A 111,751-nucleotide genomic window follows, 5' to 3' on the forward strand; every position below is an offset into this window, starting at 1 on the left:
AGTTGAGGAAGGAGCCCGGCCGCTCGTACTTCACGTACTGCGCGGCCCACATCTGGTGCTGGCCGACGCCGGCGGTGTAGATCGCCTCCGGGCCCGCGAGCGCGCTGATGCGTTCGATCACGTACTGCGGTGCCAGCGCGCCGTCCGCGGGCCGGTCGTACCCGAGCGGGAACGTCTCGCGCAACGCGTCCAGCTCGGCCCACCAGTCGCGCAGGTCGCCGACGCCGTGCACGGCGGAGATCAGCGCGGCCAGCACGTCCCGGCAGTCGCCGACGATGCCCACGTCCGCGCGGCGGTTCTTGTTGATCTCGGCGGGGTCGATGTCGGCGTGGATGACGCGGGCGTCCGGCGCGAACTCCTCCAGCACGCCCGTGACGCGGTCGTCGAACCGGGTGCCGAGGGCGATCAGCAGGTCGGACTTCTGCAGTGCGGCGACCGCGGCGACCGTGCCGTGCATGCCCGGCATGCCCAGGTGCTGGCGGTGCGAGTCGGGGAACGCTCCCCTGGCCATCAGCGTGGTGACGACCGGGATGCCGGTCAGCTCCGCGAAGTCCAGCAACGCGGCGGCGGCGCCGGAGCGGATCACGCCGCCACCGACGTAGAGCACCGGACGACGTGACGACGCGATCAGGCCGACGGCGCGGTCGACGTCGGCGGAGGACGGCGCGGCACGGCGGTACGCGGGCGGTTTCGCGTCCCGGTAGGTCGTGCGGGCGACCTGGACGTCCTTCGGGATGTCGACCAGCACCGGGCCCGGCCGCCCGCTCGCCGCCAGGTGGAACGCCTCCGCGATCACCTGCGGGATGTCGGCCGCGTCCGTGATCTGGAAGCTGTGCTTGGTGATCGGCAGCGTGATGCTGTTGATGTCGGCTTCCTGGAAGGCGTCCGTGCCGATCACCGGCCGGGCCACCTGGCCGGTGATCGCCACGATCGGAACGGAGTCCATGTAGGCGTCCGCCAGCGGCGTGACCAGGTTGGTCGCCCCCGGCCCCGACGTCGCCATGCACACGCCGACCCGGCCCGTCGCCTGTGCGTAGCCCGCCGCCGCGTGCCCCGCGCCCTGTTCGTGGCGCATCAGCACGTGCCGGATCTTCGTGGACTCGAACAGCGGGTCGTACACCGGCAGGATCGCGCCACCGGGGATGCCGAAGATCACCTCGCAGTCGACCGCCTCCAGTGCCCGGATGAGAGCCTGTGCACCTCTACCCACGTCTTCCGCCCTTCTCCGAACTCGTACCGAGACCTGCTATCCGGCGAGCTGCCGCTGGAGGTCGGAGTCGGAGATGTGCGAGTCGAGCGACGGGTCGGTGTTGAGGATCGCCCGCTGCAGGCGGCGCAACCGGTCGGACGGCTCAAGACCGAGCTCGCCGATCAGCGTGTCGCGCAGCGTCTGGTAGACCTCGAGCGCCTGCCACTGCCTGCCCGAGCGGTACAGCGCGAGCATCTGCTGTCCGCACAGGTTCTCGTGCATCGGGTGCTGCGCGGTCAGCATGGACAGCTCGCTGAGCAGCGACTGGTGCCTGCCGAGCCGGATGTCGGCCTCGATGCGCGACTCGATCACGCACAGCTTGGCCTCGTGCAGGCGGGTGACCTCCATGGCGAGGCAGCTGCCGATCTGCACGTCGACGAGCACCGGCCCGCGCCACACGTCGATCGCCGCGCGCAGCAGCCGCGAGGCGGACTCGAGGTCGCCGATCTCCATCGCCCGCCTGCCCGCCGACGCGAGCCGGTCGAAGCTGCGGACGTCGACGTTCTCCTGCGCGACGTCGAGCATGTAGCCGCCGTAGCGGGTGACGAGCACACCCTTCGCGGCGTCGGGCTTGTCGCTCTGGATGGCGGCGTCGATCTTCCTGCGGACCTGCAGGACGTAGGTCTGCAGCGTCGTGAGGGCGCTGCGTGGAGGGGCCATCCCCCACAGCTCCTCGATGAGTGTCGGCACGGTCACGACGTGGCCCGCCTGCAGCGCCAGCATTGCCAGCAGCTGCCGCGGCTTGCTCGCGGTCGGCGTGATCGAAATACCGTTCTCACGTGCTTCCAGCGGCCCGAGAACCTTGATCTCCATTGGAGCCCTCCCCAGCAACGAGTGCGGCGGAAACTAGATGCGCACCACAAGTTCACCCGAGCCGGGGAGTGAGCCGCCACGGACCGCCACACCTGCGTGAGATGGCTGTCTACTGGTCAGAGGGTGAGGAATTCACTCGGTCGACCACACGGCCCCAAATAACTGCGCACAGTAATACCGCCTCGCAAGAGGTGAGTCCTGCTCCGGTCAGCCGAACACGCCCGTAACATTCTCAGCCGAAGAAATGAATCCGCGCAGAGGACGTGCCGTTTCCTCATGGGGGTCGAGAATGGTGCAGGCGCACCGCTCTTTCACACTTCCGGACGTCGCCAGGACGATCTCGGTCGTGGTAGGCGGACTCGGTCTCGTCGACCTCGCGCACCTGTTGCTGCAGGGGTGCGGACTGCTCCGTTCGGCGCTGGGCACGATAGATCTGGCATTAATACTCGTGATACAGCCGCTCTACTCGCGAACGGCCGCCCGGCTGCGACTTCCACTGCTCGCGCTCCAAGCGTTGTTCGTGTTCCTGCCCGTGTTGACGATCGGTCACATGTGGGTCGCCATGGCGGGAATCCTGGCGAGCAACGGATTGCGGGTGCTCTCCGATCGCACCCGCTGGTTCGCGTTCGGCGCGGTCGTGGTCCTGGCCGGTGCGGCGCAGCTGTGGCTCGGCGGGGCCGCCACCACGTCGTTCGTCGTCGTCTCGACCGCGATGACAGCGTTGGTCCTCCACGGGTTCGCTCGCGTGACCGCCGTGCGGGCGGCCGGCCAGATCGGGCGCAGGACCGAGGCGACTCGCGCCGCGGTCGCCGAGGAACGCCTGCGGGTGTCCCGGGACCTGCACGACCTGCTCGGCTACGGACTCTCCGCCATCAGGGTCAAGACCGAGTTGACCCGCAGCCTCGTCCTGGACGACCCGGAACGCGCGCTGGAGGAGCTCACCGAGATCCTCGACATCACCCGCTGCACGCTCTCCGACGTCCGCATGATCGCGCACGGCTACCGGCCGTTGTCGCTGCAGGAGGCCTCGCGGTCGGTGAAAGCACTGCTCGCGGCCGCGGAGATCGAGGTGAAGATCCGGTTCGACCACGGGCCCCTGCCGGAGCCGGTCGAGACCGCGCTCACCGCGGTCCTGCGCGAGGGCATCACCAACGTGCTGCGGCACAGCAAGGCGGGCAGCTGCCAGATCACCGTGCGCGACCGGGAACGACACATCGAACTCGACATCGTGAACGACGGAGTGACGGAACCCGGTGGCGAGGCCGGGGCCGGCGTCGGCAACATGACCGAGCGTGTCGAGAAGCTCGGCGGCCGGCTGCGCATCCACCGGCTCGGGACCGACCGGTTTCACCTGCACGTGTCCGTGCCGCTGAACGAAGCCTGAGACTTCAGAACCAGCCGGACTTCCTGGCGATCCGCACCGCGTCGACGCGGTTGCGCGCGTCGAGCTTCGCGGTCACGTTCGTCAAATAATTGCGAACCGTGCCGACAGACAGAAAAAGAGTAGCCGCGATTTCCATCGCGTCGGCACCGTCCGCCGCGAGACGAAGCACTTCGAGCTCACGTCGCGTGAGCGGGCACTCGTCGCCGTCCCACGCGGCCAGCGCGAGCTGCGAGTCGATCACCCGGCGGCCGACCGAGACGCCCCTGATCGCATCCGCCAGTTCACCGACCGGCGCATCCTTGAGGATGAAGCCGTTCACCCGCGCGTTGAGCGCCCTGCGCAGCGTTCCCGGACGCCCGAGGCTCGTGAGGATGAGCGTGCGGGTCTGCGGCGCGTTCTCGTGGATCAACGCGGCCGCGGACAGCCCGTCCATGCCCGGCAGGTCGATGTCCAGCACCGCCACATCGGGCTTATTCTCGGTAACCGCCGGCATGATTTCGTCGCCGCTCGCGACGGAGGCGACCACTTCGATATCATGTTCAAGATTCAACAGTGCGACGAGCGCGCCTCTGACCATTTGGACGTCTTCCGCGAGTAACACGCTAATCATCAAGGCCCCCCTTGCCTACCGCGTGTCCGGCCCTGAGCCGAGTTTTACACTCAGTGATGGGGCACGACAAGCAAACGCGGAGAACTTGGAGCAAGCTCGTCCAAACGCACCCGCCGTCCTCGCAGTTCAGTAATCGACCGGTGACGTCCAGTAACCCTTGCTGCGCAGAGCCGGTCCACCGAGTGCCCTCGACCCTGATCTTGATCGGTGCACAAGACGCGCGGAACTCATTATCAAAATTCCGTATGGGTACGTTCCCAGTGCTTTCGTCAGAGCCTCAGCGCGTCTCTCCCCACCGTTCCAGAAGTTCGAGTCCGCCGTCCGCCGTGATCACCTGTCCCTGGATCCACGCGGCTTCCTCGGTGCACAGCAAAGCGACAGCATTCGCCACGTCCGCCGGCAAGGTGACGCGGCCGGACGGGCTTTTGATCGCCATCCGATCCACCATGGCGGGATCGAGGTTCATCGGGCCGTTGTCCACGATCGTCGTGACGACCGCGTTCACCGCCACCCGGTACCAGGCCATCTCCAACGCCAGCGTGCGGACCACACCGTGCACGGGCGTCACCGTGTAGCCGGCGATGACCACGCGACCACCGTCGACGAACGCCTTCGCGAGCGGTTCCACGATGTTGAGCAGCGGCGTGAGATCCGGCGAGACGGCGTGGTGCACGAACAGGTCGAGTCCGCCCCGCTCCTGCTTGATCCGGTCGAGCAGGACGCGGACCGCGTTCTCGTCGTGCACGTCCAGCGGCACGACGGACACCGAACCGGGCCTGCCCCCGAGCACCATCCTGGCGCGGTCGATGTCGATGTCGTCGGAGGACGACGTGAGGATGACGTGGACGCCGTTGTCGCAGAGTTTGCCCGCCACCGCGAGCCCGATCCCGTGGGTTCCGGCCGTCACGAGCGCGACCTTGCCCTCGAGTCCCAGGCGTGTGTTGACCGGTTCGATCATGATGACCACCTCGTTGTCGCGTGGTGATCGACGTTGCGCCTGGCCGCTCGGGCCCAGCTCGACTACTTCTTGCGCAGACCCTCCAGCACCCGCAGGATCGCGCGTTCGACGTCACGTCCGGTGCGCTTCGGATCGGACGAGCTCGCGATCGTGCTCGCCCCCGCCGACAGCGCCCCGAAGAGCAGCCTGGCCGTGATCTCCACCGGCAGGTCCTCGATCTCCCCGGCGTCCAGCAGCAGCTGCACGGCCGTGCGGAGCAGGCCGAAGCTGAAGTGCTCCTCGGCCTCGCGCCAGCGTTCCCAGCCCATCACCACCGGCGCCTCGTGCACGATGATCCGCTGGTACTCCGGCTCCAGGCACTTGCGCACGTAGGCGCGCAGACCCGCGACCGCGGTCTCCCAGGCGTCGCCCTCCGCCGTGACCACCGCGGTGAGCGACTCGATCGACCGGGTCTCGACCTGGGCGAAGGCCGCCTCGAACAACGCCTGCTTGCCGCTGAAGTGGTGGTAGAGCGCGCCTTTTGTCACGCGGGCGCGTTTGACGACCTCGTCGAGCGACGTCCCGGCGTAGCCGCGCTTGGTGAACAGGTCGACCGCACTGTCGACCAGCGCCTGCCTGGTCGACTCGGAGTATTCGGCGCGTCGGGTTCGCACGGTCGAAACGTATCTCACATACCGGCAGTACGTACCGGTGGTATGGTGGTGTCATACCGAAGGTATGCGAGAGACCGGGGGTACGAAACATGGGCTGGGCAGATCACTACCGCCGCCGTGACGCACTCGACGCCGTGCTGCGCGACGCCCGCCGCGACCCGTCCGCACCGCTGATCGTGGATCCGGACGTCTTCTCCTCGCGGGACGAACTGCTGCTGGCGCTCGACCACCGCTGGCAGAACAAGCTGACCGCGCGCATGGAGTCCGCCGCGCTGGAGGGGCCGGTCGACGAGCACCTCGTCGCCGCCCGGCTGGCCGCCGAGGAACCGGTGTTGCGCGCGGTGCTCGACAGTCACCTTTCCTCTGGCGCCTTCCGCTCGGCAGTTACCGGGCGGTAGGAATGACTCCATGAGCCATTGGACCGAAGCGGACATCCCCGACCAGACCGGCCGCACCGTCCTCGTGACCGGCGCGAACTCGGGCCTCGGCCTGCGCACGGCGCAGGTGCTCGCGGCCAAGGGCGCGCACGTGATCATGGCGTGCCGTTCCGCCGAACGCGGTGAAGCCGCGCGGCTCTCGGTCGGCGGCTCAGCCGAGGTGCTCCAGCTCGACCTGGCCGACCTCGGCTCCGTGCGCGCCGCGGCGGAGAAGGTCGAGACGCTGGACGTGCTGATCAACAACGCGGGCATCATGGCCGTCCCGCACGGCAGGACCGCGGACGGCTTCGAGCGCCAGTTCGGCACCAACCACCTGGGCCACGCCGCCCTGACGTGGCTACTGCTGCCCGTGCTGCGGCAACGTCCAGGCGCGCGCGTTGTCACCGTGGCGTCGCTTGCGCACCAGTACGGCCACATCGACTTCGACGACCCGAACTGGGAGCACCGCTCGTACAGCTACCGCGGCTCCTACGGTCAGTCGAAGCTCGCGAACATCCTGTTCGCCCGCGAGCTGGACCGCCGCTGCCCCGAGGTCACGTCCATCGCGGCGCACCCCGGCGTGACGGCCACCGAGCTGACCAACAACATGGCCGACGCGCACAACTCGTTGTTCCTGCGCATCGGCGGCCGCATCAGCCACCTGTTCTCGCAGTCCGTCGAGATGGGCGCCCTGCCGCAGCTCTACGCCGCGACGTCGCCCGACGCACGTGGTGGCGAGTACTACGGCCCGGACCGCTTCAACGGCTACCGCGGTCACCCCACCAGGGCGCGGATGACGTCGGAGGCCAGGGACGACCTCGCCGCGAACCGCCTGTGGGAGCTCACGATCAAGCTGACCGGCATCACGCCGGATCTGCCGTAGCCGAGGTGCCGGCGCCCTCCCAGGAGGGAGGGGGGAAGGCACCGGCCGGCCCGGTCGTCACCTCCGGGCACGAGCATCTTCACCCCAACGTCGTTCTTCATGCTCGACGCGACCTGCGTGAACAACAGATCGTGAACAACGCGCGCTCCACCGAGAGCCCGGTTCTGGCACTTACCCTCGGTCGGACGTGCGTGACGCCGGACACGCGGGGGCGCAGCGTAGGGTGAGGTGGTGACTGTGGTACCTGAGGGTCGGAAGCTGCTGCGGCTCGAGGTCCGCAACAGCCAGACGCCGATCGAGAAGAAGCCCTCGTGGATCAAGACGCGGGCGAAGATGGGCCCCGAGTACCGGGAGCTCAAGGGTCTGGTCAAGCGCGAAGGCCTGCACACGGTCTGCGAAGAGGCCGGCTGTCCCAACATCTACGAGTGCTGGGAAGACCGCGAGGCCACGTTCCTGATCGGCGGCGAGCAGTGCACCCGGCGCTGCGACTTCTGCCAGATCGACACGGGCAAGCCGGCCGACCTCGACCGCGACGAGCCCCGCCGCGTCGCCGAGTCCGTCCAGGCGATGGGCCTGCGCTACTCCACGGTCACGGGCGTCGCCCGCGACGACCTCGAAGACGGCGGCGCGTGGCTGTACGCCGAGACCGTCCGCCAGATCCACGAGATGAACCCCGGCACCGGCGTCGAGCTGCTGATCCCGGACTTCAACGCGATCCCCGAGCAGCTCGCCGAGGTGTTCGAGTCCCGCCCCGAGGTGCTCGCGCACAACCTGGAGACCGTCCCGCGGATCTTCAAGCGCATCCGCCCGGCGTTCCGCTACGAGCGCTCGCTCGACGTGATCACCAAGGCCCGCGAGTTCGGCCTGGTGACCAAGTCGAACCTGATCCTCGGCATGGGCGAGACCCCGGACGAGGTCACCGAGGCGCTGGCCGACCTCTACGACGCGGGCTGCGACATCATCACCATCACCCAGTACCTGCGCCCGTCGCCGCGGCACCACCCGGTCGAGCGCTGGGTGAAGCCCGAGGAGTTCGTCGAGCACAAGGAGACCGCCGAGAAGATCGGTTTCCTCGGTGTCATGGCGGGTCCGCTGGTCCGCTCCTCCTACCGCGCCGGCCGCCTGTACGCCGAGGCGAAGCAGAAGCGCGGCGAGGACCTGCCGGAGAACCTCCAGCACCTGCTGAAGGTCTCGGCGTCTCAGGAGATCACGAGCCTGCTCGCGCCCCGCTGATCACGCTTCGGCGGTTCGCACCAGCAGTTCCGCCGCCAGTGCGAGCAACTGCCGTTCGGTGGGCGTCAGCGCGCGTTCGAGTGCACCGGCCAGCCAGCGTTCCCGGCTGCCGGTGTACTTGCGCAGCACCTCGACGCCCGCCGGGGTGATGTCGATCAGGTACCGCCGCCCGTCCGCCGGGTCCGCGGTGCGCGAGACCAGCCCCCGTTCGGTCAGGGTCGCGAGGATCCTGGTCAGCGACTGCGGCTGGATGCGCTCGGCCTCGGCCAGCTCCTTCGGGGTGTGCGTGCCGGCGCGGAGCAGCCTGCTCAGCACGGCCAGCACGGCGGGACCGGGGCTGTCGCCGTCGGACTCGGCCCGCATCCGCCAGTTCAGCCGTCCGACGCCTTCCCTGACCACCCGCGCGAGGTGCGCCAGTTCGGCGTCGGTCTGGACGGGTGCTGCGTCGGCCATGGCGTCAGATTAGTGGTCGTCCCCGTTCACGAGACGCGCGTAGCGGCCGTTGAGCGCCAACAGCTCCTCATGCGTGCCGCGTTCGACGAGCCGTCCTTCGTGCAGCACCACGATCTGGTCGGCGTGTTCCACAGTGGACAGCCGGTGCGCGATCGTCAGCGTCGTCCTGCCTTTCGCCAGGCGGTCCAGCTCCGTCTGCACGGCACGTTCGGTGCGGGTGTCGAGCGCGCTGGTCGCCTCGTCGAGGATGAGCACCGGTGGGTTGCGCAGCAGGACGCGGGCGATGGCGATGCGCTGCTTCTCGCCTCCGGAGAAGCGGTGCCCGCGCTGCCCGACGACGGTGTCGTAGCCGTCCGGGAGCCGCGCGATGGTGTCGTGGATGTGCGCGGCCCGTGCCGCGGCCTCCAGTTCGGCGTCGGTGGCGTCGGGTTTGGCGAACCTCAGGTTCTCCCGGACCGTGTCGTGGAACAGGTAGGTCTCCTGCGACACCATGCCGACGCCCGCCGCGAGCGAGGCGAGCGTCACGTCGCGGATGTCCGTGCCGTCGATGCGGATCCGGCCCTCCGTCACCTCGTACAGGCGGGCCACCAGGTAGGCGAGCGTCGTCTTGCCCGAACCGGTCGAGCCGACCAGCGCCGTCGTGGTGCCCGCCGGCACGTCGAGGTCGACGTGCCGCAACGTCCACGGACCGTCGTCGTCGTAGCGGAACGACATCTGCTGCAACGACACCGCGCCGCCACGCACCTCCAGCACCTTCGCGCCAGGCCGTTCCTCGATCTCCACCGGCAGGTCCAGCACCTCGAAGATGCGCGCGAACAACGCCTTCGACGTGGCCACGTTCTGTCCCACCGACTGCATCGCGGTGGCCGGCGCGACCAGCCGGTTCATCATGCTCGTGAACGCGACCACGGTGCCCAGCGAGATCGGCGCGGCCCCACCGGTCAGCAGCAGGCCGGCAGCCCAGTACACCAGCGCGGGGATCACGGTGAGGCTCATCGCCCTGGACGCGGTCTGCCACCGCCCGGCCAGCGCGGCACCCCGTTCCAGCGCGGCGATCTCCCGCGACTCGGCGCCGAACCTCTCCCGCATCGCCTTCTCGTTGCCCATCGTCTTCGCCAGCAGCACGCCGCTGACCGAGAGCGACTCCTCGACCAGCGTCGTCAGCCGGGCCATCCGGTGCGTGCGGCCGCGGGCGAGCGACCGGCGCTTCTTGCCCAGCCGCAGCGTGAACAGCAGGAACAACGGCACCAGCACCAGGCACAGCAGCGCCAGCTGCCAGTCGAGGATCAGGATCGCGGTCGCGATGGCGGCCGCGGTGGTCGCGTTCTGCACGATCGACCCGGCCGTCGTGGTGATCACGTTGTCGACGCCGCCGATGTCGTTGAACACCCGCGACAGCACCTCGCCGCTCTTCGTCCGGGTGAAGAACGCGAGCGACATCCGCTGCAACCTGCCGTACACCGACACCCTCAGGTCGTTCATCACCCTCTGACCGATGGTGTTCGACAGCCCGATCGTCGCGACACCGAGCGAGGCGCTGCCGACCGAGCTCACGATCATCCCGGCGGCCAGCAGGCTGACCAGGACCGGATCCCGCCGGGGCAGCGCGTCGTCGAGGATCGCGCGCAGCAGGAACGGCGCGACGACCCCCAGCCCCGCCTGCACCACCAGCAGGGCGAACAACCCGGCGAGCGCGGCGCGGTGCGGCCGGAACAGCGCGGCGATCCGGCGCAACGGCACCGGCGGGTCGGTCTCTGCTCCGGCCTCGGGTTCGGCGAGCACAGGACGGACACGCACCCCAGAAGTCATACACGTATGTGTACTACATCGGGCGCGAGATCGCTTGAGTATGCGGTTTTCTTGGTTTTTCTATAAACCTATGTTTACTAACTGACGCGGATCTCACCGGCGACGACACCGTCGAGCTCGCGCACGAAGCCGGCACCGAACGCGGTGGACGGGGTGTGCGAGCCGGGCGCGACACCGTTGATCTTGCCGATGGCGCGCAGCACGGAGTCGGCGGTGAGGCTGTAGGCGTTCGGGGTGGTGAGCGCGCACTCGACCCTGGTCTGGCCGTCCCACGCCTCGCCGAACACCTCGGCACGGGTGTTGGCGCGCTTGCGCTCGTCGGGTCCCTTGACCTTGCCGGCGAAGCTCTTCGCGACGTTCTGCACGAGCGACGCCTGCAGGACGGGCGCGAACACCTGCTGCAGCTGCCCGATCACGCCGGGCACGATCGTGAACGTCGTGATGTTCGGGATGCCGGTCGAACGGTAGGCGGTCGACACGTCGCCCCACGGAATGCTGCCCACCTCACGCGGCCCGGAGCGGAAGCGGGCGGTGCGGCGGCGATGTCCGATGCGGACGCTCTTCAGCTCGCCGCCCTCGCGGACCCGGCCACCGACCGCGGAAGCCTCGACCGACGTCTTCGCCGTGCCGGCGCTCGCCCCTCCCCCGACGGCGAACGCGAGGTCGAGGTGCGTGGCGGTGGGCAGGGCGTTGGACAACATCGCGGCGAGACAGTCCGTCGGAACGACATCGAACCCGGCGCCGGGCAACAGCACGATGCCGGCCTTGCGCGCGTCGATGTCCCGCTGGCCGACGGCCTCGAAGACGTCGATCTCACCCGTGATGTCCAAATAGTGCGTGCGCGTCTTCAAGCAGGCGTCGACCATCGCGGCCGAGGTGTGCGAGAACGGACCGGCACAGTGCACGACGGCCTCGACGTCCTCCAGCTGAGCACTGGCCCGGCTCAGGTCGAACGCCCGGTGCTCCAGCCCCAGGGCGGCCGCGACCGGCGCGACCTTCTCCGCGGAACGCCCCGCCAGGATCGGCCGTTCCCCGCGCTTGACCGCGAGCTCCGCGATGAGGCGTCCGGTGTAGCCGTTGGCGCCGTAGACCATCCACGTCATGCCGCGACCTTACCGACGAGTAGCGTTGCGCGGAGCGACCAAAGAGCCGATCAGCAGTAGTGCACCCACCCCGATCACGGGCAACGCCCAGAGCAGCCGGCGATGCCTCAAATCGGCGCAGATGTCCACATAGGCCGGACTGACCGCGGAGGCCGCGGGTTCGTCGAAACCGAGCCCCAGCCCGTTGCCGCACGGCACGAGCGTCCCGCTGGGCGCCTCGACGGCGAGCATCACGAACAGGATCGCACCCCCGCCGAGCAAGAACGCGAGACCGACCACGACGGCGAACGTGCGCACTGACATGAAACAAAAGTTACGTCTCAAATGGACTCGGGGATAGCCCTGGTCAGACGCATTGGGGTTGATCCCCTAATCCCCCGCTGAACGCTCTCACGCCCTGTCGCGCGTGGTGCCGCGGAGAACGAGCGGCGCTGCTCCACTCGGCCGTCACCCGGATCCGGCGCCGGGTCGCCGACCTTGATCCATCCGAGCCGCCGGCCGTGCGAGCGGTCGCCTGTGGACCCGTCCTGTGTGGACCCACCCTGCAGGTCAGCGCCGCAGCACCACGGGAAGGGTTCTGGAGCTGGCCATGATGTCGTTGTCCGTCACGACGGGTTGTTCGTCGCCCGAACAGGTCGTGCGCGGGAACCGGGAGACGAGCTCGCGCAGCACGATCTCCGTCTCCAGCCGGGCGAGCCCGCTCCCGAGGCAGAAGTGCGGCCCGTGCCCGAACGCCACGTGCCCCGTCGCGGCCCGGTCGATCCGGTACTCGGCAGCGTCCTCGTGCGCAACCGGACAGCGCCCAGCGGAACCGAGGTTGATCAACAGCAGGGTGTTCGCGGGCACCTCGACGCCATCGATCTCCACCGGCTCGGTCGTGATGCGGTGCGTGGCGCTGCGGACCGGCGAGTTGTGCCGCAGCGTCTCCTCGATGAGCGCCGGCACGAGGTCCGGGTCCGCGGCGGCCTTCTCCCACAGTTCGTTGTCCAACGCGTCGTGCACGACGTTCGTAATGAGGGCAGCCGTGGTCTCGTGGCCCGCAATCACCAGAAGAAACGCCATCGCCATGAGTTCGTCGTGGCTCAGATGGTCCCCGTTGTCGTCGGCCGCGACCAACGCACCGAACAGCGACGTCTCGTCGAGCCCACCACCCGTGAGCAGACCGTGGAAGTAGCCACCGAGCGCGTTGCTCGCGGGCAGCGACACGTCCGGGTCCATCGACAACATCGTCTCGATCAACGCGCGGACCTCGGCGCGGTCCTCCTCCGGCACGCCGAGGACCTCACCGATGACCCGCAACGGCATCGGCACGGCCAGCGCGTCGACGAGGTCGATCTCCACGCCGACCGGCAGCCCGTCGATCAGCTCTTTCGTGATCTCCTCAAGCCGAGGCGCGAGCCGCGCGACCGCCTCGGCGTTGAACGCCTTGACCGCGAGCGCGCGCAACCGGGCGTGCTTCGGGTTGTCGCTGTTGAGCATGCTCGGCCCGAACAGCCCGCCGGAATCGGTCTGACTGCTGCCCGACTCGGCGAGCTGACGCCGGAACTCCCTCTCCAGCGCCTCGCTGTCCTTCGAGAGGCGCCGGTCCGCCAGCAGCCTGCGGGTGAGCTCAAGCCCAACCGTGACAACCTTGAGCCGAACCCCGTCAGGCCGCACGGCGTCGTGGACCGGCCCTGCTGCTCGCGCGGCGTCCTCGATCCGATGATGCTCACGCGCACGCAAGCCGCCACCGGTCAGCAGATTCGGCATGGCTTCGCCCCCCTCGGTCCCACTACCGTTTCTACCCGGACTTTCCCGAGGGTCAACCGACGGTTCCGCTCACTGGAGCGCGTCGAGCACCTTGATCGTCTCCACCGCGGGCATCCGAGGCGGCGGCGCGGCAATGGCCTTGCGCCCCAGCACCCAGCCGGGAAGGTGGTGCTGCAACGCCGCCCGCCCCTCCGGCGTGATGTCGACAGGAGCCGCCATGCCGTGCTCCATGGCCCGATCGGGCCGCACCCACGTGATCCACCGGCGCTGCTGCAGAACCTCCAGGTCCTCGGCGTCCCACTGCTTGGCGGGCCGGTGCTCCAGGTACCAGCTCGTGGCCCCGCGGTGCACACCACCCTGCTCCACCAGCGCCAGCAGCTTGACCTGCTCCTGCGTGACAGTGGCCGAGACGGGCCCGGAGGCCTTGCCCTTGCGCTTCACCAGTCAGTCGTCCTTCGGAGGAGGCGGGCCCAAACGTCCCCGACAAACGCGTACAAAATACGGCACGAGCACGACCCGCTCCAGGCCCTGACCGTGTACCCGCCGTCACGCGGTGTGACCACCGCACTCCTGGGAGGGCAGCTCAGCCATGAGCCAGCCAGTCGAATCAGGTGAGGGAGTGGTGCACGCCGAGTACCACACCTTCCTGCTGTCGGACGTCGGTGCCTTCCGTTGCGTTCCCCCTGCGGACACCAACGGTCTGGTCGCGGTCGCACCCGGCATCGCCTTCGTCCGAACGGGAATCCACACGGGCAAGGTCCGCCTCCGAGGCGAGGTCCACCACGAGGCGCCAGCGCTAGATCTCGACTCCTGGGAGGAGGTCGTCGAGGTCAGCCTGGAGGCCACCACCGAAGGCCGCGTGATCGCCTGTGGCCTGGGCAGCGACGGCCCGCAGGACATGCCGGTTCTCACACCGCAAGGCGTGGGCCACTACCGCATCCGCGTCCACGCCCGCGGCCGTGACACCGCGGTCGACATGACGGCCGACGAACCGTTCGAGCACTACCTCGTCCAGTGCTGGCCGGCGCCGCCGACCCCAGAAGTGGCCCACAAACACAACGAGGAACATCCCAGGAGGATCGAGCCATGACGCCCCCGCACACCGTGTCGATACGACCGGCCGGTGACCACGACACCACCGCGCTGGCAACACTGCGGCGGGCGTGGTCGGAAGAACAGGCAGGACATCCGCTGGAAGACGACGACTTCGAGGAGTGCTTCGCCCAGTGGTACACGGCAGAAGCACCACGCCGGGCGGCGTTCGTGGCCGAACTCGACGCCAACGCCATCGGCATGATGAACCTCGCCCTGTTCGAACGCATGCCCAAACCGGGCCGGCCGGCCAGCCGATGGGCTTACCTAGGCAACGCGTTCGTACTCGCCGCCCACCGCAACCGCGGCATCGGGACCGCCCTGCTCGACACGGCCGTCACGTACGCACGCACCCGCAACTGCGCCCGCATCGTCCTCTCCCCCAGCGAACGCTCAGTGCGCTTCTACCAGCGAGCCGGCTTCGGCCCGGCCACCATGCTCCTCGCGCACGTCCTCGACAGCTGACGCCACCACCACACCGATGCCAGCGACACAACACCTGGGCGGCCGAGCGAAGCGAGGCCGAACCGGGGGTCCGGGGGCGGAGCCCGCCGGGCGGGGTCTGGGGGTTGCACCCCCAGAAAACACGATGGAGCGAGGTGGTCGACGCTTTCCGTCGACACACCTCGCCCAGAGCGGAATGGGCGCGACAGGGATCGAACCTGCGACCGCTCGGGTGTAAACCGAGTGCTCTTCCGCTGAGCTACACGCCCCGACCCTGCACCCGAGAGCGCAGGGGTACAGCTACATCATGCCTTGAGAGAGGCTACGGCCTTCTTCCAGGCTTCCTGATCGCGGGCCTCGCCGGGCGCGTTGACCTCCGCGAACCGGACGACACCGGAGACGTCGATCAGGAACGTGCCCCGCAGCGCCATGCCCGCGGTCTCGTTGAACACGCCGTAGGCCTGGGCGACGGCGCCGTGCGGCCAGAAGTCGGACAGCAGCGGGAACTGGTAGCCCTCCTGGTTCGCCCACGCCTTCAGGGTGAACGGGGTGTCGACCGACACACCGAGCACCTGGACGTCCTCGTCCTCGTAGGTCGCGAGTTCGTCGCGCAGCTGGCAGAGCTCGCCGTTGCAGATGCCGCTGAACGCGAACGGGTAGAAGACCAGGAGCACGTTCTTCGAGCCGCGGAACGACGACAACGTCACAGGCTGCTTGTTGTAGTCGTTGAGCGTGAAGTCCGGAGCTTCCGAACCGACCTCGACCGCCATGAAACCCCTCCGGTTGACCAAGACGAACCCACGGGCGGAACACGACGCCCGTGGATCAACCCTATGTCAGCCCGGCTGGTGTCAGCGCTTGGCCTTGGCGGATTTCGGCCACACCAGGCGCGTGCCGGCCCAGTCGTCGGCCACGCTGATGTTCGACGTCTGCGACAGGCCCGCGGTGGGCACGGCCTCGGCGATGTCCGAGGGCTCCACGTGGCCCGGGCGGCCGGTCTTCGGGGTGAGAACCCAGATCACGCCGTCCTCGGCGAGCACTCCGGTGGCCTCGAGCAGAGCGTCGACCAGGTCGCCGTCGTCCTCTCGCCACCAGAGCAGGACGACGCTCACCGTCTCGTCGGCGTCCTCGTCGAGGAGGTCGCCTCCGATCTGCTCCTCGACGGCGGCACGAAGGTTGTCGTCGACATCCTCGTCCCAGCCGAGCTCTTGGACGACCATGCCCGGTTCGATCCCGAGCTTCTCGGCGACGCCGATCTTGCCGGCGTCTTCCGCGGCGACCACGGTTTTCACTCCTCCAACTACGCAAGAGCGACAGCCCTAAGACTGCCGCCAGAGTCCGTTACTCGCGCTAGCGAACACTGTCAGCTACCTCCGGCGCAACTGTTGACCACGTGACACGCCGTAACAGGGACCCCTGTGAAGATCCCTAGACTGGCATGAGGCACGCTCTACATACCTCTTATCGCGCGCGCGTGAGCGACACGATCCAGAACTACCGATCAGTAGCGGTGACGAAGTCGTCGCGCAAGGACAACGATAGGAGCGCGTGGCACGGTTTCCGGGCCATCGCGAGGTACCGCCAACGAAGCCGAGGAGACACCTTGAGCCCGCAGAACACCGGCCCCGAGCGGGTGCGTGTCATTCGTGACGGTCTGGCCGCACACCTGCCGGACATCGACCCCGAAGAGACGTCCGAGTGGCTTGAGTCGTTCGACGAGGTGCTCAAGGGCGGTGGCCAGCAGCGCGCCCGTTACCTGATGCTGCGGCTGCTGGAGCGTGCACGTGAGAACCACGTCGGCATGCCCGCGCTGACCAGCACGGACTACGTCAACACCATCCCCACCGAGCGGGAGCCGTGGTTCCCCGGTGACGAGGAGGTGGAGCGCCGCTACCGCGCCTGGATCCGGTGGAACGCCGCGATGACGGTGCACCGCGCGCAGCGGCCGGGCGTGGGTGTCGGTGGCCACATCTCGACGTACGCGTCCAGCGCGTCGCTCTACGAGGTCGGCTTCAACCACTTCTTCCGCGGCAAGAACCACCCCGGTGGCGGTGACCAGGTCTTCATCCAGGGCCACGCCTCCCCCGGTGTCTACGCCCGCGCGTTCCTGGAGGGCCGCCTGTCCGAGCACCAGCTCGACGGCTTCCGCCAGGAGTACTCGCACGCCGGTCCGGGTGGCGGCTTGCCGTCGTACCCGCACCCGCGCCTGATGCCGGACTTCTGGGAGTTCCCCACGGTGTCCATGGGCATCGGCCCGATGAACGCGATCTACCAGGCGCGGTTCAACCGCTACCTGCGCGACCGCGGCTTCAAGGACACCACCGACCAGCACGTGTGGGCGTTCCTCGGCGACGGTGAGATGGACGAGCCGGAGTCGCGCGGTCTGCTGCAGCTCGCCGCGAACGAGCAGCTCGACAACCTCACGTTCGTCGTCAACTGCAACCTGCAGCGCCTCGACGGCCCGGTGCGCGGCAACGGCAAGATCATCCAGGAGCTGGAGTCGTTCTTCCGGGGTGCCGGCTGGAACGTCATCAAGGTCGTCTGGGGCCGCGAGTGGGACGCGCTGCTGCACGCCGACCGCGACGGCGCGCTGGTCAACCTGATGAACGCCACGCCCGACGGTGACTACCAGACCTACAAGGCGAACGACGGCGCGTACATCAAGGAGCACTTCTTCGGCCGCGACCCGCGGACGAAGGCGCTCGTCGAGGCCATGAGCGACGACGAGGTGTGGAACCTCAAGCGCGGCGGCCACGACTACCGCAAGGTCTACGCGGCGTACAAGGCGGCCACCGAGACCGTCGGCCAGCCGACCGTCATCCTCGCCAAGACGATCAAGGGCTACTCGCTCGGCAAGCACTTCGCGGCGCGCAACGCGACGCACCAGATGAAGAAGATGACCCTCGACGACCTCAAGGGCTTCCGGGACAGCCTGCGCATCCCGATCTCCGACGAGGTGCTCGAGAAGGACCCGTACCTGCCGCCGTACTACCACCCCGGCCAGGACTCGCCGGAGATCCAGTACATGCTGGAGCGCCGCCGTCAGCTGGGTGGTTTCGTACCGGAGCGCCGCACGAAGTCCAAGGCTCTCGTGCTGCCGGGCGACAAGGTCTACGAGGGCATCCGCCGCGGTTCCGGCAAGCAGGAGGTCGCCACGACGATGGCGTTCGTCCGGCTCGTCCGCGACCTCGCGAAGGACCCGGAGATCGGCCCGCGCATCGTCCCGATCATCCCGGACGAGGCGCGCACGTTCGGCATGGACTCCATGTTCCCGACGCAGAAGATCTACAACCCGAACGGGCAGGCGTACACCTCGGTGGACGCCAACCTGATGCTCGCCTACAAGGAGTCCGAGCAGGGCCAGATCCTGCACGAGGGCATCAACGAGGCGGGTTCCACGGCGTCGTTCACGGCGGTCGGCACGTCCTACGCGACGCAGGGCGAGCCGATGATCCCGATCTACATCTTCTACTCGATGTTCGGCTTCCAGCGCACGGGCGACGGCCTGTGGGCGGCGGCGGACCAGATGGCGCGCGGCTTCGTGCTCGGTGCCACCGCGGGCCGCACCACGCTGACCGGTGAGGGCCTGCAGCACGCCGACGGCCACTCGCTGCTGCTGGCGCACACGAACCCGGCCGTGATCGCGTACGACCCGGCGTGGTCGTTCGAGGTGGCGCACATCGTCAAGGACGGTCTGCGGAGGATGTACGGCGAGAACGCCGAGAACGTCTTCTACTACATGACGGTCTACAACGAGCCGTACGTCCAGCCGGCCGAGCCGGAGAACCTGGACGTGGAAGGCCTCCTGCGGGGCCTCTACAAGTACCAGGACGGCCCGCAGACCGGTGGTCCGCGTGCGCAGATCCTCGGCTCCGGCGTCGGCCTCCCGTGGGCTCTCAAGGCCCAGCAGCTGCTGGCCGACGAGTGGGGCGTCTCCGCCGACGTGTGGTCCGCCACGTCGTACTCGGAGCTGCGCCGCGACGCCGTCGACACCGACCGCCACAACCTGCTGCACCCGGACGCCGAGCCGCGCGTGCCGTACGTGACGCAGGCGCTGCAGAACGTCCAGGGCCCGGTCATCGCCGTCTCCGACTGGGCGTCGGCGATCCCGGACCTGATCCGCCCGTACGTCCCGACCGACATGACGACCCTGGGCACGGACGGCTTCGGCTTCTCCGACACCCGCCCGGCCGCCCGCCGCCACTTCCTGGTGGACGCGGAGTCCGTCGTCGTCGCCACCCTGGCCGCACTGGCCAAGCGCGGCGAGGTCGGCCAGGACAAGGTCGTCGAGGCGGCCCGCAAGTACCGCATCGACGACGTGCAGGCGGCGGGTCCGTCCACGTCGGACGCGGGCCTCGCGTAGTTCGCGCTGAGAAAGGGCCGCCCTGCCTTGCGCGGGGCGGCCTTTCTCACGCCCTGAGGGCGAACTCGGTGTACTCGCCGGTGATGGTGAACCCGAGACGCCGGTAGAGGGCCTCACCCTCCGGAGAGGCCTGCAGAACGGCGGCTCGGTGCCCCTCTGCCTCCGCGGTGTGCAACGCAGCCAAGGTGATCGCACCGCCGTAGCCACGCCTGCGGTCTCCGGCGAGGGTCGCGATGTTGTAGATCCCGGCGACATCCGCGTGCGGGAACATTTCCGCCGTGCACACCGCACGCCTGCCCACGTAGCCGACGAAGTAGCGAGACCGGCCGTTCAACGCGTGCGGGGCCACGTCGGCGTAGAACTGGCGAACCACGGCGGCGGGCGGGTCCCAGTTCGCGGCGAGCACCTCCGCGTAGTCCGCGAGCTCCGCCTCGGTGGTGACGCGGCGAATTTCGAGCCCGTCGGCGTGCGGTTCCGACAGGGCCGCGCCGACGAGGTCGAGCCACATCGTCACCCCCGTCTCCCCTCCTGAGGCGCCGGCCTGCACCAGCGCCCTGCGGAGTCCGGCCGGAGCCGAGGCAGGCCCGACCCACCACGAGAACGGGCGCCCGGTCGCCAGCACCTCGCTCACCGTCTCCGCGACGCGTGCTGTGACGTTGTCCGCGGTGAACCGGGCCGCGGCGACGACGTTGAACGTGTCGTCGGCCAGACCGCTGTCGGCGATCAGCAGGTCATCGGTCTCGACCACGGTCGCCTGCCCGAGATGCCGGTGCAGGTGGCAGGCGTGCTCGGCGAGGTTCTCCTCCGTGCTCGTCAGCAGGTCGACGGTGAGCCGGCGCAACGGTTCGTCTGGAGGAGCGACGTGGTCGTACTCGTCGACGTCGAACGATGCGCGGACGTCGGCGAGGAACGCGATCAGCTCAGGCGAGAAGCACCAGCCGACCGGCGCACTCTCCGACGCCACGTCGCCGTCGTCGTTGAAGTAGCGCACCACCTCAAGGACGGCCCTCACCTCCGGGTCGGCGGTGAGGCGCACGAGCTCGTCGCGAACGGGCCGCAGGCGGTCGACGAGGTGCCCCACCTGGTCTCCGATCGCCTCGTTGCTCTTCCGGACGATCTCCCAGACGTGCACCGGCGGCACGTCCAGCTCGACGCTGCTGCTGCCCCGCACCCCGGCCCAGTCCGGCTCAAGACCGAGCCGCCGCGACATCTCGGCCGCGGAGATCTCCGGGCTCTTCAGTGCGAAGGACGTGTACTGCTCGACGCGCATCGCGCCATCGGACCACGCCCGGAGAACCGCTCGCGACCGATATATCAGTTACCCGCAACGCCTCTTTGCAACGACTCTTTTGTGGACGAAGTCAAAAGACTCATTGCTAAGACGCTGGTCAGGGCAACCGATATATCAGTTGACGCAGCGCGCCAGCGCTCTAGCTTGCGAGTCATGCCACAAGAGCCCTACGACCGCCTCGCGGACCTCGGCCACACCAATCCCGCCGAGCGGCACGGGCCGACGGTCGCGCATCCGGCACAGCCGTGGACGGCGAACGTGCACGCGTTCCTGCGTCACCTGGAGGCCGAGGGGTTCGAGGCGGCGCCGCGCGTGGCCGGCTCGGGCTTCGACGGCGCCGGCCACGAGGTCCTGACGTGGCTGGACGGCACGATCCTCGCCGAGGAGGTGTGGCCGGACCCGGAACGTTCGCTGCACGAGCTCGGAGCACTGCTGGGCCGCCTGCACGAGATCAGCCGTTCGTTCAGGCCGCCGGACGGGCCGTGGATGCCGTGGTCGTTGCGCAGCAACGCGGCCGGCGCGGTGATCAGCCACGGCAACATCGCGCCGTGGCACGTGGTGTTCGACGGCGGGCGTCCGGCAGGCCTCATCGGCTGGGAGTACACCGGCCCGGTCGATCCGGTCGACGAGGTCGCCGTCACCGCCTGGTACTGCGCGCAGCTGTTCGACGACGACGTCGCCGCGGCCATCGGCCTCCCAGCCGCGGCGACCCGCGCCGAGTGGTTCCGGAGCTTCCTCGACGGCTATCGCCTGCCACGCGCAGCCCGGGCAGACCTCGTCGACCGCGTCCTGCGTTTCGTGATCAAGGACAACGGCTGGTACGCGCGCATCCGGAACTTCACCCGCGAGTCGCGCGATGCCGAGGGCCTCTGGACGCTCTCGTGGCAGTCACGTGCCGCGCTCTGGACCCTCGAACACCGCGACCTGCTCATCCGCACGGCGACCGCGTGAGGTCGTGCTGTCAGCGCGTAACTCATTGCAGCCGTTCGGCGACCTTGAGGTGTGGACGAGCGCGAACAGCCATATCCGGTCCTGTCCAGCCGGGCGATCATCGTCGGCGGAGCCCTGCTCGTGATCTTCGGCGTCGGCCTCGCGGTGCTGCTGATGATCACGCTGGGGGACGGTCGACATGCCGACCAGCTCGACGCGATCAAGACCGCGGGCACGATCGTCGTGGGCACCGGTGGCGCGGCGGCGCTGTGGCTGACGGCCCGCCGGCAGCGCACCACCGAGATCGGGCTCAACCAGAAGCACGCCGACCAGCAGGCGACCGAGCGCGCCCACCTGCACACGGCGTTCGACGCGGAGGCGCGCCGCATCACGGACCTGTACGGCAAGGCCGTCGAGCAGATCGGCTCGGACAAGGCCGCCGTGCGCCTCGCGGGCTTCTACGCGCTCGAACGCCTCGCTCAGGACACCGTCGGGCAGAGGCAGACCATCACCAACGTCCTGTGCGCCTACCTCCGCATGCCGTCCGGCGAGAACCCGGAAGAGGCCGAGGTCCGGCAGACCGTCCAACGCCTTCTCGCCGCACATCTGCGGGGCGACGAGAAGTACTGGACCGTGGAGATCGACCTCTCCGGCGCGAACCTCGTCACGGCGTCCTTCGAGGACTGCTACCTGCACTCGGCGAGCTTCGTCGGCGCCACGTTCGAGGGTCCGGCCACGTTCGACCGCGCGCGCTTCGGGAACCGCGTCTCCTTCGCGAAAGCACGCTTCACGGGCTTGACGCGCTTCGTGGGCGCATCGTTCGACGGCGAGGCGGACCTCACCGAGTCCGTCTTCCGCGGACCCGCCGACTTCGCCAACACCGAGTTCAACCAGCGCGTGACCCTCGCGGGCGCGGTCTTCGAGGACGAGTGCCACTTCTGGAACGCGATCTTCCGGGGCGCCGCCCTGCTCGGGCCGGCGACGTTCAGCGGATTCGCCCGCTTCGACAACGCCCGGTTCGAGGGAACTGCGGCGACGTGGCTGGGAACGACGTTCGAGGCGGGTACCCAGTTCTCCGGTGCCGTCTTCTCCGGATCGGCCTACTTCCCGGACTGCGCGGATCTCAGCGGTGCGCAGTTCGCGGAGAGGCCGTGGATCACCGTGCCCGACGACCCTGCCGTGGTGGGCCCGTCCAGGTGGTTCATCGCCCAGGACGGCAGCGGCATCGTCGTGACGTCGGGCTCCGACCTGCCGCTGCACCTGTCAGGGCAGGTGCAGTACCTCGAACCGGGCGTGGTCACCGACGGCCCGGACGGTCCGCAACAGATCGTTTACGGCACGTGGGACGAGTCGGTCGACAACGCCAGAACCGTCCTCGCCGCCCGCCTCGGCCCGAAGTCCACTCCGCGCAACGAGACCACCCTTCCGCTCAACCCCGTGCCGCAGGACGAGCTGTGGAGTGATCTCTGGTACTCGGGCTGGTTCGTGGAGGCGCTGGACCGGCTGGCCGAGCCCGGCGACCTCGACCAGCTCGCGGCGCGCGGCTCGATCCTCGCGGACATCGGTTACGCGACGCTCGCGGTCGCCGATCTCGACCAGGTGCTCGCAGAGGAGCCCTGGCGTCCGCACGCGCTGTCCGCACGCGCCTACGCCCTCGCCACGCTGGGCCGCGCGGAAGAGGCCGAACGCGACTTCGCCAGGGCGCTCAAGGTGGCCCCGCACCACGCGTGGACCTACTTCCGGCGGGCATTGCTGTCGAACGATGCCGCGGACGCCCGCGCGGCCCTGGAAGCGAACAGTCCGGGACTCACGATGCTGCAGACCCCGAAAGCACGCGCGATGGCCGGCGAGGGCTAGCCGCACTGGGCGACCGGGCGGGCGCCCACCAGCGGGCCGTCGGCGCGGGCGTCGAGGAGCAACGGGATCAACGCGCGGGCCTCCTGGCGAAGCGGCACGATGCGGTCGCCGCCCCGCAGGTACTCGGACCTGATGCCGTGCAACGCGAGCTCGTCGCCGACCTCGCGGTACTGGGCACCGGTGAGCACGTACCCGCACGGAGGCGTCACAAGCACGTCCGACGGGTCCGGAGCCTGGTTGTCCGCGCCGCCGAAGTACACCGGGCCGGACCGCACGGCGCGAGAGGCGGCGTTGGCGGCTTCGACGGCCGAGCGGTTGTCGCGGACGAACGACCGCGTGCCGTCCAGGGCGCGAAGATGGGACTCGACGCGGAACGCGGGGGCGCCGTCGGCGTTGGTCTCGACGAGCAAACCCATGGCGTGCTTGAGGCCCGCGGTGTTGCGGAGGATGCGCTCCTGGCCGTCGCCCGCCACCTGCCGGACGGGTTCGCCGGTCACCGGGTCGACGTAGATGCCGTAGACGCCGGACGTGCGGCCCGCGGCTTCGACGGACGGCCGCACGTACGACCGGGACAGGCTCTCGGAGAGCGTGTGGACGTCAGGAGCGACGTTGAGGTTGCGCGGCCACAGCCAGAGGACGTCCTTCACGTAGTAGGGCGCTGAGGGGCCGAACTCGTGCAGGTCGTGGATGACGTCGGGCTGCCAGTCGCGGATCACGGCGGCCATCGCGCGGGCCTCGGCGCTGCGCAGCAGCAGGTGGTCGCGGTTGATGTCGATGCCGGAGGAGTTGCCGCGCGTGTTGAGGGCGCGGCCGTCCGGGTTGGCGTTCGGCACGAACAGGTACGTCACGGCGGAGGAGCGCGGCAGCGAGCGCATGCGGATCAGGCACGCTTCGCGGCCCGCCGGTTCGTCGCCGTGCTGGGAGCACGTGAAGAGCACCACCGTGCGCGCCGAGCGGGGGCCGACGCGCACGAGTTGAAGAGGCCGGCCCTGGGCCGTCGTCCCGATCTGGGTGACGGGGAGGCCCAGCGAGTGCAGGTAGGCCTGTTCGTCGGCCTCGGTGGTCCACTCGCCGGTCTGCTCGAAGCCCGTGCGCGGCTCGGCGGCGGCGTGCGCCGGCACGGGCACCAGCAGCGAAACAGCGGCCAGTAACGCGATCAGTCCCCTCACAGAGGAGACTTTGCCGCCTGTGTCAACCGGCGGGCGGTGCGGTTCCAGTCCCAGAAACCGTGGATCACCAGGGCCGCGAAGATCAGGTAGACGAACGCGCTGAAGTACAGGTGCGACTGGATCTGCAGCGGCACGCCGACGGCGTCCACGACCAGCCACACCAGCCAGAACTCGACGAGGCCCAGGCCCTGCAACGTGAACGCCAGCACGGTGCCGACGAAGATCGCCGCGTCCGGCCACGGTGCCCACGAGGCGTGCAGCCAGTCGAGGACCAGGGCGAACGCGACGGTTCCCAGGACGAACACACCGGCGACGACCGCGCGTTCGAGCCAGGAGCCCTTGCGCACCACCACACCGAACACCGGGTCGCGGTGACGCACCCACGCGTACCAGCCGTAGATGGCGATCAGGCCGACGACGACCTGCCGCGTCGCGAGGCCACCGAGGTGCGCGGAGAGGTAGACGGTGAACAGCAGCGCCACCGAGACGAGCTGAACCGGCCAGGTCAGCAACGACCGGCGCTGCGCGAGGAAGACCACCGCGAGCGCCAGGACCTGCCCGATCAGCTCCGTGTACGCGATCTTCTGGCCGAAGATCGTCAGTCCCATTTCGTACCACACGGCTTGTTCCCCCGCGGTTCAGTCGCAGTACACCGGTGTTCCCTACGGTCCCACCATGTCACCTTCCCCAGCGCTGGCGCTCCTGTCTTTGTTCCTGACCGCCCCTGCGACGCCCGTCATCACCCCGACGGTGCTCACGCAGACGTTCGAGAAGCCCGCGGACGCCGACGACCCGGCCATCTGGGTGAACCCGCACGACACCGAACGCAGTGTGGTCCTGGGCACGCTCAAGGAAGGCGGCCTGGCGGCGTTCGACCTGAACGGCCGCACGATCGGCGTCTCCCCCGCGCCGCGGCCGCCGGCGCCGGGAGCGAAGCCGGGGCGCTACAACAACGTCGACGTCGTGGGGAACCTCGCGTTCGTCAGCGACCGCGGCCGTGACCGCATCCGTGTGTTCGAAGTGGACGAACACGGCGTGAAGGACGTCACGAACCCCGCCACCAAGCCCGTCTTCTCGAAGACCGAGCAGGAGGTCGACGGGCAGCACACCGTCTACGGCCTCGCCGCCGGGCACGTCAACGGCAAGGACGTGGTCGTCACGAGCCGGCGCCACGAAACCAGCCTCGCGCTTCTCCGGAAGGTCCGGAACGGCAGCACCTACGACACCGAGAAGGTGTCCACTCTGGACCTGCCGAGCACCTTCACCCTGCCGGACGGCCGGTCGTGGACGGTCTGCGGCGCACCGGGCGAGGGCCCGCAGGTCGAGGGCATGGTGATCGACGAACGCACGAACACCCTGTACGCCGCGCAGGAGGACGTCGGCATCTGGCGCATCCCGTTGCGCGCCAACGGCTTCGGCCAGCCGCAGCTCGTCGACAAGGTTCGCACCTGGGGAGCACCGCAGAAGTACGACCCCGAGACCGATGAGTGCGAGGCGGCCGGTCCGAACCCCGGCTTCGGCGGCAAGTGGATCGAAGCCGACGCCGAGGGCCTCGCGATCGCGGGCGACGTGCTGATCGCGTCCAGCCAGGGCGACTCGCGGTTCGTCGCCTACCGCAAGGCCGACATGAAGCCGCTCAAGGACTTCCGCGTCAGGGACGTCGAGCACTCCGACGGCGCCGACATCGTCACCGGCAAGCTCGACCTGCTGGTCGTCCACGACGGAGAACGCCCGAACGGCACCGGGTTCGCGTTCATCAGGTTCTAACCTGTTCGCATGGGGACGCTCAGCCAGGACCAGCTCAACAGGGCACTGATCGAACGACAGCTGCTGCGCGAGCGCGCCGACCGGAGCGCGCTCGCCGCCATCGAGCACCTCTTCGGCATGCAGGCGCAGGAACCGAAGTCGCCCTACGTCGGCCTCTGGAGCCGTCTGACCGATTTCGAACCGAGGCAGCTCGAAGACCTCCTGGTCAACCGCGAAGCCGTCCGCGTGCTGCTGATGCGCGGCACGATTCATCTGGTCAGCGCACGGGACGCGCTCGGGCTGAGGCCCCACACCCAGCTCAGGCTCGACCGCGAACTGCAGAGCGGCCCCTTCGCGAGCCGGCTCAGGGGCCTGGACCTCGACGAGGTCGCCGAACTGGGCCGCAAGATCCTCGACGACACCCCGCAGGGCACCGCGGACGCCGGCAAGCAGCTCAAACAGCGATGGCCCGACCGCGAGCACACCGTCCTGGGCAACGCCCTGCGCAACAAGCTCGCTCTCGTCCAGATCCCGCCGCGCGGGCTGTGGCACCGCAGCGGCAGGGCGGTCTGCACGACCGTCGAGAACTGGCTCGGCCGGCCGCAGCAGGCCATCACCAAGGACGAGCTGGTGCTGCGCTACCTCAAGGCGTTCGGCCCGTCGACGGTGATGGACGCCCAGCAGTGGTCCGGCCTCACCAGGCTCACCGAGACGTTCGAGGCACTGCGCCCCCAGCTGGTGACCTTCCGCAACGAGGCGGGCAAGGAGCTCTTCGACCTGCCGGACTCCCCACGACCCGACGCCGGCACGCCGCTGCCCGTGCGGCTGCTGCCCGAGTTCGACAACATCCTGCTGGCCCACGCCGACCGCCGCCGGGTCATCGCCGACGACCGGCTCGGCGTGGTCGTCGGCGGCAAGCCCACGGTGCTCGTCGACGGTTACGTCGTCGCCACCTGGTCGATCGCCAAGGACCGCACCATCGCCGTCGACTACCTCGACACGGTGCCCAGGAGCAGGCAGAAGGCGGTCGCCGAGGAGTGCGACCGCCTCGAGAGCTGGATCAGGACGTGAAGTCCCGCAACGGCTTCCACCAGCCGGGGTTGTCGCGGTACCAGGCGACGGTGTCCGCGAGCCCCTGCTCGAACGGCACCAGCGGCTCGTAACCGAGCTCGGCGCGGATCTTCGTGTCGTCCAGCGCGTACCGCTGGTCGTGCCCCAACCGGTCGGCGACCCTCTTGACCAGCGCGGGCCCCGCGCTGCACAGGTCGAGCAGGGCAGTGGTGATCTGCAGGTTGGTGCGCTCGTTGCCGCCCCCGACGTTGTAGACCTCGCCGGCCCGCCCGGAGGTGAGCACCAGCTGGATCGCACGGCAGTGGTCGGACACGTGCAGCCACTCCCGGACGTTCGACCCGTCGCCGTACAACGGCACGTGGAGACCGTTGAACAGGTTCGTGATGAACAACGGGATCAGCTTCTCCGGGTGCTGGTACGGCCCGTAGTTGTTGGAACAGCGCGTGATCGACACGTCCAGCCCGTGGGTCTTCCAGTACGCGCGGGCGATCAGGTCGCTGGACGCCTTCGAGGCCGCGTACGGGGAGTTGGGCTGCAACGGCCAGGTCTCGGTCCAGGCGCCCTCGTCGATCGACCCGTACACCTCGTCGGTCGACACGTGCACGAAGCGCGACACGCCAACCCGACGGCAGGCCTCCAGCAACGTCTGCGTGCCCATGACGTTGGTGCGGACGAACTCCGCGGCCGACGTCAGCGAACGGTCCACATGCGACTCGGCCGCGAAGTGCACCACCGCGTCGTGGCCGGGCAGCAGCTCCAGCAGCAGGTCCAGGTCGCGGATGTCGCCCTCCACGAACGACATCCGCGGGTGCGAGGCCGGCAGGTTCGCGCGGTTCCCCGCGTACGTCAGCTTGTCCAGCACGGTGACGTGCGCGTCCTCGTAGCCCGCGTATCCGCCGTCGAGCATGGTGCGGGCGTAGTACGAGCCGATGAACCCGGCCGCCCCGGTGACCAGCAGCTTCACGCCGCCACCTCCACGTGTGCGTCGTCACCGACGACCAGCCTGTGCTGTTTCGCCGACCCGACCCTGGCCTTGCGCCCGATCAGTGAGGCCTCGATGCCGGAGACCTTGTGCACGAACGCACCGGACAGCACGATCGAGTCGGACAACCCCGACTCGGTGATCCGGCAGTCGGCGCCGATCGCGGTGTACGGCCCGACGATCGACTCCTCGACCAGGGTGCCCGCGCCGATGATCGCGGGCCCGATGATGCACGACCGCACGACGCGCGCACCCTCCTCAACGACGACCTCACCGATGAGGGAGCTCTCCTCGTCGACGACGCCCTGGATGTCCGTCTGCAACCTCATCAGCAGCTCGCGGTTGCACTCCAGCACGTCCTCGACCTTCCCGGTGTCCTTCCAGAAGCCCGAGTAGATCCGCGCCCGCACGTCGCGTTCCCGCGTCACCAGCCACTGCAGCGCGTCGGTGATCTCCAGCTCGCCCCGCCACGACGGCTCGATGGCGTCCACGGCCTCGTGGATGAGCGGGGTGAAGAAGTACACGCCGATCATGGCGAGATCACTGCGCGGCTCCTGCGGTTTCTCCACCAGCCGCGTCACGCGCGAGTTCTCGTCCACCTCCGCGACGCCGAACGCCCTCGGGTCCGGCACCTTGTAGACGACGACCTGCGCGGACGGCCGCACCGCCGCGAACTCGTCCGCGATCTCGGAGATGCCTTCGACGAGCATGTTGTCGCCCAGGTACATCACGAAGTCGTCGTCGCCGAGGAACGGGCGCGCGATCTTCACGCAGTGCGCCAGGCCCAGCGGCGCGTCCTGCGGAATGTAGGTGATCGCGACGCCGAGCGCGGACCCGTCGCCCAGCACGTCGGAGATCTCCTGGGCGCGGTCGCCGACGATGATGCCGATCTCGGTGATCCCGATCCCGCGCAGATTGTCCACGACGTACTCGAGCACCGGCTTGTTGGCGATCGGGATGAGCTGTTTCGGCATCGAATAGCTGAAGGGTCGTAGGCGTGTTCCCGCGCCTCCGGACAGCACCAGGGCTTTCATGGAACGTCTCCTCCACCGACTGTCACGTGGGATCGAGGTTGCCCGCCGGTGGTGGACCGCAACTGGAGAACGGTCTGAACACGAAGAAGGGGCCCTGCGCACAGGGCCCCTTCTTCGAACTGCTCGATCAGTGCATCGGAGTGCCCGACGGCGGCGTCGCGGCGTCACCGGGACGGCCACCCATGTGCGCCGGCATCTCCTGCGACGCGCGCGGCATCGGCGACTGGACGTTCGCCTCCTCCTGCATGCGGTTCAGCCAGCCCTCCCACCGCTGCTGCATCGGGCGGACCAGGCCGCCGCCGACACCGATGATGATCACGCCCGCGACCGTGGCGAGCACGGCGATCAGCACCGGCATGGTCACCGAGATCGCGATGCCGAGCTGGTTGAGCGCCGCGATGACGCCCAGCGCCATCACGAAGCCGTACGTGATGTTGCCCAGGATCTTCGTGTACGAGCGGGCGCCCAGCGCGCCGGTCACCAGGCCCTTCAGCGCGGTGCCGATCGCCGACGCGACGATCACGAGCACCATCGCCACGACGATGCGCGGCAGGTACGCGATGACCTCGTTGAGCAGCGTGCTGACCGGGTTCGACGCGCCGAACACGCCGAACGCCAGCTGCAGCGCGATGAGCAGCACGAAGTAGTACACGAGCTTGGCGATCAGGCCGGTGGCGTCCATCGGCGACTGCTTCATCGCGCCGTGCAGGCCCGACCTGTCGACGAGCCGCTCGAAGCCGATGCGCTTGAGCAGGAACTGCACACCCTTGGCGAGCGCCTTGGCGATGAACCAGCCGATGACCAGAACGAGCAGGAAGCCGAGCAGCTTCGGCACGAACGTGGCCACCATCGCCCACGCCTGGCCCAGGCCCTCGGTGATTTGCGAGCCCACGGGCCCTCCTAGAACAAAGTTGCGGTGAGTGAAGATCCGACCAGTTGATCGTTTCGCGGTTCACCCCGCTCGGCAACCTCGACACTGTGACACGAAAGGGTGGCTGACGTGGATTTTTGTCTCAATACAGTCCAGAGTGGAGCTACCGGTGGGGACCGGGGAGAGGGAAGCGCCCGCCACGCTCTGTGGCGGGCGCTTCCACATTTGTCCCCCGATCACGGCCGCGCCGAAAGCCCCCGCCCGTCGAGGTAGGACTGCATCCGGCTCGGCGACAGCGCCGGAACCGGCGTCGGCGCCGCACCGCCCTGACCGTCCTTCGGCACGTCCGGCCGCGGGTCGCCGGCGCACTCGGAGCTGCTGCCCGGCAGCGCTCCGTCGATCAGGTACCGGTTGACCTTGGCGTCGACGCAGGAGTTGCCGCCGTTGTAGAGGCCGTGCTTGCCCTCGTCGACGACGGTGATCAGGTTGTGCCCCAGCCGGGCCGCCATCGCCGGGCCGCTCGCGTACTGGGTCTGCGTGTCGCCCTCGGACTGCACGACCACGCCGACCGGGTAGCCGTTGCGGGCGATCCTGACCGGCTCCTCCGGCGGGGTGAACGAGCGGAACGTGCAGGTCATCGGTGCCGCGCGGACGATGCCGAAACCGAACGGGTAGCGCTCGCGGAAGGTCCGCATGTCCTCGTAGTAGACGTGCAGGTCGGTCGGCCAGTCCGACTCGCAGGTGACCGTGTCGAACACGCCGGACCGCAGCTCCTGCAGACCGGTCTTCGCGAGCACCTGGCCCGCCTTGGCGCCTTCGGTGTTCTGCGGCTTCTCGCCCGACCTCAGCTTCACCACGATCGACGCCAGGTCCGACCACAGTGGACGGTAGCGGGAGCCCACTCCGACGGCGCCGTCGAAGGAAGAGCGGTCGTGCTCACCGATCGGCGTGGTGTGCAGCTTCGCGGCGACCTTCTCCACCTCGGCGATGACCTCGTCCTGCGACTTGCCCAGGCCGAACTTCTCGTTGCGCTCCCCCACCCACGACGCCCACATCTCGACGTCGTGCCGGTACGCCACGGCCTGCTGGCGGAACTGCTCGTGCCAGACCCACTCCGGGTGCACCGCGGAGTCGAGCACGCTGCGGTCCAGGCGGTTCGGGAACAACGTCCCGTACACCGCGCCCAGGTACGTGCCGTAGGAGTAACCCAAGTAGTTGATCTTCGGCTCGCCCAGCACGGCGCGGACGACGTCCATGTCCCGCGCGGTGTTCGCGGTGCTGATGAACTGCCGGATCCCACCGGCGGACTTCTGGCAGGCCTCCTCGGCCTCCCGCGCCTCGGCCGCCCACTTGCCGAACTCGCTGTCCGCTGGACGGGAGTCCGGCTCGGCGATCGCGGGCGCGGCCCGGCAGTTGAGCGCCGTCGAACCGCCGACGCCGCGCGGGTCGAAGCCGATCACGTCGTAGACCTGGGCCAGTTCGGACTTCGCCAGGAACAGCGGCAGGCCCAGGCCCGAACCACCAGGTCCACCCGGATTGGTGAACAGCACGCCGCGCCTGCGGTCCTGCGCCGCCGCCTTCTTGCGGCTGATGGTCAGGTTGATCCGGTCGCCCGCCGGTTTGGTGTAGTCGAGCGGTGCCACCAGCGTCGCGCATTCCAGCTCGCTGAGCTTTCCGCTGCACGCCGCCCACTTGACCGGCTGCGCGTGGTACTCGGCGAGGGGGTCGGGCGGGTCGGCCGAGGCGGTCGCGCCCGTGGCGGCGAGGGCGACCACTGCCAGGACGAAAGCCAGGAACCTACGCAAGACGAAACCTCCGCGCCGAAGAACAGACCTCTGCCGCCCGAAGGTATGGCCGTTCCCGCGGCGACGAGGGTTGTGTCACCCATCCCGGTGATGTCACCTCCAACGCCCTAAGCTGCGGGTATGACCAAGGCAGCCGAGGCGAAGGAGGAGCACCCGCCCACCCTCTCCGCCCGCACGATGCGCCGGATCGAGCGCGCGTCCGGCACGCTCGCCACCGCGAGCGTGGCCGCGATGGAGGAACGGCTGCCGTGGTTCGCCCGGATGCCCGCGGACCAGCGCGCCAGCGTGCTGCTGCTGATCCAGAACGGCGTGGCGGGCTTCGTCGAGTGGCTGCACGACCGGCAGCAGGCGATCCGGCTGACCGCGGACGCGTTCCGCAGCGCCCCCAAGGACATCTCGCGCTGGGTCAGCCTGCGCCAGACCGTCGAGCTGGTCCGGATAGCGCTGGAGCACTTCGAGGAGCAGATGCCGCAGATGGCCGCCGACGAGGCCGAGCGCGCGCTGCTGATGGAGGGCGTGCTGCGGTACGGGCGGGAGATCGCCTTCTCCGCCGCCACCTCCTACGCGGCGGCCGCCGAGGCGCGCGGCGCGTGGGACGCCCGGCTGGAAGCGCTGGTCGTGGACGGCATCGTGCGCGGCGACCCCGAGGAGTCGCTGCTGTCGCGCGCCGCGGCTCTCGGCTGGGACCCGGCCCTGGAGGCCACGGTCCTGGTCGGCAACCCCGGCGGCGAGGACCCTCCCGCGATCATCTACTCCGTGCGCAGCAAGGCCGCGCGGGCGGGACGGCCGGTGCTGCTGTCCGTGCAGGGCTCGCGACTGGTCGTGGTGCTCGGCGGGCCGACCGAGACCGGTGAGGACGTGCTGGGACGCATCGCGGAGGGCTTCGGCGAGGGGCCGGTCGTGGCCGGACCCACCGTGCGGAGCCTGTCGGAGGCCCATCGCAGTGCGAGTGACGCGTTGAGCGGGCTGCGCGCGGTCGTGGGCTGGCCGGCCGCGCCGAGGCCGGTCCGGTCGCTCGACCTGCTGCCGGAACGGGCGCTCGCGGGCGACCCGGAGGCCGAGTGGCAGCTCGTCGACCGGGTGGCCCGGCCGCTGGAGGACGCCGGCGGCGCGCTGCTGGAGACCGTGGACGCGTTCCTGGAGGTCGGGGGCGTGCTGGAGACGTGCGCGAAAAGGCTGTTCGTGCACCCGAACACGGTCAGATATCGCCTTCGGCGCGTTCAGGAAATGACCGGAAGAAATGCACACGACGCTCGAGACGCGCTTGTGCTTCGCGTCGCTTTGTCTGTAGGTCGCCTTGCCCGCGCACGAGGCCTGTGGTAGCGAACGACGTGTGACCGACTTCGCACACATCCGTTAGGGTGAGAGCCAAACGACCTGTCGACGCGCTGAGCTGGGGTTACGTCCGCCGGCGTTCACCTGACCGACACTTTTGTAGGGTCTCTACAAATACGATCGCCGTACTTCGTCCTTTACGGCATGGGGTACCGGTGGGTTCACCGGCTTTAGTAATCGACGTGATCGCACTCCTCGCGCCCGGACAAGGGTCCCAGACGCCCGGCATGCTCGCCCCCTGGCTCGAACTGGAGGGGGCCGAGAAGCAGGTGCGCACGTGGTCGGAGATCACGGGCCTCGACCTCGTGCGGCTCGGCACCACCGCCGAGGCCGAGGAGATCGTCGACACCGCCATCACCCAGCCGCTGGTCGTGGCTCTCGCGCTGCTCGCCTTCGGTGAGCTGCGCCGCCGCGTCGAGCTGCCGTCCGCCGTGATCGTCGGGGGCCACTCGGTCGGCGAGCTCGCCGCCGCGTCGGTCGCTGGCGTCATCAGCGCCGACGACGCCGTCGCGCTGGCCGCCGTGCGCGGTCGTGCCATGGCCGAGGCGTGCGCCCTGGAGCCGACCGGCATGGCCGCGGTGCTCGGCGGCGACGAGCACGAGGTCCTCGCCCGCCTGGAGGAGCTCGGCCTGGTGCCCGCCAACCGCAACGGCGCCGGTCAGATCGTCGCGGCCGGTCCGCACCCCGCGCTCGACGAGCTCGCGGCGAACCCGCCGGGCACGGCGAAGGTCCGCAAGCTGGCCGTCGCGGGCGCGTTCCACACCAAGTACATGGCGCCGGCCGAAGACGCCGTGCGCGCGCGTGCCGCCGAAGTCACCACGCACGACCCGTTGCTGCCGCTGGTGTCCAACAAGGACGGTCAGGTCGTCACCGAGGGCACCGAGGTGCTGCGGCGCCTGGTCTCCCAGGTCACGAGCCCGGTCCGCTGGGACGCCTGCCAGGCCACCCTCGTCGAGAAGGGCATCACCGGCTCGGTCGAGCTGCCGCCCGCCGGCGTGCTCACGGGTCTCGCCAAGCGTGCGATGAAGGGCACCGCCACCCTCGCCCTGAAGACCCCCGACCAGCTCGAGAAGGTCGCGGAGCTCTTCGACACCGTTGGAGCTGCTCAGTGACAAGCTTTCAGGCCCCGCAGGCGTCTGCGGGTAGCCGCATCATCGGCCTCGGCAGCTACCAGCCCGAGACGGTGGTGAGCAACCACGACCTCGCCGCCCGCATGGACACCTCGGACGAGTGGATCCGCGACCGCGTGGGCATCGTCAACCGGCGGATCGCGTCCAAGGACGAGGGCGTCGTGGACATGGCGGTCATCGCGGGCACGAAGGCGATCGAGGACGCGGGGCTCACCCCGTCCGACATCGGCGCCGTGATCGTGGCGACGTGCACCATGCCGTCGACCATCCCGAACGCCGCCGCGCAGGTCGCCGACCGCATCGGCGTGAAGGCGGCACCGGCGTTCGACCTCAACGCCGCGTGCGCGGGTTTCTGCTACGCCGTCGCGACCGGCGCGGACCTGGTCCGCGCGGGCACGGCCAAGCACGTGCTGGTCATCGGCGCGGAGAAGCTCACCGACTGGACCGACCAGGACGACCGTTCGACCGCGATCATCTTCGCGGACGGCGCGGGTGCCGTCGTGATCGGTGCCAGCGAGGAGAACCAGATCGGCCCCGTGGCGTGGGGCTCGGCCGGCGACCTCTCGGAGACCATCCTCATCGCCGACCGCGACTCCTTCATCCACCAGGAAGGCCAGTCGGTCTTCCGCTGGGCGACGACCCAGATCGCGCCCGTCGCGATCCGCGCCGCCGAACTCGCCGGGGTCGAACTGTCCGATGTGGACGTGTTCGCCCCGCACCAGGCGAACCTGCGGATCATCGAGGCGATCGCCAAGCGCCTGCGCAACAATGGTGCGCGGGAGGACCTGAAGATCGCTCGAGACATCGTCGAATCCGGCAACACCTCCTCGGCCTCGATCCCCATGGCGCTGGACCACATGCGGGCCGCGGGCGAGATCTCCAGCGGAGAAGTGGTGCTGATGGTCGGGTTCGGCGCAGGTCTGTCCTACGCGGGCCAGGTGGTCCGGTGCCCGTGAGTACCCCCGGTTTTTCCATCGTTTCAATCGAAAGGGAACTTCAGTGAGCGACAACGTCCTGTCCGGTCTTGCCGAGATCGTCGAAGAGGTCGCCGGTGTGGCCGCCGACGACGTCACCGCTGAGAAGTCCTTCGTGGACGACCTCGACATCGACTCGCTGTCGATGGTCGAGATCGCCGTCCAGGCGGAGGACAAGTTCGGCGTGAAGATCCCGGACGACGAGCTGGCGAACCTCAAGACCGTTGGTGACGCGGTGAACTACATCACCAGCAACAAGTGAGTTCGGAAATCGAGGTCGTCATCACCGGGCTGGGTGCCACCACCCCGCTCGGCGGTGACGTCACGTCCACCTGGGACGCACTGCTCGCGGGCAAGAGCGGGGTCCGCCCCCTCACCCACGACTGGGTGGAGAAGTACGACCTGCCGGTGAGGATCGCCTCGCAGCTGGTCGTCGACCCCACCGAGGTGCTCCCCCGCGTCGAGGCGCGGCGCCTTGACCGCTCCGAGCAGGTCGCCATCGTGGCGTCCCGCCAGGCGTGGCAGGACGCCGGCCACAGCGACGACACCGTCGACCGCCAGCGCCTCGCCGTGATCATCGGCACGGGCATCGGCGGCGCGATCACCCTCCTGACCCAGGACGACCTCCTGGAACAGCAGGGCCTGCGCAAGGTGTCCCCGCTGACCGTCCCGATGCTGATGCCGAACGGCCCGGCCGCTCACGTGGGCCTCGAACTGAAGGCCCAGGCAGGCGTCCACGCCCCGGTCTCCGCCTGCGCGTCAGGCGCGGAGGCCATCGCGTGGGCCTACCGCATGATCAAGTCCGGCGAGGCCGACGTGGTCGTGGCAGGCGGCGCGGAAGCGTGCATCACGGCAATCCCGGTGGCGGGCTTCTCGCAGGCCCGCACCATGAGCACCCGCAACGACGAGCCGGAGAAGGCCTCGCGCCCGTTCGACACGGCCCGCGACGGCTTCGTCCTCGGCGAGGGCGCGGGCGTCATGGTGCTGGAACGCCGCGAGTTCGCCGAAGCCCGAGGCGCCAAGATCTACGGCCGCCTGGCAGGCATCGGCACCAGTGCCGACGGCTACCACATCACCGCCCCGGACCCCGAGGGCGTGGGCCAGTCGCGTGCCATCGCCGCATCCCTGCGGTCCGGCGGCATCGACCCGGCCGACGTGGGCCACGTCAACTGCCACGCCACCTCCACCCCGGTGGGCGACGTCGCGGAAACCGTGGCAATCCGCAAGGCGATCGGCGACCACCCGGTCCTGACCGCCCCGAAGGGCGCCCTCGGCCACCTCCTGGGCGCAGCCGGAGCAGTGGAAGCCATCGTCACCGTCCTGTCGATCCGCGACGGCGTGGTCCCCCAGACCCTCAACCTGGAGAACCTCGACCCGGCCGTATCGCTCGACGTGGTGGCGGGCGAACCCCGCAAGATCAAGCTGGACGCCGCCGTGAACGACTCGTTCGGCTTCGGCGGCCACAACGTGGCCCTGGCCTTCACCCCGGCCTAGCCGCACACCGCACCACCGCACGCCCCGGCCCGCACCGCGAGCCGGGGCGTTGCGCGTTGCGGCGGAGAGGCGTCGCGGAGGCGGAGAAGCGTTGCGCGGAGAGGCGCAGAGGCGAGAAGCCATGCGACCAGCGCGCACCGGTACGGCCACGCACCCGCGAAGGCGAAGCCAAGCCGTACCGCCGAGCCAACGGGGCAGCCCAAGCCCTCCGCGACGGCGAAGCCGAGGCCTCAGCACTTCTCCATCTGAGGAGTCCGGTTCTCCGGGGCCTCATCCACCTTGAGCTCCCCACCTTCCCACACCATCACGTACACGACCCGCCACCGAATGCATCCCTCCGGCAACCCGACCGGAGCCTTGGCGACATCCTGCGTGGACACGAAGGAGATCAACACCCGCAGCCGCCGTCCGACCACATCGGACTCGATCCGCTGCACCACCATCCCGCGGTCCCGGGTGGTCTCATAAGCAGCAGCCCAGGTCGACTCGACGGCCTGCGACACCCGCCGCGACGACACGACCTCCCGCCACGCACCGAAGTTGCGAGCGTTGATCGAGTCGAAGAACTTCTGCAGCACCGCCTGCACCGACGTCCGGTCGGGATGCGTGAACGCGTCAGGGCTCAACCGCACCTCGGTGCTCCCCGGCAGCGGGGCTCCGGACACCGACGTGGACGGCACCACGGGCTCGCCCTTCGCCTCGGCGGGACGCGAGTAGATCGTCCGTCCGACCATCCCGGCCGCCACCGCGGCACCGGTGATCACCACCACGGCCGGCACCAGCCAGCGGCTAGCCACACTCCCCACGCGAGCAGCCTAGCCGCGCGCCCCCGTCGGCGGGCAGCCGACCAGCAGAGGACCACTCACAAAACACCCGCCGTTACAGATAAACATGAATTTCACCCGAAAGACTACATTATCCGCAGATGCAAATTGCATGTAGCGCGACAACGATTGCTACATAAAACTCGACATACCAATCTCATCGTCCGAATGAGTTCTTCCGGGCCATCCCGTACCGCCGTTCGGCCGTACTAAACACGCAATGGCAGCCAATCGCGGCTTCACCCGAAAAGAGCAGACGACACAGCGCGTACACACCAATTAACGCACCCCAACTATACGTCTTGATCGACGTGGAATACCGCAGCTCAGGACACCACCCCTTCAGGAACGATCCAGTGCCGTTTAGCGACGACCAGCAGCACCGCAGTTGACTCATCAGTCAGCAAACCTTGCAACCGGGTGAGATGGTTCCAAACCTCATCACAGACAGCCACATACGCGTCAGTAACCAGCGCCGATTCAACCACGAACGGCCTACCCATATGCCACTAATGGCGGATTGGCCATAGCCGCGAAATCGTGCGGAAATATGCCGCGTAAACGAAATCGCACAAGAACCGAGGAGGGAATTCGGTGGACCTCAGATACGAGGCGTACTGCTTCGCGGATCGGCAGTTCTACGATCTGCAGAGCAGCACCGAAACCACTCCCGGGGACGACTTTTCCACTGAGTTGCCGCAGCTCCCGGTCGACTGGACGACGGTCGAGCGCAACGTGTGGCGGCACCACCACCCGAAGGGCGTGCAGCTGCCCAACCAGGGGTGGAAGGTGCACGTCTCGGCCGGCCTCGACAACGCGGGCAAGGTGCTGAAGACGGCGTACGACTACTGCGTCGAGCGGCGCATCAGCTTCAAGTACCTGCGGACGATCTCGATCGTGCTGGCCCGCAACTCGAAGTACGCGCCCCGCGAGGGCAGCGGCAAGCTGGTCACGATCTACCCCACCAGCGCCGAGCACCTCGAGACGATCTGCACCGAACTGGCCGAACGGCTCGACGGTGAGCACGGCGCCTACATCCTGAGCGACCTGCGCTTCGGCAAGGGACCGCTGTACGTGCGGTACGGCGGGTTCGCGGAGCAGTGGCTGGAGGTCGACGGGCAGCGGGTGCTCGCGATCGAGGGCCCGGACGGCGCGCTCGTCCCCGACAAGCGCAAGCCCGTGTTCAGCGTGCCCGAGTGGATCGAGCTGCCCGCGTTCCTCAAGCCGCACCTGGCCGAGCGCAACGCCGGCGACCCGGCGGCGTTCCCGTACCAGATCAAGAGCTCGCTGCACTTCTCCAACGGCGGCGGTGTCTACCTCGCGACGCGCAAGAGCGACGGCAAGGAGGTCGTGCTCAAGGAGGCGCGGCCGCACGCCGGGCTCGACCGCGAGGGCCGGGACGCCGTGGCACGGTTGGAGCTGGAGCACCAGATCCTCACGAAGCTGCACGGCATCAAGGGCGTGCCCGAGGTGTACGACCGCTTCACGGAGTGGGAGCACCTGTTCGTGGCCATGGAGTTCATGCCGGGGCGCTCGCTCGGGCAGTGGCTCGGCCACAACTACCCGCTCACCCACCGGGATCCCACCGACGACCAGCTCGTGCGGTACCGCGACCGGGCCCTGAAGCTCATCGGCGAGGTCGAGGCCCTGATCGAGCAGGTGCACGAACGCGGTGTCGTGTTCGGCGACCTGCACACGATGAACATCCTGGTCGACGAGGACGACGAGGTCTCGCTGATCGACTTCGAACTGTCGTCCACCATCGAGGACGTGCACCGGCCCACGCTCGGCGCGCCGGGCTTCCAGGCGCCGAACGACCGCGAGGGCTTCGACATCGACGCCTACCCGCTGGCCGCGCTCAAGCTGTGGGTCTTCCTGCCGCTCAACGCGGTGCTGGAGCTCGCACCGGCCAAGCTCCGCCAGCACGTGCACGTCGTCGCGGAGCGCTTCGGGCTCGCGGAGGACTACCAGAAGCAGATCCTCGACGTGCTCACGCCGCGCGTCGATCCGCCGGCCGACCCCGCGTTCACCGCGTTCGACGACGAGAACCCGGACTGGACCGTCGTGCGCAAGGAGATCGCCACCGCGATCCTGCACAGCGCGACGCCCCAGCGGAAGGATCGGCTCTTCCCCGGCGACATCGAGCAGTTCGAGGTCGGCGGCACGTGCTTCGGCTTCGGCGCGGCGGGTGTGCTGCACGCGCTCGCGGAGAGCGGCGAGGGCCGCTACCCCGAGCACGAGGACTGGCTGGTCGACGCCGTCAGGAACGACCCGCCGAAGCAGCCCGGTTTCTTCGTCGGCGCGCACGGCATCGCGCACGTGCTGGAGAACTTCGGCCACCACGACTTCGCGACCGAGCTCGTCGAGAGCTACACGCCGCTCGTCCGGACCACGCGGGACCACGGGCTCAGCGCCGGATTGTCCGGCATCGGGCTCAACCTGCTGCACTTCGCGAAGTCGCGCGAGGACGACGGTTTCGCCGCACAAGCGGAGGAACTGGCCGAACGGCTCGCGCAGCAGCTCGCCGACGTCCCGCCCCCGGCGGACAAGGCCAGGGCCGGCCTGCTGCACGGCTGGTCGGGTCCCGCGCTGTTCTTCCTGCGCCTGTTCGAGCACACCGCGGAACGGCGCTGGCTGCAGCTGGCGGAGCAGGCGCTGGAACGCGACCTGGCCGAGACGATGATCGCGCTGGACGGTTCGCTGCAGGTGCGCGACGGCACGTTCCGGACGCTGCCGTACGTCGGCATCGGCGGCGCGGGCATCGCGCTGGCGCTCACGGAGTTCGCGAAGGTCGCGCCCGAACGTCCTTGCGCGGCAAAGCTTCCGGAACTGCTCAGCGGCTGCACCGGCGAGTTCGTCATCCAGCCCGCGTTCACGCTGGGCCGGGCCGGGCTGATGGCCGCGCTGGCCCACGCGAGCACGACCTGCCAGGACGAACGCTTCGACCGCGCGGTCCGGCAGCACCTCAAGGCTCTGGGCTGGCACGCCGTGCGCTACGGCGGCGGGCTCGCCTTCCCCGGCGTGCAGCTGCGCCGGCTGTCCATGGACCTCAACACCGGCGGCGCGGGCGTCCTGCTCGCGATCGCGTCCACAGTGGACGCCAAGCCGCCACTGCCCTTCCTGGGCTCACGAACGCCGGTCACCGTTGACCGGTAGCAGTAACCCCCGAAAGATCCCTCGATTGAAGGAGACTGTCATGGGTTTCATCCTTGACATGCAGGACCTGGAGACCCCCGAGGCCCCGAGCAACGCGATGGCGTCGGGCCACGGCGGTGGCGGCGGCTCCACGACCGCGTCCAACGCGTCGCTGCTGCTCCCCTGCTCGCACAGCACCGTCAGCCTGCTGGCCTGCTGAGCTTCGCCCAACTGAAACACCGCGGTGAGTGAGCGGCATAGGCGAAGTATGCCGCTCACCCGCCAACTGCAGGGCCCGGCAGCCGGCCAGCTGTCGGGCCCTGGCTCATGATGCGCCCTCACGACCCGCGGAGGAACAGCAATGGCCAAACCCGGTGACGCTCTGCTGTTCACCACGGTCAGACGCGACTTCCGCCCGTGGCTGTTGCTCCTCAACGCCGCGGTGGCGACCACCGGCGGCCTGCTGCTTCCCACCGCACTCGCCCACGCGGTCGACATGGCGTTGAGCGGAACGTTCGTGCTGTTCACGGTCCTGTGGCTGCTTCTGCTAGCGGCGACGGAGATCATCGGTGACGCGATCGGCGTCGTGCTCGCCGCGAGCATCACCAGCCGTGCCACGGCCTGGCTGCGCCGCAGGCTGTCGAAACAGCTGATCGCGCTGGGCCACCCCTCCCCGTTCGCCGCCGGCGACGCGGTGAGCAGGGTGACCGGCGACTGCGGCAACGCGGGCGGCGTCGCGGTCACGTTGATCACGTTGCTGGTCACCGCGGTGTCGTCGGCGGGTGCGATCGTGGCGTTGTTCCTGCTGGACTGGCGGCTCGCGGCGGTGTTCGCGGTGAGCGTTCCGCTGGCGACGGTGCTGGTGCGCACGCACATGCAGCTCACCGCCGACGACGTGCTGGCGTACCAGCAGGTTTCCGGTGACGTGTCGGCACGTCTGCTCGACGCCGTGTCCGGCAGGCGCACGATCACCGCGGCGGGAATCGCCGACCACGAGGCCGAACGCGTGCTTCGGCCGCTCCCGCAGCTCGCCGCGGCGGGCGCGGGCATGTGGCGGACCCAGGCGAAGATGATGTGGCGCGCCGGTCTGCTCCTGCCGGCCGTGGAGATCGCGGTGCTGGTCACCGCGGGTTTCGGCGTGATGGAAGGCAGGCTGAGCCCCGGCGACGTGCTGGCCGCGCTCGGCTATGCCGCGCTGGGCATGGGCATCGTCGGCCAGATGCCGCAGCTCACCGCCCTGGAACGCACCCGCGCGTCCGCTACCCGTATCGCCGAGGTCCTCGGCACCCCACCTCCGGAGCGCTCCGAACCGGTCCGCGGCCCCGGGATCGAGCTCCGCAACGTCCACGTCGACCGCGCACTGCACGACGTCAGTCTCACGATCCCCGACGGCGCGTTCGCCGCGATCGTCGGCAGTTCCGGTGCCGGCAAGTCGACGCTGGCAGCGGTGCTTGGTGGACTGTCCGCAGTGGACTCCGGCACCGTCGTCAGAGAGGGCGAGGTCGGGTACGCCTTCGAACGCCCGGCCCTGCTCGGCACGACGATCGGCCGATCCATCGGTTATGGAACCGACGCGGACGAGGTCCGGGTGCGGGATGCCGCGGTCGCCGCCCAGGTGCACGACGTGCTGATCCGGTTGCCGCAGGGCTACGAGACGCCGGTGGCCGACGCCCCGCTCTCCGGCGGTGAGATCCAGCGGATCGGCCTGGCGCGCGCGATCGTCCGCGACCCCGGGATCCTGGTGCTCGACGACGCCACCGCGAGCCTCGACACCGTGACCGAGGCCAAAGTGGACAAGGCCGTCACGACCGCGCTACCAGGCAGGACACGGGTCGTGGTGACGCACAGACCGGCAACGGCGGCGCGCGCGGATCTCGTGGTGTGGCTGGAGAACGGCCGGGTCAGAGGCACCGGCACCCATCAGGAGTTGTGGGACGACCAGGACTACCGCGCCGTGTTCACCGGGGGCGAGTGATGCGCTTCTACCTCTCCACGCTGGCAGGACACCGCAGGGGTGTGCTGATCCTGCTCGGCTGGTCCACGCTCGAAGGCGTGCCGGCGTTCTTCGGCGGCAAGCTCGTCGGCACCGCCGTCGACCGGGGTTTCGCCGCCGGCGACCCGCTGGCGGGCGTGCTGTGGCTGCTCGTGTTCGCCGCGCTCGCCGTCGCCGGAGCGCTCGGCCGGCGCCAGGTCTTCGCACGGCTCGGCGACGTCGTCGAACCGATGCGCGACGCCCTGGTCACGCAGGTCGTCAGGGGCGTGCTGCACGACCCGACGCACCGCCGCACCCCGGACGCCAGCGCCGTGGCCATGATCACCAGGCACGTCGAGGTCGTGCGCGACGCGACCGCGGGTGTGCTGGTGCAGGCCCGCGCACTTCTCGTCACGACGATCGCCGCACTCGTCGGCCTCGCGACCACGGCGGCGGCGTTGATCTGGCTGGTCGTCCTGCCGATCGTGCTCGCGCTGCTGCTCTTCGGGCTCATGCTGCCGTCGCTGGCCAAACGGCAGCGCGACGCCGTGATGGCCGACGAAGGCACGGCTGAGGCGTCCGGAGCAGTGCTCACGGGGCTGCGGGACGTGGCCGCCTGCACCGCGGCGGACGAGGCGTACCACGACATCGCCGCGCAGATCGACCGGCAGGCCAGGGCCACGATCTCGGTCGCGTGGGCGAACTCGTTGCGCGCCACGGTGATCGCGATCGGCGGCTTCGCCCCGGTCGCGCTGCTGGTCGCGTTCGCTCCCCCGTTCGTCGCCTCCGGTGAGCTCACCACCGGCGCGGTGCTGGCCGCGGTCGTCTACCTGACCAGCAGCGTGACCCCGGCGCTGCACGGTCTCGCCAGCACCACCAGCACGGTCGTGATGCGGCTGATGGTCGCGCTCAAACGACTTCAGGAAGCCGCACCGCGAACGGCGGAGGACGTCGGCGAGGAGGTCCCGTCCGACGGCGAGTTCGTGCTGAGGGACGTCACGTTCGGCTGGAGCCCGGACGCGGAACCCGTGGTGCGCGACCTGTCGCTCACCCTGCGTCCCGGCGACCACCTGGCCGTGGTCGGGCCGTCCGGCATCGGCAAGTCCACAATGGCCAGTCTGCTCACCGGCCTCATGCCACCCGACAGCGGCTGCGTCCTGTTCGGCGGCGCGCCCGTCGACCTGGTGGTTCCCGAGGTGAGGCACCACGCGATCGCGCTGATTCCGCAGGAGACGTACCTGTTCACCGGCACCGTGCGGGAGAACCTCGCGCTGCTCGCACCGTGGGCGACCGACGAGGAGCTCGTCGACGCGGTGAAGAAGGTTGGCGCCAAACCACTTCTGGACCGGCTCGGTGGCCTGAACGCACCGCTCGGCCACGCCGGTGAGGGAATTTCCGCCGGTGAGGCGCAACTTCTGGCGCTCGCGAGGGTCTACGTGACGTCCGCGAGCGTGGTGATCCTCGACGAGGCGACCTCGCACCTGGACCCGGCGGCGGAGGCGCGCGTCGAACGAGCCTTTGCCCGAAGGGACGGAATTCTCGTGGTGATCGCGCACCGGTTGAGCTCGGCGCTGCGAGCGAACCGCGTGCTGGTCATGGACGGCGGCAGGCCGTTGCTCGGCACCCACGAGCACCTGCTGAAGACGTCGCCGCTCTACGGACAGCTCATGCTGGCCTGGGATCCCGTGCACCACGAGGAAACCCCGCTACCCAAACGGTAGCGGGGTCCACTCTGGACTATCCGACCCGGTGCAGCCAGGTCACGGGCGCGCCGTCGCCGGCGCGGCGGAACGGTTCCAGCGCGTCGTCCCACGCCGCGCCGAGCAGTTCGTCCACGCCGTGGGCGAAGGACTCACCACCGCGTGCCCGTGCGGCCAGTGCGCGCAGCTGGTCCTCGTTCACCACGATGTCGCCGTTCGCCGAGGTTCTGGCGTGCCACAACCCGAGAACGGGCGCGAAGCAGAAGCGCTCGCCGTCCTGACCGGGGGACGGTTCCTCGGTCACCTCGAAGCGGAGCATTGGCCACGCGCGCAGCGCAGCCACGAGTTTCGCGCCGGTACCGGCGTCTCCGGTCCATGCGCATTCGGCGCGCAACTGGCCTGGTGCTGCGGGTTGCGCTGCCCATCTGAGGTCCACTCGTTCACCGAGGGTGCCCGAGATCGCCCACTCGACGTGCGGACAGACCGCAGACGGCGACGAGTGGACGTAGACCACGCCACTGGTGCTGCCACGGGTGCTCACTGCTGACCTCCGCTACTCGACGAGGGACGTCTTCCCCTACGCCTTTGCCGAGCGAGGTGATCATCGCGAAACCCGTTCAACGCATTCTGCCTCGACTTGAGGCATGTCCGCCATAAGAACCAGCTCGATCATCACCCGACCGGGGCAGATACAGGCCTTAAGTCCCGATCTCCCCGGCCGAGTGATGCGCGATCGTGATCTACAGAGCGTTTACCGCGGCAACCACGTCGACTAGACCCGTGCCCTTGTCGAACGACGAGGTGTAGGGCCCGACCGGCTGGTAGCCGGTGCCGTACTTGTGGGCCGTCGACTTCAGCGCCCGCTCGATGTCGGCCGGGGTCGCGGACGGCTTGGCCTGGAACAGCTGAGCGACGATGCCGGCGATCTGCGGTGCCGCCATCGACGTGCCGCTGATCGTGTTGTACGTGCCGATGTCGAGCAGTCCCGGCCCGTTCTGCGGGGCCAGGCCGGTGGAGCAGATCGGCAGGTAGAGCCGGCAGGCCGAGACGATGTTCTCGCCGGGTGCCGAGATGTCCGGCCAGGTCGAGGGATCGGTCTTCAGGCCGCGCGACGAGAAGTCGGACAGCGCGCCGTCGCGGGTGCCGGTGCCCTGGTCGTTGTACGACGCCGCGGAGATCACGCCGGGCGTCGGGTCCTGGCCGGGCGGGTTGGACAGGTTGGTCGTGCCGTCACCGCCGTCGTTGCCGTTCGCCCACACCACGACGACGCCCTCGGCGACCAGCCGACGCTGCAACTTGACCGTCACCGACTCAGGGTCGAACGCACCGCCGCCAGATGGCCCATAGGAGTTGTTGATCACCTTGATCGGCGGGCACACCGACGCGGCCACACCGGCCCCGCAGGGCGCGTTGTGGTTCTCCAGCACCCAGTTCAGCGCCGCGTCCGCACCGAGGATCAGGATCGCCGCACCGGTCGAGATGACCACGCCCTTCGCACCCGGCGCGGACCCACCCACCTGGGTCCCGTCGGCGAGCGTGTACGGCGTGCCGATCGCGATGCCGGTGACGTGCGTGCCGTGGCCGCCCAGTGAGGTCGTGTCGGTGTCGACGAGGTTCGGCACCGGGACGATGCAACTGGTGTCCGTGGACCCGTCCGCGGCGCAGAGGCTCTTCAGGCTGCGGACGATCTTGCCGCCGGCGAACGCCGGGTGCGTCGGGTCCACGCCGGAGTCGATCACCGCGACCGACACTCCCGCGCCGGTCAGCCCGGACGCCTGCTGGGCCTCGCGGCTGCGCGTGGCGGTCGTGCCGGACGACCCCAGGAACTTGGCCTGGCGAGTCACCTCGACCCTGCTGACGCCCGGCTTGGAGCGTGCGGAGGAGATCTGCGTCGTGGTGCCGCGAGCGGCGACCACGCCGATCTTGCGGAAGCTCGCGAGCTTCTGCAGACCGGCCGCCTCCACCGCGTGTTCGGCGGAGGTGAGATCAGTGCCGTGGACGTAGACCGTCGAGGACGTCTCGGCTGCCCCGACAGGGGTAGAGGCGGCCACGAGCACTACGGCGAGCAGTGCGGCGCGTTTGTACATGGACCCTCCGTGAACATAGGCAGGCAATCCATCTAACGAGTGATCCACTTATCGGTGACGGGTGTCACGCAACGTCTCGACTGGCTGCGGTTGGCCGACCCCGGACCGCTACCGTGTCCCCCCGTGCGGAAAGGTGGGGACTCGTGCGGCTGATCCGTCTGGGCGCTGAACCCTCTGCCATTGGGGCGGACGTCCGTGCCGCCCTCACGGCGTGTGGCGCGGGTACCCAAGTGCTGGGTGGCGTCGCGCTGATCGGCGTCCAGCCACCTGACTGCCCCGTGCCGCTGGACGCGATCGTCGTGCTGCCCAAGGGCGTGCTGGTGATCGTCGGCGTCGACCTGCCCGACCCCGCGGTGAAGCTGGAGGCACCGCTGGGCGGTCAGTGGAAGATCGACGGGTGGCCGCTGGTGAGCCAGGACGGCGCGGCGAACCCGGCGACCGAGGCGGTGGCGGCGGCGACCGCCGTGGCGCAACGGATCCAGGCGATGCGCGCGGAGCCGTTGCCGGTCAGCACGGTCGTGGCGGTCGGGCCGTTCGTCAGCCAGGTCGTGCAGCCGACCTCCGACCTGAACCGCGGCGTGCGGGTGCTGCACCCCAAACCGTCCACTTTGCTCTCCGCGGCCCGCGAGCTCGCGACGTCGTCGGTGCTGTGCACGGCCGACCACGCGGTGAAGCTGCTCGCGATCCTGCAGACCACCGGCACGCCGCCGGACGCGCGGATGCTGCTCCCCGAGGGCTTCAGCGACGCGGTCTCCCCCGACCTCGCGGCCGCGAGCACGATGCTGATCCCCAAGGTCCACGCCGCGCCGCTGATGTCGCGCAAACGCTTGCCCGCCAAGGTCCCGGTGCTCTACCTCGCGATCGGCGCCCTGGTCGCGTTGCTGCTCATCGTGGTGCTGGTGGTGGCGCTGCCCGGTGATGACAAACCCGCCGACGCGACGCCCACGCCGACACCAACGCAGCCGACGACGGTGGTCGTGGACGGCACGACGTTCGTGCCGAAGGACGTGAAGAAGGACAAGGACTGCCAGGCCCAGGCGTTCGGTGACGCCAAGGCGTGGCTGGTCGCGAACGACTGCGGCGAACTGCTGCGCGCCACCTACGAGACGACCGTGCAGGGCAACCGGGCCACGGTGCTGGTGGTGGACCTCGATCTGCTGGACGCGCCGAGCGCGACCGCGTTCCACAAGCTCATCAGCGCGCCGGGCTCGGGCGGCGTCACCGGCATGGACGGCAAACCGCTGGAGAACGCGGCCTTCGCGAGCGGCGCCAAGGGCAGCCACGTCCAGCTGTCGTTCGTGGTGTGGTCCGGCGGCGGGGGCGACCCGACGCTCGACCCGATCGCCAAGCAGGCGTTGCGGCTGCCCGCCACCCGGTAGAGGGTGGAGGCATGGTCGGACAACTTCGTTCTGTCGTGCTCGACTGCCCGAATCCCTCCGAACTCGCCTCCTTCTACGAGAAGCTGCTCGGCGCCGAACGGCTCGCCGGCGGCGACGACACGTGGGTGGTGATCGTCGCGAACGGCACCCGCCTCGCGTTCCAGCGATCCGGCGACTACCGGCCGCCGACGTTCCCCGACCCGCACGGCTCGCAGCAGTTCCACCTCGACGTGCTGGTCGAGGACGTGGAGGAGGCCGAACCGCGGGTGCTCGAACTCGGTGCGCGGTTGGTGCAGAAGGACACCGACAGCGACTTCCGGGTCTACGCCGACCCCGTCGGGCATCCGTTCTGCCTCATGTGGCTGTCTTGATCGAGGCCTACTGTGGGGGCCATGGACTTCGACGTCATCGTCATCGGTGGTGGCCCCGTAGGTGAGAACGTGGCGTGGCGGACGGCCGCGGGAGGCCTGTCCACCGCCATGATCGAGAAGGAGCTGGTCGGCGGCGAGTGCTCGTACTGGGCGTGCATGCCGTCGAAGGCGTTGCTGCGGCCCGGTCACGCGCTCGCCGCCGCCCGGCGCGTGCAGGGTGTGCGCGCGGGTTCCCTCGACCCCGCCGCCGTGCTCGCCCGCCGGACGAGCTTCACGTCGAACTGGGACGACTCCGGCCAGGTCAAGTGGGCCGAGTCGGAGAACATCACGGTCATCCGCGGCGACGGTGAGGTCACCGGTGAGCGCGAGGTCACCGTGGGCGGCGACGTGCACCGGGCGCGTCAGGCCGTCGTCGTGTGCACCGGCAGCGTGCCGAAGATGCCGCCGCTCGAAGGCATCGCCGACACTCCTGTGTGGACGTCGCGGGACGCCACGTCGGCGCGCGAGGTGCCGGACTCGCTGGTGGTGCTGGGTGGTGGCGTCGTCGGCGTCGAGATGGCGCAGGCGTGGGCGCGGCTCGGGTCGAAGGTGACGCTGGTCGTGTCCGGCGACCGGCCGTTGCCGCGGCTGGAGGAGTTCGTCGGGCCGCTGGTCGTCGAGGGACTGCAGGAGGACGGCGTCGACGTGCTGCTGGGCGCCCGTGCGTCGGCCATCGCGCCGGGTGCGCTGACGTTGCAGGACGGCCGGGTGCTGAAGGGTTCGGAGATCCTCGTCGCGACCGGGCGGGTGCCGGCGACGAAGGACGGCAAGCCGCTGACCATCGACGACTCCGGTCTGGTGTCCGGTGTGGACGGACGATGGCTGTACGCGGCGGGTGACGTCACCGGGCGGGCGCTGCTGACGCACCAGGGCAAGTACCAGGGCCGGGCCGTCGGCACGGCGATCCTGGAGCGGTCCCGAGGGTTCGAGCCGAAGCCGCGGTCGGCGGGCCAGGCGTGGGCGGACCACGTGGCGGTGCCGCAGGTCGTGTTCACCGACCCCGAGGTGGCGTTCGTCGGGCACACGGCCGAGGAGGCCCGCAAGGCCGGACGCGAGATCAGGGTCGTCGACCTGGACATCGCGGTCGCCGGCTCGTCGCTGCACGCCGACGGCTACCACGGCAGGACGCGGATGGTCGTGGACGAGCGCACGCGGACGCTGGTCGGCGTCACGTTCGTCGGTCAGGACGTCGCCGAGCTGCTGCACTCGGCGACCGTCGCGATCGTCGGGGAAGTCACCGTGGACCGGTTGTGGCACGCGGTGCCCTCGTACCCGACGATCAGCGAGGTCTGGCTACGGCTGCTCGAGGCGTACGGCCTCTGAAGGCGCCTCCAGAACCGACCCGAGCATGCCGATGAGCAGCTCGTTCGCCGTGCCGACCACGTACGCGCGGTCTTCGGCGTCGACCCGTTCGGCGAGCTTGAACAACGCGTCCGCGGTCTGCACGGCGATCCGGAAGGTGAGCACGACCGGGGCGTCGCCGTGCGCGCCGAACCGGTTGACGAACATCTCCGCCAGCCGTTCGGCCATGAGCTCGTACTGGTCGACGCTGGAGTCGAGCCGGTGGCTGTCCAGCAGGTCGCTGAACCGCACCCGGCCGAAGCCGGGCACCTCCGTCAGCATCCGCAGGTAGACGCTGACGATCTGGGCCATGGCCTCGCGCCACGTGTCCGCGATCAGGTTCGCGGCGAAGAGCTCCTCGACCTCGCGGAGATAGGTCTCCATCCCGCGCAGTGCGAGTGCGTGGACAACAGATCGTTTGTCCGGGAAGTACTGATAGAAGGAACCAATGGGCACTCCGGCCACATCGACGATGCGCGCCGTGGTGATGTCGTCGTAGTCGTATTCGTTCAGCAGGCTCGCACAAGCGTCCAGGATCGCGGAGACGGTAGCCGCGCCACGCTGTTGCACCGGCTGTCGACGCATCACCCTGGCTAACCTGCCCCTAGCCGGGTCTTCATGCACGCGAACATCTTTATCCATACGACCCGATATGCCCAAGCACAGGTTCCCGACAGGTTTCAGCCTGGATCTCCGCGGCGTTTGCGATGAACTACCCAACCGAAGTCCACAACGCAGACAACGGCGAGTAGTAAAAGCACGACCGCGAGCCAGACGAGGTCAGCTCGCAGCGCCAGCCACCCGGCCACCGAGTTGAAGACCAGGCCGAACCCGGCGAGCCACAACCGCAGCGTCAGAGCACTGCGCGGAGGTGCCGGGGGTGGCAGGTAGTCGCTCACGTCACCCGGTTTCCCGCAGCAGGGGCGCGTCAACCCGCCGCAACGGCCTCGGGGGTTTCGTCACATAGGGCCTAACGAGACGCGTCAGGGCCAGACCAGGAGCGATGAGCGGGACGACGGCGGTGAGCACGGCCGCCGTGATGCCGGCCCGCACCACGTCCCGGGGCATGACGGCGACGCGGTCGACGACGAACGCGCGCCGGCCGCCCAGCGACACGGCCGCGAGGACGAGCAGGAACACGGCCATGCTGAGCATCGCGCGCTGGACCGCGTGCTCGTACCCGGCTGCTTCTCCGGCGACCAGGACCGCGAACCACCCGGCGAGCGCGGGCAGCTGCCCCTGCTCGGTGGTGGCGGCCCAGCTCAGACCGCCGAGCGTGGCGAGCCAGACGAGAACGCTCTCGCGCTCCTGCACCCAGACGGATGCCGCGTCGAGGGGAATACCGGTCCAGGCGAGTACGCCGAGCGGGGTGAGGGGTCTCTCGGCGAGTTGGCCGAGCACCCAGGCGAGCGTCCACGCGGACAGCACCACGGCGAGGACGAGCTGCCACCTCGGCCTGCGCACCACACAGCGGGCGAGCCGGACGATCTCCGCACGCGTCATACCCCCACCATGCCGTGCTCAGGTGGTTTGTGGAGAAACGTCACCCCAACGCTCACCCGCACGGACCCCGCGCGAGCCGGTTGATCACGCAGCGCAATCCACGATCGGGGGACAGATCTTTTCTATGCTGAGGTACATGAGCATTGATCAGCTTCTGCATCTGCCCAGCTACCTGATGCTCCAGCTGGTGAGGGAAGCCCGCAGGCTCGCGCGCAACGAGCTGCGGGGGCCGCACGTGACGGTGCTGGCGTTCCTGGCCGAGCGGGAGGCGGTGGCGCAGAAGCGGATCAGCGACGCGGTGCGGATGGACGCGAGCGACCTCGTGTCCGTGCTGGACGACCTCGAAGGACGTGGGTTCGCCCAGCGCAAGCGGGACGAGCACGACCGGCGCCGGTTCGCCGTGTCGATCACCGACGTGGGCAGGCGGGCGTTGTGCGACCGCCTGGCGGCGGCCCGTGCGCACGAGGAGGAGTTGCTGGCGGCGTTGACGAAGCAGGAGCGCGTTGAACTCACCACACTGCTGCGGAAGGCGTACCTGCACCACGCTGATTTGCGTGTAGATTAGACAGTCTGCGCTCGCACGATCGGGGTGCGGGCAGGAATGGCTGACGCAGGATAAAACCTGACGTCGCATCGTATCGAGAAAAGAGGCACGTTGTCAAGCCCCTCCGATGACCTCCGGCTCGCCGAAATGGAGCCGGAGCAGGAATACGTGGCCATGTTGTACGGCCGGCTCGACGACCTCCGCGAACAGACGTCGAAACGACTCGCACAGTCGTTGCGACAAACTGGCGGCACGCACCAGATGCGGTCAGAGCGCGACACCTCCGTGGCGATGTACACAGATCAATTGGCTCAGTACAGCGCGGTGGAGAACGGACTCGCGTTCGGCCGGCTCGATTTCCACAACGGGGACCGCTTCTACATCGGCCGAATCGGTCTTTTCGACGAGGACAAGGAATACGAGCCGCTGCTGATGGACTGGCGGGCGCCCGCCGCCAGGCCGTTCTACCTCGCGACCGCCGCCTCCCCCGACGGCGTGCGCAGGCGCCGGCACCTGCGCACCCGCTCGCGCAAGGTCATCGGCCTCGACGACGAGGTGCTCGACATCAACTCGGTCGAGCCGTCCCGCAGCGAGGGCCTGACCGGCGAGGCGACCCTGCTGGCCGCGCTGAACGAGTCGCGCACCGGCCAGATGAGCGACATCGTCGCCACGATCCAGGCCGAGCAGGACATCATCATCCGGTCCGAGCTCAACGGCGTCGTCGTCGTGCAGGGCGGTCCGGGCACCGGCAAGACCGCGGTGGCCCTCCACCGAGCCGCGTACCTGCTGTACACGCACCGCCGCCAGCTGGCGAAACGCGGTGTGCTCGTGGTCGGCCCGAACACGACGTTCCTGCGCTACATCAGCCAGGTCCTCCCGTCGCTGGGCGAGACCGGCGTCCTGCTGTCCACCGTCGGCGAGCTGTACCCCGGCCTGACGGCCACCGGTCGCGAGCCGGCCGAGGTCGCCGCCGTCAAGGGCCGCATCCAGATGGCCGACGTGATCGCCGCGGCCGTGCGCGACCGCCAGGAGGCACCGGCGTTCGTCGAGATCCGCTTCGACAACGACGTGCTGCGCCTCGACCGCCGCGCGATCTCCGACGCGCGCGGCCGGGCACGCCGCACCCGCCGCCCGCACAACGAGGCCCGCCGCACGTTCGCCCGCGAGATCATCTCGACCCTGGCCTCGATGGTGGCCGGTCGGCTGGGCGGGCACCTGCTCGACAAGACGGACATGGACGACATCCGCCGCGAGCTGCGCGAGTCCGACGAGGTCCAGGCGGCCATCTCGTCGCTGTGGCCGGTGCTGACCCCGTTCTCGCTGCTGTCCGAGCTCTACGCGAACCCGAAGCGCCGCAACCGCGCGATGTCGAAGTTCACCCGCGAGGAACGCGACCTGCTGCAGCGGGTGGGCGACGACTGGACCCCGGCGGACGTGCCGTTGCTGGACGAGGCCGCCGAACTGCTCGGCGAGGACGACACCGAGGCGAAGGCCCGCGCGGAACGCCAGCGCCGCCAGGCCATCGAGTACGCCCAGGGCGTCCTCGACATCCTCGACCTGGAGGACGACGCCGACCCCGAGATCCTGATGGCCACGGACCTGATGGACGCCTACCGCCTGGCCGAACGCCACGGCGTCGACCGCTACGAAACCGCGGCCGAACGCGCCGCCGCCGACCGCACCTGGACGTTCGGCCACATCATCGTCGACGAGGCCCAGGAGCTCTCGGCCATGGCGTGGCGCACCCTGATGCGCCGCTGTCCTTCGAAGTCCATGACCGTCGTCGGCGACATCGCCCAGACCGGCGACATCGGCGGCGCCACCTCGTGGGACACCGTGCTGTCGCCGTACGTGCAGAATCGTTGGCGCCTCACGGAGTTGTCGGTGAACTACCGCACCCCGGCCGAGATCATGGAGGTGGCCGCGGACGTCCTCGCCTCGGTGGATTCTTCTTTGGTGCCACCGACCTCCGTGCGCGAAACCGGTGTGCCGCCGTGGGTCTCCCGCGTGCCGTCGTTCGAGTCCTCGGTGCCGTCGCTGATCGCGGACGAGGTCGCGGCCGTCGGCGACGGCAAGATCGCGGTCATCGTGCCGGCCGCCCTGCTGCAGCCGGTCGGCTCGGCCGTGGTCGCTTCGGTGCCGGGGTCGTCGATGGGCAACGACCTGGAAGAGGCCCAGGTCGTGGTGCTCGGCGTGACCGACGCGAAGGGCCTGGAGTTCGACTCCGTGGTCGTCGTTGACCCGGTTGGAATTCTGGAGGAGTCGCCGCGTGGTGCTTCGGATCTCTACGTGGCTTTGACCCGTGCCACGCAACGGCTCGGTGTCGTGCACACCGGCACGCTGCCTGACGTGCTGTCCAGGTTGAAGGACTGACCCTTCGAAGGCCTCCTCCGCGAAACGATTACCGCTCGTGCGACGACATCCGCATGAGCGTGGAATCCCTCGTCGCGGAGGAGGTCCCTGTTGGCGAGCATCGAGCCGACGGTCATCGATGTCGTCGTCAAGGTGAGCGACCAGCTCTCGCACCGACTGGACGGATTCACCGCTCCGGCACCGGTCACCCACTGGACGCCGAAGGCGGCACAACTCCTCCAGGATCTCGGCCCCGACGCCGAGAAACTGCTCGACTACCTGAAGACTCCCGACTTCGTGACCGTGGTCGTCCAGGTCCAGGTCGACCCGACGATGACACGCCGGGCGCAAGACCAGATCCACCAGGGCCTGCGCCTGGCCGGTCTCCCCGAGCAGTTCCTGGCCACGGCCTCCGAGGTCGTCGCTGGAACACTCAACTTCGCGTGCTACAACGTGCGGCCGCAGTTCGCCGAGCACGGCGGCCGCTTCAACGGAACCAATCTGGCCACGGCCGCCGTCAGCAACACCTTCATGCTGTCGCGGCTGACGTCGCTCACCGAGTTCCACGCGTTCGCCACCCGGATGATCAAGCAAGTCGCCGCGTTGCACGGCACGATCAGAATGCCGCACATCGGTGTCAGCCGTGCTGTGCCGTACGACAGGCTCTACGTGCGGCCCGACCTCCAACTACAGGGTGAGCTCAGCCTCGGCGTTCCGGGCGACCGCACGGTGGTGCTGGGCGATCCCGGTGCAGGTAAGTCGACGCTGGCGGCCAAGTTCGCCCACGACATCGCTCTCGACGGATCCGGCCGGGTGCCCTTCCTGCTGATGCTGCGGGAGTTCACCACCTCGTTCAGCGAAGGCGGCCACGATCTCCTGCACTACCTGGAGATGCTGAGCCAAGCACCGTACAACGTGAAACCGCCCGAGAACGCCGTCGAGTACCTGCTCCGGAACGGCCGCGCCGTGCTGGTGCTGGACGGGCTCGACGAGATCGTGCAGACAGAGCAGCGCCGGCGGGTCGTGGCCCTGGTGGAAGGGTTCGCACACCTGTACCCGACGGTGCCCGTCCTCGTCACCGCACGCAAGATCGGGTACGACAGAGCACCGCTGGACTCCGAGCTGTTCACGACGGCGCACATCCTGGAGTTCACCGAGGAGCTGGTCCGGACGTACGTGGGCAACTGGTTCGTGCTGGACGACTCCACCTCGCCGGCCGAACAGAAACAGCTCGCCGCGTCGTTCATGGAGGACAGCGAGCAGATCCCGGAGCTGCGCAGCAACCCGTTGCTGCTGACGTTGTTGTGCGCCATGTACTCCAGCGACCGCTACCTGCCGCGCAACCTGGCGCAGGTGTACGAGCGCTGCGCGTTGATGTTGTTCGAGCAGTGGGACGCCAAGCGCGGCATCGACCTGCCGCTGAGCTTCGAGGGCCGATTGCGCGGTGCGGTGCAACACCTCGCGTGGAGGATGTTCACGGCGCCGGAATCGGGAAAGGCCCAGTCCCGCACGAGGATCGTGCGGATGCTGACGGAATACCTGGAGACCAAGCTCGACGACCACGACGAGGCCGCCGCCACGGCCGCGCGGTTCCTCGCGTACTGCACCGGGCGGGCGTGGATCCTGACGGACGTCGGCGCGACCAGGACCGAGCCGCAGTACGGGTTCACGCATCGGACGTTCCTGGAGTACTTCGCCGCCGAGCACCTCGTGCGGACGCATCGCACGGCCGCAGAGCTGTGGGCGGTGTTGCGGCCGAACGTCGAGCAGTGGGACGTGGTCGCGCAGATCGCGTTGCAGCTCTACGACCGCAACATCGAGGGCGGCGTGGACGAGCTGCTGTTGGAGGCGCTCGACAACGACGGGTTGGCGTTCGCCGCACGCTCACTCCAGTACGTGCACCCGGCCACTCGCACGGTGCGGGCGATCGCGAGCGCCGCCCTGAACAGATCGGCCGAGATCCCTGTCGAGGAGCGGATCGAGATCCGCTCGGGCGCCAACTGCCTCGACGCCGATCAGCCCCTGATGAGTTGTGTCGAAAGAGCATCAGCGGCGAACCGGTCAGCCATCGAGCAGGGGGTCGCGGAGCGACTCCAGCAGTTCGTCCAGGAGGGCCTGGTCACTGCGGCACTGATGCTCGACACGGTGTTCGATCCCACGATCGCGGGACCTCGCTGGCAGCAGGTCCGAGATGAGCTGATCGACGTGAACCACGACGAACTCGTCGAACTGTGGACCAGGTCACCGTGGGCTGCCGGCGACTTCGCACTGAACGAACCCGGCTTGCTGACCAAGATCGTGCAACGCTCCGGTGTGCTTCCGCTCTACCGGGAATGTCTCTACGGGACCACTCTGTTCATGGGTGCCGCGACACTGCTGATGGAGCTCGGGATCTGGCGTCTGGAGGCCGCCGCTCTCCAGACCGCGATGGCATCGGCCCCGACCCCGTGGTTCGAGAGCACCGCCGTACGGGTCTATTTGCGCAACGAGCACGCCCACCCCCTGCCGATCATGCTGTCGTTGCCGGCGCGAGAAATGCAGCACCCAAGGAGAAGACTGCCGCCTGGCTGGCTCGACCTGGACGACCTGACCCCCGAGGTGCGGGAGTTCCTGCTGCGCTGGGAGCGCGGCGAGATCAGCGTGCTAGCGCCAAGCCCAGAGCCGCCGCCCCCACCCCCAGCGCAACGCTGACCACGACGTTCAGCAGCGCCAGCCGGTACTTCTCGCCCTCCAGCAGCTTCACCGTCTCGTAACTGAACGTCGAATACGTCGTCAGCCCACCGCAGAACCCGACCCCCAGCAACGGCATCCAAGCCGTGCCGACGAAAAACCCGATCAGGAAGCACCCGACCAGGTTCACCGTCAAAGTCCCCCACGGGAAATCCGACTCGTGCCGCGACTGCACGAACCGGTCCAGCAGGTACCGGCAAGGCGCCCCGAGAGCGGCACCGAAGAACACCACGAGCACCGTCACCGAGTCACCCTCACGCCGAGAAACGCCGCCGCCACAGCACAAACCGGCGTGACGACCAGAGCCCACGACCACGACGCCGCGTACGACGAGAAGGTCGTGAATCCGCCCAGAAGCCCCACGCCGAAGAAGGCGCGCACCAGCGGTCTAGGCACGGTTCCCATCAGCACGCCGATGAAGAACGACCCCAGCACGTTGATGACGAACAACCCCCACGCGCCCGGCACGGCCAGTGACAAGCCATAGCGCGTAACGCCGCCGAGGCCGCCGCCCAGCGACACCAACGCCACGAACGGCAGGTGCAGCTCGGTGCGCTGGGCCGGGACGTGCAGGTCGACATCCGGGTCGATCGGCTCAGTTGGGTTCGGCAAGGTGCTCCACCAGGTGGTCCAGGGCCTTCAGGGCACGCACGACGTCCTCGCGTTCCGAGGGCTCCAGCTTCGACAGGGCGGAGCCGATGCGCTTCTCGTGTTCGCGCTGCCAGACGAGCAGCTGTTCGTGTCCACGGGGTGAGACGGACAGTCGCGCTACCCGTCTGTCCTTGGGGTCTCCGCCGCGTACGACGAGGCCCGAGTCGATCAGTTGGGACACCAGGCCGGAGACGGTGTTGGGGGCGAGCCGGAGCACCGCGGCGAGGTCGCCCACCTTCATCGGCGGGCGCTCCGCGAGGGTCTGCAGCAGCTCTACCTGCGCCATCGGCAGGGATTCCCACGGCCAGTCCGCACGGATGCTCGTCCGCAGCGCCCGGCGCAGGCGAGTGACGACGTCGGTGAGCGTGCGGGCTTCGTCTGACATGCAGAAATACTACTGAACGTTCGGCAATAGCTCTGTGTCAGATATAATCTGGGTACGATGAACTGGTTCGTCACGGAGTCCCCGAGGCCGGCGTGGATCGCACGCCGGTCGTATGCGCCGTGGCTGGTCATCGCGACGGTGTGCTTCGGGGCGTTCATGGGGCAGTTGGACGCCTCGATCGTCACGCTCGCGTTTCCCGCGATGAGCCGGCACTTCCAGAGCGATCCCGAGTGGATCTCGCTCAGCTACCTGATCACGCTCGTGGCGCTGCTCGTCCCAATGGGCAGGATCGCGGACCGGGTCGGGCGCAAGATCGTCTACATCTACGGGTTCGCGCTCTTCACCGGCGCGTCCATCGCGTGCGTGTACGCGCCGGGGTTCGACGCCCTCATCGCGGCCCGCGTGGCGCAGGCGGTGGGGGCGGCGATGTTGCAGGCCAACAGCGTCGCGCTGGTGACCACGGCGGTGGCGCCGGAAAGCCGCAGGAAGGCGCTCGGGATTCAGGCCGCCGCGCAGGCGACCGGGCTCGCGGCCGGGCCGTTGCTCGGCGGGTACCTCACGGAGCACCACGGGTGGCAGGCGGTGTTCGCGATCAACGTGCCGATCGGCGTGGTCGCCATGATCGCGGGCCACTACCTGCTGCCCCGCACGAGGACCAGGCCGGAGAAGGCGAAGCCGACGTGGCGGGTCCTGCCGGGACTGGTCGGCGTGCTGCTCACGTACGCCGCCTTGTTCGCGCCGATGACGTTGCTGCCGTTCACCATGCAACAACCGTTGGCACACATTGGACTCACGACCGCCGCGCTGCCGCTGGGTTTCGCCATCGCGGCCACGGCACTGCACCGGCCAGGTATCGCGGTCGGCGCGCTGATCGCGGCGACGGCGCTGATTCTGCCTGTGCCGCAGGTGGTTCAGCTCGTCACGGCCGGCATCGGGCTCGGCATCATCGCGCCCGCCTGCACGAAACGCGTGATGGGTGCGCTGCCGGAGGCGTCGGCGGGCGTCGGGAGCGGACTGGTCAACGTCGCGCGCGGACTCGGCACCGCGCTGGGCGTCGCGGTCGCCACCGCGCTGATTCACGCCTTCCAGTGACAACAGCGACATCGGGCGTTCCAAAAGTGGTCCACCCCTGCCGCACTCGTGCGGCTCCTCAGTAGCCTGGGGCGATGTCCGAACGGGTGGGTCAGGTTCCTGCAGGCGTCGACACCGGAAAGCCGAGTGCCGCTCGCATCTACGACTACCTGCTCGGCGGCGGGCACAACTTCGCGGCCGACCGGATGCTGGCGGAGAAGGTCCTGCAGGCCCAGCCGAACGCCCGCACCATCGCGCGGCTGAACCGGGCGTTCCTGCGGCGCGCCGTGCTGTTCATGATGGACCACGGCATCCGTCAGTTCCTCGACCTCGGGTCCGGCATCCCGACGGTCGGCAACGTGCACGAGATCGCGCAGAAGGCCGACCAGGAGGCCCGCGTCGTCTACGTGGACTACGAGGAGGTCGCGGTCGCGCACAGCCAGCTCATCCTGGAGAACGACCCGCGCGCCACGATCATCCAGGAGGACCTGACCAGGCCCGCCGCCGTGCTGAAGGCGGCTGGTGAAAGCGGTCTCATCGACTTCACGCGGCCCGTCGGCGTGCTGGCCGTCGGCGTCTTCCACTTCGTGCCGCCGGAGGCGGATCCCGCGGCGATCGCGGCGGCCTACCGCGATGCCGTGCCGCGGGGCAGCTACCTGGCCTTCTCGCAGTTCACCCAGGACCTGCAGCCCGAGGAGATGGCCGGGGTCGTCGAGGTCATGAAGAAGAGCCAGAACCCGATGTTCCCGCGCACGAGGACCGAGATCGAGGGACTGCTCGCCGGGTTCGACGTGGTGGAGCCGGGAATCGTGCCGCTGCCGCTGTGGCGGCCGGAGGACACGAACACCGACGATCCGGACAAGGCGGGCATCTACGCGGTGGTAGGCCGGAAGGGCTAGCACGCTTTGCTGATGTTGGCTTCAAAACACCGAGTCCGTACGCTCTGTGCACAGAATGGAACTTCCGGACCTCGCCGCCCGCTGGATGCACGCGCTGTCGTCGACCGCGTACATCCCGCTGTCCCACGCCGAAATCCAGCAGGCTCTGCTCGATTCGCTGGTGGAGCTCCCGGAGTCACCTGAATCGGTAGCCAATCGATTGGTGTCACTGCACGCAACCGGACCCGACTCCCTGCGCGTCACGATCGAGTTGTTGTCCCCCACCTTCGAGCTACCGCTGCTCGCCCGGTTGAGCTCCGCGTACGCGCAGGCCATGCGGATGGACGCGTTCGACCAGCAGGAACAGATCAAGGTCGCGATCGTGCGGGCCAAACAGCGGGTCGAACGGACGCTGAAGGTCAGCCAGGCGCGGTTCCAGGAGGTGTTCGCGTCCTCCGCGCTGGGCATCACGATCACCGGCTTCGACGGCAAGTGCGTCGAGGCGAACGACACGCTCGCGGAGATCGTCGGTCTGCAGTCGGGCGAAGAGCTCATGGAGCGCGAGCTGATCGACTTCTTCCACCCCGAGGACGCCGCCGCGCTCGCCTCCTCCTACCGGCAGGTGCGCGAGGGGCACCTCGACCGGTTCCGCGACCAGCGCAAGCTGATCCGCGCGGACGGCGAGCCGGTGTGGGTGCACCTCGCGGTGTCGCTGCTGCGCGACGCGGACGGCGAGCCGACGCACCACGTGACCATGGTCGAGGACATCAGCGAGCTGCACCTGTTGCAGCGCAGCCTGGACCACCAGCTGCTGCACGACTCGCTCACCGGCCTGTCGAACCGCGCGCACTTCATCGCGCAGGTCGAACGACGGGTCGCGAACGACGCGATCACCCTGTACCACTTGGGACTGGACGCGTTCTCGGTCGTCAACAACGGCCTGGGCCACGAGTCGGGCGACAAGCTGCTCAAGATCGTCGCGGCCCGGCTCAGCAAGCTCGTCGCCGAGAAGAAGGCCGTGCTGGCGCGGATCGGCGGCGACGAGTTCGCCATGATGGCGATCGACGACAACGTCACCACGACCGTCGAGGAGATCCAGGAGTCGCTCGCCGAACCGACCTTTGTGGACGACCACGGCATCGCGCTGTCGGCCAGCATCGGTGTGGTGGACCGGCCTCCGGCGTTCGCGACCGCCAACGAGCTGATGCGGTGCGCCAACGCCGCGCTGCGCCAGGCGAAGGCGCGCGGCAAGCGGCAGTGGGCGTTGCACGACCCGCACGACGACGCCCGCCGCCGGGGCAAGTACGCGCTGGCCGCGTCGATGCCGGGCGCGTGGGAGCACGGCGAGATCGAGATCGTCTACGCGCCGGTGCACGGCCTCGACACCCGCGAGGTGCTCGGCGCCGTCGCCCGCCTGCACTGGGACGACCTGAGCCACAACGACACCATGGCTCTGGCGGACTCGACCGGCCTGTCGCTGCCCATCGGCAGATGGCTGCTGCGCGAGGCGTGCGCGCAGGCGGCGAGATGGGTGGAGGAGTTCGGCGACCGGGCGCCCACGCTGCACATCGCGTTGGGCGCCTTGCAGTCTCGGGACGAAGACCTGGTCGCCGACGTGAAGCGCGCACTCGACGAGACGGGCCTGCCGGCGGAACGGCTGCGGATCGCGCTCGACATCTCGTCGGTGCTGGCCGGCGACGACAACGCGGTGGTGCTGCACGACAGCGGCATCGTGACGGCGCTGGACGGCTTCCACGGCGGCCACGACGAACTGACCGTGCTGACCGAGGTGCCGGTCCGCACGGTGATCACCCGCGCGGACGCGCCCGGACCGGATTCGCCGTTGCGCCAGGCGATGCGCGATCTCATCGCGACCGTGCACAGCTTCGGCGTGCGGTTCGGCGTCGACGAGGTGCACACGCTCGAAGACGCCGAGCACTGGCGTTCCGCCGGGGCGGACGCGGTGATCGGGCTGCTGCCCGCGCTGTCGGCGGCCGACGTCACCGAACTGCTGGCTACAGCTGCTTCACCGCCGCCAGCAGCTTCGTGAGCGAGTCCTTGGCGTCACCGAACAGCAGTGTGGTCTTGGGGTTGTAGAGCAGCTCGTTGTCCACGCCCGCGAAGCCCGGCCGCATCGACCGCTTCATGAACACCACGGACTTCGCGCGGTCGACGTCGAAGATCGGCATGCCGTAGATCGGGCTGGACGGCTCGTCGCGCGCACCGGGGTTCACCACGTCGTTCGCTCCGACGACGAGCGCCACGTCGACCGAGGTGATGCCGGGGTTGATGTCGTCGAGCTCCTTGAGCTGCTCGTACGGCACGTCGGCCTCGGCCAGCAGCACGTTCATGTGCCCCGGCATCCGGCCCGCTACCGGGTGGATCCCGTACGACACGCTGACTCCGCGCTGTTCGAGCTGCGACACGAGCTCACGAGCGGCGTGCTGGGCCTGCGCGACCGCGAGTCCGTAACCGGGCACGACGACGACGTTGTTCGCGTACCCCAACAGGATCGCGACGTCCTCGACCGTGCCGGACTTGACCGAGCGCTGCTCTTCTCCTTGCGCGGCAACGGTTGTCGCCTTGAAGGCACCGAACAGGATGTTGGCGAGCGACCGTCCCATCGCCTGCGCCATCAGCCGGGTCAGGATGGTGCCGGACGCTCCGACGAGCGTGCCGGCGACGATCAGCAGCGTGTTCGCCAGCACGTAACCGGACGCGGCGACCGCGAGGCCGGTGAACGCGTTCAGCAGCGAGATCGCGATCGGCACGTCCGCGCCACCGACCGGCAGCACGAACAGCACACCGAGCGCGAGCCCGACGGCGGCCAGCAGCCACAGCAGGAACCCGTTCGGCACCGCCATCGTCAGGGCGCACAGGGCGACCGCCGACACACCGGCGGCGATCGCGAGCTGCTGCCCGGCCGGCAGCAGCACCGGACGGGTCGTCATCAGCTCCTGCAGCTTCAGGAACGTGACCACCGAACCGGAGAAGCTGACCGAGCCGATCAGCACCGTCAGCACGGTCGCGAACCGGAACATCACCGTGGTCTCCGGCACCGCGAAGAACTCCGCCAGCGCCACCAACGCCGCCGCGGCACCACCGACGCCGTTGAACAGCGCCACCATCTGCGGGATGGCCGTCATCTTCACCGACCGCGCCGCCGGGATGCCCACCGCCACCCCGAGTGCGACCGCGAGCAGGATCCACAGTCCGTTGTGGACGACGCCGTGCAGGTACGCGGTGACGACGGCGACGATCATGCCGAACGCGCCGATGAAGTTGCCGTAGCGGGCGTACTTGGGCGAGCTCAAACCCTTCAGCGCCAGGATGAAGCACAGCGCCGCGACGAGGTACATCAGCTGGACCGTCATTTCCGGAACATCTCCAGCATCCGGTCGGTCACCACGAAGCCGCCGACGACGTTGACCGTGGCCAGGAAGACCGCGAGCAGCCCGAGCACCAGCTCCAGGACGCTCTCGGCGGACCCGGTGATCAGGATCGCGCCGACGAGGATCACGCCGTGGATGGCGTTCGCGCCGGACATCAGCGGTGTGTGCAGGATCGTGGACACCTTCGAGACCACCTCGAAGCCCACGAACACGGCCAGCACGAAGATCGTCAGCAGGTCGATCACGGCAACTCCTTGCGGATCTGACCGTCGTGGGTGAGGCAGCAGCCGTCGAGCACCTCGTCGTCGAGGTCCGGCCGCACCTCTCCGTCCGCGATCATCAGCTTGAGCAGGTTGAGCACGTTGCGCGAGTACAGGCGGCTCGCGTGCACCGGCATCGACGACGGCAGGTTGCGCACACCGTGCACCAGCACCTCGCCGACCCAGGTCTCCTGTCCCGCAACGGAGGCCGTGCAGTTGCCACCGGACTCCGCGGCCAGGTCGACCAGCACCGAACCGGGCGCCATCGCCTTGAGCATGTCGGTCGTCACGAGCACCGGCGCCTTGCGGCCGGGGATCGCGGCCGTGGTGATCACGACGTCGGACGCCGCCACGTGCTCGCCGATCAGTTCCCGCTGGCGTTCCAGGAACTCCTCGGACTGCACGGACGCGTAGACACCGGACTGCGTCTCCAGGTCCAGTTCGAGGAACTTCGCCCCGAGGCTGCGGACCTCCTCGCCCGCGGCCTTGCGCACGTCGTACGCCTCGACGACGGCACCGAGCCGGCGCGCGGTCGCGATCGCCTGCAGGCCCGCGACACCGGCACCGAGCACCAGGACCTTGGCCGGCGGCACGGTGCCCGCGGCCGTGGTGAACATGGGCAGGAAGCGCGGTAGTCGTTCCGCGGCGACCAGCACGGCCCGGTAGCCGGCCACGAGCGCCTGCGACGACAGGGCGTCCGCGCTCTGAGCCCGCGTCACCCGCGGCAGCAGGTCGAAGCTGAACGACGTGACGCGTCGCCGCCGGTAGACCTCCAACAGCTCTCTCTCGCTGCCCGGCTGCAGGAAGCTGACCGTGATGGCGCCGGGTTTGAGCTTCTCGGCCTGGTCCGTCGTCAACGGCTGCACGGACACGACGACATCGGACTCCGGCGTCGGGTCCTCCGGCGTCACGGTCGCCCCGGCCGCGCGGTAGGCGGCGTCGACGGCGTGCGCGTGGCGCCCGGCGCCTTCCTGCACGTGCACGGTCAGTCCAGCGTCGACCAGCGACGACACCGTTTCCGGTACGCAGGCGACTCGGCGCTCGGCGGGCCGCGACTCTGCGGGTGTTCCCACTCTCACCGTACGCACGTTACGCGATCAAAGGTGACCTGGGCCACATCACAGTTGCCAGGCCGGTAAAGTCGCCCGCATGGCGGATGAGGCAGGTGTGGCTCGGTATTCCTACCGGCTGCGTTTGTCGTCGTCGGCCCGCCGCACGTTGCCGGTGGAGTGGGACCGCTGCCGGTGGGTGTGGAACCAGTGCGTCGCGCGGTCACGGGAGACCCATCGGCACAACCGGGAGAATCCCGCCGACCCGCGCACGTGCGGCCCGGTGATGACGGCACAAGACCTGCTCGTCCGCCGGACGAGCAGGCAGCCTGAGCCGAAAATCCCCACACAGCCCCATGCAGGGCGGGGAGCATTCAAAGTTGCCAGAGCACCGCACCGGCCAGGGTCAGGCACCCCACCAGCCCAATCGCGGGCACGACGCGTTTACCGAGCGTCCACGCGCTGGCGTTGGCGATCGCGTAGTAGAGCAGTACGCAGAACGAGCTGAACACGATCGCGCGTGTGACGTCCACGGCGAGCACCAACGCGATCGCCGCGAGCCCCGTGCAGATCTCGGCGACCCGCAGGTCCGCCAGCTGCTTGGGCAACCGGCGGTCCCGCGCCATGGCCAGCGCGGTCCGGCTCACCCCCAGCTGCAACGACAGCAGGCTGCCCAGCGCGGCCAGGCAGGCGGCCGCGCGGATCACCGGAGCCAGGGCCGGTGACACGTCGGCGAGCGTCTTCGTGGCGAGGTCGGCGCCCAGCGCGCTCAACGCGGTGAGCGCGACGGCCGCGTAGACGACGAGGGTGATCGCGAGGGCGATGATCACCGCTCTGGGGATCGTCCGTTGTGGCTCCTTGACCTCCTCTCCGAGGGTGGCGATGCGCGCGTAGCCGGCGAACGCGAAGAACAGCAGCGCGGCGGCGGGAAGGATTCCTGCGGGCAGGAACTCCGCCGGCTGCGTGGTTTCGCGCGCGGTCACCGCGGTGGCGGCGAGCACGAGGAGCACCGCGATCACGATGACCCTGGTGGCCAGCGCGGACTTCTGGACGCCGGTCAGGTTCAGCACGGTCAACGCGACGATCGCCGCCACCGCAACGGGTTTGGGCGCGCCGGCGTAGTTGCCGACCGTCAGCGCCATGGCCGCGCACGACGCCGTCTTGCCGAGCACGAACGCCCACCCGGCCAGGTCACCCCAGATCCGGCCGAGCCGTTCCCGTCCGTAGACGTACGTGCCACCGGACTGCGGGTACCTCGCGGCCAGCCAGGCGCTCGACAACGCGTTGCAGCAGGCGATCACGCCCGCGATGACGAGGCTGACCAGCAGCGCGGACCCGGCCGCCGCCGCGGCCGGGGCGAACACCGCGAACACGCCGGCGCCGATCATCGAGCCGAGCCCGACGAAGACGGCGTCGGTCAGGGTGAGACTTCGGGTGAGCTGCACCCGGTCAGTGTGCCGCCAGATCAGTGCGACACGGGACAACCGGGCTTGGCCGCGGGGAAGAAGTTCGGCAGCAGTTCACCCGAGTCGTAGTAGCGGTGGTAGACCGGGGTGAGCCCACCCGACACGGGTGGCACGATCCACGACCAGTCGGCGGGGCAGGAACGTCCGGCGGCCTCCTCCTTCTCCAGGTGCGTCAGGAACCTCTTCGACTCGGTGTGGTGATCGGTGATCGTGACCCCCGCCTCGCCGAACGAGTGCAGGACGGCGCGGTTGAGCTCGATCAAAGCCCTGTCGCGCCACAACGTCGCCTCCGACGACATGTCCAGGCCCATTCGTTTGGCGAGGTACGGCAGGAGGTCGTACCGGTCGTGGTCGGCGAGGTTGCGGGCGCCGATCTCCGTGCCCATGTACCAGCCGTTGAACGGCGCCGACGGGTAGTCGATGCCGCCGATGCGCAGGCGCATGTTGCTGATCGCGGGGACGGCGTGCCACTTCACGCCGAGCGACGCGAGCCACGGCAGTTCGGGGTGGGACAACGGGACTTCGAGCACCGCGTCGGCCGGGATCTCGACGAGCGCCGGCTCGTGGCCCTGGCAGGACACCATGAGCGGGAGCACGTCGAACGGGCCGCGCGACGCCGGCGGCTGCCAGCCGCGTTTCAACGCGAGCTCGGTGAGCGCCAGGTTGCGGGCGTCACCGAGCACGCCGCCGTCGGAGCCCCGGTAGGCGGCGTAGCGGACGATCTGCTCGTTGAGGATCTGCGGGGCGGGCAGGCCGGGCTCGGCCGGGGCGAAGATCGTGATGACGGGCCGGATCTTGCCCTTGTTCGTCGCCACGCGAAGGTGTTCGACGCACTCCGCGGCCACGTCGGCCGGGGTGGACACCTCCCGCAGGTCGCGCACTTTCAGGCTGCGCCAGTACAGCCTGCCGATGCAGCGGGAACTGTTGCGCCAGGCCACACGTGCGCCGAAGGTCAGTTCGGCGGTGGTGTGACGGTAGGTGCCGGTCGCGGCGATCTCCGCGTGCACCTCGGCCAGGCGAGCCTCCACCGGGCCCAGGTCGGGGGCCTCCGCGTGGTGCTGGCGGACGAAGTCCTCTGCCTCGGCGATGTCGATCTCGCCGATGTTCTCGTCCTGCGCCGGGGGGAGCGCCGTGAGGGAACGGGGCATCACATCAGTCGGGACGGGGGTCATGGCGAGGCACCGTAGTTGCGCTTTCGTGTGGCCGAAACCGCCTCTAGCGCTACGCCATCTGGATCACTGGACCGCGTCCGACACGCTCAGCGAGTACTTGATACCGCAACCGGGTGACAATGCACGCGACAAAGGGTGGTTTTGGACTGTTATCTCGCCGAAACCAAACATTGACCAGTGATCTAGTTCACTGGTGGATTCGACCCGATCGAGTGAACTACGTCAGCGTGGCATCGCGGGCACCTGCCACGAGGTGAAACGGCTCATTCCCCGCAGCGCCACCGAACCCGGCATCGAGCGCAACGCGAAGTCCCGCACCGCGAGCCCGAGCCGGGACCGCACCTCGATCCCGAACCTCCCGGCCCGCCGCGAGCCCCGCCACACGGCCTGCGTCCGCGGCCTGCGCAGCGCGTCGTACCGCGCGAGGTCGCCGTCGACCGCGGCCAGCGTCACGGCGTCCTCCAGCGCCATGCACGCCCCCTGCGCGAGGTACGGCGTCATCGCGTGCGCCGCGTCGCCGAGCAACGCCACCCGGCCCCGCACGAACGTGGGCAGCAGCGGCAGCTCGTGGATGTCGTGCCGCAGCACGTCGGTGGTCGACCTCAGCAGCTCCGGCAGCGGGTCGTGCCAGCCGCCGAACAGCTCCAGCGGGTCCAGGTCGGCCTGCGCGGGCGCGACCGCCGCGACGTACCAGCAGACCCGGCCGTCGCCGAGCGGCAGGACGCCCGCCTCGCGGCCGGGACCGAGTGTCTGCGTGATCGGCAGGTCGCAAGGCCCCGGCGCGACCCCTCGCCACGCCGTGGCCCCCGCGTACACCGGTCCCGGCGCGTCGGGCAGCAGCTCCGCGCGGAGGCGGCTGTCGATGCCGTCCGCCGCCACCACGAGGTCCGCGTCCAGCTCCTCAACGCCGGTCACCTCGACGTTGTTGAAGAGGATCTCGGACGGCAGCGCGCGCAGCAGCACGCCGTGCAGGTCCGCCCGGTGCATCGCGATGACCCTCTCCTGACCGGCCTCGGGCAGGTGCACGAGCCAGCGCCCGCCGGACGCCCGCACACCGCCCGACACGCGCGGGGTGCCGAGCCGCCGGATCTCGTCGGCGACGCCCATCCACTCCAGCGCCCGCAGCGCGTTCGGCAGCACGCCCACGCCGGCGCCGATCTCGGTGAACGCGGGGGCGCGCTCCAGGACCTGGACCTCCCAGCCGACGCGGCGCAACGACACCGCCGCCGCCAGCCCGCCGATGCCGCCGCCCACCACGATCGCCTTCATCCCAGCCTCCTCCACAGGTCTACGGGGACAGGGGAGCACACCGGCCGCCGAAAAGGCTTTGCGGCCGCAAGTACCGTGGGTTTCGTGAGATTCGGGTACGGGGTCTTCTACCTCTGATCCAGGACGTGCGCCACCACGCCACGTCCTGATTTCGCGTACCCGAAAGAAGATCCCGCATGCGCTCGCATGTTCATCTGACGACCCACGACCTCACCAAGGGTTACGAGTCCGGCCCCGTCGTGGACGGCATCTCGCTGAAGGTCTCCGCCGGCCAACGCCTCGGCGTCATCGGTGAGAACGGCCGCGGCAAGACCACCCTGCTGCGCCTGCTCGCCGCCGACCTCGCACCGGACCAGGGAACCGTCACCCGGCACGGTTCGTTGAGCCTGGTGCGCCAGGAAATGCCGTTCCACGACGACGAAACGGTGGGGGACCTGCTCAACGACGCGCTGCGCGGAAGCCGTCACGCACTGTCCGAACTGGACAGTGCGGCCACGCCGTTCGACGAGCAGCGTTACGAGAAGGCGTTGGCCCACGCCGAGGACATCGAGGCGTGGGACGCCGAACGCCGGGCCGGCATCGCACTCGAAGCACTCGACGCCGACCACGACCGGGCGAAGAAGCTCGCCGAGCTCAGCGTGGGTGAGCGCTACCGCGTCCGCCTGGCGTGCCTGCTCGCCGAACGCGCGGACGTCCTGCTGCTCGACGAACCCACCAACCACCTGGACGCGCACGCGCTGAACTTCCTCACCGAACGACTCCGGCAGCACCACGGCGTCGTGGTGCTCGTGAGCCACGACCGCGCGTTGCTGGACGACGTCTGCACGCAGCTGCTCGACCTCGATCCGGCCCCGGACGGCGAGGTGCACCTGCACGGCGGCGGCTACCGGGCGTTCCAGGAGGCCAAGCGCGCCGAACGGCAGCGCTGGGAACAGCGGTTCGCCCAGGAGGAGGCCGAGCACGACGAGCTGACCGAGAAGGTCGAACGCGCCCAGTCCCGGCTGAAGGACGCGTGGCGCCCGCCGAAGGGCGCGTTCCGGCACAAGCGCGGCACGCGGGCGGCCAACAGGATGCGCAACGTCGCCAGGAGGCTGGAGGAGCTCGACGACCGGCGCGTCGGCGCTCCCCCGCCACCGTTGCGCTTCGTCGCGCCGGACCTGTCCGCCGAGGGCGACCTGCTGCACGCGACCCCGCTGGAGGTACCCGGCAGGCTGAGGCTGACCGCGCCGATCTCGCTGAGTGCGGGAGAGAAGCTGCTGATCACCGGCCCGAACGGGGCCGGCAAGTCGACGCTGCTGAACGTGCTGGCCGGCCGCATCTCCCCCGCCGCCGGCACCGTGCAGCACGCCGGCCGGGTCGCGCTGCTCACCCAGGAGTCGTCGTTCGAGAACGAGGACGCCACGGCGGCGCAGCTGTGTTCACGGGTGGAGGAACTCGGTCTGCTGACGGAGAAGGACCTCGCGCGACCGGTCGGCCGCCTGTCCACCGGACAGCGGAGACGACTGGAGCTCGCGATCCTGCTGAGCGGCGGCCCGCACGTGCTGCTGCTCGACGAACCGACCAACCACCTGTCGATCGCGCTGGTCGACGAGCTGACGGAGGCACTGCGGGAGACGAGGGCGGCCGTGGCCGTCGCGACCCACGACAGGCGGATGCGGACGGATTTCGGTTCGTGGCGGACCGTAACCCTGGATTCAGCTTCACAGAGTCATGAAACTTCTGTAGCTTCGAAATAGGTCCTCTGCCGAGCACTGGGAGGTGTGCGAGATGACCGAATTGATCTCCGAAGAACTGCCCACCACGCGCCAGACCCCGTTCGACCCGCCCGCCGAGGTGACCGAGATCCGCGAGAAGGCCCGCATCAGCAGGCTGAAGTTCGCCGACGGTCACCTCGGCTGGCTCGTCACCGGGCACCACCAGGTGCGGGAGATCCTGGGGAGTCCGAAGTTCAGCAACGAGCCGGAGCGGTTCCACCTGCTCGACAAGCGGTTCCAGGGCGAGCTGCCCGAGGAGGGGAGCCGGCGCAAGGCCGAGCCCGGCATGTTCCTCAGCCAGGACCCGCCGGACCACACCCGGTTGCGCAAGATGCTGCAGGGCCAGTTCACGGTCCGTCGGATGAACCAGCTGTCCGAGTGGATCGGCGGCATCGTCGACGACCAGCTCAAGCACCTGCGGACGTTCGACGGCCGGGCCGACCTGGTCAAGGAGTTCGCACTTCCGGTGCCGTCCCTGGTGATCTGCGCGTTGCTCGGCGTCGACTACGGCGAGCGGCACCGCTTCCAGGAGGACACCGCGAAGATGCTGAGCCTGGACACCACGTTCAAGGAGGCCATGGCGGCCCTCGAACGGATCCAGGCGTTCATGCGCGAGCTGATCGCCCGCAAGAAGGCGAACCCCGGCGGCGACGACATGATCAGCGACCTGCTGGCCACCGGTGAGCCGACCGACGAGGAAGCCGCCAACATGGCGATGCTGCTCCTGCTCGCCGGGCACGAGACCACGGCGAACATGCTGGGCATCGGCACGTTCACGCTGCTGGAGCACCCGGACCAGCTCAAGATCCTCAAGGACGAGCCGGAGATCATCGACAACGCCGTCGAGGAGCTCATGCGGTACCTGTCGATCATCCACTTCGGACCGATGCGGTCGGCGCTGGAGGACGTGGAGATCGACGGGCACCTCATCAAGGCCGGTGACACCGTGCTGATGCACGTGCCGGCCGCGAACCGGGACCCGGAGAAGTTCCCCGGCAACCCCGACGAGCTCGATCTGCGCCGCCCCGCGTCCGGCCACGTCGCGTTCGGGCACGGCATCCACCAGTGCCTGGGTCAGCAGCTCGCCCGCATCGAGATGCGGATCGCGTTCGCCAAGCTGTTCCAGGAGTTCCCCGACCTCCGGCTGGACGTGGCACCGGAGGAGGTGCCGCTGCGCACGAACATGGGCATCTACGGAGTCCACTCGTTGCCAGTAGCGTGGTCGTCATGAAGATTTCGGTCGACCAGTCGAAGTGCTGCGGCTCCGGGATGTGCGTGCTGACGGACCCGGACCTCTTCGACCAGAGCGAAGAAGACGGCACCGTGGTGCTGCTGGTGGAGCACCCAGACGCCGCGCACGAGGCCACCGCGAAGGAAGCGGCGAGCCTCTGCCCGGCGAGTGCGATCACGATCAGCTGACCCGGCCGTTGCAGAGCTGCCAGGCGACAACCGTGCCCCGTCGCCTGGCACCAACGGCTGCCGTGAGGTCGTACGCTCACGGGCATGAACACCGCGCCCGGTTGGTACCCGGACAACGCTGATCCGCGCTTCGTGCGCTGGTGGGACGGCACCCAGTGGACGCCGCACGTGCAGCCGCGCCAGCAGCAGACCGACGCCCACCACGTGGAAGTGCAGATGGGCGGCACCGGCCAGGAACGCGTCGCGCAGCAGGTGCAGCGCGCCGGCATCCAGCAGCCGGTCCAGGGCGGCGGCGGCACGCTGTTCACCGAGCCCGTCCTGGTGGTGAACCAGAAGGCGAAGCTCATCGAGATGTCGAACTCCTACGTCATCTACGACCAGCACGCCCGCCACATCGGCACCGTCGAGCAGGTCGGCCAGTCCGGTGCCGCCAAGGCGTTGCGCGCCTTCACGAAGCTCGACTCGATGCTGGACGTCCGCCTGGAGATCCGGGACGTGCACGGACATCCGGTGCTGCGGCTGGTGCGCCCCGCGACCATGTGGAAGTCCAAGGTGCTGGTCGAGCGCGGCGACGGCATGCCGATCGGCGAGATCATCCAGGAGAACGTCTTCGGCAAGGTCCGCTTCGCCTACGTGTGCAACGGGATGAAGGTCGGCGGCATCTACGCGGAGAACTTCCGCGCGTGGGACTTCTCGTTGCGCGACCACACCGAGACCGAGGTCGCGCGCATCACCAAGACGTGGCAGGGCATGGCGAAGGCGCTGTTCTCGACCGCGGACAACTACGTCGTGCAGTTCCACCGCCAGGTGCCGGACCCGCTGCTCAGCATGATCATCGCGTCCGGCGTCACCGTCGACACGGTGCTGAGCCAGAACCAGAGTTAGGCCTAGGAGGTGGCCAGGCGGAGCTCGTCGACCTCCGCCTGGAACCCGGCCGCCGTCAGCGTTTCCTCGGCCTGCCGCCAGTGCTCGCGGGCCTCGTCCAGCCGCCCGGCGCGTTCCAGGGCGTTGCCCAGCACCCGCAACGACCGCCCGTACTCCGGCGGCGAGTCCATCTCCCGCGCATGGTCCACCGCCAGCGTGGCGAGCCGCAACGCCTCCTCCGGCGTCTGCGCCAGGCCTGATCTCAAGCGCCACACCCAGATCCGGCCGTGCTGGTCGTTGTGCTCCTCGAAGTACTCCCAGGCCTGCCGCAGCTGTTCCTCGGCCAGCGAGAGCTGCCCGGACCGGATCAGCGTGTCGGCGAGGAACAACCGCATGTTCGCGGCGAAGTCCGGGTCGCCGAGCTTCTGCGCGGCGGCCAGCGACGACCGCAGGAACGCCGCCGACATCTCCAGCTCACCGGTGAACTGGTGCAGCCGCCCCAGTTCCAGCGTCGCCATCAGCTCGCTCTGCTCGTCACCCAGCTGACGGGCGATCCGCCGCGCCCGCTCCAGGTACTCCTGCGCCGCGGCCAGCCCGCCGGCCCGCCGTTCGATGGCGCCCAGCGAACACAGCACCTCGACCTCGCCGTGCGGGTTGCCCGACGCCACGAACCGGGCCATGGCCTCGCGATGGGCCGCACGGGCCTCCACCGACCGGCCGCTCCACTCGTGCATCCACCCCATGCCGTACCACGCGTAGGCCTCGCCCCACACGTCACCGGACGCGGCGAACCCCTCCTGCGCGGCGGCGAAGTCCGCGGACGCCTCGGTGTACCTGTGCATCCGGCCGGACAGGATGCCCCGCTGCTGCAACAGGATCGGCCGGCGTTCCGGCGGCGCGCAGGACAACCCGAGCTCGTTGATCTGCGCCCAGTCGTCGAAACGGGCCCGCAGGTCGCAGAACGCGGCCGACCGGATGACCAGCTCCGCGGCCAGCCCGTCCAGGCCGAGCGCGGCGGCCTGCGTGATCACCGCGTGGACGTTCTGCCACTCCGCGTCGAACCAGTCGGCCGCGTCGCCGAGGTCGAACCGCGCCAGCCCGTGCGGTTCCAGCCGGATCGCCTGGTGCGGCAGCTCGGCGTCGGCCCGCGTGGCCAGGTCCAGCCACTGCTCGAACAACGCCTTCAGCGCCACCGCCGGGTCCTCGTCGGCCGCTTCCCGGCCGAACGCCCGCAGCAGGTCGTGCAGCCGGTAACGCACCTGGCCCAGGGCGTCCCGGCCCGCGTACTCGACCAGGCGCGCGTCGACCAGCGCCTCGACGTGGTCCTCCGCGTCGTCGAGGTCCAGTCCCAGCAGCGGTGACGCGACCCAGGCCGGGAAGTCGGGCGTGTCGACCAGCGACAGCAGCCGGAACGCCGTGCGGTGCGACTCGTCCAGGCCGTCGTAGGACAGCGCCAGCGAGGCACGCACGTCCAGGTCGCCCAGCGACAGCTCGTCGAACCGGCGCCGTTCGTCGGACAACCGCCCGGCGAGCTTCGCGAGCTGCCAGTGCGGCCGCGCGACCAGCCGGGCCGCGGCCACCCGCAGCGCCAGCGGGAGCTGTCCGCAGTACGTCACGATCGCCTGCGCCGCAACGGGTTCCGCGGCGCACCGGGCCTCGCCGATCGCGGTCCGCAGCAGGGCCAGCGCGTCGGTGGAGGGCAGCACGTCCAACGGCACCACGTGAGCGGCTTCGAGCCCGGCCAGCGCCGCGCGTGACGTCACCAGCGCGGCACCGGAGGTGGTCCCCGGCAGCAACGGCCTGACCTGGGCCTCGTTGATCGCGTTGTCCAGCACGACCAGGATCTTCCGGTCCGACAACAGGTCCCGGTACAGATCGACCCGGTCGTCCACAGAGGACGGGATGGCGCCGCCGGACACGCCGAGGCCGCGCAGCAGCCGGTCCAGCGCGGCGGCCGGTTCGACGGGCTTCTGCTCACCACCGCGCAGGTTCAGGTACAGCTGCCCGTCCGGGAAGGCGTCCCTGACGAGATGCGCGCAGTGCACGGCCAGCGAGGTCTTGCCGACCCCGCCCGGCCCGGTGATCGTCCAGGTCCCGCCGGCCCGCAGCCCGGCCGTGAGCCGCGTGACCTCGTCGCACCGGCCGGAGAAGTCACCGACGGCCGGTGGCAGCCAGGACGGTCCCGTCTGCACCGCGACCGGTGCGGACGATCCCGCGAGGACCTCCATGTGCAACGCGCGCAGCTCGGCGTTCGGGTCGATGCCGAGCTCGTCGGCGAGCACCTCGCTCGCGCGGCGGAAGACGTCGAGCGCCTGCGCCTGCTGCCCGGACCGGTGCAGCGCCAGCATCAGCTGGTACCAGAAGCGTTCCCGCAGCGGGTGTTCCGCGACCAGCGACCGCAGCTCGTCGACGATCTGGTCGTGCCGCCCCAGCTGCAGCTCGGCGTCGTTGCGGCGTTCCAGCACCTCCCAGCGCTGCTCGTTGAGCCGCTGCACGTCGGTCTGTTCCATCCGCAACGAGGACACCTGGTCGAGCGCGGGCCCCCGCCACAACGCCGCCGCCTCGCCCAGCAGCCGCGCCTCGGTCTCCAGGTCCGGCGCGCGCCGGGCCTCCGCCCGCAGCCGCTGGAACGTCAGCAGGTCGAGCTGGTCGTCGTCGACGTGGATCGAGTAACCGGTCGGCCAGGTGCGGACGAGCTGCCGGTCCGCCAGATCGTCCAGCGACTGGCGAAGCCGCATGACGTACGTCTGCAGAGTCGCGCGCGCGGAACCGGACGGCTCCTCGCCCCAGAGGTGCTCCATCAGCTCGTACGACGAGACCGGCGCGTTGGCTTTCATCAACAACGCGGCGAGCAGGACACGCTGCTTGGCCGAGCGGAGCTCCACGACCCGGCCCGAGTCGATGACCTGCAACGATCCCAGAACCCTGAACCCCCACCGCCGTTGCATGTGCCGATCCTAACCAGCCGGTAACCCGAGGTGTCAGCGAAATGTCAGCGGGTCGCGTGATGCTTCTCGCCCATGAAGAGGACAACCTTCGTCGCCGTCGCCGCGTTGCTCCTCGGAGTGGCCACCTCCGGCCAGGCGCAGGCGGAGAGCGCTCCCGGTTGCGGCCCCGTGACGCAGATCGGCAAGACCGCCTACATCGGTTCCGGCGGCCAGAAGTGGGCCTCGGTCAAGCAGTTCAAGGGCTGCGGAAAGAACTGGGCCTACATCTACACCTGGTCCGACGTCCACAACGGCGGTGCGCCCTACACCCCGGCCATCGTGATCGAGAAGTGGGGCGGGCCCGACTACCACGAGCCCTACGGCTACGCCGGCGGCAAGCACGGCGGCTACCGGCAGCAGGAACTGTGGTCCGGCCCCGGCGACACGCTCAACGTCTGCACGTCGGCCCACGGAGAGTGGACCGTCGACGGCACGACCTACCAGGTGAGCACCGAAATCCGCTGCTGACCGGCCCCTGTAGACACCGGACGGCGTCAGGGCCCCCAGCTGGGCGCCGTCCGGTCCCGTGGTGTCGCCGGGGCTCGAAGCCCAAACCTCTCCTCGGGCTCCGGCGACGCCTTCCACGCGGGATCAGGCAGCTCCCCGCGAAATGGACATGAACGCTCCGAGGCGTGACGAGAGTTCGTCCGCGGCCGCGTTGCCGCGCAACCGTTCCGCCTCCTGCTTCAACGGCCGCATGCGGTCACGGGTGCGGGCCGAGCGGATGGGACCGGACAGCGCGATCGCCTGCTCCCCGACCTCCCGCGCCTGCTCGGCCTCGTTCTGCACCAGGTAGTTGACCGCCAGCGCGGCGAGCCGGAACGACTGGCTGCGCGAGGCGTCCTGGCCCCCGGAGGCGATGGCCCTGGTGAGCAACGGGATCGCGGACCGCGCGTACTTCACGTCGCAGGTGCGCGCGAGTTCGGTGTGGACCATGCCGCCGATCGAGACCAGGTCGGCCAGGTCGAAGAACCGCGCCCACGGCGGTGCCTCCTCGGCTTCCGCGCGTTCGAACTCTTCCTCCGCACGCGCGTACTGGCGCAACGCCTGTTTCTCCGCACCCATCTTCGCGAACGCCCACGCCTCGTTGGCGTGCAGGATCGACACGGCCAGAGTGGACCCACTCGCCTGTGCGATGGGCAAACCGCGTTGGAACGACACCAACGCGTCCTCGGCCAGTTCGTAGTGCAGATGCACGCGGCCCATCCGGTAGTGGATGTTGGCCTCCAACGCGCTGTTGCCCGACGCACGCGCGAGGTCCATCGCACGGCCGAAGTGCAGGTGCGCGGACTCCAGCAGTCCCATGTCGAACGACGCCCAGCCGGCCAGGTTGTGCAGGTCCGCGATGGCCACCTGGAGCCGGTGCAGCACGGGGCCAGACGAGCCGGTGTCGAGCAAGGGGTTCGCCCAGTTCAGCAACGCGACGCAGGCGTCCCGGCAGGAGCCTCCGCCGTATTCGTAGTCCAGTGCCCGCAAAGCGCTCGTCAGCGTCTCGACGTGCCGCACGTCTGTTTTGTCCACGCGGGATGGAAATGGATCGCCGTTGAACATAGCTGGTCCTCCTGACGTGCGCTGGACACCCGGTGCACAGGTACCCGTTACACACCGCCGGTACTCACCGCGCCGCCGTCACCATCCCGTTGTTCGTCCTGGTCGGGAAGGGTCTTTCGACTCTTCGGAGACGCGCGGGCGCGCCCACCACAACGCCGTGGTGGTCGCGCCTACGATTCTGGACGAACAGCGTGACCGGAAAGGGGCCATCGAGGTGTCAACGAAAAGGAGCTGAATCAATTTCCAGTGATGACACCTCACCGGAACGGAGGATTCAGATCACTCTTCCAGGGTCACCGCCTGCGCGGGACACCTGTCCACCGCGTCACGAACGCCCGGCAGCAGGCCGGCGGGCGGCGCGGCGATCACCACGACGCCGAGCCCGTCGTCGTCGGACCGGTCGAACACCTCCGGTGCGGCGAGCACGCACTGGCGGACGTCCTCGGCGAACGTCCCTTCGTCGGGCTGCGCCAGCACCGGCAGGTTGGCCTTCAGCGCCTCGGTGATCAGCCGCGCCTTCGACGGCCACCGCTGGCAGAGGCTCGCCTTGCCCGCCCGCGACCAGGTCCGTGTTGAACCGGGCGTAGCCGACCTCGGCCAGCACGTGGAGCACGGCGGCGAAGACCTCCTGCTGACGCGCAGGCGTGCCCAGGGGCGTGCGACCCACCCGTGCTCGTCGACTCCTAGGTGACGTGCACCGTACCGCCGGGCACGTCCGTGAGCAGACCCGTCCGCCGCACCGACATCCACCGCAGCTGGGTGCCGTGCACCGCCGTGATCAACGACTGGATCACCACGGCGTACATCAGCTGCCGGTACACGACCTGCTGAAGCGGATACGCCCACAACGGCTTGAGCGACTCGCCGTCGAGCCTGAGCGCGTACCCGGCGCTCGCGGTCTGGAGCAGCAGGAACACCGCCCACACGATGAACGCCAGTGGCGCGTCGGCCACCAGAAACCCGTAGAGGACGTACAGGTCCATCATCGGCGCGAGCAACGGCAGCAGCAGGTGGAACACCAGCAGGTAGAGGAGTCCGAACCGGCCCATCGGCCCTTTCTCCAGCAACGCGCCGCCATGTTTCCACATGGCCTGGAATGTTCCGTACGACCAGCGGTAACGCTGCCGGAACAGGCCGCGGAGCGTGCTCGGTGCCTCGGTCCACGCCTTCGCCTGCTGCCGGTACGCGACCCGCCAGCCCGCGCGTGTGACCGCCATCGTGAGGTCGGTGTCCTCGGCGAGCGTGTCGTCGCTGACGCCGCCGACGTCGGTGAGCGCGGCCCTGCGGAACGCCCCGATCGCGCCCGGCACGGTCGGGATGCAGCGCAGCGCGTGCAGGATCTGCCGGTCCAGGTTGGATCCCGCGCAGTACTCGAGGTGCTGCCAGCGCCCCAGCAGGCCCCGCCGGTTGCCGACCTTGGCGTTGCCGGAGACCGCGCCGACCTCGGCGTCGGAGAACGGTTGCACGAGCTCGCCGATCGTGCCCGGCTCGAAGATCGTGTCGCCGTCGAGCAGCACCAGCACGTCGTGCCTAGCCGCGCGGATGCCCGTGTTCAACGCGGCCGGCTTGCCCTGGTTGGCCTGCCGGATCACCGTGACGCCGGGCAGGCCCAGCTCCTCGGCGCGGTCGCCGGTGCCGTCGGTCGAGCCGTCGTCGACGACGATCACCTCGACATCGGCGCAGTGGTCGTTCGCCGCGATCGACCTCACCGTGGCGGCGATGTTCAGCGCCTCGTCGTAGGCCGGGATGACCACCGAGACCGGCGGCGCGATCCACGGCGGCGGCTCCAGCGCGCTCTCGCGCCGCAGCCGGCGGTCGGTGTGCGCGAGGCCGAGCTGCATGAGCGTGCGCAGCAGGCCCAGCAGGGCCGCGATCGCGACGGCGGTGCCGAGCACCATCAGCACGATGCCGCCGTTGCGCTGCGACCACGTGGTGACCGCGCCGGTGAAGCGCTCGGCCGCGGTGGCCTCGACCAGGCGGTCGTCGGTGACCGTGACGAACCGGTAGCCGGGCGCCTTGGCGAGTTCGCGGGCGATGTCGGCACCGATGCTGCCGTCGTCGTGCAGCCGGACGACGCCCCGTTGCTCGCGCAGCGACATCTTCACCAGCGTGCCGATGTCCTGATAGTCGCGGTCACCGCTGTCGACCTCGACGGGCGCGCCGACCAGCCGCGTGTGCGCGCCGAGCACGTCGGCGAGGGCGGCCTGCGCGAACGCGAGGTTGTGCGGGTCCACCCAGTCACCCTCGGCGCGGAAGCCGTCGATGGCGATCTGGTGGCCCTCGTCCGCGATGCGGCGGGTCACCTCCGGGTTGCGGGTGACCTGCGTGCCGACCACGAAGAAGGTCGCCTTGACGCCGGACTCCCGCAACGCGTTCAGCAGTCGCGGTGTCCACTTCGGATCCGGACCGCCGTGGAACGCCAGCGCGAGCGTGCGTTCCGGCAGCTCCCGGTGTTCACGGGCGTGCTGCACCGGCTCGGGCCTGATCGCGGTGTAGGCGTGGAACGAGACCACGCTCATCAGCACGAGCAACCCGAGCAGGATGGAGATCCAGTGCAGCCGCGGAGCGCGCCTCACCACACTTCCAGCAGCGTGCCGCCGACCACCACGGCGAACACGATCAGTCCACTTGCGACGGTCAGGCTGACCAGCCGCGCCAGCACCCGCCTACTGCCGCCCTCGTCGACGAAGACCTGCATTCTCCCCTGTTCCCCCAGACCACATGCGGACGGCCACGACCACCAGTGCCGCGCCGACCGACGCCGCGAGCCACGGAAACCCGTTGACGAACCACGGGACCGCGTCCGCGACGAACTCCTTGCTGTTCCCCCAGAACGCCAACCGCCGCCAGGCGGCGTTGCCCACCGCGACGATCACGAACACGACCGGTGGCGCCGGTGCCACGGTCCACAAACCGATGCGGCGCACGAGTGCCGAAGCCAGCACCGCCCCCACGATCATCCAGACGCCGAAGGGCAGGCCCAGGTTGTCCCCGTCCACCCAGATCCCCACCTGGGTGAACACCGCCAGCACCGCGAGCGCCGCCAAACTCGGCAGCTGTACCCCCATGAGCACCTAGAATAGCCGCGGGGGTGTCTTGTTCATGCAATCACGTGGCCGTTTTCACCGCACGGCCTTTCTCGTCCTGCTCCGCACCGCGTGGGTGGCCGTGTGCGCGGCCGTGCTCGTCGTGTCGGGCATCGCCTGGGCCACCGTGTCCACGATCTCGACCGGCGTCGAGCGGTCCGACGCGATCCCGGACGACGCTCCGCGGTCGGCGTCCGGCCGCAACATCCTGATCATGGGGCTCACCACCCGGCTGGACCTGCACGGCGAACCGCTGCCGGACGACGTGCTGCGGCGCATGCAGGCGGGCGAGAGCGACCGCGGCGGCTACAACGCGAACACGCTGATCCTGTTGCACATCCCCGACTCCGGCCCGGCCGTGGCGATGTCCGTGCCGCGCGACAACCTCGTGCCGCTGGCGTCCGGCGGCGAGGGCAAGATCAAGGAGGCGTACGGGCGGGCCAAGATCGCCGAGGAGGAACGGCTGCAGGCGGCGGGCCAGCACGACAAGCGGACGCTGGAACGCGCCGGGCGCGAGGCGGGCCGGCGCGCCGAGGTGCAGACGGTGTCGACGTTCCTGAACCAGCCGATCGACCACCTCGTGGAGATCTCGCTGATCGGCTTCTTCCACATCGCCGAGGGTCTGGGCGGCGTGGACGTGTGCCTGAACAACGCGACGAAGGACCCGTTGTCCGGCGCGGACTTCCCGGCCGGACGGCAGCACCTGGACGCCGGTCAGTCGCTGTCGTTCGTGCGGCAGCGGCACGGTCTGCCCAACGGCGACCTCGACCGCACCAGGCGGCAGCAGGCGTTCCTGGCGGCCGTCGCCCGCCGGCTGAAGGGCGCGGACGTGTCGGCCGCGCAGGCGATGATCGACATGGCGAAGCAGGACGTCGTGCTGGACTCCCGGTTCGACCTCACCGAGTTCGCCCGCAGGCTGCCGAGCGAGGTGCGGTTCGAGACGCTGCCGGTCGAGGGCGGCGCGAACGTCGGCGGCCAGGACGTGAACCAGGTCGACCCGGCGAAGGTGCAGGCGAAGGTGACCGAACTGGCCACCGCGCCACCACCTCCGCCGCCGGACGACGGCGTGCCCTGCATCGACTAGTTGCGCCGTTCGGTGACCCAGGTCGCGATCTGGGCGCGTGAGGTGAACCCGAGCTTCTGCAGGATCCGTTCCACGTGCCCTTCCGCGGTGCGCCGGGCGATCACCAGCCGGGCCGCGATCTCCTTGTTCGTCATGCCACCGGCGATGAGGTCGGCCACCTGCTGCTCGCGCTTGGTCAACGGTGTGAGCGCGGCCATCACCCGCTCCTCCTCGACGGCCTTCTCGCCGATGGCGTAGGAGATGGCGTCGTCGAGCTCCAGATCCATGCCCCGGCGGAACACGGTGCGGAACTCCTGCTCGCCCAGCGCGGAGAGGGTCGTGGCCTCGCACTCGCCGTGCGGGGCGCCGAAGTAGCGCGAGCCGAACATCGGGTAGCCGACGGACTGCCAGATCTCGCTGGTGGCGCCGAGCAACGTGGCGGCGCGCACCGCGTTGCCCTGCGAGGCCGCGATCCAGGCGAGCACCTCGATCGCGAGCACGATGCCCAGCAGGTCGTGGAACGTCCGCTTGATCCGCAGGCACTCGCGGCCGAGCTGGTCGGCGCGGGCGAAGTCGCCGCTGACCCACGCGCACAGCGCCAGCACGTAGATCGCGTACGCCTGCGCCCACAGCTCGCCGTGCGCCTCGCCGACCATCTTCGCCTCGAGGCAGAGCCGTTCCGCGGCGGCGAAGTCGTGCCGGAACGTCGCCGAGATCGCGAGCTCGATGCCCGCGAGCATGGTGTGGCTGTTGACCATGTCCTGGGCGCGGTAGAGGGCGATGGCCTCCTCGAACAGCTCGTCCGCCTGGTCGAGGTCGTCGCCGACGAGGTACGTGCACCCCAGCCGGTGCGTCGCGTACGCCAGCGCGCTCGCGTCCCGGGAGGCCTTCGCGTACCGCCGGCACTCCTCCAGCATGGCCGCGGACGCCGTCAGGTCGCCCTGCAAGGTTGCCACGTACCCGTTGACCCACAGGACTTTCGCGCGTTCGACCTCGCTCGCCGGGGTGAGCAACGCGCGATCGAGCCAGTGTCGGCCCTCGCCGAGCATGCCGCAGCACGCCCAGTAGAACCACAACGTCGCGGCGAGGTGCACGCCGCGGTCGCTGCTCTCTTCGAAGCAGAAGTCCAGTGCGGACCGCAAATTCGGGTGTTCCAGGCGCGTCCGCGAGAAGATCTGCGGCTGGATCGGCCCGAACCACTCCTCTTCCCGGCGTTCGGCCCACTCGATGAAGTGGTCGCGGTGCCGTTCCCGCAGCACCTGTTCGCGGCCGGCGGCGCGCAACTTCTCCAAGCCGTACTGGCGCAACGGCTCCAGCAACCGGAACCGCGTGCCGGACGGGTGTTGCTCCGCGACGACGACCGACTTGTCCACCAGGCCCGCGAGCGAGCGCATGATCTCCGCGACCGCGACGCTGTCACCGGAGCAGACCCGTTCCGCGGCCTCCAGGTCGAACGTGCCGGAGAAGACCGACGCCCGTGCCCACAGGATCTGCTCCGACCGCGTGCAGAGGTGGAAGCTCCAGTCGACCGCGGCCTGCAACGTCTGGTGGCGCGGGTCGCCGCCGCGCTTGCCGTCCCCCAGCACCCGGAACGTGTCGTCCAATCTGGACAGGAGGTGATCGAGCGTCAGCACGCGCAGGCGCACCGCCGCCAGTTCGATGGCCAACGGGATTCCACCCAGCAGTGCGCAGATCTGGGTGACCGTGCGGTGGTTGTCCGCGCCGATGGTGAAGCCCGGTTCCACCGCCGCGGCCCGTTGTGCGAACAGGGTCAGCGCGGGGTCCTGCGCCAGCGGGACGACCTGCCAGAGGTGTTCGCCGCTGATGCCGAGCCGTTCGCGGCTGGTGCTCAGGACCCGCAGGCCCGGCACCCCGCGCAGCAGCACGTCGACGAGGTCGGCGGTGGCCTCGACGACGTGCTCGCAGTTGTCGATGACCATCAGCACCTGCCGGTCGCGCAGGTGTTCCACCAGGACGGTGCGGTGCTGGCGAACCGTGTCGTCGTGGACGCCGAGCTGTTCCAGGACCGTGTGCACGACCAGTTCCGGGTCGGTGACGCCGGCCAGTTCGACGAACCACACCCCGTCGCGGAAGGCCCGGTGCGTCTCGGCGGCGGCCCGCAGCGCCAGCCGTGTCTTCCCAACGCCACCAACACCCGTCAGGGTGACGAGACGGGACTCCGACAGGAGTCGTCTCACCTCGGCGACATCGTTCCTGCGGCCGACGAAACTAGTTGTGTCGGCAGGCAAATTGCCTTTGCGACCCCGGGAAAGCGAACCGCCCACAGCGGCACCCTAGGTCGGCGCGATCTCCCGCTGCAACGCGGTCCCCCGGAGGTACCAACGCAAAACACGGGTAGTTACCCCCTAGGGCTCCTGCCGTCACGTCGCAAGCCTTGAAAGGTTGACGACACGCGCGCAAGAGAGGACGGATCATGACCGGTGACGGCCTCGACGTGGACATCCGCGAGCAGAACGGTGTGCTCGTCGTCCGGTTCAGCGGGCGCCTCGACTGGTCGACGTACATGCGCGTGCAGGACGTGCTGCTCGACTGCGCGACCAAGGAGCTCGTCGGCGTGGTGGTGGAGCTCGACGACCTCGTCGCCGAGTCGCCCGCGCTGCTCGTCGTGTTCGACGTCGTGTGGCTGTCCGCGGCGCGCTGGCCGGGCATCTCGCTGAGCCTCGTCGTCGGTGACCACCAGCTGCGGGCAACGCTCGCCTCGCGTGGTCTTCCCCGCCACATCCCGATGCACACCACCACCACAGCTGCGTTGGCCGCCGTCGTGCGGTTGCGGCACGAGGACAGGGTGGACGCGGCACTGCCCACGTGCCGATGTCTGCCGCACGTCGCCGAGCGCATCACCGAACGGGCCTGCGAACGGTGGGGCATCCAGTCGTTGCTCGACGTGGCGCCGCAGGTGGCGGTGGAGCTCGTGTCGCACATCGAGGACGACAACAGCCCGTTGGCACTGCTGCTGCGCATGCGCGGCGACAAGATGTCCGTTGCCGTGCGCACGACCGCACGGCTGGACCTCAGGCAGTGGAACATCATGCGGCGCAACGTCGCGTCCATCGCCGTCTGCAACTTCACCATGGGTGAGACACCGGCCGGTGGCGGGCGGCACGTCATCTGGGCGTTGCTCGACGTGCCGGACGACAGCCAGCGGCCCCCGAGCTACCTCCCGGAGGCCGCCGTCTTCACCCACCAGGCTTAACGCTTCCGGGTCTTTCTACAGCGCGTGGGCCGCCGCGATGCTGGTGCGGCACGCGCGCACGACCTGACGGTTCGCCGCTGTGTCCGGGGTGCCCGTGCCGCACCTGGGACAGGACAGGCGCGCGGTCGTGCCGTCGACGACCACGTCGAGAGCGCAGCGGCACGGGCGGCACCAGCGATGCCCGGTGACGGGGATGACGTGGTCCGGCGAGGCTACGCACTGGTGCAACCAGCTGCGATGCAGGCCGCACGTCACTCGGGCGTGAGGGTCGAGTCCGAGTTCCTCCGCCAGGTCCTCGGCGCTCAGAACCGCGGTCAAGGTCGAGTCCCCGGCCTCGAAGGACGTCACCAGCCGCAAGTGCGCGCGTCGCCTCATGACAACAACTCTGCTGCGTCGCCGGGGCCAGGTATACCCGCATTTATACCTGTTTAATCGTCGCGTCCGCCGAATTCCAGTCGGCCCAGAACCTCTTCTCACCCAGGTCGTGCGCACCCTACGCTCAGATTCTGGTCGGCGCAGAGGTATTCCACATGGCAGATCCCGCGTACTTCCCTCCCCCGCACTCCGCCCGCATCGGAATGAGCGATGTGGAACAGCTGGAGGCGCAGACGCATTCACTCAGGTCGGTCGACTACCAGTACGGCGGCGGGGCGTGCCGTGACGCCGTCGTCGTGCGGATCTACTGGGCGCAGCAGCTGCTGGCGGCGTCGGCCTCGGACGACGTGCGCGCCAGGCTGCTGTCCGCGGTGGCCGATCTGCACAACCTGGCGGGGTGGACGTCGTTCGACAGCGGTCAGGTCGGGGCCGCCTACCACCACTTCGACCGTGCTCTCGATTTCGCACGGCACGACGAGGACCTGACGACCAACATCGTTTATCGGCGCGGGCGCGTGCACTTGCACCACGGCGCACCGGGCGATGCGCTGGCTTACTTCCAGAGAGGCGCTTTCGCACCGTTGGCGTCGAGCATCATGCATTCCAACGAGGCCTGGGCCTACGCGCGTCAGGGTCGTTCCGACGAAGCGTTGCGTGCGTTGGGCAAGGCGGAGGACGCGTTCGCGCGGGCGGACCACACGCACGTGCCGGACTGGGCCAGGTTCCACGACGAGATCGACCTGACGGCCATGATCGGGACGGTGCACGCCGAGCTCGGGGACACGCGGCAGGCGATCCCCGCGCTGACGTCCGCGATCGAGCGGTTCGGTCCCGGGATGGCGCGCAGCTCGGTGTTCTGCCAGATCGCGTTGGCGTCGTGCCACTTCATGGACGGTGACGACGATGAGGGACAGGCCGTCGGGATGCGGGCCATCGGCGCCGCGGAGAAGCTGCGGTCCGAGCGGGTGTGGGACCGGATGCGGCCGATGATCCAGGTCGCCGCCTCGCGCGGGGTCCCGTTGCGCTGACCTCCGGCTGATCTTTGCAGAACCCGAACATTCGGCGGACCGTCTTCTGATGGTGCTCCGCCATCGTTCCCGCCATGAACATTTCGCGAATCGGTGGGCTCGTGGCGGGGATGCTGCTGTTGGGCGCGGGAACCGCGTCCGCGCAGGAACCGATCACGATCAGCCCGGAGAAGGTGCAGCAGATCTGCTCCAACCGCGTGCCGCGCGTCGAGGCTCGGGTGAAGGCGTTGACCGACAAGATCAACGGTGGTCCCGAGACGCTGGGCTCCAAGAAGTGGATCGAGCAGAAGGCCGCCGACGCCCGCAAGGCGGGCAACACGGCACGCGCGGACGTCCTGGACGCACGCCTGAAGCTGCGGGACGCGCAGCTGGTGAAGCTGTCCAAGGCCGCGGAGAAGGTCGCCAAGTTCAAGTCCGAGCACTGCGGGGCCAAGTGAGGTGGGTGGTCGCGGCCGTGCTCCTGGTGTCGCTGACGGCGTGCCGGGGCGAGGCGCCGCCGTCGGACCTCGATGATGTGGAATCAACGCTGAACAGCATCGAGTCGGACATCAACCAGCCGGGGTGAACGCGTGGAACGTGGCCTGGTGCTCGTCGTGGAGGACGAACCGGCGATCGCCGAGCTCGTCGCGCTGTACCTGCGGCGCGACGGCTTCGGCGTGCAGGTCGAGTCCTCGGGGGACGCGGCACTGGCCGCGGTCCGTTCGCTGGCACCGGTCGCGGTGGTGCTGGACGTCGGCCTGCCGGGCAAGAACGGCATCGAGGTCTGCCGCGAGCTGCGTGCCGCGGGTGACTGGACGCCGGTGCTGTTCGTGACGGCACGCGACGACGAGGTGGACCGGTTGCTGGGCCTGGAGCTCGGCGCGGACGACTACATCACCAAGCCCTTCAGTCCCCGCGAGCTGGCCCTGCGCGTGCGCACGGTGCTGAGGCGTTCCGCCGGCGGTGTGCCGGACGTGCTGCAGGTGGGGTCAGTGCGTCTGGACGTCGGCGAGCGCCGTGCGTTCGCCGGTTCCACCGAGGTGTCGCTGACCTCGACGGAGTTCGGTCTGCTCGCGCACCTGATGAAGCACCCGCGCCAGGTGTTCTCGCGCGAGCAGCTGCTCAGCGCCGTGTGGGGCTACGCCTCCGTCGCCGGCACCCGCACGGTCGACGTGCACATCGCCCAGCTGCGGGCGAAGTTCGGCGCGGACAGTCCTATTCGGACGGTCCGCGGCGTCGGCTACTCGGCGGACGCGTCATGAACCTCGCCACCCGCATCGCCCTGCTGTGCCTGGGAGTCGCGTTCGTCGCCGTCCTGGTGGCGGGCGTCGTGTCGAGCCGGCTGGTGCTGTCGACCTCGCAGCAGGTGAGCCGCGAGATCCTGCGCAACCAGGCCGACGTGGTCTCCGGTCAGATCTCCAACAACAAGGTCGAGCAGGTGCTGGAGGGTCAGGGCATCGCGATCGTCCGCATCTCGCCGTCCGGCGAGGTGACGGGCTCGGACAAGGCCGCCGTGCGGGCGGCCCGTGACGTCAAGGTGGGCCGAGTGCTCGGCGGCCAGCCCGTGTCCGGCGTGAGCGGCCGCCTGAACGTGGAGGCCCGCGCGTCCGGTGCCGGCGGTTTCGCGCTGGTGCAGGAGACCGAGACCGGCACCACCTACCGCAAACTGGTCCGCAACATCATCTTCGCCCTCGGCATCGGCCTGCTGGTCGCCTGCGTGGCAGGCCTGGCGCTGGGCACCGTCCTGGCCCGCCCGTTGCGCCGCGTGGCGTCGGTGGCGCACTCGATGAGCGCGGGCCGCCGCGACCTGCGCGTCCCCGTGGTGGGCACGGTCGAACTGGCCGAGGTCGCCACATCGGTCAACTCGCTGGCCGATGCCCTGCAGCGCAGCGAATCCCGCCAACGCGACTTCCTGCTGTCCGTCTCGCACGAGCTCCGCACCCCGTTGACCGCCGTGACGGGTTTCGCGGAGTCGTTGGCGGACGGCGTGGTCTCCGGCCCCCAGGTGGCCCCCGTCGGCACGGTGATCCTCGACGAGGCCCGGCGGCTGGACCGCCTGGTGACCGACCTGCTGGACCTGGCCCGCCTGGGCGCCGACGACTTCCGCCTGGACATGGCCGAGGTCGCGCTGGAACCCGTGGTCCGTTCCGCCGCCGAGGTCTGGCACGCCCGCTCGCACGCCCGCGGCGTGGTCTTCTCGCTGGAGTTGTCGGCCTCGCCGACGGTGTGGGCGGACGCGCGAAGACTGCGCCAGGTCATCGACGGCCTGATGGAGAACGCCCTGCGCGTCACACCCGCGGGCCGCCCGGTGGTGCTGTCGCTGTCGTCCGTGCTGGAGGTGCGCGACGGCGGCCCCGGTCTCGCGCCGGAGGACTACCCGGTGGCGTTCGACCGGGGCGTGCTGCACGCCCGGTACCAGGAGTCGCGGCCGGTGGGGACCGGCGTGGGGCTCGCGCTGGTGCACGGACTGGTGACGCGGATGGGCGGCACGATCACGGCGGGGCCGGCCGCGGAAGGCGGAGCCGCGTTCACCGTGACCCTGTCGCCACCGACGCGATCCAATCCCAGCGGGATTGCTAACTGATCTTGGCGCGGTGCTTCAGGAACAGCTCGTGCCGCAGGTGATCGTCCTGCCCGACGAATCCCTTGAACGAGCCCAGCCGGTAAGCGGTCGTACTGGAACCGTTGCGCACCTCGACGGTGAAGTCCCTGCTGAGAGCACTGATCGCCCGCTCCAGCTCGAAGGACTCCATGGACCTGCCCACAGCCTTCTCCAGCTGCCGTTGCGTCATGAACTCGCCGCTCTCCCGCAGCACCCGGTAAATCGGGTCCTGCTCGGTGTGCGTGCCTCGTTCTTGCCGCTTGCCCGACTTCTTCAGCGCCCGCTTGATCGAGTTTCCGATCGCTTCAGCGACCGGAGGCGGAAACGCATTGCCGATCTGCCGGTACCGCGACGTCTTGCGCCCTTCGAAGATCCACTCGTCCGAGTCCTGCCAGCCCTGGATGCGAGCGACCATTTCGCAGGTGAGCTTCGGCCCCACCTTGAACACGTCGCCAGGTGCGGGTGGCTCGTCAGCAACACCCATCGCGTCGACGGCAAGTTCGGCCCACGCACGTTTCGCCCGTGTCGGCCCGAGGTCCGCTCCGCCGTGCTTCTTCGATCCGCCAACGATGGTCGGGCCGATACCGTTCGCGCGGCGAGCCCAGTCCTCAGCACCTTCCCAGCCCCGCGATGCCATCAAGTCCTTCAGCACTGCTCCAACCGTCGGAGCCGCCCCCTTGGCCTTCGGCCAGGCGAAGTACGGCGCATACTCGTCTTGCAGTGCAACGAGAACGAACCGCGGCCTGAGTTGGGGCACACCGAAGTCAGATGCCTGGAGCAGCCGCCATTCAGCGACATACCCCATCTGGCCGAGCCGGTCGAGCACGTGCTGCCGGTACCCGGCGAACCGGGGCATGCTCAGGCCTCTGACGTTCTCCAGCATCAGCGCCTGAGGCCTGATCACATCGCACAACTCGACGGCCCACGCGAAGAGGTCACGCTCGTCGTTGGCTCCCAGCTGCTTGCCCGCGATGCTGAACGGCGGGCACGGGACGCCACCTGCCAGCAGCGGCACCCCCAGGTGCTCCATCGGGTTCCACACGCCCAGATCAGCGACATCACCGGTCGCCACCTCGGCGTGCGGAAGGTTCCGGCGGAGCGTCGCTGACGCGTTGTCGTCAAGCTCGACCGCGAGCCTGTGCTTGAATCCCGCCTTCTCCAGCCCCAGCGCCTGGCCTCCAGCTCCAGCGCAGATCTCCACTACTTCGAGTTTCTGCACAGGAGCTCCTTCCCAGAGCCAGAACGATCAGGCGGATGTCGGGGTGCAGTATCGTCCATGGGTGCTCAGCGTTCCCAAGCGGAGTCGGTCTCAGGTGACCACAGATGTCTGATAAGAGCAGGGCGGAAGCTCGCGAGCGCGCCCACGCCGCAGGGCTCTACCCTGCGCCGCTCAACGAAGGCCGCTCTCGCAACATGAGCGCGAACCGGCGCTCCGGGACCAAGCCCGAGATCGCGCTGCGCAGTGCCCTGTTCAGGCTCGGGTACCGCTACCGGAAAGATCACCTGCTCCGGCTCGACGACGGGATCCGGGTCAAACCGGACATCGTCTTCACCGCAAGGAAGGTCGCTGTCTTCGTCGACGGCTGCTTCTGGCACGTCTGCCCCGAACACGGCCGGCAGCCCACCACGAACGAGTGGTACTGGACGCCAAAGCTCCGCAGGAACATGGAACGCGACCAAGCGGTGAACACCGCACTGAACGCGGCTGGATGGCGCGTCCTGCGGTTCTGGGAGCACGAGCAGGTGCCCGACGCCGTCGGCGCTGTCGTAGCCGCCCTGAAGCAGACCGAACATAAGTTCGACTCTACCTCCGAGGTCTGACACTGTCCGCCCAATCGGCATCAGACACGCGGGCGCTGCTTTTTCTTCGGCAAGGGCGGGATGACCGGTGCTGCAACGACGGGATCCGAGGAAGCGGCAATCCTCCAGCGGCGGCCGTCTATCTCCGCGGAGCGCCCTGCGTCCTCCGCGCCAACCGGCACCACACGCACCGCGACAAGCTCACCGGCTCGCGGCAGCGGAAGCCCGAGATCACGCGCGACGGCACGGTGATGGGACTGATGCCCGAGTACCAGGATCCCCTCAGGAAGAAGGTCGGACCGCGCACCTCCGTCGCCTCTCGCGCGCTTCATAGGATCTCGCTGCCGAGCGATGGTCTCCAACGCCGTTCGCCCGATGAGAATTCCCTGCACCTCCCGGAACAACTGGTTCACACGCGCCTGCCCGGGCTTCGCCCCCGCCCTCTTGGCGGTCGCGTTGAGCACGCGGTCACGGGCGGCAGGATCCATGTGCAGCAAGAGGTTCTCGGGCAGCGCACCACGGTCCGGCCACAGCTGGACGACAGCTGACCTGCCTTGAGCCGTGAGCCGGCGCTTGTTGTCACGGTTCGCTTTTGCCGTGATGTGCTCTGCACTGACCCTGACAAGACCTGCCGACCACGCGCTTTCTGCGTCGCTGGCCCACACGACCAGGCAGATGTGATTCCAGGACTCCGGCGGCAGCATCCAGTCACCCAGCTTCCTGGAAAACTTGCAATCGACCTGAACACCAGCGATCTCGTAGTCGGTCTCATCACCGTCGCCGAAGTTGAACTCTCGGTGAAGGTTGATTTCCACCAACGTGCCCATATGAGTCTTTTCGGTCTTGTGGAGCTGATCGTAGTTCCACCGGCCAGTCCGCTGACCGTCGTACAACTGGTCGTATGTCTCCCGGATGACCCTGGCGAACCTTTGGCCGTCGGGATCGAGCTTGAGCAACTCGGATCGCACGAGGCCGAGCTCCACATCGGAGACAAACGCCGGATCTACCACAATCTTGTCCTTAGTTCTCTGAACCGCATGCTGCTAGCGCAGATTTGCCCATCATCGCGAGGTCACTCACGTGTCAATTGAGCAGTTCCGCCCTCACCGCGTCCTTCGCGTCACGTGGCAGTCGCCTATATGAATTCCACGCTCGCTCAAGCGCGGTCGAACCCCGGCGGCCGCGGTTCATCCAGCGCAGCAGCCGCGCCTGATCACCCTCGTCGAGCGCCCTCACAGCTGTCACTACGTCGCTGATCCTGACCGGTTCGCCATCCGCACCGGCCCGGCACCGCTTGCACTCAGTGGTCAACTGGGTCTCCAGGTCTCCGTCGGGCATCACGACCTCCTGCCGGGTCACCGACAGCACGGCGGTCTGGTTCGAGTCGTCCGAGTATTCCTCACCACCGGAAATACCGCAGCTCGTGCACATGTAGTTGTCCCTGGTCATCACCTCCCTCCGCTCCTTTGAGGAAACCGCCTTCTGCGGCGCGGCGGCGCGGCGGGCGACCGGATCCCACACAGGAACTCCAGCCTTCACGAACCGCTGATCCTCGGCCGTGAGCGTCGCATCCTCGGTGTTCGTGAGGATTACCCAGCCGAAGGCGCGCAGATCGCGAATGCGGCGATCAGCCTGCGACACACCGGGAAAGGCCTCTCGCAGCTGCTCCTTCGTGAACCGGTTCCCCTCACCTACCTGCTGCAACAGCCACAACGCGCCCTTGATCATCGTGCCTGCCCTCAACGACGGATCGTTCCACTGCGGGATCGCCAACTCAGCTCCGTTCTCGCGACTGAGTGGCCAATTGTGGATCAAGAGCCGCAACATTGTCAGTGGTTCCTGCGATGATGCACAGAAGACAAGATCAGACCCGGCTGGAGGCCAGTGCATGTCCCGCAAGTTCGGTGTTCCGCCACAGGGTGACCACATCCGCTCCATCGTGGAGGAACGGCTGGAGCAGGCGCTGCAGGAGAGAGGCGCCAAGATCACCGTGGACTGGCGCGGCGAGCAGAGGCACCTGGACGTCATCTCCATGCCGGTGGCGCTGCTGTACTTCAACCCGGACACGCACCGGGTGCGAGCTCAGCGCACTCTGGACCCGGCGCGGGACAAGGCGCTCGACGAAGACCCGTGGAGCACCGAGAGCCAGGAGTACCTGCGATACCTGCTCACCCGCCGGCCGTCGAACCCGAGCCAGCTGGATCCCGACTACACCGCGCTGATGGACGAGCTGGACGACTTCCAGCAGAAAGAGCCGGGCATCATCACCAGGGAAGGCATCCTGGTCGACGGCAACACCCGGCGCGCCGCCCTGCAGGAACTCGGTGTCAAGGACATCAGGGTTGGTGTCCTGCCCGTGGACACCTCACGCAGCGACATCAACCAGGTCGAGCTCGCGCTCCAGCTGCGTCGTGACAAGAGGCGCGAGTACTCGTACATCAACCGGCTCATGGCGATCGAAGAGCAGCTGGCGGAAGGCCGGCGTGAGGACGACGTCGCCCGCGAGTTCAACATCAAGATCACGACCCTCCGCAAGGACAGGTGGGTCTACGAACTCATCATGGACGCAATCGAGCGGAGTGCGACGAGCGGCGGCGCAACACTGAGACTGGTCGACTTCGAAGACCACCAGGAGAAGCTCCGGGAACTTCACCGCGACTACGAGAAGCTGGCGAAGACAGACCCGGACGCGGCCATGCAGCTCAAGGAGTCCCGGCTCGCGATGGTCGTGCTGAACTATGCGAAGACCGATCTGCGGCTGGCCGAGGCCGATTTCTACGACCGCTACCTGGACTCGAAGCTTCCAGATGACCTCAAGCCCGTCGTACAGAAATCTGCCAGCGTCAGCATCCCCGGTTTGCCGGGGGTCACGGTCACAGACGCGACGACAGGGGCGAAGACCACTCGCGAGCTGACGAACACGCTGCTGCAGGCAAAAGCCATCGCGCAAGCCGGCGACAAGGTCTCCCCAAGCCAGGTGTCGAAGGCAGATCAGCTGATCAGATCAGCACGTGGCGCCTTCGACGACGCCGTAGACCGCGCCAAGCAAGACGCGAGGCGGTTGAAGCGGCAGATCGCGGTCTCAGAGCGCCTCACAGACGCCGCCGACTACGTCAACCAGTGCGTAGCGGAGTTCGCCGAGGCGAAGGCGAGGCGCGCCTTGGACGAGGACGCCTTCGACGACGCTCTGCTCACGTTGCGAGCCAGCCTGGCGAGTCTCGCCAAGCAGGCAGGGCGCACGTTCAACGCCCCTGGCGACGGTGTTGCCTGGTTGCTCGACGCGGCCCGGGAGAAGTGATGCCGGAAAGCACCGAGCCGAGCCTCACGATCGGCTTCGGCGATGAGGTGACCAAGGCGCGTCTGCGGGCAGGCAGCGGATACGAGAGCGAGCTGCGCCGACTCGCGCTCCGGTTGCGCAGCGGCGTGCAGCGTTCCGCGAGCACGATGGACGTCGACATCGACGACCTGCTCACAAACCTCGTCGCGCTCGCCGCCTGGCCCGCACCGGCGAACGTCTCCTGGGACCCGCATCTCGCCGCATTGGCAACTGATTCCAACGCGGACGCGAAAGCCGTTGAGGCCCGGCTGGCTTCAGACGAACCGGCGGCAGCTGAGATCGTCACGGAAGACCTCAGCCTGCTCATCGATCACGGCTGGATCGGTGACCTGACCGCTTTTCAGCGCCGGGACATCGCGAAACTCCTGTCGCTGAGGCACGGGGCGAACTTCTCCGTGCCAGGAGCGGGAAAGACTCGCGTCGCGCTTGCCGTGTTCCACGCTCTCCGCCAGACGAAGGGGATCGAGCGCGTCCTCATCGTGGGCCCGAAATCCTGCTACGAGGCCTGGCAGGAGGAGAACAAAATCTGCTTCGCCTCACCTTTGCGCGTCAGCGTGTTCTCCCGGGAAGCAGATCCCGCCGCAGAAGCGCTCATCGTGAACTACGAGCGGCTAGCGCCCGCTGTCAACGAGCTGGGCCAATGGCTCACTGCACGGCCTTCGATGCTGGTTCTGGACGAGGCGCACCGGATGAAGCTCGGTGCCGACGGCACCTACGGGGCAGCTTGTCTGGCACTCGGACCGCGGGCACGCCACCGCCTCATCCTGACCGGCACGCCCGCACCGAACGGGGTCAAGGACCTCGAGAACCTCTTCGGTTTCGTGTGGCCCGGCCACGGCAGGCAGAAGGTCATCCAGGCCGTGGCTGGGGGCAATCTGTCCAAGGCGAGCCAGGTGCTACGACCTCTCTTCACCCGGACGACCAAGTCCGATCTTGGTCTCACCCCTGCTGAGACCAAGATGGTCCCGGTTCCGATGCCACCGCTGCACCAGGAGGTGTACGAGGCACTGTGCGGCCGCTTCTCCTCACGCGCACTCGGCGCCGAAGGGGACTTCGCCGCACTCGGCAAGATCGTCGTGTACATGCTGATGGCCGCGACCAGTCCCGCGCTGCTTTCCGTTGGTACAACGAGGTACGAGCCACTCGCCTACCAGGTGCCACCGCTCACCGTTCCGTCGGACACACCGTTGTTCAAGCTGATGCAGGACCTGCCGGCGTACGAGTTGTCACCCAAGTACCAGGAAGCGCTGGCGATCGTCGCCAAGAACGCCGCCAACGGCCGGAAGACTCTGGTGTGGTCCACCTTCATCCGCAGCCTCAACACACTTCAGCGGTTGCTCAGCGCGTTCAACCCCGCGATGGTGCACGGTGGCACGGAGGACCGTGAAGCCGAGATCGACCGCTTCCGCAACGATCCGGACTGCATGGTCCTGCTGTCGAACCCGGCCACGCTCGGCGAGGGAATCAGCCTGCACCACCACTGCCACGATGCCGTGTACGTGGACCGGGACTTCGCGGCAGGCCGCTTCCTGCAGAGCCTCGACCGCATCCACCGGCTCGGGCTTCCGCCCGAGACCGAAACCAGAATCACAGTCCTGGTGACAGAGGGCAGCATCGACGAGGTCGTCAGCGCACGTCTCGGCGACAAACTGGAGTTCATGGGCCGCGTGCTCGACGATCCAGCAGTGCACGAGCTTGCCGACCTCGACGAGGAACCCGCGGTCGGCGGCGGCCTCGACCAGCAGGACCTCGAAGCTTTGCTGGGGCACCTCCGTGGCCATTCCCTCTGACCGGATCCTGCGCGCGGCAGTCCGCTGGCTCGAACAGCTTCCTCAGTCCGATCCAGCTCGCTGCCGCGTTCTCTTCTCCACTCACTCGGGCTACAGCGACATCACCCCGACCCAGTACGACTTGGCATTGGCGTGGCTGCACGAGACCGGGTTGCTCGCAGACCCGCACTCGTCACGCCCGGTGGAGCTCAGGGTGTTCTCCGCAGCTGTCGCCAGCAGTTCGGCCGTGTGGTTCGCGAATGCGGACATCCTCGTTCGCGAGCCGTCCGAACTACCTGCGGACGCACTGCGCGCCGCTGAGCTGCTCGGGCTCTCGCCGATTGAAGCGCACGGCGAGATCACCGTGCTGTGGGGCAAGGTCGATCTTGAACAACGCCAGCGCGTTGGCAACGCTGGAGAGCTCGCACTGGTGGAACTTCTGTCCAAAGGCATCCCAGCGCGAGTGGAGCACGTCGCGGTTGTATCGGACGGATATGGCTTCGACATCGCTGTTCATGCGGATCCACGTCCCGTGCATCTGGAGGTGAAGTCAACGACCCGCCGAGGCCGTCTCACCATTCACCTGTCCAGGCACGAGTTCGAGACCATGCGCCGCGACACCGAATGGCATCTCGTCGCAGTCCGGCTGACCGACGAACTCAGGCCGGCCGCGATCGCCACCGTGCCGAACGAGTGGATATCTGCTCAGGCGCCCGCAGATCGCGCCTCAGCTGGGCGATGGGAGTCGTGCAGGCTCGAGGTCCCGCCGGAAGTGCTGAAGCCCGGCATCCCGGCATTCTCCGGTACGAGGTACGACGACTGCCCTGTCTTGCTGACCGGCACCGTCAGCTGGCCGGGGTGACGCGCCAGTGCAGGCCTACTTCGCCTGCGGCAGCTTGACCTTCTTCTTCGCCCCCGGCGAGGACGGCGGCGGCACCACGGGACCGATGTCCCCGTCCGGCGCCTCGTCCAGGTCCACGATCACCGGTGCGTGGTCGCTCGGCCCGGTGCCCTTGCGCGCGTGCCGGTCGATCCACGCCGCCCGCACCCGCTCCGCGACCGGGGTGGAGGCCAGGATCAGGTCGATGCGCATGCCCAGGTCCCGGTGGAACATCCCGGCCCGGTAGTCCCAGTAGCTGAAGATCCGCTCGGTCGGCCACCGGTCGCGCACCACGTCGTGGAACCCGAGCGCCTGGATCGCCCGCAGCGCAGCGCGTTCCGGCTCGGTCACGTGCGTCTGCCCGATGTAGGCCTCGGGATCGAACACGTCCGCGTCGGTGGGCGCGATGTTGATGTCACCGCACACCAACGCGTCCGCCGGCCCCGCTTCGAGGACGTCGCGCAACGCGGCGAGCCACTCCAGCTTGTACTTGTAGTGGTCCGACTCGGGTTCGCGGCCGTTCGGCACGTACAGCGAGTGCACCCGCACACCGCCGCACGTGGCCGCCACGGCGCGGGCCTCGACGTGCGGGAAACCGGGCGCCCCGGCCACCCCGACCGCGACGTCGGTCAGCCCGACGCGGGACAGCAGCGCCACACCGTTCCACTGCGTCTCGCCGAACAGCGCCACCTCGTAGCCGCGGTCGGCCAGCTCCGAACCGAGCAGCGCGGTGAAGGCGTCGTCGGCCAGCTTGGTCTCCTGCAGGCACACGACGTCGGGCTTGCGCTGGTCCAGCCAGGGCAGGAGCCTCGGCACGCGCTGCTTGACGGAGTTCACGTTCCAGGTCGCCACTCGCACGCGTCCCACCGTAGTCACCGGAACTCAAGCCCGCATCGAGCTGTCAGAGAGCCGAGAACACCTCCTCCGCCCGATCCCGCTTGACGAACATCTGCCACGCGACCTCGGCGATGTCGTCCGGATCGAGCGTGTGCCCGGCCAGGTCACCGAACTGCTCCGGCCTGTTCTGCACCATCCGGTGAATGTCGCCGCGTTCGACGACACCGCCGATGGTCAACGTGCCCGCGTAAGCACCTTTGTCCGCCAACGCCGCGTTCAGCGTCACGACGTAGTTGCGCAACGCCGCCGACGCCACCGCGAACGCGCCGAGCATCGGCATCGGCACCACCGAGCTGAGCCCACCGGCGAACAGCAGCCCGCCACCGCGCTCCACGACCTTCGGCAGCACGTGCTGAACGACGTCGATCGCCGGGTAGACCCACCGCATCGCGGCCCGCGCGTCGTCCGACGTGGTCGACGTGATCTCGCCGGGCAGGTCGTCGAAGTCCGTGGCGCCGGGCCCGTAGTACACGACGTCGACCGCCCCGATTTCGTCCAATGTGGACAGCAACTGTTCGCGGTCGAGCAGGTCGGCGGCGAACGCCCTCGCCTTGACCCCGGCATCGCCGAGTTCGTCGAGATAGCCGCCGTGCCTGGCACTGCCGCGCGAGACCAGCACGATGTCGTACCCCTCCCTGCCGAACCGGTGCGCGATGGACATGCCGAGCCCGGGACCGACACCGAGCACAACCGCGGTGCGAGACATGGGTTTCCTCCCCTGACGCTAATTCGAGGCTGCCCTCGACTTAGCCCCGACGCTACCACAGAATTCGAGGGAACCCTCGACTTAGCCGCCCGCGTAGGATTCCGCCCATGTCCACCGCGTCGAGGCCCCTGCGTGCGGACGCGGCCCGCAACCGCGAAAAACTGCTGGCAGCAGCCGCCGCCCTGTTCGCAGAACGCGGCCTCGACGTCCCCCTGGAACACATCGCCCGCCGCGCCGAAGTCAGCATCGGCACGCTCTACAAGCACTTCCCGACCCGCGAGGACTTCGCGGCCGCGATCTTCCCCGAACGCCTCGCCGCCCTGGACGTCATCGGCGCGAAGGCCCTGGCCGACCCGGACCCGTGGCACGCGTTCGCCGGCTACCTCGACGACCTCTTCGCCCTGCAGGCGCAGGATCGCGGCCTCAACGACGTCCTGGCCAGAGACCTGCCGAACGCCCCGGAGGTGGTCTCGGCGTGCCACCGCGGCGCGGGCCACGCGGAGGTCCTGATCGCGCGCGCGATCGAGGCCGGCGTGCTGCGGGACGACTACTCGATCGCGGACATGGCCACGCTGACGAGGGCGATGGCCCAGGTCATCCGGGACTCGCCCGGCGAGTGGCGGCGCTTCCTGTCCATCTACGTGGACGGCCTGCGCGCGTAGACCTGCCGTCGCGGCACGGAACTAGTCGGCGTCGTCCGCCGAAAGTACCGGCGGCAGGTGCTGACCGTGCGCCTTGCGGAGGTACTCGATGCCATCCGCTTCGTCAGCCTGAACACCCAGGGTGTCTTCGAGTTCCCGCAGACGGACTTTCGCACCGTTGATCAGCTCCGACCAGGTGCGGACGTAGATCTGGCAGTCGTCGAACATCTTGACGCAACCGACCGGTAGGTAGGACTGGCCGCTGCTGCGGGTGACGAAGTCATCGAGTTCGGTCCCGACCAGGACGAACGTCCACTTCGCTCCTGTTCGGGTGAACCGCGAATCCCGAATTACCGCGTGCGCGTACTTCTCGATCTGCATGAGTTCGTCCGCACCGATGACCACGGACGGGCGTTTGAGCTCGACCACGAGATTGTCCGCCGAGCCGTTGAGCCCTTTGCGACATAGAACCAGGTCTGGAATGACTTTCTTGCCGTCGTAGCCCAGGACGGGCCGCGTGTCGGCGAGGTCGACGTCCTCCCCGAGGAACTTCAAGTGCTTGCGGGCGACGTTGGTCAAGGATTCGTCGTTGCCGACCAACGAGTACTGCTCACCGAACAACCAGGTCTCATTGGCGAGGATGCGGTGGAGCTGTCCCCTTTCACGGGTCTGCTTCCGCGGCTCCTCGTCGTACAGGACGGTCTCCAGACCTGCCAGGAAGCACAACCTGTCGCGCACGTGCTTCGCCGTGGCGATGATTGCGGGCAGATCGGTCTCCGCGAGAAGCTCCTTCAGGTTCGCGAGGTCTCGTCCCGGCAGCCCGATGACACTTTCCAGAACCTCGCAGACCTTCTCGGCATCCGTCTCCACCCGGTCCTTCAGGAGCCGGAGGAGCAGCCTCCGCAAAGTTGGCTCCCCCTTGTTGACCGCCTCGGAGGCCGCATAGGCCACAGCGTCGAAGACCTTTCGCTCCGCGTTCTCGACGGCGGTTCTGGGCGCTCCGGCGAAGGGGTAAACCTCGCTCTCGACCCACTCCCCCATTACCGCAAGCAGCCTTTCAAGGCCATCAGGATCAAGCTGCCTGATGGCGTTCTGCCTGAATCTGCTGAGCGCGACCAACTCGAGGGCGCCGACGCTGATCCGGCCATCGGTCGCGCGCCACCCGTCATCGAAGTGGGCGGTGTACCGAGTGACCGGCACGGTCGACTGCTGCGGTTCCTCGAAGGTGGTGCGACAACGCCAGCACATGTAGCGCGGCGCGAGCGCCTTGCGGGCGTTGACCTGGCCGCTGCCACAGTGAGGGCATCGATGACGCACACGCGAGGCCGGTTCTGCCTCCACTCGGCTGACGATGCCCACCCCCAGCACGCTGCGGAGACCCCGAAGGACGACCGTGTCCCCCGCAGCGACCCGCCGGTGGTTCGCCACCAAGGAGTCGTACACGTAGTTCGACGGCACCGGCTCATCCGGCATGACGAGGAACGACCACGCCCCCACGGCACCACCCGTCCACGCTTCGACACACCCATGCCGTGATGGTGGGGCAGGTCGGATTCGAACCGACAACCTGACAGATTATGAGTCTGCTGCTCTGACCGGTTGAGCTACTGCCCCCTCGCAGCGGCGGCACGAACCCGGCAACGCTGCGTGGTGGAGGATACCGATCACGCCGAACGGGCCTTGCGCACCCCCGTGGCGAGCGACACATAGGCTGCACACGTGCGTTTGACCCTCCGCGACTTCACCCCGGCGGACGAGCCCGAGGTGCTGCGGCTGTTCGCCGAGTGCGACGACTGGTTCCAGGCCGCCACGGGCCACCCGTCCGGGCCCGGTGACGTGCAGAGCCTCTTCTACGCGCTGCCGGAGGGGGCGCGTGACGAGCAGAAGCACCTGCTCGTCGCGGAGGCGGAGGGGATGATCGGGTTCGTGGACCTGGTCGTGGACCACCCGGAGCCGGGGCACGCGACCATCGGGTTCTTCCTGGTGCCGCGCGACCTCCGGCGGTGGGGCATCGGCACCGAGATGGCCAAGGCGCTCACGCAGCGCTATCCCGGCGTGACGCATGTGCACGTGAGCCTCACGGACTTCAAGCCCGGCAACGAGTTCCTCAGGGCCATGGGCTTCACCCTCAACGGTCAGCGCGCGGTGCTGGAGCTCGCGCCGAGGTCCGACGGCCGGTAGCCGTCCGGGTAGCCGGGGTAGGTGCGGTTGCGCGCGCGGGTCAGCTTCAGCGTGCGCCGCACGGGCATGCGGCGCACCACCAACGCACGCAGCCGCAACGCCAGCCGTCCCACCGCCCCCACCCACGAAGGTGGGGCGGTGAAACCGAACGCGCGCACCATCAGCGGGTCCAGCATGCCGACGACGGCGCGCGAGACGACGGGCTTGAGGATCGACGGGTACCACGAGCAGAACAGGTCGACGGTGTACTGCCCGATGCGGCGGTTCGACGGGGCGAACACGAAGTGCTTCTGCTCGTAGGCCGCTTTGAAGGCCCGGTAGGCCTCGAAGTCGGAAGGAATGTCCCGGATGCCCATGCGCGCGCCGACCGCGCGGTAGAAGTGGAACGCCGCCAGCTGTTCGTTGCGCGTCAGCGGGCGCCAGCCGTACTGCAGGAGCCAGTCGATCGGGTCGTAGATGAACGTCGCCAGGACATACAGCATGTCGTCGTTGGAGATGTCGTAACGGCCGTGCTGCCGGTTCACGACGCGTAGCGCCTCACGACCGCGTGGGGAGTCGTAGCCGTGCTCGACGAGCTCGGCCATGAGGACGGCGGTGTCGTCGTAGCGCTTCTGCGGGCGGCGTTCGAACTCGCCGGTGCGCTCCAGCAGGCCCGAGATCGCCGGCACGCAGTACGTGCGGAACAGGGCCAGCTCCAGCGACTTCTGGTAGTCCCACGGGAACTCCAGGCCCGCGGAGATCCTCATGATCTCCTCGTGGTCGGCGACGGGGTCCAGCGACGTGATGCGGCGGAGGTTCGAGAAGCGGGACATGCACCCAAGCTGGCTCACGCGCCCACAAAGCACTAGGCCCCAGTCGGATGACTGGGGCCTAGTGCCTTACGCTCCCCCAACTGGACTCGAACCAGTAACCCTGCGATTAACAGTCGCATGCTCTGCCAATTGAGCTATGGGGGAATGTTCTGTTGTGGTCTTGCCTGTCAGGCTTGGTTCCTCCTGACAGTGGGTAACTCTACATGAGTCTCAAAACGGGTTCTGCAGGCACCCCCCCGTTTTGCGGTTAAATGGCCTCTGACCAGCCACAATGCGAGAGGAGACCCCATGAAGGGCATCTTGGTCGGCATGGCGGTCGGCTACGTGCTCGGCGCCAAGGCCGGGCGGGAGCGCTACGACCAGATCGTTCGGCTCTGGCACCGCGTCACGGAGAACCCCACGGTGCGCAGGACGGCGAGCCAGGCCAAGGACAAGGCGTTCGAGGCCGCTCACCAGGCAAAAGACCTCGCCGTGGACGCTGCGGAGAAGGCCGCCGAGAAGGCTCCGTGGCGGCACCAGGAGGAGGCCAACGGGCGGCCCGTCACCCCTCGGGCGTGATCATCTTCACACCTGGGCCACCACGAAGATCCGCCTGAACGGGAACCACGTCGTGCCGTCGGCCCGCCGCGGGTAGGCCTCGCGCAGTCGCGGCGCCAGTTCCGCGACGTACGCCTCCCAGTCCGATGAGGACAGTGCCGCGCGCACCGGCCGCAACGCCGTGCCGGTAACCCATTCGAGCACCGGATCGGGCCCGGACAGCCGCTGCACGTACGTGGTCTCCCAGGCGTCCACAGAGGAGCAGCCGGCCAGCAGTTCGGCGTACTCCACGGGGTCCAGCACGGGCTTCTCCGCGCGGAAGACGTGCGCCAACGACGGTCCGGCGACCTCTCGGATCAACCGGTGCGAGGCGTCCGAGTGGTTGCCGGGCACCTGGAACGCGAGCCACGCGCCGGAAGGCAGCGCCGTCGCCCACTTCTCCACGATCGAGGGATGTGACGGAACCCACTGCAGCACCGCGTTGGACACCAGGACATCGGTGTCCGGCAACGGTTCCCAGGTCGTCACGTCGTCGACGCGCGCATCCACGCCCGCGGCACGAGCGGCCTCGACCATCTCGACGGACGAGTCGAACGCCTCGACGACCGCGGAAGGCCACCGCGAGGACAGCGACGCGGTCAGATTTCCGGGCCCACAGCCCACATCCACCACACGACGGGGCTCCGCGGCCCCCACGCGTGCCACCAACTCGTAGAACGGCCGCGCCCGGTGATCGGCGAAGGCCAGGTACTGCGCCGGATCCCACATACGGCTAACAGTACACGCGTACTGCTAGCCCGCCAGTCCTTTAATGCGACAGCCTTGAAACGAACGCGGAAACGGCCACGCGCACGTCCGCGAGATCCACTCCGGCGTCTCCACGCGCCTGCCACACGACACCGTCCTGGCCGGGGATCTTGCGCTGCAGGATCCACACCCCCGGCGATTCGACGCGCTCCCGGTGCCGGATCGAGCTCTCGACGCGCTGGCTGATCGCCCGCAGCACCCGGCTGGGTTCCTCGACCGCGAACCGTTGCGCGGGAAGGTCTTCCAGCAGCACGACGGGACCTTCCGCGCCGGCCTCCCGCGCCTCGACCACGCGCAGCGCGCCCTCCCACTTCACCTTGCTGATCAGGTGCCACCCGATCCGCCGGGGACCGGGCACCCACAGCCCGAGAGAGGTGACGACGAGGTGCCCGTCCGGCACGGGAGCGGACGCGATCACGGTCTCGTCCGGCTCCAGCGACCCGGTGAACCCGTCCGGCGCGCCGGAGCCGAACAAGCGGCGGAACAACCCCACTACAGCACTCCAGCGCTCTGCTGCAGGAGCGCCTTGCGGTACTCCTCCAGCGCCACCAGGTCGCCCCACAGCGCCCGGTACTCGTCGGCGTCCTTGATCGGCGAGAGCCGGCGCAGCCGCGACTTCACGTCCTCGATCTGCTTGCCGACCTGCACCTCCTGCAGCCGCGCGATCACCATCGACACGTAGCGGAACTCGTCGTCCTGCTTGACCGCCAGCGGTTCCACCGCGAGCTCGGTCAGCACCGACCGCACCGACGCGTGCGAGCACGCCTGCGAGATCGCGTCGAGGTACGCCGTGCCCGCGAGCCCGGAGGACGCGCCGCCGGCGTCGCGGATCGCGCGGTGCAGCGCCACGTAGGCGGGGTCCGTGAACGCCTCGTCGGGCAACGAGTCGTACAGCGGACCGGCGTACTCGGGCAGCCGCAGCGCGACCTTGAGCACCTCGCGTTCGGGCACCAGCCGCGGGTCGCGCGGGTTCGGCCGCGGCGGGCCGTCGACCTCCACGCCGAGCGCCATCTGGTTCGGGTCGACGCGCTGAGCAGCCACGACCGGCGCCTTGCCACCGGCGACCTGGCGCACCCGGCGCACGACCATGGCCTCGTCGTCCCAGCCCACCCACCAGGCCAGGCGCGTCGCGTAACCGTCGCGCTTGGCGCGGTCCTTGATCTGCGCGACGAACGGCACCATCTTCTTCAGCGCCTCGACGCGCCCGTCCACCGAGTCGAGGTCGTACGCCTTGAGCTGCGCCTTGATCGCGAACTCGATCAACGGCGTGCGCCGCGCCACCAGGTCGCGCACGGCCACGTCGCCCTTGGCCTGCCGCAGCTCGCACGGGTCCATGCCGTCCGGCGCGACCGCGATGTAGGTCTGCGCGGAGAACTGCTGCTCCCCCTCGAACGCCTTCAGCGCGGCCTTCTGGCCCGCCTCGTCGCCGTCGAAGGTGAAGATGACCTCGCCGTTCACGTCGTCGTCGATCAACAGCCTGCGCAGCACGTTCATGTGGTCCGTGCCGAACGCCGTACCGCAGGAGGCGACCGCGGTCGGCACGCCGGCCAGGTGCATCGCCATCACGTCGGTGTAGCCCTCGACGATGACGGCCTGCTTGCGCTTGGCGATCTCCCGCTTGGCCTGGTCGAGCCCGAACAGCACCTGCGACTTCTTGTAGATCATCGACTCGCTGGTGTTGAGGTACTTCGCCTGGATCGGGTCGTCGTCGAAGATCCGCCGCGCGCCGAACCCGACGACCTCGCCGCCGATGTCCTTGATCGGCCACAGCAGCCGCCGGTGGAACCGGTCGATCGGCCCCTGACGACCTTCCTTGGTGAGCTGCGACTTGATCAGCTCGGTGAGCTCGAAGCCGCGGCCCAGCAGGTGCTTGGTGAGCTTGTCCCAGCCGCCGGGCGCGAACCCGCAGCCGAACTGGCGGGCCGCGGCCTCGTCGAACCCGCGCTCGGCCAGGAACTCGCGCGCCGCCTGCGCCTCCGGTGAGGCGAGCTGCTCGGCGTAGAACTCGGCGGCCACCTTGTGCGCCTCGATGAGCCTGCTGCGGGTGCCGCGATCGCGCTGGATCGTGACGCCGCCGCCCTCGTAGGTGAGCTGGATGCCGGCCCGGTCCGCGAGCCGCTCGACGGCCTCCACGAACGACAGGTGCTCGACCTTCATCACGAAGGCGATCACGTCGCCGCCCTCGCCGCAGCCGAAGCAGTGGAACGTGCCGTGCGACGGGCGCACGTTGAACGACGGCGTCTTCTCGTCGTGGAAGGGGCAAAGCCCCTTGAGCGCTCCCCCGCCCGCCCGCTTCAGCGAGACCTGGTCACCGACGACCTCGTCGATGCGGCTGCGCTCACGCACCAACGCGATGTCGCTTTCCCTGATGCGTCCTGCCACGCCCCGAGTCTACGGCTTGTGAAAAACCCGGGATGGCAGACTGCGGCTCGTGACCTCCGCCGAAGACTTCGGGCTTCACCGCACGCATCTCGTCGGTGTCGCCTACCGGTTGACCGGCAGCGTCGCCGACGCCGAGGACGCCGTGCAGGAGGCGTGGCTGCGCTTCTCGTCCGCCGAGGGGATCAGGGACGTCCGCGGCTGGCTCACGACCGTCGTCAGCCGCATCTGCCTGGACCGGCTGCGGTCCGCGGCCGTGCGCCGGGAGACCTACGTGGGCTCGTGGCTGCCGGAACCGCTGCTGACCACGAGCGAGGACGACGACCCGCTGGCGTCGGTGGTGCGGTCCGACGGCGTGCGCATGGCGGCGCTGGTCGTGCTGGACCGGCTGACCCCGGAACAGCGCGTCGCGTTCGTGCTGCACGACGCGTTCTCGTTGCCGTTCACGGAGATCGCGGACGTCCTGGGCGTCACGCCCGAGGCCGCCCGGCAGCACGCCTCCCGTGCGCGCAAGGTCGTCGCGGGCGCCGAGCCACCTCCGCGCGCGGCGCTGGCCGAGCAGCAGGAGGTGCTGGAGAAGTTCCTCCAGGCCATGTCGAGCGGGGACATCGACGCCGTGCTCGGCCTGTTGCACCCGGACGCGGTGATGATCGGCGACGGCGGCGGCAAGGCGCGCACGGCGGTCAACACGGTCGCCGGCGCGGACAAGGTCGCCCGCTTCTTCCTCGGTCTCGTGCGCAAGTACGGGTTCCCGGAGATGCAGCCGGTGCTGGTCAACGGCGACCTCGGCGTCGTCATGGCGGCGCAGGGGGACGTGGCCGCCCGGGTGACGACGTTCACCGTGCACGACGGCAAGGTCCTCGCCGTCTACGACATCGCGAATCCGGACAAACTGGCCCACATCGACCTCTGATCAGCGCCTTTGGTCTGGACCGTTCCTGGTTGCGGCATCGTCGGGTCACTAACGTTCGGAGCCGTTTGGTCAGCCCAAGACCCCTGCCGCGGGTTGCAACCATCGGAGTTCCGACATGCCCGAACACGACAACAGCCACTCACGCCGGGCGTTCCTGGCGACGGGTGCGGCCACCGTGGTCGCACTCACCGCCGCCGGCACCACCAAGGCGCTCAGCGCTCCTCTCCCCCTCACCCCGACCTGCGTCGATGACGACGACACCCCGTCGAACATCGAAGGTCCCTACTTCAAGCGCAACTCCCCGGAACGCACGAACCTGCGCACGGCCGGCGTCACCGGGGTCGTGCTCTCCCTGACCGGGTTCGTCTACACGTTGAAGTGCGCGCCGATTCAGCACGCCCTGCTGGACTTCTGGCAGGCCGACGACAAGGGCGTGTACGACAACAGCAGTCCCGCGTTCAAGATGCGCGGGCACCAGTTCACCAGCACGACCGGCGCGTACGTCCTGGAAACCGTCGTGCCCAAGGACTATCCGGGCCGAACGCCGCACATCCACGTCAAGGTGCAGGCGCCGAACGGCCCGATCCTCACCACACAGCTGTTCTTCCCGGACAACCTCCAGGCGTACGGCATGAACGTGGCCGCGCTGAACCGGCGCGACGGCTTCATCAACCGCGACTGCACGGTCGAGCTCAGCCCGCTCGTCGGCAACCGCTACACGGCCCGGTTCGACTTCGTCGTCGAGTAGTGGTCATCTCAGAGATCACCACCGCAGGCGCAGCAGCTTCCCGACGTCCCGCAGCTTCGGGATCGCGCTGACGACCTTCATCTGGATCCTGCCGGACCTGGGCAACGCGTCCAGGTGCGGCAGGTCCACGCTGCGCCAGGCGTCCACAGCGGTCAGTCCGGGGTGCAGCGCCTCGACCTCGCGCGGGTCGTCGACGCCCCAGTGCAGCGTCGCTCCGGCGTTGCGCACGGCCGGGACGAGCCTCTGCAGCTTGATCCCCCACGAGCCGTAGACGTCGAACAGCAGCTCACCGCTGTCGAACCTGCTGGTGATCCGCCTGATCAACCCATGACCTTCCTCCCGCGTGAGGTACATCGAGAGACCCTCGAACACCGCCACCACGGGACGATCCGCGGGCGCCGCGGCGAGCCACTCGTCCTCGGTCACGGACGACGCCACGAGCCGGTAGTCACCGGACGGTTCCGGCAACAGCTTGTGCCGCAACGCAACGACGTCCGGCATGTCGACGTCGACCCACCGCACCGTGTCCGGCCGTTCGATGCGATGCGCGCGGGTGTCCAGGCCGCACGCGAGGTGCAGCACCGTGCAGGACGGGTTGCGCTGCAGGAACTCGCGCGTCCAGTCGTCGAGCACCCTCGCGCGAATGGCGACGCCGACCGCGCTCGTGAGGTTCATGCCGGTCTTGGCGAAGTCGTAGTCGATCCGGTCGACGGCACGCTTCGCCTCGTCGTCGCGCAGCACGGAAGTGGTTTGTTCGCTGTCGATCGCCCGGCCGTACAACGTGGCGAGCATGGTCTCCTGGGCACCCGTCAGGGTGATCTTCTCCACGTGCCTAGTGTGCCGGGACGCGACAGGCGTCGCCGCTCGTGAACCCCTGGTCCCTGATGCCGAACGCGCTGTTGAACCGCGCCCGCTGGTTCTCCAGCGAGATCTGGTAGGTCAGCGCGACGAGTTCCTTGCGCCCCAGCAACCTCTCCAGCTCGGCGACCTGCTCGTCGGTGACGCTGACGGGCGTGTCCGTGATCGCGTCGGCGTACGCGAGCGCCTTGCGTTCGATGTCGGTGAACAGCGGTGAGGTGGCATACGAGTCGATGTGCTTCAACCGTTCGATGTCCAATCCTCCGTGCTTCATGAGCATCGCGCCGAAGTCGACGCACCACGAGCAGCCGAGCTTCACGGCCGTCCGGTAGACGCACAGCTCGAACAGCGGCCCGTGCGCAGCCTTCTTGACCGCGAGCTCGTGCCGTCCGCTCGCGATGAGCAGCTTCGGGTGGTGCGCCAGGACCATGGCCGGCTCCGGCACCGCCCCGAACTCACGCCGCGCGAACCAGTACACGGCCCTGGTGAGCAGGCCCGCTTCCTTCTTGGTGACTCCCTTGATCCTCGTCATGCTCACTGGACGAGACAGCGTCCACGAACGTGACAGCGAACGTGACACCTTTGGGTGACTGGGTTGCGGGGCGAGCAGCTCATAGGGTCCTCGCATGAGCAACGACTTCGTGCTGGACATCGATCACGAGTCGGCCGGCCTGCTGGCGGGGACACTGCTGGCGGGCGATTCGTGTGCGGTGCCGGTGCGTCACCAGAACGTCCGGCTGCTGCTGTGCGCGTTGCCCGGCGAGGACGGCATGCGGCTCTTCCTGCGCCGCAACACCCCCAGCTAACGGTCGTACACGGCCACGTAGTCCATCAACAGATCGCGCGACCGCTCGTTGTCGAGCGCGACGGCGTGCATGCGCTGAAACACCAGCACGGCCCGCTCGACGGTGGCCGCGTCGCTGACGAGTGCCCAGTTCGCGAGGTAGACGAGCGGCGGCTCGTGCTCGTACTGGATCAGCGCGTAGTCGAGCCCGACCGCCGCCGCCCCGCCCGCGCTGGCCGGCACGACCCTGATGGACGGCGCGTGGAACAGCAGGTGCAGGATCTGGTCCTCCATCAGTCGGTTGTTCCCGACCGCGGTGCGCAACGCGTACTCGTGGATGAAGAACACGCACTGCGGCAGCACGCCGTCGCGTTGCAGCTCCGGCGCCGGGGTGAGGCCGAGCGCGCCGGCCAGCGCCTTCGCGTAGCACTCGGTCCGCAGGAGGACGGGAATGGTGACGGCGCTGAAGCAGGTGATCCGCGTGGCGCCTGCCGTGGCGAGCACGACGAGCTGCTCGCCGGCACCGTGCTGGGTCATGCCTGGAACGGTAAAGGCGTGATCATGATCTCGCCGCGCGAAACGCTCGCCCATCAGGGCGAATGCGGCGGGAAAACGGTTACGGACAGGCGATCTGCGCGAGGAAGTAGATCGCCTTCGACCGCGCGTGCCGCACGGCCAGCAGGAACGGCCGGTCGACGGTGACCACGATCGGGTCCCGGCGGTTCGGCCGCGCACCCCGGCTGATCATGACCGCGGTCGCGGCGGCACCCTCCAGCCCCTGCTCGTCGACGCGCAACACGGCCTCGTGGACGACCTCGCTCACGATCAGGTGGTCCGGCGAGATTCCGCCCAGATCCGCGTCCTCGGCGAACATCGCCCGCACACCCAGCTCCGCCAACGTCTCCGCCAGGTCGTAGTTCGCGCTGACGTCCACTTTGGGCAGTGACAGCGCGACCTCGGTGGTGGTGCGGACCTCGAACACCGACGGGTCGAGCGGCTGCTCCAGCGAGGTGTCCGGCAACAGCACCAGCATCTCGACGCGATCCTCCGTGGGCAACGCGACGGTCTGCCACCCGTCGTGCCGGGCGTAGCCGAGCTTTGCGGTCACCTTCATCGTCGGCACCTCGACGTCACCGCCGGGCGCGTGGAAGTTCCGCGGTTTCGTCGCGCCGGCCTTGAAGGGGTTGCGCCAGCCGGCCTTGAGGTACAGGGCGTTGACGAGGACCGCGACCGCGGCCGGGGAAAGGCGGCCGAGCAGTTCGGGGACGAGTCCGCGGGTCGCTTCCTCGACGTCGGCGTTGATGAGCTTGCGTGCGGTCGCGGGGTCGGCGAAGGCCGTCCGCCGGACCGAGGAGGCCAGCGAGAACCCGGGGTTCAAGGTCAGGCTGTCGTCAGCCCACAACTTGTTCGCGACGGACAGCTCCGGCACGTCCAGCGCGTCGCCGGGGTCGAAGTCCCGCAGCAACGCGTCGAGCTCGGCGCGGGTCCGGCCGCGGGCGCCCTCGCGGACCAGGGCGAGAGCGCTCGCCACCGAGAACGGTGACCAGCACGCGTTCTCTTTCGGATCAGGAACGGCGACGCGGTGCAGGTTCCGGGCGAAGCTGGCCTGATCAGTCAAGATTCCCCCAGGACGTCGGTGTCACGGGCGGGCGACCTGCGCGAGGAAGTAGATCGCCTTCGACCGCGCGTGCCGCACGGCCAGCAGGAACGGCCGGTCGACGGTGACCACGACCGGATCGGCCGGGAGCTCGAACGACACGGTCCGGAACGTGACGGCGGTGGCCGCAGCGCCCTCCAGACCCTCCTCGTCGACGCGCAGCACGGCCTCGTGGATCACGTCGTCGACGAACAGCCGTTCGTCCGGCGAGAGCCCGCTGAAGTCGGCGTCGCGCGCGAACATGCGCCGGACCCCGAGGCGTTCCAACACGTTCTTGAGCTGGAACTTCTCCCGAACGTCCACTTTGGGCAGTGAGAGCTCGACGTTCATCCGGCTGGTGGCGTCGAACACCGACGGGTCGAGCGGCTGGTCCAGTGAGGTGTCCGGCAGCAGGATCACGGCCTCGACACCGGAGGCCGCGGGCAGCACCACCGTCTGCCAGCCGTCGTGGCGGGCGTAGCGGAACTTCTCGGTCACCTTCATCGTCGGCACGTCCACGTCGCCGCCCGGTGCGTGGAACGGCATCTGCTCGGTCTCTCCCGCGGCGAACGGGTTCAGCCAGCCCACCTTGAGGTACAGGGCGTTGACGATGATCGCCGCCGCGTCGGGGGGCGGCGGGCTCGTCAGCAGTTCGGGGATCAGGCCGCGGGTGGTCTCGGCGACGTCGGTGTTGAGGAGCTTGCGGACCGTCTGCGGATCCGAGAACGCCGTGCGCCGCACCGACTCCGCGAGCGAGAAGTCCGGGTTCAGGGTCAGGTCGTCGTCCGCCCACAACGTGTTCGCGACGGCCAGTTCGGGGACGTCCAGGGAATCCGCGGGGTCGAATCCGGCGAGCAGCCCGTCGAGCTCGGCACGGGTCTCGCCGCGCGCGGCCTCGCGGGCCAGCGCGAGCGCACTGGCCACCGAGAACGGTGACCAGCACGCGTTCCGCGACGGGTCAGGTACGGCGACGCGGTGCACGGCGAGGGCGAAGTCGGCCTGATCGGTCACGGAGAATCTCCCCTACTGACGTGGGTCCGGCAGTGACACCATGATCGGATCTTCCGGGACGGGCCGCTCTCCCGCTCCTCCCATCGGCCCAAGTGGTTTGGGGTGACGGGGTTCGCGCACACCGGCCGACCCGTCGTCCCCCTCGTCTTCAGTGGGGAAGCCCGCCGGCACGGCTTCCCTGCTCGGTCTCCGCCACGGCCAAGGTCGGCCCGGCGGTCTGGATTCGTCCGCCATGCCCTCGAAGCTACGCCGATGCGCGGTGCCAGGCCACGGCCTGCGCGTCGGTGAGCAGGGCGACCTGGTCGACGACGACGCGAAGCCTTGCCGCGTAAGAGGAAGCGGCCGCGAACACCGGGCGGAACACGGGGTCGAGCAGCGTCGGCCGTTCCATCAACCGGGTGACCAGATCGGTGATGAGCTCGCGCTGCCTGGCCTGCATGGCCAGCCGGGCCGGGTCGCTCATCACGTACCGGACGGCCATCGCCTTGAGCAACGCCACTTCCGCCGCGACCTGCGGTGGCACCTCCAGCGCCGCGTTGTACCTCGTGAGCGCTCCGTCGCCGTGCACCTCGCGGGTCGCCGTCACGGCCGCGGTCGCGAACCGGCCGACCAGCTCGCTGGTGAGGTTCTTCAACGCCACCTGCGCGCCGAGCGAGCCGTCG

Annotated in this window: 110 protein-coding genes and 3 tRNA genes (2 of these 113 only partly in view); 51 read left to right on the forward strand and 62 right to left on the reverse strand. The window is 68.9% G+C overall.

Translation table 11 applies throughout. The features are described from left to right. Both ACWEIJ_RS16550 and ACWEIJ_RS16555 read right to left on the reverse strand, forming a co-directional pair. Positions 1-1,210 carry the 5' portion of an acetolactate synthase large subunit gene (locus ACWEIJ_RS16550; RefSeq protein ID WP_449838019.1) on the reverse strand. Its footprint begins 509 nt before the window's first position, so 1,210 of the gene's 1,719 nt are visible here — the first part of the coding sequence; its start codon is at positions 1,208-1,210; the stop codon falls past the left edge of the window. A gap of 36 nt (positions 1,211-1,246) precedes the next feature. Further along, positions 1,247-2,062 (reverse strand): AfsR/SARP family transcriptional regulator, encoded by an 816-nt coding sequence (locus tag ACWEIJ_RS16555; protein ID WP_449838020.1) that lies wholly within the window; start codon positions 2,060-2,062, stop codon positions 1,247-1,249. A 346-nt stretch (positions 2,063-2,408) separates the two neighbouring features. Here ACWEIJ_RS16555 and ACWEIJ_RS16560 point away from each other — a divergent pair, with 346 nt between their 5' ends. Further along, positions 2,409-3,446 carry a sensor histidine kinase gene (locus tag ACWEIJ_RS16560; protein ID WP_449838021.1) on the forward strand — a complete coding sequence of 346 codons (1,038 nt, stop codon included), beginning with the start codon at positions 2,409-2,411 and terminating at the stop codon, positions 3,444-3,446. Positions 3,447-3,450: 4 nt separating this feature from the next. Here ACWEIJ_RS16560 and ACWEIJ_RS16565 read toward each other — a convergent pair whose 3' ends face one another. The 3 genes from ACWEIJ_RS16565 to ACWEIJ_RS16575 form a co-directional block, all read right to left on the reverse strand. Beyond that, positions 3,451-4,056, reverse strand: coding sequence for a response regulator transcription factor (locus tag ACWEIJ_RS16565; RefSeq protein WP_449838022.1), 606 nt, complete (start codon positions 4,054-4,056; stop codon positions 3,451-3,453). Positions 4,057-4,333: 277 nt separating this feature from the next. After that, entirely contained in the window at positions 4,334-5,014 is a 681-nt protein-coding gene (locus tag ACWEIJ_RS16570; protein WP_449838023.1) for an SDR family NAD(P)-dependent oxidoreductase, read from the reverse strand. Positions 5,015-5,076: 62 nt separating this feature from the next. Beyond that, positions 5,077-5,667 (reverse strand): TetR/AcrR family transcriptional regulator, encoded by a 591-nt coding sequence (locus ACWEIJ_RS16575; RefSeq protein WP_449838024.1) that lies wholly within the window; start codon positions 5,665-5,667, stop codon positions 5,077-5,079. Positions 5,668-5,756: 89 nt separating this feature from the next. On the opposite strand from ACWEIJ_RS16575, the gene ACWEIJ_RS16580 reads away from it, so the two are divergent. From ACWEIJ_RS16580 to lipA, 3 genes are all read left to right on the forward strand, one after another. Further along, a complete protein-coding gene (locus tag ACWEIJ_RS16580; RefSeq protein ID WP_449838025.1) occupies positions 5,757-6,065 on the forward strand; it encodes a hypothetical protein in 309 nt (102 codons plus the stop codon). A 10-nt stretch (positions 6,066-6,075) separates the two neighbouring features. Then, positions 6,076-6,966: an oxidoreductase gene (locus ACWEIJ_RS16585; RefSeq protein WP_449838026.1), complete on the forward strand. Its 891-nt coding sequence runs from the start codon at positions 6,076-6,078 to the stop codon at positions 6,964-6,966. A 231-nt stretch (positions 6,967-7,197) separates the two neighbouring features. Next, on the forward strand, positions 7,198-8,199 hold the full coding sequence (gene lipA / locus ACWEIJ_RS16590; protein ID WP_449838027.1) for a lipoyl synthase: 1,002 nt from the start codon (positions 7,198-7,200) through the stop codon (positions 8,197-8,199). On the opposite strand, the gene ACWEIJ_RS16595 is transcribed toward lipA, so the two are convergent. From ACWEIJ_RS16595 to ACWEIJ_RS16620, 6 genes are all read right to left on the reverse strand, one after another. Continuing rightward, positions 8,200-8,652 carry a MarR family winged helix-turn-helix transcriptional regulator gene (locus ACWEIJ_RS16595; RefSeq protein WP_449838028.1) on the reverse strand — a complete coding sequence of 151 codons (453 nt, stop codon included), beginning with the start codon at positions 8,650-8,652 and terminating at the stop codon, positions 8,200-8,202. Between the two features lie 9 nt (positions 8,653-8,661). Continuing rightward, positions 8,662-10,449, reverse strand: coding sequence for an ABC transporter ATP-binding protein (locus tag ACWEIJ_RS16600; protein WP_449838029.1), 1,788 nt, complete (start codon positions 10,447-10,449; stop codon positions 8,662-8,664). Positions 10,450-10,538: 89 nt separating this feature from the next. After that, positions 10,539-11,564, reverse strand: coding sequence for a saccharopine dehydrogenase family protein (locus ACWEIJ_RS16605; RefSeq protein ID WP_449838030.1), 1,026 nt, complete (start codon positions 11,562-11,564; stop codon positions 10,539-10,541). A gap of 9 nt (positions 11,565-11,573) precedes the next feature. Further along, a complete protein-coding gene (locus tag ACWEIJ_RS16610) occupies positions 11,574-11,867 on the reverse strand; it encodes a hypothetical protein (protein WP_449838031.1) in 294 nt (97 codons plus the stop codon). 246 nt (positions 11,868-12,113) lie between these two features. Continuing rightward, a complete protein-coding gene (locus ACWEIJ_RS16615) occupies positions 12,114-13,313 on the reverse strand; it encodes a cytochrome P450 (protein WP_449838032.1) in 1,200 nt (399 codons plus the stop codon). Between the two features lie 69 nt (positions 13,314-13,382). Continuing rightward, a complete protein-coding gene (locus ACWEIJ_RS16620; RefSeq protein ID WP_449838033.1) occupies positions 13,383-13,754 on the reverse strand; it encodes a hypothetical protein in 372 nt (123 codons plus the stop codon). Between the two features lie 148 nt (positions 13,755-13,902). On the opposite strand from ACWEIJ_RS16620, the gene ACWEIJ_RS16625 reads away from it, so the two are divergent. Beyond that, positions 13,903-14,403, forward strand: coding sequence for a hypothetical protein (locus ACWEIJ_RS16625; protein WP_449838034.1), 501 nt, complete (start codon positions 13,903-13,905; stop codon positions 14,401-14,403). Further along, positions 14,400-14,870: an N-acetyltransferase family protein gene (locus tag ACWEIJ_RS16630; protein WP_449838035.1), complete on the forward strand. Its 471-nt coding sequence runs from the start codon at positions 14,400-14,402 to the stop codon at positions 14,868-14,870. Before ACWEIJ_RS16625 ends, ACWEIJ_RS16630 begins: the two co-directional genes overlap by 4 nt. A gap of 176 nt (positions 14,871-15,046) precedes the next feature. Here ACWEIJ_RS16630 and ACWEIJ_RS16635 read toward each other — a convergent pair. From ACWEIJ_RS16635 to ACWEIJ_RS16645, 3 genes are all read right to left on the reverse strand, one after another. Beyond that, a tRNA-Val gene (locus ACWEIJ_RS16635) sits at positions 15,047-15,118 on the reverse strand. 36 nt (positions 15,119-15,154) lie between these two features. Further along, positions 15,155-15,619 carry a peroxiredoxin gene (locus tag ACWEIJ_RS16640; RefSeq protein ID WP_449838036.1) on the reverse strand — a complete coding sequence of 155 codons (465 nt, stop codon included), beginning with the start codon at positions 15,617-15,619 and terminating at the stop codon, positions 15,155-15,157. Between the two features lie 81 nt (positions 15,620-15,700). Beyond that, positions 15,701-16,132: a DUF3052 domain-containing protein gene (locus ACWEIJ_RS16645; RefSeq protein WP_449838037.1), complete on the reverse strand. Its 432-nt coding sequence runs from the start codon at positions 16,130-16,132 to the stop codon at positions 15,701-15,703. A 320-nt stretch (positions 16,133-16,452) separates the two neighbouring features. On the opposite strand from ACWEIJ_RS16645, the gene aceE reads away from it, so the two are divergent. Then, positions 16,453-19,212, forward strand: coding sequence for a pyruvate dehydrogenase (acetyl-transferring), homodimeric type (aceE, locus tag ACWEIJ_RS16650; protein WP_449838038.1), 2,760 nt, complete (start codon positions 16,453-16,455; stop codon positions 19,210-19,212). A gap of 46 nt (positions 19,213-19,258) precedes the next feature. Here the strand turns inward: aceE and ACWEIJ_RS16655 are convergent, their stop codons facing one another. Beyond that, positions 19,259-20,482, reverse strand: a complete 1,224-nt coding sequence (locus ACWEIJ_RS16655; protein WP_449838039.1) for a DUF4279 domain-containing protein — start codon at positions 20,480-20,482, stop codon at positions 19,259-19,261. Positions 20,483-20,656: 174 nt separating this feature from the next. Here ACWEIJ_RS16655 and ACWEIJ_RS16660 point away from each other — a divergent pair, with 174 nt between their 5' ends. Both ACWEIJ_RS16660 and ACWEIJ_RS16665 read left to right on the forward strand, forming a co-directional pair. Continuing rightward, positions 20,657-21,454, forward strand: a complete 798-nt coding sequence (locus ACWEIJ_RS16660) for a phosphotransferase (protein ID WP_449838040.1) — start codon at positions 20,657-20,659, stop codon at positions 21,452-21,454. A gap of 51 nt (positions 21,455-21,505) precedes the next feature. Continuing rightward, positions 21,506-23,290, forward strand: a complete 1,785-nt coding sequence (locus ACWEIJ_RS16665) for a pentapeptide repeat-containing protein (protein ID WP_449838041.1) — start codon at positions 21,506-21,508, stop codon at positions 23,288-23,290. Here the strand turns inward: ACWEIJ_RS16665 and ACWEIJ_RS16670 are convergent. Both ACWEIJ_RS16670 and pnuC read right to left on the reverse strand, forming a co-directional pair. Further along, positions 23,287-24,459, reverse strand: a complete 1,173-nt coding sequence (locus ACWEIJ_RS16670; RefSeq protein ID WP_449838042.1) for a M14 family zinc carboxypeptidase — start codon at positions 24,457-24,459, stop codon at positions 23,287-23,289. The genes ACWEIJ_RS16665 and ACWEIJ_RS16670 overlap by 4 nt on opposite strands. After that, positions 24,456-25,067: a nicotinamide riboside transporter PnuC gene (gene pnuC, locus ACWEIJ_RS16675; RefSeq protein ID WP_449838200.1), complete on the reverse strand. Its 612-nt coding sequence runs from the start codon at positions 25,065-25,067 to the stop codon at positions 24,456-24,458. Before pnuC ends, ACWEIJ_RS16670 begins: the two co-directional genes overlap by 4 nt. A 67-nt stretch (positions 25,068-25,134) precedes the next feature. Between pnuC and ACWEIJ_RS16680 the strand changes: the two genes are divergently transcribed. After that, positions 25,135-26,226, forward strand: coding sequence for a phytase (locus ACWEIJ_RS16680; protein WP_449838043.1), 1,092 nt, complete (start codon positions 25,135-25,137; stop codon positions 26,224-26,226). A gap of 9 nt (positions 26,227-26,235) precedes the next feature. Further along, positions 26,236-27,276, forward strand: a complete 1,041-nt coding sequence (locus ACWEIJ_RS16685) for a winged helix DNA-binding domain-containing protein (RefSeq protein WP_449838044.1) — start codon at positions 26,236-26,238, stop codon at positions 27,274-27,276. Here the strand turns inward: ACWEIJ_RS16685 and rfbB are convergent. The 4 genes from rfbB to ACWEIJ_RS16705 all read right to left on the reverse strand — a co-directional run bounded on the left by rfbB (position 27,266) and on the right by ACWEIJ_RS16705 (position 31,968). Further along, positions 27,266-28,240: a dTDP-glucose 4,6-dehydratase gene (gene rfbB / locus ACWEIJ_RS16690; protein ID WP_449838045.1), complete on the reverse strand. Its 975-nt coding sequence runs from the start codon at positions 28,238-28,240 to the stop codon at positions 27,266-27,268. The two genes, ACWEIJ_RS16685 and rfbB, sit on opposite strands and share 11 nt — an antisense overlap. Continuing rightward, positions 28,237-29,292 carry a glucose-1-phosphate thymidylyltransferase gene (locus tag ACWEIJ_RS16695; RefSeq protein WP_449838046.1) on the reverse strand — a complete coding sequence of 352 codons (1,056 nt, stop codon included), beginning with the start codon at positions 29,290-29,292 and terminating at the stop codon, positions 28,237-28,239. The genes rfbB and ACWEIJ_RS16695 overlap by 4 nt, the downstream gene beginning before the upstream one ends. Before the next feature lie 127 nt (positions 29,293-29,419). Then, positions 29,420-30,184 (reverse strand): mechanosensitive ion channel family protein, encoded by a 765-nt coding sequence (locus tag ACWEIJ_RS16700; protein ID WP_449838047.1) that lies wholly within the window; start codon positions 30,182-30,184, stop codon positions 29,420-29,422. Between the two features lie 215 nt (positions 30,185-30,399). After that, on the reverse strand, positions 30,400-31,968 hold the full coding sequence (locus tag ACWEIJ_RS16705; RefSeq protein WP_449838048.1) for an alpha/beta fold hydrolase: 1,569 nt from the start codon (positions 31,966-31,968) through the stop codon (positions 30,400-30,402). 120 nt (positions 31,969-32,088) lie between these two features. Between ACWEIJ_RS16705 and ACWEIJ_RS16710 the strand changes: the two genes are divergently transcribed. The 5 genes from ACWEIJ_RS16710 to fabF all read left to right on the forward strand — a co-directional run bounded on the left by ACWEIJ_RS16710 (position 32,089) and on the right by fabF (position 36,901). Further along, on the forward strand, positions 32,089-33,291 hold the full coding sequence (locus ACWEIJ_RS16710; RefSeq protein ID WP_449838049.1) for a PucR family transcriptional regulator: 1,203 nt from the start codon (positions 32,089-32,091) through the stop codon (positions 33,289-33,291). Between the two features lie 194 nt (positions 33,292-33,485). Continuing rightward, on the forward strand, positions 33,486-34,415 hold the full coding sequence (locus ACWEIJ_RS16715) for an ACP S-malonyltransferase (RefSeq protein WP_449838050.1): 930 nt from the start codon (positions 33,486-33,488) through the stop codon (positions 34,413-34,415). Then, positions 34,412-35,389 carry a beta-ketoacyl-ACP synthase III gene (locus tag ACWEIJ_RS16720; RefSeq protein WP_449838051.1) on the forward strand — a complete coding sequence of 326 codons (978 nt, stop codon included), beginning with the start codon at positions 34,412-34,414 and terminating at the stop codon, positions 35,387-35,389. Before ACWEIJ_RS16715 ends, ACWEIJ_RS16720 begins: the two co-directional genes overlap by 4 nt. A gap of 43 nt (positions 35,390-35,432) precedes the next feature. Beyond that, on the forward strand, positions 35,433-35,669 hold the full coding sequence (locus ACWEIJ_RS16725; RefSeq protein WP_030465146.1) for an acyl carrier protein: 237 nt from the start codon (positions 35,433-35,435) through the stop codon (positions 35,667-35,669). Beyond that, complete coding sequence (fabF, locus tag ACWEIJ_RS16730) at positions 35,666-36,901, forward strand: beta-ketoacyl-ACP synthase II (protein ID WP_449838052.1); 1,236 nt, start codon at positions 35,666-35,668, stop codon at positions 36,899-36,901. The genes ACWEIJ_RS16725 and fabF overlap by 4 nt, the downstream gene beginning before the upstream one ends. Positions 36,902-37,131: 230 nt before the next feature. Here fabF and ACWEIJ_RS16735 read toward each other — a convergent pair whose 3' ends face one another. Further along, positions 37,132-37,707 carry a hypothetical protein gene (locus tag ACWEIJ_RS16735; protein ID WP_449838053.1) on the reverse strand — a complete coding sequence of 192 codons (576 nt, stop codon included), beginning with the start codon at positions 37,705-37,707 and terminating at the stop codon, positions 37,132-37,134. Between the two features lie 612 nt (positions 37,708-38,319). Between ACWEIJ_RS16735 and lanKC the strand changes: the two genes are divergently transcribed. The 4 genes from lanKC (at position 38,320) to ACWEIJ_RS16755 (ending at position 44,553) form a co-directional block, all read left to right on the forward strand. After that, positions 38,320-40,881, forward strand: a complete 2,562-nt coding sequence (gene lanKC / locus ACWEIJ_RS16740) for a class III lanthionine synthetase LanKC (RefSeq protein ID WP_449838054.1) — start codon at positions 38,320-38,322, stop codon at positions 40,879-40,881. 40 nt (positions 40,882-40,921) lie between these two features. Next, the gene (locus ACWEIJ_RS16745) at positions 40,922-41,080 is read left to right on the forward strand and encodes a SapB/AmfS family lanthipeptide (RefSeq protein WP_449838055.1); all 159 of its coding nucleotides are present in this window, start codon (positions 40,922-40,924) and stop codon (positions 41,078-41,080) included. A gap of 141 nt (positions 41,081-41,221) precedes the next feature. After that, a complete protein-coding gene (locus ACWEIJ_RS16750) occupies positions 41,222-42,835 on the forward strand; it encodes an ABC transporter ATP-binding protein (protein WP_449838056.1) in 1,614 nt (537 codons plus the stop codon). Continuing rightward, a complete protein-coding gene (locus tag ACWEIJ_RS16755; protein ID WP_449838057.1) occupies positions 42,835-44,553 on the forward strand; it encodes an ABC transporter ATP-binding protein in 1,719 nt (572 codons plus the stop codon). The genes ACWEIJ_RS16750 and ACWEIJ_RS16755 overlap by 1 nt, the downstream gene beginning before the upstream one ends. A 16-nt stretch (positions 44,554-44,569) precedes the next feature. On the opposite strand, the gene ACWEIJ_RS16760 is transcribed toward ACWEIJ_RS16755, so the two are convergent. Together ACWEIJ_RS16760 and ACWEIJ_RS16765 are read right to left on the reverse strand one after the other, a co-directional pair. After that, positions 44,570-45,073 carry a DUF3145 domain-containing protein gene (locus ACWEIJ_RS16760; RefSeq protein WP_355453607.1) on the reverse strand — a complete coding sequence of 168 codons (504 nt, stop codon included), beginning with the start codon at positions 45,071-45,073 and terminating at the stop codon, positions 44,570-44,572. A 199-nt stretch (positions 45,074-45,272) separates the two neighbouring features. Then, the gene (locus ACWEIJ_RS16765) at positions 45,273-46,619 is read right to left on the reverse strand and encodes a S8 family serine peptidase (protein WP_449838058.1); all 1,347 of its coding nucleotides are present in this window, start codon (positions 46,617-46,619) and stop codon (positions 45,273-45,275) included. A 143-nt stretch (positions 46,620-46,762) separates the two neighbouring features. Here ACWEIJ_RS16765 and ACWEIJ_RS16770 point away from each other — a divergent pair, with 143 nt between their 5' ends. The 3 genes from ACWEIJ_RS16770 to ACWEIJ_RS16780 are packed head-to-tail and all read left to right on the forward strand — an operon-like array spanning position 46,763 to position 49,731. Beyond that, complete coding sequence (locus ACWEIJ_RS16770; protein WP_449838059.1) at positions 46,763-47,998, forward strand: hypothetical protein; 1,236 nt, start codon at positions 46,763-46,765, stop codon at positions 47,996-47,998. Positions 47,999-48,009: 11 nt separating this feature from the next. Continuing rightward, a complete protein-coding gene (locus ACWEIJ_RS16775) occupies positions 48,010-48,369 on the forward strand; it encodes a VOC family protein (RefSeq protein ID WP_449838060.1) in 360 nt (119 codons plus the stop codon). A 21-nt stretch (positions 48,370-48,390) separates the two neighbouring features. Beyond that, the gene (locus ACWEIJ_RS16780; protein WP_449838061.1) at positions 48,391-49,731 is read left to right on the forward strand and encodes a dihydrolipoyl dehydrogenase family protein; all 1,341 of its coding nucleotides are present in this window, start codon (positions 48,391-48,393) and stop codon (positions 49,729-49,731) included. Here ACWEIJ_RS16780 and ACWEIJ_RS16785 read toward each other — a convergent pair. From ACWEIJ_RS16785 to ACWEIJ_RS16795, 3 genes are all read right to left on the reverse strand, one after another. Continuing rightward, positions 49,702-50,334 (reverse strand): TetR/AcrR family transcriptional regulator, encoded by a 633-nt coding sequence (locus tag ACWEIJ_RS16785; RefSeq protein WP_449838062.1) that lies wholly within the window; start codon positions 50,332-50,334, stop codon positions 49,702-49,704. The genes ACWEIJ_RS16780 and ACWEIJ_RS16785 overlap by 30 nt on opposite strands. A gap of 95 nt (positions 50,335-50,429) precedes the next feature. Further along, the gene (locus ACWEIJ_RS16790) at positions 50,430-50,648 is read right to left on the reverse strand and encodes a DUF6343 family protein (protein ID WP_355449136.1); all 219 of its coding nucleotides are present in this window, start codon (positions 50,646-50,648) and stop codon (positions 50,430-50,432) included. A 1-nt stretch (position 50,649) separates the two neighbouring features. Continuing rightward, positions 50,650-51,252: a hypothetical protein gene (locus ACWEIJ_RS16795; RefSeq protein ID WP_449838063.1), complete on the reverse strand. Its 603-nt coding sequence runs from the start codon at positions 51,250-51,252 to the stop codon at positions 50,650-50,652. A gap of 136 nt (positions 51,253-51,388) precedes the next feature. On the opposite strand from ACWEIJ_RS16795, the gene ACWEIJ_RS16800 reads away from it, so the two are divergent. The 3 genes from ACWEIJ_RS16800 (at position 51,389) to ACWEIJ_RS16810 (ending at position 56,839) form a co-directional block, all read left to right on the forward strand. After that, positions 51,389-51,817: a MarR family winged helix-turn-helix transcriptional regulator gene (locus ACWEIJ_RS16800; protein WP_449838064.1), complete on the forward strand. Its 429-nt coding sequence runs from the start codon at positions 51,389-51,391 to the stop codon at positions 51,815-51,817. Between the two features lie 126 nt (positions 51,818-51,943). Next, a complete protein-coding gene (locus ACWEIJ_RS16805) occupies positions 51,944-54,169 on the forward strand; it encodes a HelD family protein (protein WP_449838201.1) in 2,226 nt (741 codons plus the stop codon). A 90-nt stretch (positions 54,170-54,259) separates the two neighbouring features. Continuing rightward, a complete protein-coding gene (locus ACWEIJ_RS16810; RefSeq protein WP_449838065.1) occupies positions 54,260-56,839 on the forward strand; it encodes an NACHT domain-containing protein in 2,580 nt (859 codons plus the stop codon). Here the strand turns inward: ACWEIJ_RS16810 and crcB are convergent. The 3 genes from crcB to ACWEIJ_RS16825 are packed head-to-tail and all read right to left on the reverse strand — an operon-like array spanning position 56,784 to position 57,914. After that, positions 56,784-57,122 carry a fluoride efflux transporter CrcB gene (gene crcB / locus ACWEIJ_RS16815; protein ID WP_449838066.1) on the reverse strand — a complete coding sequence of 113 codons (339 nt, stop codon included), beginning with the start codon at positions 57,120-57,122 and terminating at the stop codon, positions 56,784-56,786. The genes ACWEIJ_RS16810 and crcB overlap by 56 nt on opposite strands. Beyond that, entirely contained in the window at positions 57,119-57,490 is a 372-nt protein-coding gene (locus tag ACWEIJ_RS16820) for a fluoride efflux transporter FluC (protein WP_449838067.1), read from the reverse strand. The genes crcB and ACWEIJ_RS16820 overlap by 4 nt, the downstream gene beginning before the upstream one ends. Beyond that, positions 57,474-57,914: a MarR family winged helix-turn-helix transcriptional regulator gene (locus ACWEIJ_RS16825; RefSeq protein WP_355449153.1), complete on the reverse strand. Its 441-nt coding sequence runs from the start codon at positions 57,912-57,914 to the stop codon at positions 57,474-57,476. The genes ACWEIJ_RS16820 and ACWEIJ_RS16825 overlap by 17 nt, the downstream gene beginning before the upstream one ends. A gap of 57 nt (positions 57,915-57,971) precedes the next feature. Between ACWEIJ_RS16825 and ACWEIJ_RS16830 the strand changes: the two genes are divergently transcribed. From ACWEIJ_RS16830 to ACWEIJ_RS16840, 3 genes are all read left to right on the forward strand, one after another. After that, the gene (locus ACWEIJ_RS16830; RefSeq protein ID WP_449838068.1) at positions 57,972-59,006 is read left to right on the forward strand and encodes an MFS transporter; all 1,035 of its coding nucleotides are present in this window, start codon (positions 57,972-57,974) and stop codon (positions 59,004-59,006) included. 74 nt (positions 59,007-59,080) lie between these two features. Beyond that, the gene (locus tag ACWEIJ_RS16835; protein ID WP_449838069.1) at positions 59,081-59,884 is read left to right on the forward strand and encodes an SAM-dependent methyltransferase; all 804 of its coding nucleotides are present in this window, start codon (positions 59,081-59,083) and stop codon (positions 59,882-59,884) included. Positions 59,885-59,939: 55 nt separating this feature from the next. Beyond that, positions 59,940-61,913 (forward strand): diguanylate cyclase domain-containing protein, encoded by a 1,974-nt coding sequence (locus ACWEIJ_RS16840; RefSeq protein ID WP_449838070.1) that lies wholly within the window; start codon positions 59,940-59,942, stop codon positions 61,911-61,913. On the opposite strand, the gene ACWEIJ_RS16845 is transcribed toward ACWEIJ_RS16840, so the two are convergent. The 6 genes from ACWEIJ_RS16845 to ACWEIJ_RS16870 form a co-directional block, all read right to left on the reverse strand. Beyond that, positions 61,879-63,237: an NAD(P)(+) transhydrogenase (Re/Si-specific) subunit beta gene (locus tag ACWEIJ_RS16845; RefSeq protein ID WP_449838071.1), complete on the reverse strand. Its 1,359-nt coding sequence runs from the start codon at positions 63,235-63,237 to the stop codon at positions 61,879-61,881. The two genes, ACWEIJ_RS16840 and ACWEIJ_RS16845, sit on opposite strands and share 35 nt — an antisense overlap. Next, a complete protein-coding gene (locus ACWEIJ_RS16850) occupies positions 63,234-63,500 on the reverse strand; it encodes an NAD(P) transhydrogenase subunit alpha (RefSeq protein ID WP_449838072.1) in 267 nt (88 codons plus the stop codon). The genes ACWEIJ_RS16845 and ACWEIJ_RS16850 overlap by 4 nt, the downstream gene beginning before the upstream one ends. Continuing rightward, the gene (locus ACWEIJ_RS16855; protein WP_449838073.1) at positions 63,497-64,594 is read right to left on the reverse strand and encodes a Re/Si-specific NAD(P)(+) transhydrogenase subunit alpha; all 1,098 of its coding nucleotides are present in this window, start codon (positions 64,592-64,594) and stop codon (positions 63,497-63,499) included. Before ACWEIJ_RS16855 ends, ACWEIJ_RS16850 begins: the two co-directional genes overlap by 4 nt. Positions 64,595-64,938: 344 nt before the next feature. Continuing rightward, entirely contained in the window at positions 64,939-66,009 is a 1,071-nt protein-coding gene (locus tag ACWEIJ_RS16860) for an APC family permease (RefSeq protein WP_449838074.1), read from the reverse strand. A gap of 20 nt (positions 66,010-66,029) precedes the next feature. Next, positions 66,030-67,202 carry a nitric oxide synthase oxygenase gene (locus ACWEIJ_RS16865; protein ID WP_449838075.1) on the reverse strand — a complete coding sequence of 391 codons (1,173 nt, stop codon included), beginning with the start codon at positions 67,200-67,202 and terminating at the stop codon, positions 66,030-66,032. A 222-nt stretch (positions 67,203-67,424) separates the two neighbouring features. Further along, complete coding sequence (locus ACWEIJ_RS16870; protein WP_449838076.1) at positions 67,425-68,471, reverse strand: FAD-dependent monooxygenase; 1,047 nt, start codon at positions 68,469-68,471, stop codon at positions 67,425-67,427. Positions 68,472-68,647: 176 nt separating this feature from the next. On the opposite strand from ACWEIJ_RS16870, the gene ACWEIJ_RS16875 reads away from it, so the two are divergent. The 4 genes from ACWEIJ_RS16875 to ACWEIJ_RS16890 all read left to right on the forward strand — a co-directional run bounded on the left by ACWEIJ_RS16875 (position 68,648) and on the right by ACWEIJ_RS16890 (position 72,529). Further along, positions 68,648-70,207 (forward strand): ABC-F family ATP-binding cassette domain-containing protein, encoded by a 1,560-nt coding sequence (locus tag ACWEIJ_RS16875; RefSeq protein WP_449838077.1) that lies wholly within the window; start codon positions 68,648-68,650, stop codon positions 70,205-70,207. Between the two features lie 31 nt (positions 70,208-70,238). Continuing rightward, on the forward strand, positions 70,239-71,456 hold the full coding sequence (locus tag ACWEIJ_RS16880; protein WP_449838078.1) for a cytochrome P450: 1,218 nt from the start codon (positions 70,239-70,241) through the stop codon (positions 71,454-71,456). Further along, complete coding sequence (locus ACWEIJ_RS16885) at positions 71,453-71,644, forward strand: ferredoxin (RefSeq protein ID WP_355449188.1); 192 nt, start codon at positions 71,453-71,455, stop codon at positions 71,642-71,644. Before ACWEIJ_RS16880 ends, ACWEIJ_RS16885 begins: the two co-directional genes overlap by 4 nt. A gap of 84 nt (positions 71,645-71,728) precedes the next feature. Then, positions 71,729-72,529, forward strand: coding sequence for a phospholipid scramblase-related protein (locus ACWEIJ_RS16890; protein WP_449838079.1), 801 nt, complete (start codon positions 71,729-71,731; stop codon positions 72,527-72,529). A gap of 2 nt (positions 72,530-72,531) precedes the next feature. On the opposite strand, the gene ACWEIJ_RS16895 is transcribed toward ACWEIJ_RS16890, so the two are convergent. Further along, positions 72,532-75,456: a BTAD domain-containing putative transcriptional regulator gene (locus tag ACWEIJ_RS16895; RefSeq protein WP_449838080.1), complete on the reverse strand. Its 2,925-nt coding sequence runs from the start codon at positions 75,454-75,456 to the stop codon at positions 72,532-72,534. A 72-nt stretch (positions 75,457-75,528) separates the two neighbouring features. Here ACWEIJ_RS16895 and ACWEIJ_RS16900 point away from each other — a divergent pair, with 72 nt between their 5' ends. Next, entirely contained in the window at positions 75,529-75,963 is a 435-nt protein-coding gene (locus ACWEIJ_RS16900) for a hypothetical protein (RefSeq protein ID WP_449838081.1), read from the forward strand. A gap of 123 nt (positions 75,964-76,086) precedes the next feature. Here ACWEIJ_RS16900 and ACWEIJ_RS16905 read toward each other — a convergent pair whose 3' ends face one another. The 5 genes from ACWEIJ_RS16905 to ACWEIJ_RS16925 form a co-directional block, all read right to left on the reverse strand. After that, positions 76,087-77,016 (reverse strand): hypothetical protein, encoded by a 930-nt coding sequence (locus tag ACWEIJ_RS16905; RefSeq protein WP_449838082.1) that lies wholly within the window; start codon positions 77,014-77,016, stop codon positions 76,087-76,089. A gap of 309 nt (positions 77,017-77,325) precedes the next feature. Beyond that, positions 77,326-77,523, reverse strand: coding sequence for a ferredoxin (locus ACWEIJ_RS16910; protein WP_449838083.1), 198 nt, complete (start codon positions 77,521-77,523; stop codon positions 77,326-77,328). A gap of 206 nt (positions 77,524-77,729) precedes the next feature. Then, positions 77,730-79,622, reverse strand: a complete 1,893-nt coding sequence (locus ACWEIJ_RS16915; protein ID WP_449838084.1) for a bifunctional polysaccharide deacetylase/glycosyltransferase family 2 protein — start codon at positions 79,620-79,622, stop codon at positions 77,730-77,732. Beyond that, positions 79,619-79,744, reverse strand: a complete 126-nt coding sequence (locus tag ACWEIJ_RS16920; protein ID WP_449838085.1) for a hypothetical protein — start codon at positions 79,742-79,744, stop codon at positions 79,619-79,621. Before ACWEIJ_RS16920 ends, ACWEIJ_RS16915 begins: the two co-directional genes overlap by 4 nt. Next, the gene (locus ACWEIJ_RS16925) at positions 79,713-80,114 is read right to left on the reverse strand and encodes a DUF6542 domain-containing protein (RefSeq protein ID WP_449838086.1); all 402 of its coding nucleotides are present in this window, start codon (positions 80,112-80,114) and stop codon (positions 79,713-79,715) included. Before ACWEIJ_RS16925 ends, ACWEIJ_RS16920 begins: the two co-directional genes overlap by 32 nt. Positions 80,115-80,148: 34 nt before the next feature. On the opposite strand from ACWEIJ_RS16925, the gene ACWEIJ_RS16930 reads away from it, so the two are divergent. Beyond that, positions 80,149-81,216, forward strand: coding sequence for an LCP family protein (locus ACWEIJ_RS16930; RefSeq protein ID WP_449838087.1), 1,068 nt, complete (start codon positions 80,149-80,151; stop codon positions 81,214-81,216). On the opposite strand, the gene ACWEIJ_RS16935 is transcribed toward ACWEIJ_RS16930, so the two are convergent. Further along, positions 81,213-83,393, reverse strand: a complete 2,181-nt coding sequence (locus ACWEIJ_RS16935) for an ATP-binding protein (protein WP_449838088.1) — start codon at positions 83,391-83,393, stop codon at positions 81,213-81,215. The two genes, ACWEIJ_RS16930 and ACWEIJ_RS16935, sit on opposite strands and share 4 nt — an antisense overlap. Positions 83,394-83,629: 236 nt before the next feature. Here ACWEIJ_RS16935 and ACWEIJ_RS16940 point away from each other — a divergent pair, with 236 nt between their 5' ends. Continuing rightward, entirely contained in the window at positions 83,630-84,409 is a 780-nt protein-coding gene (locus ACWEIJ_RS16940) for a hypothetical protein (RefSeq protein ID WP_449838089.1), read from the forward strand. A gap of 15 nt (positions 84,410-84,424) precedes the next feature. On the opposite strand, the gene ACWEIJ_RS16945 is transcribed toward ACWEIJ_RS16940, so the two are convergent. Beyond that, on the reverse strand, positions 84,425-84,784 hold the full coding sequence (locus ACWEIJ_RS16945) for a hypothetical protein (RefSeq protein ID WP_449838090.1): 360 nt from the start codon (positions 84,782-84,784) through the stop codon (positions 84,425-84,427). A 155-nt stretch (positions 84,785-84,939) separates the two neighbouring features. Here ACWEIJ_RS16945 and ACWEIJ_RS16950 point away from each other — a divergent pair, with 155 nt between their 5' ends. The 5 genes from ACWEIJ_RS16950 to ACWEIJ_RS16970 all read left to right on the forward strand — a co-directional run bounded on the left by ACWEIJ_RS16950 (position 84,940) and on the right by ACWEIJ_RS16970 (position 88,375). Further along, positions 84,940-85,812 carry a tetratricopeptide repeat protein gene (locus ACWEIJ_RS16950; protein WP_449838091.1) on the forward strand — a complete coding sequence of 291 codons (873 nt, stop codon included), beginning with the start codon at positions 84,940-84,942 and terminating at the stop codon, positions 85,810-85,812. Positions 85,813-85,886: 74 nt separating this feature from the next. Further along, on the forward strand, positions 85,887-86,249 hold the full coding sequence (locus ACWEIJ_RS16955; RefSeq protein WP_449838092.1) for a hypothetical protein: 363 nt from the start codon (positions 85,887-85,889) through the stop codon (positions 86,247-86,249). Beyond that, positions 86,246-86,377: a hypothetical protein gene (locus tag ACWEIJ_RS16960; protein WP_449838093.1), complete on the forward strand. Its 132-nt coding sequence runs from the start codon at positions 86,246-86,248 to the stop codon at positions 86,375-86,377. Before ACWEIJ_RS16955 ends, ACWEIJ_RS16960 begins: the two co-directional genes overlap by 4 nt. 4 nt (positions 86,378-86,381) lie before the next feature. Next, on the forward strand, positions 86,382-87,053 hold the full coding sequence (locus ACWEIJ_RS16965) for a response regulator transcription factor (RefSeq protein WP_449838094.1): 672 nt from the start codon (positions 86,382-86,384) through the stop codon (positions 87,051-87,053). After that, positions 87,050-88,375: an ATP-binding protein gene (locus tag ACWEIJ_RS16970; protein WP_449838095.1), complete on the forward strand. Its 1,326-nt coding sequence runs from the start codon at positions 87,050-87,052 to the stop codon at positions 88,373-88,375. The genes ACWEIJ_RS16965 and ACWEIJ_RS16970 overlap by 4 nt, the downstream gene beginning before the upstream one ends. On the opposite strand, the gene ACWEIJ_RS16975 is transcribed toward ACWEIJ_RS16970, so the two are convergent. After that, complete coding sequence (locus ACWEIJ_RS16975) at positions 88,368-89,612, reverse strand: DNA cytosine methyltransferase (RefSeq protein WP_449838096.1); 1,245 nt, start codon at positions 89,610-89,612, stop codon at positions 88,368-88,370. The genes ACWEIJ_RS16970 and ACWEIJ_RS16975 overlap by 8 nt on opposite strands. Before the next feature lie 104 nt (positions 89,613-89,716). On the opposite strand from ACWEIJ_RS16975, the gene ACWEIJ_RS16980 reads away from it, so the two are divergent. Next, complete coding sequence (locus tag ACWEIJ_RS16980; protein WP_449838097.1) at positions 89,717-90,214, forward strand: very short patch repair endonuclease; 498 nt, start codon at positions 89,717-89,719, stop codon at positions 90,212-90,214. Positions 90,215-90,234: 20 nt separating this feature from the next. Here ACWEIJ_RS16980 and ACWEIJ_RS16985 read toward each other — a convergent pair whose 3' ends face one another. Both ACWEIJ_RS16985 and ACWEIJ_RS16990 read right to left on the reverse strand, forming a co-directional pair. Further along, positions 90,235-91,203: a NaeI family type II restriction endonuclease gene (locus ACWEIJ_RS16985; protein WP_449838098.1), complete on the reverse strand. Its 969-nt coding sequence runs from the start codon at positions 91,201-91,203 to the stop codon at positions 90,235-90,237. 73 nt (positions 91,204-91,276) lie between these two features. Further along, positions 91,277-91,921 (reverse strand): hypothetical protein, encoded by a 645-nt coding sequence (locus ACWEIJ_RS16990; protein ID WP_449838099.1) that lies wholly within the window; start codon positions 91,919-91,921, stop codon positions 91,277-91,279. On the opposite strand from ACWEIJ_RS16990, the gene ACWEIJ_RS16995 reads away from it, so the two are divergent. From ACWEIJ_RS16995 to ACWEIJ_RS17005, 3 genes are read left to right on the forward strand one after another with little or no spacing between them, the layout of a single operon-like run. Further along, positions 91,914-93,491: a transcriptional regulator gene (locus ACWEIJ_RS16995; RefSeq protein WP_449838100.1), complete on the forward strand. Its 1,578-nt coding sequence runs from the start codon at positions 91,914-91,916 to the stop codon at positions 93,489-93,491. The two genes, ACWEIJ_RS16990 and ACWEIJ_RS16995, sit on opposite strands and share 8 nt — an antisense overlap. Continuing rightward, positions 93,491-95,320 (forward strand): DEAD/DEAH box helicase, encoded by a 1,830-nt coding sequence (locus ACWEIJ_RS17000; protein ID WP_449838101.1) that lies wholly within the window; start codon positions 93,491-93,493, stop codon positions 95,318-95,320. Before ACWEIJ_RS16995 ends, ACWEIJ_RS17000 begins: the two co-directional genes overlap by 1 nt. Next, on the forward strand, positions 95,304-96,161 hold the full coding sequence (locus tag ACWEIJ_RS17005) for a DUF3883 domain-containing protein (RefSeq protein ID WP_449838102.1): 858 nt from the start codon (positions 95,304-95,306) through the stop codon (positions 96,159-96,161). The genes ACWEIJ_RS17000 and ACWEIJ_RS17005 overlap by 17 nt, the downstream gene beginning before the upstream one ends. A gap of 15 nt (positions 96,162-96,176) precedes the next feature. Here the strand turns inward: ACWEIJ_RS17005 and ACWEIJ_RS17010 are convergent, their stop codons facing one another. Beyond that, a complete protein-coding gene (locus ACWEIJ_RS17010) occupies positions 96,177-97,046 on the reverse strand; it encodes an exodeoxyribonuclease III (protein ID WP_449838103.1) in 870 nt (289 codons plus the stop codon). 34 nt (positions 97,047-97,080) lie between these two features. Next, positions 97,081-97,782: an SDR family NAD(P)-dependent oxidoreductase gene (locus ACWEIJ_RS17015; protein ID WP_449838104.1), complete on the reverse strand. Its 702-nt coding sequence runs from the start codon at positions 97,780-97,782 to the stop codon at positions 97,081-97,083. Between the two features lie 107 nt (positions 97,783-97,889). Between ACWEIJ_RS17015 and ACWEIJ_RS17020 the strand changes: the two genes are divergently transcribed. Continuing rightward, positions 97,890-98,444 carry a TetR/AcrR family transcriptional regulator gene (locus ACWEIJ_RS17020; RefSeq protein ID WP_449838105.1) on the forward strand — a complete coding sequence of 185 codons (555 nt, stop codon included), beginning with the start codon at positions 97,890-97,892 and terminating at the stop codon, positions 98,442-98,444. 21 nt (positions 98,445-98,465) lie between these two features. Here the strand turns inward: ACWEIJ_RS17020 and ACWEIJ_RS17025 are convergent, their stop codons facing one another. Together ACWEIJ_RS17025 and ACWEIJ_RS17030 are read right to left on the reverse strand one after the other, a co-directional pair. Continuing rightward, positions 98,466-99,920 carry a hypothetical protein gene (locus ACWEIJ_RS17025; RefSeq protein ID WP_449838106.1) on the reverse strand — a complete coding sequence of 485 codons (1,455 nt, stop codon included), beginning with the start codon at positions 99,918-99,920 and terminating at the stop codon, positions 98,466-98,468. 39 nt (positions 99,921-99,959) lie between these two features. Next, positions 99,960-100,037: transfer RNA gene (locus ACWEIJ_RS17030), tRNA-Ile, on the reverse strand. Positions 100,038-100,142: 105 nt separating this feature from the next. Here ACWEIJ_RS17030 and ACWEIJ_RS17035 point away from each other — a divergent pair. Next, the gene (locus tag ACWEIJ_RS17035) at positions 100,143-100,604 is read left to right on the forward strand and encodes a GNAT family N-acetyltransferase (RefSeq protein WP_449838107.1); all 462 of its coding nucleotides are present in this window, start codon (positions 100,143-100,145) and stop codon (positions 100,602-100,604) included. Here ACWEIJ_RS17035 and ACWEIJ_RS17040 read toward each other — a convergent pair. Together ACWEIJ_RS17040 and ACWEIJ_RS17045 are read right to left on the reverse strand one after the other, a co-directional pair. Beyond that, positions 100,559-101,416, reverse strand: coding sequence for an oxygenase MpaB family protein (locus tag ACWEIJ_RS17040; protein WP_449838108.1), 858 nt, complete (start codon positions 101,414-101,416; stop codon positions 100,559-100,561). The two genes, ACWEIJ_RS17035 and ACWEIJ_RS17040, sit on opposite strands and share 46 nt — an antisense overlap. A 71-nt stretch (positions 101,417-101,487) precedes the next feature. Then, positions 101,488-101,560: transfer RNA gene (locus ACWEIJ_RS17045), tRNA-Asn, on the reverse strand. Positions 101,561-101,704: 144 nt separating this feature from the next. Here ACWEIJ_RS17045 and ACWEIJ_RS17050 point away from each other — a divergent pair. After that, the gene (locus ACWEIJ_RS17050) at positions 101,705-101,974 is read left to right on the forward strand and encodes a hypothetical protein (protein WP_449838109.1); all 270 of its coding nucleotides are present in this window, start codon (positions 101,705-101,707) and stop codon (positions 101,972-101,974) included. 6 nt (positions 101,975-101,980) lie between these two features. On the opposite strand, the gene ACWEIJ_RS17055 is transcribed toward ACWEIJ_RS17050, so the two are convergent. Genes ACWEIJ_RS17055 through dnaG form a run of 3 tightly spaced genes read right to left on the reverse strand, consistent with a single transcriptional unit; the run spans position 101,981 to position 105,142 of the window. Next, positions 101,981-102,721: a trans-aconitate 2-methyltransferase gene (locus ACWEIJ_RS17055; RefSeq protein ID WP_449838110.1), complete on the reverse strand. Its 741-nt coding sequence runs from the start codon at positions 102,719-102,721 to the stop codon at positions 101,981-101,983. A 40-nt stretch (positions 102,722-102,761) separates the two neighbouring features. Further along, complete coding sequence (locus ACWEIJ_RS17060) at positions 102,762-103,253, reverse strand: hypothetical protein (protein WP_449838111.1); 492 nt, start codon at positions 103,251-103,253, stop codon at positions 102,762-102,764. Continuing rightward, entirely contained in the window at positions 103,253-105,142 is a 1,890-nt protein-coding gene (gene dnaG, locus ACWEIJ_RS17065; protein ID WP_449838112.1) for a DNA primase, read from the reverse strand. Before dnaG ends, ACWEIJ_RS17060 begins: the two co-directional genes overlap by 1 nt. 49 nt (positions 105,143-105,191) lie before the next feature. On the opposite strand from dnaG, the gene ACWEIJ_RS17070 reads away from it, so the two are divergent. Together ACWEIJ_RS17070 and ACWEIJ_RS17075 are read left to right on the forward strand one after the other, a co-directional pair. Further along, complete coding sequence (locus ACWEIJ_RS17070) at positions 105,192-106,052, forward strand: sigma-70 family RNA polymerase sigma factor (RefSeq protein WP_449838113.1); 861 nt, start codon at positions 105,192-105,194, stop codon at positions 106,050-106,052. A gap of 115 nt (positions 106,053-106,167) precedes the next feature. After that, positions 106,168-106,800 (forward strand): dioxygenase family protein, encoded by a 633-nt coding sequence (locus ACWEIJ_RS17075; RefSeq protein WP_449838114.1) that lies wholly within the window; start codon positions 106,168-106,170, stop codon positions 106,798-106,800. Between the two features lie 15 nt (positions 106,801-106,815). Here the strand turns inward: ACWEIJ_RS17075 and ACWEIJ_RS17080 are convergent, their stop codons facing one another. Both ACWEIJ_RS17080 and ACWEIJ_RS17085 read right to left on the reverse strand, forming a co-directional pair. Next, positions 106,816-107,628 (reverse strand): class I SAM-dependent methyltransferase, encoded by an 813-nt coding sequence (locus ACWEIJ_RS17080; RefSeq protein WP_449838115.1) that lies wholly within the window; start codon positions 107,626-107,628, stop codon positions 106,816-106,818. Positions 107,629-107,632: 4 nt separating this feature from the next. Continuing rightward, the gene (locus ACWEIJ_RS17085; protein ID WP_449838116.1) at positions 107,633-108,190 is read right to left on the reverse strand and encodes a carboxymuconolactone decarboxylase family protein; all 558 of its coding nucleotides are present in this window, start codon (positions 108,188-108,190) and stop codon (positions 107,633-107,635) included. A 94-nt stretch (positions 108,191-108,284) separates the two neighbouring features. On the opposite strand from ACWEIJ_RS17085, the gene ACWEIJ_RS17090 reads away from it, so the two are divergent. Next, the gene (locus ACWEIJ_RS17090) at positions 108,285-108,464 is read left to right on the forward strand and encodes a hypothetical protein (protein ID WP_045310960.1); all 180 of its coding nucleotides are present in this window, start codon (positions 108,285-108,287) and stop codon (positions 108,462-108,464) included. Here the strand turns inward: ACWEIJ_RS17090 and ACWEIJ_RS17095 are convergent. The 4 genes from ACWEIJ_RS17095 to ACWEIJ_RS17110 form a co-directional block, all read right to left on the reverse strand. Next, the gene (locus ACWEIJ_RS17095; RefSeq protein WP_449838117.1) at positions 108,461-108,979 is read right to left on the reverse strand and encodes a Scr1 family TA system antitoxin-like transcriptional regulator; all 519 of its coding nucleotides are present in this window, start codon (positions 108,977-108,979) and stop codon (positions 108,461-108,463) included. The genes ACWEIJ_RS17090 and ACWEIJ_RS17095 overlap by 4 nt on opposite strands. 79 nt (positions 108,980-109,058) lie before the next feature. Then, a complete protein-coding gene (locus ACWEIJ_RS17100; protein WP_449838118.1) occupies positions 109,059-110,060 on the reverse strand; it encodes a serpin family protein in 1,002 nt (333 codons plus the stop codon). A 21-nt stretch (positions 110,061-110,081) separates the two neighbouring features. Beyond that, positions 110,082-111,089, reverse strand: a complete 1,008-nt coding sequence (locus ACWEIJ_RS17105; protein WP_449838119.1) for a serpin family protein — start codon at positions 111,087-111,089, stop codon at positions 110,082-110,084. Between the two features lie 244 nt (positions 111,090-111,333). Then, positions 111,334-111,751 carry the end of a deoxyguanosinetriphosphate triphosphohydrolase gene (locus tag ACWEIJ_RS17110; RefSeq protein ID WP_449838120.1) on the reverse strand. It continues 821 nt past the right edge of the window, so only the last 418 of its 1,239 coding nucleotides appear in the window; its start codon lies beyond the right edge, outside the window; it ends in the stop codon at positions 111,334-111,336.

Source organism: Lentzea sp. NPDC004789 (genome assembly GCF_053601075.1).

Excerpts from the sequence above, each read along its gene's own strand:
- ACWEIJ_RS16930 (WP_449838087.1), top strand. The coding sequence starts at position 80,149 with ATGCAATCACGTGGCCGTTTTCACCGCACGGCCTTTCTCGTCCTGCTC.
- ACWEIJ_RS16920 (WP_449838085.1), bottom strand. The coding sequence starts at position 79,744 with ATGCAGGTCTTCGTCGACGAGGGCGGCAGTAGGCGGGTGCTGGCGCGG.
- ACWEIJ_RS17055 (WP_449838110.1), bottom strand. The coding sequence starts at position 102,721 with ATGTGGGATCCGGCGCAGTACCTGGCCTTCGCCGATCACCGGGCGCGG.
- ACWEIJ_RS16745 (WP_449838055.1), top strand. The coding sequence starts at position 40,922 with ATGGGTTTCATCCTTGACATGCAGGACCTGGAGACCCCCGAGGCCCCG.
- ACWEIJ_RS16605 (WP_449838030.1), bottom strand. The coding sequence starts at position 11,564 with ATGACGTGGATGGTCTACGGCGCCAACGGCTACACCGGACGCCTCATC.
- ACWEIJ_RS16780 (WP_449838061.1), top strand. The coding sequence starts at position 48,391 with ATGGACTTCGACGTCATCGTCATCGGTGGTGGCCCCGTAGGTGAGAAC.
- ACWEIJ_RS16940 (WP_449838089.1), top strand. The coding sequence starts at position 83,630 with ATGACCGGTGACGGCCTCGACGTGGACATCCGCGAGCAGAACGGTGTG.
- ACWEIJ_RS16800 (WP_449838064.1), top strand. The coding sequence starts at position 51,389 with ATGAGCATTGATCAGCTTCTGCATCTGCCCAGCTACCTGATGCTCCAG.
- ACWEIJ_RS16970 (WP_449838095.1), top strand. The coding sequence starts at position 87,050 with ATGAACCTCGCCACCCGCATCGCCCTGCTGTGCCTGGGAGTCGCGTTC.
- ACWEIJ_RS16640 (WP_449838036.1), bottom strand. The coding sequence starts at position 15,619 with ATGGCGGTCGAGGTCGGTTCGGAAGCTCCGGACTTCACGCTCAACGAC.
- ACWEIJ_RS16805 (WP_449838201.1), top strand. The coding sequence starts at position 51,944 with ATGGAGCCGGAGCAGGAATACGTGGCCATGTTGTACGGCCGGCTCGAC.
- ACWEIJ_RS16875 (WP_449838077.1), top strand. The coding sequence starts at position 68,648 with ATGCGCTCGCATGTTCATCTGACGACCCACGACCTCACCAAGGGTTAC.
- ACWEIJ_RS16890 (WP_449838079.1), top strand. The coding sequence starts at position 71,729 with ATGAACACCGCGCCCGGTTGGTACCCGGACAACGCTGATCCGCGCTTC.
- ACWEIJ_RS16840 (WP_449838070.1), top strand. The coding sequence starts at position 59,940 with ATGGAACTTCCGGACCTCGCCGCCCGCTGGATGCACGCGCTGTCGTCG.
- ACWEIJ_RS16660 (WP_449838040.1), top strand. The coding sequence starts at position 20,657 with ATGCCACAAGAGCCCTACGACCGCCTCGCGGACCTCGGCCACACCAAT.
- ACWEIJ_RS17000 (WP_449838101.1), top strand. The coding sequence starts at position 93,491 with ATGCCGGAAAGCACCGAGCCGAGCCTCACGATCGGCTTCGGCGATGAG.
- ACWEIJ_RS16865 (WP_449838075.1), bottom strand. The coding sequence starts at position 67,202 with ATGACCCCCGTCCCGACTGATGTGATGCCCCGTTCCCTCACGGCGCTC.
- ACWEIJ_RS16680 (WP_449838043.1), top strand. The coding sequence starts at position 25,135 with ATGTCACCTTCCCCAGCGCTGGCGCTCCTGTCTTTGTTCCTGACCGCC.
- ACWEIJ_RS17085 (WP_449838116.1), bottom strand. The coding sequence starts at position 108,190 with ATGACGAGGATCAAGGGAGTCACCAAGAAGGAAGCGGGCCTGCTCACC.
- ACWEIJ_RS17095 (WP_449838117.1), bottom strand. The coding sequence starts at position 108,979 with ATGACCCAGCACGGTGCCGGCGAGCAGCTCGTCGTGCTCGCCACGGCA.
- ACWEIJ_RS16825 (WP_355449153.1), bottom strand. The coding sequence starts at position 57,914 with ATGTCAGACGAAGCCCGCACGCTCACCGACGTCGTCACTCGCCTGCGC.
- ACWEIJ_RS16750 (WP_449838056.1), top strand. The coding sequence starts at position 41,222 with ATGGCCAAACCCGGTGACGCTCTGCTGTTCACCACGGTCAGACGCGAC.
- ACWEIJ_RS17050 (WP_449838109.1), top strand. The coding sequence starts at position 101,705 with ATGAAGGGCATCTTGGTCGGCATGGCGGTCGGCTACGTGCTCGGCGCC.
- ACWEIJ_RS17090 (WP_045310960.1), top strand. The coding sequence starts at position 108,285 with ATGAGCAACGACTTCGTGCTGGACATCGATCACGAGTCGGCCGGCCTG.
- ACWEIJ_RS16695 (WP_449838046.1), bottom strand. The coding sequence starts at position 29,292 with ATGAAAGCCCTGGTGCTGTCCGGAGGCGCGGGAACACGCCTACGACCC.
- ACWEIJ_RS16585 (WP_449838026.1), top strand. The coding sequence starts at position 6,076 with ATGAGCCATTGGACCGAAGCGGACATCCCCGACCAGACCGGCCGCACC.
- ACWEIJ_RS16795 (WP_449838063.1), bottom strand. The coding sequence starts at position 51,252 with ATGACGCGTGCGGAGATCGTCCGGCTCGCCCGCTGTGTGGTGCGCAGG.
- ACWEIJ_RS16925 (WP_449838086.1), bottom strand. The coding sequence starts at position 80,114 with ATGGGGGTACAGCTGCCGAGTTTGGCGGCGCTCGCGGTGCTGGCGGTG.
- ACWEIJ_RS16570 (WP_449838023.1), bottom strand. The coding sequence starts at position 5,014 with ATGATCGAACCGGTCAACACACGCCTGGGACTCGAGGGCAAGGTCGCG.
- ACWEIJ_RS16625 (WP_449838034.1), top strand. The coding sequence starts at position 13,903 with ATGAGCCAGCCAGTCGAATCAGGTGAGGGAGTGGTGCACGCCGAGTAC.
- ACWEIJ_RS16945 (WP_449838090.1), bottom strand. The coding sequence starts at position 84,784 with ATGAGGCGACGCGCGCACTTGCGGCTGGTGACGTCCTTCGAGGCCGGG.
- ACWEIJ_RS16870 (WP_449838076.1), bottom strand. The coding sequence starts at position 68,471 with ATGAAGGCGATCGTGGTGGGCGGCGGCATCGGCGGGCTGGCGGCGGCG.
- pnuC (WP_449838200.1), bottom strand. The coding sequence starts at position 25,067 with ATGGGACTGACGATCTTCGGCCAGAAGATCGCGTACACGGAGCTGATC.
- ACWEIJ_RS16615 (WP_449838032.1), bottom strand. The coding sequence starts at position 13,313 with ATGCCGAATCTGCTGACCGGTGGCGGCTTGCGTGCGCGTGAGCATCAT.
- ACWEIJ_RS16580 (WP_449838025.1), top strand. The coding sequence starts at position 5,757 with ATGGGCTGGGCAGATCACTACCGCCGCCGTGACGCACTCGACGCCGTG.
- ACWEIJ_RS16765 (WP_449838058.1), bottom strand. The coding sequence starts at position 46,619 with ATGTACAAACGCGCCGCACTGCTCGCCGTAGTGCTCGTGGCCGCCTCT.
- ACWEIJ_RS16830 (WP_449838068.1), top strand. The coding sequence starts at position 57,972 with ATGAACTGGTTCGTCACGGAGTCCCCGAGGCCGGCGTGGATCGCACGC.
- ACWEIJ_RS16900 (WP_449838081.1), top strand. The coding sequence starts at position 75,529 with ATGAAGAGGACAACCTTCGTCGCCGTCGCCGCGTTGCTCCTCGGAGTG.
- ACWEIJ_RS16990 (WP_449838099.1), bottom strand. The coding sequence starts at position 91,921 with ATGATCAAGGGCGCGTTGTGGCTGTTGCAGCAGGTAGGTGAGGGGAAC.
- ACWEIJ_RS17040 (WP_449838108.1), bottom strand. The coding sequence starts at position 101,416 with ATGTCCCGCTTCTCGAACCTCCGCCGCATCACGTCGCTGGACCCCGTC.
- ACWEIJ_RS16685 (WP_449838044.1), top strand. The coding sequence starts at position 26,236 with ATGGGGACGCTCAGCCAGGACCAGCTCAACAGGGCACTGATCGAACGA.
- ACWEIJ_RS16885 (WP_355449188.1), top strand. The coding sequence starts at position 71,453 with ATGAAGATTTCGGTCGACCAGTCGAAGTGCTGCGGCTCCGGGATGTGC.
- ACWEIJ_RS16755 (WP_449838057.1), top strand. The coding sequence starts at position 42,835 with ATGCGCTTCTACCTCTCCACGCTGGCAGGACACCGCAGGGGTGTGCTG.
- ACWEIJ_RS16950 (WP_449838091.1), top strand. The coding sequence starts at position 84,940 with ATGGCAGATCCCGCGTACTTCCCTCCCCCGCACTCCGCCCGCATCGGA.
- ACWEIJ_RS16610 (WP_449838031.1), bottom strand. The coding sequence starts at position 11,867 with ATGTCAGTGCGCACGTTCGCCGTCGTGGTCGGTCTCGCGTTCTTGCTC.
- ACWEIJ_RS16980 (WP_449838097.1), top strand. The coding sequence starts at position 89,717 with ATGTCTGATAAGAGCAGGGCGGAAGCTCGCGAGCGCGCCCACGCCGCA.
- ACWEIJ_RS16595 (WP_449838028.1), bottom strand. The coding sequence starts at position 8,652 with ATGGCCGACGCAGCACCCGTCCAGACCGACGCCGAACTGGCGCACCTC.
- ACWEIJ_RS17015 (WP_449838104.1), bottom strand. The coding sequence starts at position 97,782 with ATGTCTCGCACCGCGGTTGTGCTCGGTGTCGGTCCCGGGCTCGGCATG.
- ACWEIJ_RS16555 (WP_449838020.1), bottom strand. The coding sequence starts at position 2,062 with ATGGAGATCAAGGTTCTCGGGCCGCTGGAAGCACGTGAGAACGGTATT.
- ACWEIJ_RS16775 (WP_449838060.1), top strand. The coding sequence starts at position 48,010 with ATGGTCGGACAACTTCGTTCTGTCGTGCTCGACTGCCCGAATCCCTCC.
- ACWEIJ_RS16710 (WP_449838049.1), top strand. The coding sequence starts at position 32,089 with ATGACCAAGGCAGCCGAGGCGAAGGAGGAGCACCCGCCCACCCTCTCC.
- ACWEIJ_RS17020 (WP_449838105.1), top strand. The coding sequence starts at position 97,890 with ATGTCCACCGCGTCGAGGCCCCTGCGTGCGGACGCGGCCCGCAACCGC.
- ACWEIJ_RS16565 (WP_449838022.1), bottom strand. The coding sequence starts at position 4,056 with ATGATTAGCGTGTTACTCGCGGAAGACGTCCAAATGGTCAGAGGCGCG.
- ACWEIJ_RS16895 (WP_449838080.1), bottom strand. The coding sequence starts at position 75,456 with ATGCAACGGCGGTGGGGGTTCAGGGTTCTGGGATCGTTGCAGGTCATC.
- ACWEIJ_RS16845 (WP_449838071.1), bottom strand. The coding sequence starts at position 63,237 with ATGACGGTCCAGCTGATGTACCTCGTCGCGGCGCTGTGCTTCATCCTG.
- ACWEIJ_RS17075 (WP_449838114.1), top strand. The coding sequence starts at position 106,168 with ATGCCCGAACACGACAACAGCCACTCACGCCGGGCGTTCCTGGCGACG.
- ACWEIJ_RS16655 (WP_449838039.1), bottom strand. The coding sequence starts at position 20,482 with ATGCGCGTCGAGCAGTACACGTCCTTCGCACTGAAGAGCCCGGAGATC.
- ACWEIJ_RS16630 (WP_449838035.1), top strand. The coding sequence starts at position 14,400 with ATGACGCCCCCGCACACCGTGTCGATACGACCGGCCGGTGACCACGAC.
- ACWEIJ_RS16835 (WP_449838069.1), top strand. The coding sequence starts at position 59,081 with ATGTCCGAACGGGTGGGTCAGGTTCCTGCAGGCGTCGACACCGGAAAG.
- ACWEIJ_RS16880 (WP_449838078.1), top strand. The coding sequence starts at position 70,239 with ATGACCGAATTGATCTCCGAAGAACTGCCCACCACGCGCCAGACCCCG.
- ACWEIJ_RS16785 (WP_449838062.1), bottom strand. The coding sequence starts at position 50,334 with ATGCGTCGACAGCCGGTGCAACAGCGTGGCGCGGCTACCGTCTCCGCG.
- ACWEIJ_RS16955 (WP_449838092.1), top strand. The coding sequence starts at position 85,887 with ATGAACATTTCGCGAATCGGTGGGCTCGTGGCGGGGATGCTGCTGTTG.